Origin of the sequence: Streptomyces sp. NBC_01446, assembly GCF_026340095.1 — a bacterium.
In the GTDB taxonomy this organism is placed as follows: domain Bacteria; phylum Actinomycetota; class Actinomycetes; order Streptomycetales; family Streptomycetaceae; genus Streptomyces; species Streptomyces aureus.
The window spans coordinates 5,202,205-5,317,547 of record NZ_JAPEPO010000001.1 but is presented as its reverse complement, the minus strand read 5'-3'; the positions used below and the strand labels follow the sequence as shown (position 1 = coordinate 5,317,547).

The following is a 115,343-nucleotide window of genomic DNA, read 5'->3' as shown; positions in this document are numbered from 1 at the left end:
GCGCACGGAGCGCATCGAGCTGGACGTCACGGCCACCGAGCTGACCCAGGTCCCGCAGCTGGCCGGAAAGCACCGCCCCGCCGTGATCCTCCTCAACGACGACGACCTGTCGTACGCGAAGGTCCGCCTGGACGAGGAGTCGCTCGCGTTCGTCACCGAGCACCTCGGCGACTTCGAGTCGTCCCTGCCGCGCGCCCTGTGCTGGGCATCGGCCTGGGACATGACGCGCGACGCCGAACTGCCCACCAGCGCCTACCTGGAGCTGGTCCTGTCGGGCATCGGCAAGGAGACGGACATCGGCGTCGTGCAGTCCCTGCACCGCCAGGTGAAGCTGGCCATCGACCTGTACTCGGCCCCCGTGAGGCGCGACGCGGCGCTGGCGACCTGGACCGAGGCGACGCTGGCGCACCTGCGGGCAGCGGCGGCGGGCAGCGACCACCAGCTGGCATGGGCCCGCGCGTTCGCGGCGACGGCCCGCACGCCGGAGCAGCTCGACCTGCTCGAGGCGCTCCTGGAGGGCACGCAGACCGTCGAGGGCCTGGCCGTCGACACCGAGCTGCGCTGGGCGTTCGTGGAGCGGCTCGCGGCGGTCGGCCGCTACGACGATGCGGAGATCACGGCGGAGTACGAGCGGGACCGGACCGCGGCGGGCGAGCGCCACGCGGCGACGGCCCGTGCGGCGCGCCCCACCGCCGAGGCGAAGGCCGAGGCCTGGGCGTCGGTCGTCGAGTCCGACAAGCTCCCGAACGCGGTCCAGGAAGCGGTCATCGCCGGCTTCGTCCAGACGGACCAGCGCGATCTGCTCGCCCCGTACACGGAGAAGTACTTCGCCGCGGTCAAGGACGTCTGGGAGTCCCGCTCCCACGAGATGGCCCAGCAGGTGGCGGTCGGCCTCTACCCGGCGATCCAGGTCTCGCAGCCCACCCTGGACGCAACGGACACCTGGCTCACCGCAGCCGAACCGAACGCGGCCCTGCGCCGCCTGGTCTCCGAATCCCGAGCGGGCGTGGAGCGCGCGCTGCGGGCGCAGGGGGCTGACGCGTAGCACTCGCGGGCACAGCGCAAGGCGCCCGGCACCGGATTCCTCCGGTGCCGGGCGCCTTCGCGTGTGCGAGCGATCAGCCCTTCAACTCGGCGTAACGGGCACGCAGTTGATCGCGGCCCGTCTCCGTGAGGGAGCCGTGCAGGCGCATGCGGGCGACGCCGCCGTCCGGGAAGGCGTCGAGGCGTACGTGGGTGGCCACGGCCTGGGCGGGGAGCTTGAAGCGGTGGAGGGTGTCGGGCTGGAGGCGGGTGCGGGGGATGATGTCGAACCATTCGCCCGTGTCGCCGTTGCGGCCGCTCAGGGCGATCCAGCCTGCCGAGTTCCCCTTCAGGTACGCCGTGTCGATCTCCACCGCGCGGATCGCGCCCTGCGCGGCGAGGCGGAACCGTACCCAGTCGTTCGTGCCGTGCACCCGGCGCCTGCGGTTCTCCCAGCCGTCGTCCATCTTCCGGGACGTGCCGGGCAGGATGATCTGCGTGGGCGACGAGTAGAACTTGTCCGACGCGTCCTCGTACGTACCGCCGTTGAGGACCGAGATCAGGTCGAAGGTGCCGAGCAGGTCGAGCCACTCGGGGTCGGGGACCACCTCGCCGTGCACGCGCAGGCGGGCCACACCGCCGTCGGGGTGCTGGCAGAGGCGGAGGTGGGTGTAGCGGCGCTCCGAAGTGATCGTGAAGCCGTTCGCCGCGTGGCCGCGTACCGGGGTCGGTGCGATCAGCTCCTCCCACTTCACGTCGGCGGCGAGCAGGTCCTCGGGGCTCGGAGAACCCTCCACGCACGCCGCCTGGACGCTGACGCGCTGCGGGTAGTTGCCGCGGAAGTGCGCGGTGTCCACGACGATGCCGCGGATCACGCCGGGCGCGCCGAGCCGCACGATCGCCCAGTCGTGGTCCTCGGGCGCGGGGAAGGGGGAATCGGCGGTACCGCGGCGGCGGCGGGTCTCCCAGCCGTCCATGATCTTGCCCTTGTGCCCGAAGTGCTCCGGGTCGAACACCGCGGGCTCGCGGACGAGGAGGTTCTCGCGCTGGGCGAAGAACTCGTCGTTCGCGGCGATGACTCCCGCGCCCAGGCGCCGGTCGGCGAGGTCCACCAGCTCCGCGTAGCTCTCGGTGTCGCCGAAGTGGCGGTAGTCGGCGTACGGGTCGCCGCCGGAGTAGGGGGCGGCGTCGTTGGCGTGGGGGTCCTCGGGGGCTTCGAGCGGCGTGGCGTCGGATGTCGTCATACGTCCACTGTCGGGCCCGCCGAGCCCTTAGGTCCATCGAAACTTTTCGACATGTACGTTCAGGTGAACTGAACGGTCGGTGCGGGCGTCAGCGCTCGCCCGCGGCGTCCCTCAGGGCATCCAGCACCCTCGACACCGCCGGCGCCCCCTCCGACCCGCTGCGTACCGCCGCCACCACGTGCCTGACCGGGCGGTCCTCGCCCAGCGCGCACATCACGACGCCCTCCCGGCCCGCCGCCGCCATGCGCGGGACCAGGGCGATACCCATCCCCGCCTCGACCATCGCCAGGATCGCCGTCCACCCGGCCGCGCTGTGCGCCTGCTCCGGCACGAACCCGGCGGCCTCGCACGCGGCCCGCGTGATCTCCGACCAGGGCCCCGAACCGCCGAAGATCCAGTGCTCGCCGGCCAGCTCGGCCAGGCGCGGGCCCGCCGCTCCCGCCAGCGGGTGCCCGGTCGGCAGGGCCACGTCGAGCGGGTCGGCGAGCAGCGGCACCCGGGTGAACTTGGGGTCGCGCGCGGTGGGCGCGTGCGCGGCGAGCGACAGGGCCAGGTCCACGTCACCGGCCGAGAGCAGCTCGTACGCCTCCGCCGCCTCCGCCTCGCGCACCCGGACCGCGATCCCGGGGTGGGCGGTGCGCAGGGCGCGCACGGCGGGCACCACCAGGGCGGGCACGGCGGTGGAGAACGCGGCGACCCGCACCTCCCCGGACTCGCCCTGCAGATACGCTTCCAACTCCGCGTCGGCGCGCTCCAGTTGGGCGAACACGGCTTCGGCGTGCCGCAGGACGAGGTGGGCGGCGTCGGTGAGGCGTACGCGCCGCCCGTGCGCCTCCAGGAGCGGCACGCCGAGCTGTCTGGCCAGGTTGGTCAACTGCTGCGACACGGCCGACGGGGTCATGAGCAGCGCCTGCGCGGTGGCCGTGACCGTCCCCCGGTCCCGCAGGGCCCGCAGGATCGCGAGCTTCTTGATGTCCCAGTCGGTGGCGCGCATGGGGTCAACGTATCCGGGACCCGCTCCGGGTCGCCGAGCCGAGGGCCACCCCCGCCAGGATCAGCGCCATGCACGCGATCTGCAGCCGGCCCATGGCCTCGCCGAGGACCGCGTACGAGAGCAGGGCCACGCACACCGGCTGGAGGTAGTAGATGACGCCGGCGCGGGCCGCGCCGATCTGGGCGATCGCCTTGTTCCAGGCGAAGAACGCGACGGCTGACGAAACCACACCCACGTACAGGAGGGGCGAGACGGTCGCCGCCGTCGGCTCGAAGCCGCCCTGCACGGCGAGGCTGACGAGGAACACCGGCAGCAGCATCAGCGCGCCGAGCACGAACGTCGCGAAGAGGAACGCGGGCCCGCCGATCTCCGCCGGCCGGCGCCGCAGCAGCGCGCTGTACGAGCCGAAGCAGACCGCCGCCGCGACCACCCACAGGTCGCCCGCCGTGAAGTCCGGCGCCAGGGAGCCCTTGCTGACCAGGAGCAGCACACCCGCGCACGCCACGACCGTGCCGGTCACCCGGCGCGCCCCGAGCCGCGCGCCGCCGAGGCGTTCGTACGCCGCCATCAGGACGGGCGACGCGGCCATGATCATGCCCATGTTCCCGGCGGACGTCGTCATCGCCGCCTGGTTGACGAGCGTGTTGTAGACGGTCACACCGAGCAGTGCGGCGAGCAGCAGGAAGCGCAGGTGGGTGCGGAGCAGCGCCCTCTGCCGCCAGGCGGAACGCGCCGCGAACGGCGCCACCGCGGCGATCGCGATGATCCAGCGCCAGAACGCGTGCTGGATCGGGGGCACGCTGTCGTGCAGCGCTCGGGAGGTGACGAAGCTGCCCGACCAGACCACCGTGGCGAGTACCGCGAGCGCGAGGCCGGTGCCGAGCCCGTTGCCTGCGCGGCGCCCTCCGGCCCCTGCGTCCCCTGCTGCGACCTTCTCGGCGCCGGTGGTCGGCCGGTCCAGGACTGCCATCCCGTGTCCCCTCCTGAGCTGTGATCTCTCTACGACCCGACTACCGTCGCAGCTCCCCACCCGTCAGGTCCATCGAAACTTTCCGCTCCTTCTCTTCAGTAGAACTGAAAGGTTTGGATCGCGGAGCGAGAGAAGCGGCGGCCCGGGGCGGGCGCTGGCCCAGCAAGGTCGCGCCGAACGCCAGCGCCATGCCCGCCAGCTGCACCGGCGTCAGCGCCTGCCCGAGCGCCGCCCAACCGATCACCGCCGCCGTCAGCGGCGAGAGCGGGCCGAGGAACGTGACCTGCGTCGCGGTCAGGCGGCCGATGCCGCGGAACCACAGCCAGTACGCGACCGCCGTGTTGGCGAGCGCCAGGTACACGTAGCCCGCGACGGCCCGGCCGTCCAGCGCCGGGGGCGCACCTTCGACGAGGAACGCGAGCGGGGCGATGAGGAGGCCGCCGGCCGTGAGCTGCCAGCCGGTGAGCGCCAGGGGGCCCACCCCTTCCGGGCGGCCCCACCGCTTGGTGAGGACCGTCCCCGTCGACATCGACGCCGTGGAGGCCAGCGCCGCCAGCGCGCCGACCGGGTCTAGCGCGCCCGCCGCTTTGAGGACGACGAGGCTGACCCCGAGCGCGGCCGCGATGCCGGTCAACAGCGTGCGCCGCGTGGGGCGTTCACCGAGCAGGAGCGTCGCGAGGCCCGCGACGAAGAGGGGGCCGATCGAGCCGACCACCGCCGCCATGCCGCCGGGGAGGCGGTACGCGGAGAGGAAGAGGAGCGGGAAGAACGCGCCGATGTTCAGCGCGCCGAGGACCAGGGACTTCCACCACCAGGCGCCGCGCGGCAGCGTGCGCGCCAGCGCCAGCAGGAGGAGGCCCGCGGGCAGCGCCCGCATCAGCCCGGTGAACAGCGGGCGGTCGGCCGGCAGGAACTCCGTGGTGACCGCGTAGGTCGAGCCCCAGGACATCGGGGCCAGCGCGGTCAGTGCGATCACGGCGCCGTTGCGCTTGCTCGCCTTCTCAACGCTGTGCTTGTTCGTCTTCATCGGGCGCCCCCCGCGGCGAAATGGGTTGGAGAGAAGTGGCTACGTGGAAAATAGCTTAGTCGTAAGCTACTTTTCGTCAAGCAACTTCCTTCCAAGTTACTTTCCGCCGAGCTACTTTCTTGCGACCGACCGAACTGGGTCGCATACTCGCCCCATGAGCAGCAGCAAGGACGCCGTCGACGCGATCATCGACCAGTGGGCCGAGGTCAGGCCCGACCTGGACACCACGGCGATGGAGGTCTTCGGCCGGCTCTACCGGATCTCGCGCGCGATGGGCGACCGCATCGACAAGACGTACGCGCGCTACGGCATCGCACGGGGCGAGTTCGATGTCCTCGCCACGCTGCGCCGCTCCGGTGACCCGTTCACGCTCTCGCCGCGTCAGCTCTCGGCGACGCTGATGCTGACGACCGGCGGCATGACCGGGCGGCTCGACAAGCTGGAGCGGCGCGGGCTGCTGCGCCGCTCGCCCGACCCGCACGACCGCCGCGGCCTCCAGGTGACGCTCACCGACGAGGGCCGGGCGCTGGTCGACGAGGCGGTCGGCGCCGGGCTCGCCGTGCAGACCGAGGCGCTCACCTCGCTCGACAAGGAGCAGGCCGGCCAACTCGCCGACCTGCTGCGTCAGTTGATGGCGGGCACTCAGCCCTCCTGAGACCGGACCGGCCCCCCGGACGCCCCGGTCCCGGCCGGCCGCCTACGCCCGGAACGAGTACGAGTCGATGCTGTCCGGGATACCGGCGGAGATGACGCCCCCGTCCGTCGGCTCCTCGTCCGACGCCCAGGCGACGTAGCCGTCGGGGCGCACCAGGAGTGACGTGCGGCGGCCACTGGCCCAGTGCGTGACGGCGTAGCGGTCGTCGCCCTTGTCGTGGGCGCCCTCGGGGACGATCAGGACGAACGTGCCCCGGCGCAGCGCCTCGTAGAGCCGGCCCTCCTTGAGCCTGACGTCGGGGACGCGGGTGCCGACGAGGCGGTGCGCACCGCGCGGGGCCGGATAGGCGACGCCGATGCCGGTGAGCTGGCCGACCATTCGGTTCCGGGCGGGGCGGACGCGGCCGAGGAACGCGGTGAGGGCGGCGCGGGCCGCGAGGGTCCAGGGCCGGTTGGCCATGGCGAGCCTGACGATGCCGCCGCTGCTGCGCAGGACGGCCTTCCCGACGGGGTGGCGCTCGGCCTCATAGGTGTCCAACAGGGCTTCTCCCGCACGGCCGTTGACGACTGCGGCGAGCTTCCAGCCGAGGTTGGCGGCGTCCTGGAGTCCGGTGTTCATGCCCTGGCCGCCGGCCGGCGTGTGGACGTGCGCGGCGTCGCCGGCGAGCAGGACGCGGCCGACGCGGTAGGCGGGCGCCTGGCGCTCGTCACTGTGGAAGCGGGACATCCAGCGGGCCTCGCGCATCCCGTAGTCGCGGCCGAGGGCGAGGCGGGTGACCTCCTTGATCTCGTCGAGGTCGAGGGGCGCGGACTCGGGGACGTCGCGCGCGCGGTTCCAGCCGATGACGCGGTAGTAGCCGTCGCCGAAGGGCGCGATGAAGGCGAAGGCGTCGCCGACGGCGTTGACCGTGAGGACGTTCTCGGGCTCCTCGGTGAGCTTCACGTCGGCGAGGACGACGGAGCGGATGACGGACTTGCCGGGGAAGGGGAGCCCGGCGCTCTCGCGCACGGCGCTGCGCATGCCGTCGGTGCCGACGACGTACGCGGCCCGCATCGTCGTCGGCTCACCGTCTCCCGTGCGGACTTGGAGCGTCACCCCGTCCGCGTCCTGAGTGAGGCCGGCGACCTCGCTCTCGTACGCGAACGTCACGCCCGCGTCGTCGGCGCGCTGCTGGAGGGCGGCCTCGACCTCGTACTGCGGCAGGACCAGGAGGTGCTGGAAGCGGGAGGGGAGGTCGCTCAGGTCGACGGCGAGACGGCCGAAGAGGCTCAGCGTGTCGAGAGCCTGACCCTTGGCCTCGATGCCGTCGGCGAGGCCGCGGGCGTCGAGCTGCTCCAGGGTGCGGGCGTGCAGGACGAAGGCCCGGGAGAGGTTGCTGATCTTGCGGGGGCGCTTCTCGACGACGGTGACGGGGACACCCGCGGCTGCGAGGTCGCCGGCGAGGAGCAGGCCGGTGGGGCCGGAGCCGACGACGATCACGGTGCGAGGAGCGGTGCCGTTCATGGTGGCCTCCTGGTGCCTGCGAGCTCAGGTCGGTTGTACCCGGTCACTCATTGCCAACGCTTGTTGGTCAACGTCTGTTGGCAAATCTAGGGGCGCAGCTCTGGACTGTCAACAGGTGTTGGCCTACGTTTGTTGGCATGACAGGAACCACCCAGCAGGCACGACGCTCGGACGCCACCCGCACCGCGATCCTCGCGGCGGCCCGCGAACGCTTCGCCGCCGACGGGTACGAGCGGGCCACGATCCGCGCCATCGCCAAGGACGCGGCGATCGACCCGTCGATGGTGATGCGCTACTACGGCAACAAGGAGGGGCTCTTCGCCGCGGCGATCGACCTGGACCTGCGGCTGCCCGACCCCGCGGAGATCACGGTCGACGACATGGGCCGGACCCTCGTACGGCACTTCCTCGACCTGTGGGAGGAGAACGAGGTGCTCACCGCGCTGCTGCGCGTGGGCGTCACCAACGCCGCGGGCGCCGAGCGCATGCAGGACATCTTCAAGAGGCAGACGCTGCCGCTCGCCCTGCGCGTCTGCCCCGACCCCGCCGAGGCCCCGGTGCGGGCCGCGCTCTGCGCGTCACAGGTCCTCGGTCTCGCGCTCACCCGCTACGTGCTGCGCTTCGGCCCCGCCGTCGGGCTCGGCCGCGACGAGACGGTGGAGTGGCTGGCGCCGACCCTCCAGCGCTATCTGACGGCCGAGCGGCCGTAGAACGCCCCGGCCGAGCGCACGTGGAACGCCAGCGGAACACCCCATAGCCCCCGGCGGCCCCCGGTAGCCCCCGGTAGCCCCCGTAGGACAACGCCGGGAACGCGCCGAGGGCGTCCTCGGTGCGCGGTGCACACGAGGACGCCCTCGGCAAAGACGTCAATGAGAAGGTGCGGCGGTCAGCCCTGCTTCTGCGGCTTGCGGGACTTGTCACCGACGATCACGAGGCCGGCGATCACCAGGAACAGCACGATCGGCGCAACGACATAGAGGCCAAGGGTCTCGATGACGGAGAGGCCCTTACCGGGGTCGTCACCGTCGTCGCGCGCCAGCGCGAACGCGGGGGACGACATGAGCAGCATCATCAGCGTCGTACCGGCAGCCAGGGCGCCGGCGCGCAGGGCGTTCTTCTTGTCCACGGTGCAAACGTAGCGAACACCTAAACGGGCCGCGCGCCCGGGGGTGCCGTACGGGGCAGTCCGGACCGCAGGACCTCGATCAGCGCGTGCGCCCTCGGCGAGGCCGTGAGCTCCTCGAAGGTGACCGGACGGCCGGTGGCGTCGGCGATCGGGAGCCGCCAGTTCGGGTACTCGTCCCAGGTTCCCGGCAGGTTCTGGGGGCGCCGGTCGCCGACCGCGTCGGGCAGCCAGAGGCCGACCATGCGGGCCGGGGTGAGCAGCAGGAAGCGGTGGACGGCGCGGATCTCCTCCTCCTCGCTCGGGCCCTGTCCCCCGCCGCCGGGCAGCAGTCCGAGGCGCGCGAACAGGGCGGTCCACTCGGCGACTTCCGCCGTGGCCTCGGCCTGCTCCCGCGCGAGCGGCCGCCCGAGGAGGCCGAGGCTGTCGCGCAGCCGCACATGGTCGCCGGTCAGCCGGGCCGCGGTGGACGGCAGGTCGTGGGTGGTGGCGGTGGCCACGCAGTCCGTCCGCCATCGCTCCGGCGGCACCGGGCGGCCCGTGCCGTCCCAGTCCCGCTCGAACCACAGCACGGACGTGCCGAGCACCCCGCGTGCGTCCAGGGCCTCTCGGACGCCGGGCTCGACCGTGCCGAGGTCCTCGCCTATCACCAGGGCGTCGGCGCGGTCGGCCTCCAGGGCGAGTACGGCGAGCATCGCCTCCGCGTCGTAGCGGACGTACGCGCCCTCGGTCGGCGGCTGCCCGGCCGGCACCCACCACAGCCGGAACAGGCCCATGACGTGGTCGATGCGGACCGCCCCCGCGTGGGCGAGCAGGCCGCGCAGGAGCGCGCGGTACGGGGCGTAGCCGACGGCGGCGAGCCGGTCGGGGCGCCAGGGCGGCAGACCCCAGTCCTGGCCGCGGGAGTTGAAGGCGTCCGGGGGCGCGCCGACGGACATGCCCGCGGCGAAGACGTGCTGCTGGGCCCAGGCGTCCGCACCTTCCGGGTGTACGCCCACGGCCAGGTCGTGGACGAGTCCGACGGGCATGCCCGCGTCGCGCGCGGAGCGCTGGGCGGTGGCCAGTTGGGCGTCGGTGAGCCAGGCGAGGTGGCTGTGGAAGTCGACGCTGTCCATCAACGCGGCGCGGGCTTCGGCGGTTTCGCGCGATCCCGGGTCGCGCAGAGGCTCGGGCCAGGTGTGCCAGTCGGGGCCGTGCCGCTCGGCGAGCGCGCACCAGGTGGCGTGGTGGTCCAGGTCCTCGCCCTGCTCGGCGAGGAAGTCCCAGTAGGCGGCGCGGCGGCCGGGGCCGAGCGGGACGCGCAGGACGTGGTCGAGGGCGCGGCGCTTGAGGTCCCACACGGCGTCGCGGTCGATCAGTGCGCCCTTGTGCAGGACGCCGTCGCGCAGCCGGGCGGCCTCCGTGAGCAGCCCGCGCACACGGTCGCGGTCGGCGTCGGGCAGATAGGCGTACTCGGGGATGTCCTCGACGCGCAGATGTACCGGGTCGGGGAAGCGGCGCGACGACGGGCGGTACGGGGAGGGGTCCGAGGGGCCTTCCCCGCGGGGTACGGCCGCGTGCAGCGGGTTGACCTGCACGAACCCGGCGCCGGCGGTACGGCCCGCCCAGGCCGCGAGGTCGGCCAGGTCACCGAGGTCGCCCATGCCCCAGGACTTCGCCGACAGGAGGGAGTAGAGCTGGACGAGCAGCCCGTACGTGCGCTCGCCCGGGGTGCGCACGCGCGGCGGGGCGACGATCAGGTGGGCGTCGGCCGCGGCGCCGTCGGGGGCTATGGCGCGCAGCCGGTGGATGCCGAGGGGAACGGACCTGGACGGCCGCCAGCCGTCGACGCGTTCACCCTGTTCGGTGGCCAGCTGGAGCGTCACGCCTTCGGGTAGTTCCCGCGCCCAGGCCGGGGCGGGTTCACCGGCCCACAGGACGACCGTCGGGGGCAGCAGGCGCGCCGCGGCCTCCGCCTCACGCGCGGCCAGCGCGTCCCGTACGGACTCCGGGGTGCGCGCGTCGACACCGAGGGCGGCGAGGACGGCGACGAGCGCGGCGTCCGGCGCCTCGACCGTGCGGCCGGGGGACGGCGAGTAGGACGGGGCGACCCCGTGCAGCGCGGCGAGCCGGGCCAGCGTCACCTAGACCCCCGAGGCGTCCAGGCCCGCGACCGGACCCGAGGGGGTCGGCTCGCTCGTGAGGGGCGCTACGTCGATGAGGGCGGGCTCGCTGGTCAGCGGCTCCGTGTCGGCGAGGGGCGGTTCGCTGGTGAGGGGCAGTTCGGCGCCGAACGCGAACTCGTCCGGCAGCGGCAGGGCGGGGGCGGGCAGGATGACGTCCGCCTGTTTGGACAGGGCCGAGAGCAGAAGGTGCGCTGATGCGGCCATGAAGGCCTCCTTTTCGCGGTTCTTCGCGGGTCTTGTCGTCGATCTTTTCGTGGGTGACGGTCTCGGCAGCTCTACCCAGCGAGCGCGGCCGCAGACATGAACGGCCCGACAACGTGTTACTGGTCACATTCTGTTCCATGGGCGGGACTCGGCCGGTGAGCGGCGCGAATCACCCCCTCCGGCCACTCCCGGCCGGGCAATTGCGGCACAACGGCCACTCCCGTTGACACTCCGACCCGGTCAGTGGTGGGCTCGGTTGCCATCCTGGGACACCTATGACCGGTCCCATCACCGAGCCGAGACCAACGAGGAGTGAGCTGTGCAGCTCCGGCGCCACAGGAAGGGGGCGGCGGCGATCGCTGTCGCCGTCATCGCCAGTGCGCTCGGGGGAGCCTCCGGAGCGGTGGCGGCCCCTCCCGGTCACCCGCTCTCCACGGGTGACCGGGACAGCGAGACGGGAACGCCCGCGGTGTGGCCCCGGCCGCAGTCGCTGCGTACCGCCTCCGGCGCGGAGTCCGTGACCGTGACCGACGAGGTCGTCCTCGTCACCGGCCGGGGCGCCGACCGGTACGCGGTGGACGCGCTGCGCACCGTGCTGCGCGGGGCAGGAGCCCGGCACATCACCGAGGTCGACGACGGGAGCTCCCTGCCCGCGACTCCCGCGCTCGTGGTGCGGATCGGCTCCGTGGCCGCCGGGACCGCGGCCGGTGACGGCTGGGGAGCGGCCGACGCGCGCCCGGGCCGCGGACAGGGCCTCGAGACGGCGCTCGGCGCTCTCGGGGCGTCGGCCCGCAAGGACCTGCCGTCCGGCGGGTACCGGCTCGCCGTCGGGCGGACGGACGGCCGGGACACCGTCGCCATGGAAGGCGTCGGCGACGACGGCCTGTTCCACGCCGTGCAGACGTTCCGGCAGCTGGTGAGCGGGCACAAGGTCGCCGGGGTCGTCGTGCGCGACTGGCCGGGGACGGCCGTGCGCGGCTTGACGGAGGGGTTCTACGGGACCCCGTGGACCCGTGAACAGCGGCTCGACCAGATCGACTTCATGGGGCGCACCAAGCAGAACCGCTATCTGTACGCGCCTGGCGACGACCTGTACCGGCAGGCGCGGTGGCGCGAGACGTATCCGGCCGCCCAGCGCGCGGACTTCCGGGCGCTTGCCGAGCGGGCGCGCGCCAACCACGTGACGCTGAGCTGGGCCGTGGCGCCCGGGCAGGCGATGTGCATGTCGTCGGACGACGACGTCAGGGCCCTGAACCGCAAACTGGACGCCATGTGGGCGCTCGGTGTGCGGGCGTTCCAGCTGCAGTTCCAGGACGTGTCGTACAGCGAGTGGCACTGCGAGGCGGACGCGAGGACGTTCGGCTCGGGGCCGAAGGCGGCGGCGCGGGCGCAGGCGCGCGTGGCGAACGCGGTGGCCCGGCACCTCGCGGCGCGGCACCCGGGTACGGGGCCGCTGTCGCTGATGCCGACGGAGTTCTACCAGGACGGGTCGACGGAGTACCGCGGGGCGCTCGCGGGCCGGCTCGACGACTCCGTCGAGGTGGCGTGGACGGGTGTCGGCGTGGTCCCGCGCACGATCACCGGGCGCGAACTGGCGGGCGCGCGGGCCGCGTTCGGGTCCGCGCACGACCTCGTCACGATGGACAACTACCCGGTCAACGACTACGCGCAGGACCGCATCTTCCTCGGGCCCTACACGGGCCGTGAGCCCGCCGTGGCGACGGGTTCGGCGGCGCTGCTCGCCAACGCGATGGAACAGCCCGCGGCCTCCCGCATCCCGCTGTTCACGACGGCGGACTACGCGTGGAACCCGCGCGACTACCGCCCGCAGGAGTCCTGGAAGGCCGCGATCGACGACCTGGCGGGCGGTGACGCGCCCACTCGTGAGGCGCTCGGCGCGCTGGCGGGCAACGACGCGTCGTCCGTGCTCGGCGAGGACGAGTCCGCGTACCTCAAGCCGGTCGTCTCCGGCTTCTGGGACTCCCGTACGACGGTGGTCACCGACCGCGCGCGGTACGAGGCGGCGGCGAAGAAGCTGCGGGACGCGTTCACCGTGATGCGGCGCACGCCGGAGCGGCTCGAGTCGACGCCGGTGGACGCCGAAGTGCGGCCCTGGAGCGACCAGTTGGCGCGCTACGGGGAGGCCGGGGAGACGGCCGTCGACATGCTCGACGCGCAGGCCCGCGGTGACGGGGCGGCGGCGTGGCGGGCGGCGCGGCTCCTGGAGCGTCGGCGCGCCGCTCTGGAGTCCCGTCAGGTCACCGTCGGCAAGGGCGTGCTGGACCCGTTCCTCGACCGGGCGCAGAAGGCGTACGCGGCGTGGGCGGGGACCGGTCGCGCCGACGCGACGCGCGACGGAGAGGCGAAACTGCCGCGGGCGCGGCGGCTCACGGCGGTGACGGTCCTGGCCGACCCCGGCACGCAGGGCACCGTGCAGGTCCATGAGCCCGGAGAGGGCTGGAAGTCCGTGGGCACGCTCACGGACAGCGGGTTCACCGAGCGCAGGCCGAAGGACGTACGGGCGGACGCGATCCGCGTGACCGGCGCCGAGAAGGGCGCCGTGCGCCACGTCGTCCCCTGGTACGCGGACTCCCCCGACGCCTCGTTCGAGCTGGCCCGCACGGAGCTGGACGCGGAGATCGGCGGCGGCGCACGGCGGGTCACGGCACACCTGACATCGCAGCGGCCGGGCTCCGTGGAGGGGCGCCTTCGCGCGAAAGGCCCGCACGGCATCAAGGTGGCGCTGCCCGCGCAGGCCTCGCTCCCGCGCGGCACGCAGGTGAGCGCCCCGGTCGACATCACGGTCCCGGAGGGCACTCCGGCGGGCACGTACGACGTGCCGGTCAGCTTCGCCGGCACGACGCGCACGGTGTCGGTGCGGGCGTACCCGCGTACGGCCGGCCCGGACCTGGCCCGCGAGGGCAGGCCCTCGTCCTCGGCCGACGAGACCACGGACTTCCCGGCGTCCGCCGCGAGCGACGGCGACCCGGAGACCCGCTGGTCGTCGCCCGCCGAGGACGGCGCCTGGTGGCAGGTCGAACTGGCGAAGCCGGTGCGGCTGGGCCAGGTCGTGCTGACCTGGCAGGACGCGTACGCGAAGGGCTACCGGATCCAGACCTCCGCCGACGGGAGGTCGTGGCGCACGGCCGCGACCGTGAAGGACGGCCAAGGGGGCCGCGAGTCGGTCCGCATGGACGCCCGCGACACCCGCTTCGTACGGGTCCAGGGCGACAAGCGGGCCACGCGCTACGGCTATTCGCTGTGGTCGGTGGAGGCGTACGCGGTCGCGGAGTGACGTAAGCGGAATTTCAGTTCTCACTTCTGACCTGACCTCAACCGCTCACCGCGTCACTATGTACTCAGTACATATACCGAGTACATACTGACTCCATGAGCACCCGTCACGTCCTTCTCGGGCTGCTGGCTGGGGGTCCGAGCCATGGCTACGACCTCAAGCGGCGCTACGACGACCGCTTCCCCCAGGCCCGCCCGCTGGCCTACGCGCAGGTCTACACGACCCTGCAACGCCTGGTGCGCGACGGCCTCGCCGACGTCGAGGGCACCGAATCCGACGGCGGCCCCGAACGCACGCTGTACCGGTCCACGGCCGAAGGAGCGAGTGAACTCATCCGGTGGGCAGGGGAGATCACGCCCCCCGCACCCTTCGTGACCAACGAGATCTTCGCCAAGGTCGTCGTGTCGATCCTGGTCGACGATGCCGTGGACCCGGCCGCCGTGCTGCGGGAGCAGCGGGCCGCCCACATGGCGCGGATGCGTGAACTCACCGCCGTCAAGACCGGCCCCGGCGTCGATCTCACCACCGTCCTCTCCGCCGACTACGCCCTCGCCCACCTCGACGCCGATCTGCGCTGGATGAACACCACCGCGGCCCGGCTCTCCACCCTGACCGCGGAGGTCACCGCAGCATGAGCACGCAAGCACGCGAAGTCCCGGCCGGAGCGCCCCTGCTGGCCGCCCGGGGCCTGGTGAAGTCGTACGGCAGGACCGAGGCGCTGCGCGGCGCCGCGCTCGACCTGTACGCGGGCGAGATCCTCGCCGTCTCCGGCGCAAGCGGCAGCGGAAAGTCGACACTGCTGCACTGCCTGTCCGGGATCGTGCGGCCGGACGCGGGGTCGGTGTCCTACGGACGCGAGCAGCTCGACCGGCTTCCGGAAGAGCGGCTGAGCGAGCTGCGGCGCACCGAGTTCGGCGTGGTCTTCCAGTTCGGCCAGCTCATCCCGGAACTGCCGGTGATCGACAACGTGGCGCTGCCGCTGCTGCTCGCGGGCGTCCCGCGCGCCGAGGCCCACGTCCGGGCAGACGCCTGGCTCGAACGGTTCGGCGTGCGCGGACAGCGCGAGCTGCGCCCCGGCGAGATGAGCGGCGGGCAGGTCCAGCGAGCCGCTCTCGCACGCGCGTTGGTCACCGACCCGCGCATCGTCTTCGCCGACGAGCCGACCGGGGCGCTCGACTCCCTGGGCGGCGAACAGGTGATGACGGCCCTCGCGCACACAGCCCGCGAGACCCACACCGCGGTCGTCCTCATCACGCACGATGCACAGGTTGCCGCGTACGCCGACCGCGAGGTGCGGCTGCACGACGGCGCGGTCCAGGAGAGCCCGATGCTCCCCCAGGCGGTGTCCCATGACCACTGACGTCGCGGCCCGCGCCAGCACCCGGCCCTCCGTCCGCACCGACACCCGGCTCGCCTGGACCCTGGTCACCGGCTCCGACCGCCGCGAGCGGTGGCGGCTGGCGCTCACCGCGTTCGGCGCGGCGCTCGCCACGGGATTCTGCCTCGGCGCGGCCGCCCTCGCCGCCCTCACCGGCCACCAGGTGTCCGTCCCGTACGGGAACGGTCTGCTCGACCAGCCGGGCACGCGGCAGGGCGTGGTCGTCGCGCTGCTGCTGCTCCTCGCGCCCGTGGCCGGGCTGCTCGGGCAGTGCGCCCGCGTCGGCGCGGTGCACCGGGACCGCAGGCTCGCCGCGCTGCGGCTCGCCGGGGCCGGGCCGCGTCAGGTGCGGCGGATCGCGGCGCTGGAGTCGGGGCTCGCGTGCCTCGCCGGTTCCGTCCTCGCGCTGATCGCGTTCGGGGCGATGCTCGCCACGACGGGGTATCCCGTGCCGCTCGCCTGGGCCGGTTTCGTGGCCCTGGCCCTCGCGGTGCCGGCCGCGGGCGCCGGGGTGAGCGTGTTCGCGCTGCGCCACGTGGTGGCGTCGCCGCTCGGTCAGGTGCGCCGGGTCACGGCCGACCACGGGCCCGGCTTCCTCGTCGGCCTGATCGTGCCGGTGCTGCTCGTCGTGGCCGACTCGGCGCTGCTCGCCCTGCGCGGCACCCGCGACATCGCGGCCGCACCCCTGCTGGTGGGCGCGGTGGTCGTCGTGACCGGGGCCGGGTCGGTGTGGGTGGCCGGGGCCTCGTCCCGTCTGATGGGCGCGCGCCTCGCGGGCCGTGCCACCGGTCCCGCCGTGCTCATCGCGGCGCACCGGCTCCGCCAGGACGCGTGGGCCGCCGCCCGCACGCACGCGGCCCTGCTCCTCGTCACCGTCGTGGGCGTCGCGTTCGTCGGAATCCGGGAGGTCCTGCTCGACGAACTGCACCGCTCGCAGCGCGAGGGCCACATGGGCATGGACATCAGCTACTACACCTTTGGCATCGACCTCGTCGGCGGCGCCGTGCTCGTCGCTCTCGCGATCAGCCTCTTCAGCCTCGCTGTGGGCACCGCCGAGTCGGTGGCGACCCGCCGCCGCTCCCTCGCCGCCCAGGCCGCGTCCGGAGTCCCCTATGGGGTCCTGGCGCGCACACTGCTCCTGGAGACCGCGCTGCCGCTGGCACCGGCCTTCGTCCTCGCGACACTCGGCGGCACGGCCGTCCATCTCGCGTACGCCTCCGCCGTCGGCGCGGCAGTTCCGGTGGTCATGCCGCTCCTGGTCCCGCCTGCGGTCTACGCCGCCTGCCTCGCGGCCACCGCCACCTCACTGCCGCTGCTGCGACGCTCGGTCCACCCGTCGGAGCTGCGGGCCGGCTGACGCGCGACCCCCCGCAGGACAGGGGCGGTGCCGGGGGAAAGAAGAAGGAGGGGCGCCGCCCGGAACCGTGGTTCCTGACAGCGCCCCTCCTGCGGTACGGCTCCGGCCGTCGCTTCGACTACTTCGCCAGGTTCGGCGGCGTGATCGGGGAGGCCGCGAGGGACTGCGGGGACGTGCTCGACGCGTAGGCGGACGGGGCCGAGACGCCGGCCGTCGGGTCGGCGGTGGCCTCGTCGCCGGCCTGCAGGGGCAGGCGGCCCACGATGCGGATCCCGGCCTCGTCGAAGGCCTGCTTGATACGCCAGCGCAGCTCGCGCTCCACCGTGAGGGCCTTGCCGGGCATGGTCTTCGCCGAGACGCGCACGACCATGGAGTCGAGGAGCACGCTGTCCAGGCCGAGGACCTCGACCGGGCCCCACAGCATCTCGTTCCAGGGCTCGTCCTTGCTCATGGCGAGGCCGGCCTCGGCCAGGGTCTCCTTGACCTTGACCAGGTCCTCGTCCGAGCGGACGGTCACGTCGACGCCCGCGGTGGACCAGCCCTGCGAGAGGTTGCCGATGCGCTTGACCTCACCGTTGCGGACGTACCAGATCTCGCCGTCGGCGCCCCGCAGCTTGGTGACGCGCAGGCCGACCTCGATCACCTCGCCGGAGGCGACGCCCGCGTCGATGCTGTCCCCGACGCCGTACTGGTCCTCCAGGATCATGAAGACGCCTGACAGGAAGTCCGTGACGAGGTTGCGGGCGCCGAAGCCGATCGCCACACCCGCGACGCCCGCCGAGGCGAGCAGCGGGGCCAGATTGATCTGGAACGTGCCGAGGATCATCAGGGCGGCTGTGCCGAGGATCACGAAAGAGGCGACCGAGCGCAGCACGCTGCCGATGGCCTGCGAGCGCTGCCGGCGGCGCTCCACATTGACCAGCAGTCCCCCGAGCGCCGTGCCGTCGACGGCCTGCGCCGTGCGGTTCATGCGCTCGATGAGCTTGGTGATGGCACGCCGGATGGCCACTCTCAGGACCGCGGCGATGACGACGATGAGCAAGATGCGCAGGCCGATACCCAGCCAGGTGGACCAGTTCTGCCCGACCCAGCTCGCGGCGTTGGTGGCCTGCTCCTGGGCGTCCTTGAGTGTGGTCGGGTCCGAGGACGGGTCGGACGCCGACAGGACGGACAAGATCACGGCTGAAACCTCCAGGCATAGCGGCCGCCCGTGAATGGCAAAGTTACGGGCAGACCCACCACACTAACGGGGCATTGTGTGTGGATCGTTGTCTTGTTCGAGGGAGAGCCGGTCCTCACCTGGGGATGAAGGGGGTGTGGTCGAAAACACTCCCAGCCCGTTACCGGGACATGGTGGCGCTTGTGCAGGCCATGAGGGGAAACTGACTACAGATCGTCCCGGCGCGAGCCACGCGCCGCCGGCGTACAAGGAGGCATCCGTGCCGCATGTCCTGGTCCTCAACGCGTCGTACGAGCCACTCGGCGTCGTACCGCTCCGCCGCGCGCTCGTTCTGGTCCTCGAGAACAAGGCCATGTGCCTCGAGGAGTCCGGCGCCTATATGCACAGCGCAACCTGTACCGTCCCTGCACCCAGCGTGGTCCGCCTCAAGCGGTTCGTCCGGGTCCCTTACAGGGGGCCCGTTCCTCTGACCCGGCGAGCGCTGTTCGCCAGGGACGGCGGGCGGTGCATGTACTGCGGTGGCGTCGCAACCAGCGTCGACCACGTCATTCCCAAGAGCCGCGGCGGCCAGCACGCGTGGGAGAACGTGGTCGCGTCCTGCCGCCGCTGCAACCACGTCAAGGCCGACCGTCACCTGGTCGAGATCGGCTGGCGCCTGCGGCACAAGCCGGCCCCTCCGACCGGGCTCGCCTGGCGCATCATCGGGACCGGGCACAGGGATCCGCGCTGGCTGCCGTACTTGCAGCCGTTCGGCGCGGACGAGGCACTGGCCCGGATCGAAGGCATTTCCGCCTGACAACGATCCGGGTTCTCGCGTTTGTGGGCTCGCGTCATCAGGTGGCCGTACGTCTCCCGGCGTACGGCCACCACGCATGCCTGGCGGGCCCGGACGGCACGGGTAACGACTTGGTTGCCTGACGGCCGTCGGCTATTGACGCCTCCCTCACCCACGGCTTACGTTCCTCGCACATCAATAGGAAACCTTCCTAACAGTGCTGCGAGGAGACAGGTCATGGCCGGTACGGCCCCGGGAACCCCCGGTACCCCGAGCGTCCTGCGCGCCATGAACGACCGCGCGGCCCTCGACCTCCTCGTCGCGCACGGTCCGCTGACCCGTACCCGGATCGGCGAGCTGACCGGCCTGTCCAAGCCCACCACCTCCCAGCTGCTCAGCCGGCTGGAAGCGGTGGGCCTGGTGCGCACCACGGGCAGCCAGACCGGCCGGCCCGGGCCGAACGCCGTGCTGTACGAGATCCACCCGGGTGCTGCCCACATCGTGGCCGTCTCCGCGGACCCCACCGGGATCACCGCCGTGGTCGCCGACATCGCCGGCGCCGAGCGCGGCCGCTGCCGTATCGAGGCCGTCGCCGTCGCCGACGACGTGCGCAACCGCACCGCCCAGCTCGTCGCCGAGGCCTTCGACGGCGCCCTGCGGCGGGCCGGGCTCGGCCACGACGACATCACGGCCACCGTGATCGGCACCCCCGGCGCCATCGACCCGCACACCGGCCAGCTCCGGTACGCCCCGCACCTGCCCGGCTGGCACTCGCGCACCCTGCTCGCCGAGCTCGCCGAGGTCCTCGGCACCCCGGTCTCCATCGAGAACGACGTCAATCTCGCCGCCATCGCCGAGCAGTACGAGGGCGCGGCGCAGGACCACGACGACTTCGTGCTGGCCTATCTCGACGAGGGTGTCGGCGCGGCGATCGTGCTCGGCGGCGTGCTCCTGCGGGGCGCGACCGGCGGCGCGGGCGAGATCGGCTACATGCCGCTGCCCGGCGCCCCGCTGGCGCGCGGCGGCGAGGAGGAGATCGCCGGTGAGGACGCGGGGGGCGGCTTCCAGAGTCTGGTCGCCGCGCCCGCCGTGCGGCTGCTCGCCGGGGGCGCCAAGGACCTCGGCGAGGCCCTCGCCGACCCCGCCGTGCTCGACGAGGTGGCCCGCCGCCTGGCCACCGGGCTCGCCGCCGTCGTCGCCGTCGTCGACCCCGAGCTCGTCGTCCTGTCGGGACAGGTGGCCCAGGCCGGCGGCGAGGCGCTGCGCGTCCGCGTCGAGGACGAACTCACCGGGCTCGCCCTGCCGCGGCCCCAGCTGCGTATCAGCGATCTCGACGACGACCCGATCCTCACCGGCGCCCTGCGCTCGGCACTGACCCAGGCCCGCGACATCGTCTTCGACACCAGCAACGTCTGATCCCGCCCCGCTCCCCCTCCCCCGCCTTTCGTCACTTCTCCAACTCCCGTACAGGTAAAGGACGTTCGCCATGCCGCGATGGCGTATGACTCTGCGCGCGCCCGTAGCGCTCGCCGCGGCCGGACTGCTGCTGTCCGGCTGCGCCAACCCGAGTGTCGGCAGCGCCGACGACGACCCGACGAAACCCGTGACACTGAAGTTCTGGCACGGCTGGTCGGCCCCCGGCGAGGTGAAGGCGATCAACGACTCGATCGCCCGCTTCGAGAAGCTCCACCCGAACATCAAGGTGAAGGCCACCGGGAACGTCACGGACGCCACCATCAACCAGGCACTGCGGGCCGGTGGCGACGAGGCCCCCGACGTGGTGACCTCGTTCACCACCAACAACGTGGGCCAGTACTGCGACTCCGGCATGTGGGCGGACCTCGACCCGTTCATGAGGAAGAGCGGCCTCGACAAGGCGAAGGTCTTCCCCAAGACCCTCCTGGACTACACGAGTTATGACGGCAACCAGTGCGCCCTGCCGCTGCTCGCCGACGCGTACGGGATGTACTACAACAAGGACGCCTTCAAGGAGGCGGGCATCAGCCGGCCGCCGCGGACCATGTCCGCGTTCGAGGCCGACGCCAAGAAGCTCACGAAGCGTGCGGGCGGCTCCTACAGGCGCGTCGGCTTCATGCCGAACTTCCGCCTGTACCAGAACAGCCCCGACCGGCTCTTCGCCCAGTGGGGCCCCACCTACTTCGACGCCAAGGGCGACTCGCGGCTCGCGAAGGACCCGGCGACGTACAAGTTCTTCGACACCGCCCACAAGCTCGTCGAGGCGCAGGGCGGCTACAACGCCCTGGAGCGCTTCCGCACGTCCTTCGGTGACGAGATGTCCACGCAGAACGCGTTCATGAACGGCAAGCTGGCGATGCACCTCGACGGCGAGTGGCGCGGCCTGATGATGAACGAGGCCAAGGTCGGCTTCGACTGGGGCGTGGCACCGCTGCCGGTCCCCGACGACCAGGCCGAGACGTACGGGCGCGGCTATCTCACCGGCACCGTCGCGGGGATCGCGCACAGCAGCAGGCATCAGAACGCGGCCTGGGAGCTGGTGAGGTTCCTGACCGCCGACACCGATCAGGTCGTCAGTTTCGCCAACGCGATCCACAACGTGCCGTCCACGTTCGCCGCCCTCAAGTCGCCGAAGCTGGACGCCGATCCGACGTTCCGCACCTTCCTGGACATCGCGCAGAACAAGTACAGCCAGGTCATGCCGCCCTCCACCAACGGCGGCATGTACGTCACGTCGCTGCAGGACTTCTCGTACTCCGTCGAGGCGGGCAAGGTCCACGACCTCAAGAAGGGGCTGCGCGAGCTCGACCGGCAGATCGACGCCGACACCCTTCAGTCGAAGAGCTGAGGAGCGGGAGCCCCATCATGGCCTTGACACTGTCCAATCCCGCGCGGCGCAGACTGCGTACGCTCGGCTTCCTCTCCCCCTGGCTGATCGGCTTCAGCGCCTTCTTCGCGTACCCGCTGATCGCCACCGTCTACTTCTCGTTCATGCACTACAACCAGATCCAGAAGCCCGACTTCGTGGGGCTGCGGAACTGGAGGTACGTCTTCGAGCAGATGCCCCTGTTCGGCCCGGCCCTGTGGAACACGCTGTGGCTGGTCGTCGTGATGGTGGCCCTGCGGGTGGTGTTCGGGCTCTCGCTCGGACTGCTCATCACGAAGATCAAGACCGGCGCCGGCTTCTTCCGTACGGCCTTCTACCTGCCGTACCTGGCCCCGCCGGTGGCGGCGACCGTCGCCTTCGTCTTCCTGCTCAACCCGTCGACGGGACCGGTCAACGAGGTCCTCGCGCACCTCGGCATCACCGGACCGAACTGGTTCAACGACGCCGCCTGGGCCAAGCCGTCCCTGGTGATGCTCTCGCTGTGGGGCATCGGCGACCTGATGGTGATCTTCATGGCCGCACTGCTCGACGTACCCAGGGAGCAGTACGAGGCCGCGGAGCTGGACGGCGCGGGCGCCTGGTCGAAGTTCCGGTACGTGACCTGGCCGTCGATCACTCCGATCGTCATGTTCGCCGTCGTCACCGGCGTCGTACAGACGATGCAGTACTACACGCAGGCCCTGGTCGCCGGAAAGATCGCCTCCGGCGTCTCCATCGGCCCCGGCAGCGTCATCCAGCCCGGCTACCCGGACCACTCGACGCTCACCGTCCCGCAGCTCGTCTACTCGATGGGCTTCCAGAACTTCAACACCGGCGCGGCGTGCGTCCTCTCGCTCGTACTCTTCGCCATCGCCATGGCCGTGACCATGCTGCTCATGCGCAAGCGCTCGGGCCTGCTCTCGGCGGAGGACTGATCAGGATGACGACCACGACACTCAGCCCCACCCCGGCCGCGGCTCTCGCGGACGCCTCACCCGCGCGCGGCCCCGCCGCCGCACGCGCCCGCCGCAAGCGCGTCCTGCACTGGATCGCCGTGCACAGCGTCGCGATCGCCGTCGCGCTGCTGTTCATCCTGCCGTTCGTGTTCGTCTTCCTGACGTCGGTGATGAGCGACAGCCAGGCGATGAGCGGCGACCTGTGGCCGGACTCCTGGCACTGGGAGAACTACAAGGCCGTTTTCGAGACCGACGGCTTCCTCGACTGGTGGAAGAACTCCCTGCTCTACGCGGGCCTCGGGACCGTGTTCACCGTGTGCTCGGCGATCCCCGTCGCGTACGCGCTCGCCAAGTTCCGCTTCCGCGGCCGCCGGACGGCGATGATCCTCGTCATCTCGACGATGATGCTGCCGCCGCAGGTCATCGTGATCCCGATGTACCTGGTGTGGGCCCAGCAGTTCCATCTGTCGGGAACGCTGTGGCCACTGATCATCCCGATGGCGTTCGGCGACGCGTACTCGATCTTCCTGCTCCGCCAGTTCCTCCTGACGATCCCGAAGGAGTACATCGAGTCGGCGAAGGTCGACGGCTGCGGTGAACTGCGGACCCTGCTCAAGATCATCGTGCCGATGGCCAAGCCGGGCATCGCCGCGATCGCGCTGTTCCAGTTCTTCTACTGCTGGAACGACTACTTCGGGCCGCAGATCTACGCGGCCCAGAACCCGGCGTCCTGGACGCTGTCGTACGGCCTCGAGTCCTTCAAGTCCGCACACAGCGTCAACTGGAACCTGACGATGGCCGCGACCCTCCTTGTGATGGCGCCGGTCTGCATCGTCTTCTTCTTCGCACAGAAGGCCTTCGTCGAAGGCGTCACCCTCACCGGAGTAAAGGGCTGAGAACCGATATGAAGCTCGCTGTGGTCGGCGGAGGCTCGACCTACACACCCGAACTCATCGACGGATTCGCGCGGCTGAGGGACACCCTGCCGATCGAGGAGCTCGTGCTCGTCGACCCGGCGGCCGACCGCCTGGAACTGGTCGGCGGCCTCGCGCGGCGCATCTTCGCCAAGCAGGGCCACCCCGGCGTCATCCGTACGACGAGCGATGTGGACGCCGGTGTCGCCGACGCCGACGCGGTCCTGCTCCAGCTGCGCATCGGCGGCCAGGCCGCCCGCAATCAGGACGAGACCTGGCCGCTGGAGTGCGGCTGCGTCGGCCAGGAGACGACCGGCGCGGGCGGCCTCGCGAAGGCGCTCCGCACGGTGCCGGTGGTCCTCGACATCGCCGAGCGGGTGCGCCGCGCGAACCCGAACGCCTGGATCATCGACTTCACCAACCCGGTCGGCATCGTGACCCGCGCGCTGCTCCAGGCCGGGCACAAGGCCGTCGGTCTGTGCAACGTCGCCATCGGCTTCCAGCGGAAGTTCGCGCGGCTGCTCGACGTGACGCCGTCGCAGGTCCACCTCGACCACGTCGGCCTCAACCACCTCACCTGGGAGCTGGGTGTCCGCCTCGGCGGCCCGGACGGCGAGAACATGCTGCCGCGCCTGATCGGCGAGCACGGCGACGCCATCGCCGAGGACCTGCACATGCCCCGCGCGATCGTGGACCGGCTCGGGGTCGTGCCCTCCTACTACCTGCGCTACTACTACCAGCACGACGCGGTCGTGCGGGACATGCGCACCAAGCCGTCGCGCGCCTCCCAAGTGGCCGCGATGGAGAAGGAGTTGCTGGAGATGTACGGCGACCCGATGCTCGACGAGAAGCCGGAGCTGCTCGCCAGGCGGGGCGGCGCCTTCTACAGCGAGGCGGCTGTGGACCTGGCGGCGTCCCTGCTCGGGGGCGGCGGCTCCCCGTACCAGGTCGTCAACACGTACAACAACGGCACGCTGCCGTTCCTGCCCGACGACGCGGTGATCGAGGTACAGGCGGCGGTCGACGGCAAGGGCGCGAGGCCGCTGGCCGTGCCCGCGCTCGACCCGCTGTACGCGGGCCTCATCGCGAACGTCACCGCTTATGAGGACCTGGCACTCGAAGCCGCCCTGCGCGGCGGCCGCGACCGCGTCTTCAAGGCGCTGCTCGCGCACCCTCTGGTGGGCCAGATCGACTATGCCGAGCAGCTCACGGACCAGCTGATCGCCCACAACCGGGAGCACCTCGCGTGGGCCTGAGCTCTTCTGTGAACGGCTGGGTGCTGGCCATCGACGCCGGCAACAGCAAGACCGACGTCGCGGTGGTCGCGGCCGACGGCACCGTCGTCGGCTCGGCCCGCGGCGGCGGGTTCCAGCCTCCCAGGGTGGGCGTCGAGGCCGCCGTCGACATGCTCGCCGAGGCCGTCGGCCGTGCGCTCGCCGAGGCGGGCACGACCACGGTGGGACACGTCTCGGCGTGTCTTGCCAACGCCGATCTCCCCGTCGAGGAAAGGGAGTTGGCGGCGGAGCTGCGCACGCGCGGCTGGGCCGCCTCCGTCGACGTACGCAACGACACCTTCGCCGTCCTGCGTGCCGGGCTCCTCAAGGACTCCGAGCCGCGCGGCGTCGCTGTCGTGTGCGGCGCCGGCATCAACTGCGCCGGGATGCTGCCTGACGGGCGCACCGCCCGCTTCCCCGCGATCGGCAAGATCTCCGGCGACTGGGGCGGTGGCGGCGGCCTCGCCGAGGAGGCCCTCTGGTACGCGGCGCGCGCCGAGGACGGCCGTGGTGAGACGACCGCCCTGATGCGCTCCCTGCCCGCACACTTCGGGCTTCCCTCCATGTACGCGCTGATCGAGGCGCTGCACCTGGGCCGCATCCCGATGGAGCGACGGCACGAGCTGGCCCCGGTGCTCTTCGCGACGGCAGCGGACGGCGACCCGGTGGCCCGCGCCCTGATCGACCGCATGGGCGACGAGGTCGTGGCCATGTCCGTGGTGGCCCTGGACCGGCTGGGCCTGCTCGACGAGGAGACCCCCGTGCTCCTGGGCGGCTCGGTGCTCGCCGCACGCCATCCCCAACTCGACGACCGGATACGGGAGATGCTCGCGGCACGCGCCCCGAAGGCGGTACCGCGCGTGGTCACCGCCCGGCCCGTCCTGGGCGCGGCACTGCTCGGCCTCGACGCCGTGGGGGCGGACGAGGACGTCCACGCGCGCGTGCGGGCGCACTTCGGGGGCTGAGGGACCCCGGGCCGCACGCGCTGTCGCGCCCGGCGCGCGCGGAGGGAACCGATCGGATTCCCCCTTCGTGTTCAAGGGCAGGGGGCTGCACGACGGCGTAGGGGGCGTCCGACCATCCCCGGAGGGGGCGTCCGGCGTGGTGTGTTCGCACGGGAATCCGAACAAGATCCAGTCAATGGCTGTGCGGATGTCAGTCCCTGCGGCAATACTTGCGGCCGTGCACCTTCGCCCGCGCTCCCCGCACGCCGGACGGAAGTGACGGACCGATGACCATGGGGGAGGTCGAGTGAACAACCCGCCGAACGGCAGCGCGGCGCCGCCGGGGACGGTCGGCGCGCCCACGATGCCGTCCGTGCCGGCGCAGGTGCGGCCGCCGCACGCGCAGGGCCCGGAGCCCGCCGCGCCCGCGCGCAGCACCGCGTGGGCGGAGGGCGTCGACCGGGTGCGCGCCGCGGCGACGACCGAGCCGGGGCGCCTGCGCATCATCGGCGCGGTACTCGCCCTGCTCGTCGTCGCGTTCGGCGCGGTCACGGCCTGGCAGATGAGTGACCGCTCGGCCGCCGCGGACGACGTCCTGCACAGCAGCCAGCCCCTGAGCGCCGACGCGGCGGACATCTACCGCTCGCTCGCCGACGCCAACACAGCGGCGTCCAGCGGCTTCCTGGCGGGCGGTCAGGAGCCGGCCGAGACGCGGGACCGGTACGAGAAGGACATCAGGACCGCCGCGGCCAAGCTGGTGACGGCGGCGGCGAACTCGGACCCCGACTCCCCCTCCACTGCGGCCATTTCGAAGCTCAACAAGCTGCTGCCGCAGTACAAGGGCCTCATCGAACGCGCCCGGGCGAACAACCGGCAGGGCTTCCCCTTGGGGGGCGCCTACCTGAGGTACGCGAACGAGACGATGCAGGAGCAGATGCTCCCCGCGGCCGAGGACCTGTACAAGAAGGAGAACGAGCGGCTCCGCTCGGACTACGACAGCGCCACGCCCTACCCCTGGGCCGCGATCGGCCTCGGCGTCGTCGCGCTCGGCGGGCTCACCTGGGCCCAGCGGCGCAACTACCGCCGGACGAACCGCGTGCTGAACCACGGCCTGGTCGCCGCGACGGCCGCGTCCACGGTCGTCCTCCTCTGGCTCGTCGTCGGCCACAGCGTCGCCCGCGCGGGTCTCGACGAGTCGTACGACCACGGGGTCCGCTCGCTGAACGTGCTGCACGACGCGCGCATCGCCTCCCTCAAGGCGCGGGGCAACGAGAATCTGACGCTGGTCAGCCGCGGCGCCGAGACCGTCGAGGTGAAGGGCGTGGCCAAGGACGCCTTCGACGTGGACTACCAGAACCAGATGAAGACGCTCGCCACGAAGCTCGGGGACGCGGCGAAGCTCGCCGACGACAGCACGGGCAAGCGGCCCGTGCAGGCCGCGAATGACAACATGCGGGTGTGGCGGGACCGCCACAAGGACGCCCGCGGGCAGGACGACGCGGGCAACTACCAGGGGGCGCTCGACAAGGTGATCGGCTCCGCGCAGGACAAGCCGACCCGCGAGTGCTTCGACAACGTCGACAAGGAACTGCAGTCCGCCCTGACGCACGAGCAGGCGGAGTTCAAGCAGGCGGCCACCGACGGGCGCGGCGCGATGACGGGGCTCCCGGTGGGCGCCGCCGTACTCGCCGTGCTGGGCGCGGCGGGCGCCGTGCTCGGCATCGGGCGCCGGCTTTCGGAGTACCGGTGAGAGGGGGCGGGACAGCCATGAGCGCACGACGTATGCGGATCAGCCTGCGCGGCTGGGGCGGTGTGGCGGCCATGGCGGTCGCCTGCGCCCTGACCGCGGTCCTCGCGCTGCTGCTCCCCCTGACCCGGGGCGCCGGCGGCGACGGAAGCACGGGCGTCGGCGGCCCCGGTCTGGCCACGGGCGTGCAGGCCAGAGCCGACAACTGCACCGATCCCGAGCGCAGCCTGAAGCCGTCCGGCGACGAGTCGGGTGCGGCGGTCAAGGCCATCAAGAAGCGCGGCTACCTCATCGTCGGCGTCGACCAGAACAGCTACCACTGGGGCTACCGCGACCCGAACAAGAAGTCCAGCGAGCTGGAGGGCTTCGACATCGACCTGGCGCACGAGATCGCCCAGAAGATCCTCGGCGACCGCGACCTGATCCGGTTCCGCGCGATCCCGACCAACCAGCGCATCCCGGCGATCCAGCACGGGAACGTCGACATGGTCGTCCGCACGATGACGATCAGCTGCGAGCGGCTCAAGGACGTCGCCTTCTCGACGGCGTACTTCCAGACCGGGCAGCAGGTGCTGGCACCCAAGACCTCCTCGATCACGGGGTACGACAAGTCGCTCGCGGGCAAGCGGATCTGCACGGCGGCCGGCTCGACCGCCTTCGACCGGCTCGACGCGGACAGGAAGGCGGGCACGCTGGCCGCCGGCGCCGACATCTCCACGACGGTGCCGAACCAGCTGGACTGCCTCGTCAGGCTGCAGCTCGGCGAGGTGGACGCCGTGGTGACGGACAGCGCGCTCGCCGCGGGCCAGGCCGCGCAGGACCCGACGGTCGAGCTCAAGGGCACGCCGTTCACCAAGGAGTTCTACGGCGTGGCGATGAAGCGCGGCACGGACGACCTGGTACGCCGGGTCAACCAGGTCCTGGAGGACTTCCGCAAGGACGGCGGCTGGCAGGACTCGTACGACGCGTGGCTCAAGGACGGTCTCGGCGCGGCCTCCGGGCCGCCCGCACCGAAGTACAAGTAGCCCCGGCCGGGCGCTACTTGCGGCAACTGCACAGCGGCGGCCGACGGCAGTCGGCGGCAGCGATGTGAACGGAGAGGTGATCGATGGGCGTCACGGGACCCCCCGGTCCGGTGATGGACCGGGACGAGGTGGACCGTGCGCTGGCGCGGCTCGGCGCGGAGCACGAGGCGATCGAGACGTCACTGTTCGCCCTCCAGGACCACGCGGGCCGCAGACTCCTCGAAGGCGCGCGGCTGACCGGCACCACTCAGGAGCGCTGGGCGGCCGCCGACCAGGCGATCACCCTGCTGTGGACGTACTTCGACGCGTACACGGCCGCGCTGCGCTCCGCCCGTGAGATACGGGCGCGGCGCCGCTGGTCGAGCCGTGAGGACCTCGCCGACCTGACCGAGCTGCTGCGCGGCGAGAGCGTGACGGTCGCCGGAAGCGGCCCCTCCACACCCGCGTCGCTCACCGGCCCCGCCCGGCTCAGCGACCGGTTCACCCTCGCCGACCTGGTCGAGCGGATGAACGACCTGTACGCGAGCTCGCTGGACATGGTGGTCGCCGCCGACGCCGTCTGGTCGGCGCTGCCCGCCCGCATAGACCTCCTCGCCGCCGAGCTGGGCCGCACGCGTCAGCTCGCGCACTCCGTCGGCGTACGCCCGGGTGAGCACCCCTCGGGCGACGACCTGGAGCGGATCACGCACGCGCTGACGCGGCTGCGGGAGGACGTCGTGTCCGATCCGCTGGCGTACTGGCGTTCCGGGACCGGCAGTTCGGCGCCCGGCGGTGGCCGGCCCGACACGACGGCGTACGACCGTGAGGCGCAGGCCCTGGAGGAGGTGCGCCGGGAGATCGACGCGGTGCTGACCGTGCGGCAGGACGCGGAGGTCCGGCTCGGCAGGCTGCGGGACGTCCTCTCGCGCGCGGACCGCACGCTCGCCGAAGCGCGGTCCGCGCGCGGCGAGGTCCTCGCCAAGATCGCCGCGTTCGAGGTGCCCGCGGTCAGCGGCCCGCCGACGGCGCTCCAGGAGCAGTTGGCGACGGCGGCCGAGTACCGCAGATCCGCCCAGTGGCACCGGCTCTCACCGCTTCTGGAGACACTGGAGACGCGGGCCGAGGACGAACTCCTGCGGGCCCGGGAGTCGTTGACGGCGGTCACTCAGCCCTTGGCGGTCCGCGCCGAGCTGCGCGGCCGCCTCGACGCGTACAAGGCGAAGGTGGCGCGGCTCGGGTTCGCCGAGGACCCGCTGCTCGTGGAGCGTTACGACGCGGCCCGGCGGATGCTGTGGAGCGCGCCCTGCGATCTGCGGGCGGCCGAGGACGCGGTCCTGCGGTACCAGCGGGCAGCCGCCGACGTATTGGTCCCGCGGGTGCCCGATCAGGGCGGTCCCGCCGACCGGAGGGGGGAATCATGAGCGAGCAGCGGCAGTGCCAGCGTCCCGGGTGCGCGGGGTCGTACGAGGACGTGGGCGGCGGGGAGCTGTACTGCGACACCTGCGGTCTGGCCCCGGTGGTCTCGCCGACGGGCATGGTGGCGTCGCCGCCGACGGGCGTCACGGTCGGCGGCCGTGGCTCCAACAGCTCCAGTGGGCGCAGCAGTTCGCGGGCCAGCTCGCGCTCCTCGTCGCGGTCCTCGCAGTCGCGCCGGTCGGTATCGGGCCGTCTGTCGCGCTCCCTGTCGGGGCAGTCCGGTTCACAGGGGTCCCGGTCGGTGTCGGTGCGCAGTTCGGGCGCCTCGGCCACGTCCTCGGGGCGCGGGCGCCTCGGCGTCGGCCTGGTCCAGGTGCCGGACGTGCCGCGGCCCGACCCGCGGGCGATGATCCAGGAGAACCCCGAGGTCCCCGAGCGGAAGCGATTCTGCTCGCGCTCGGACTGCGGGGCTCCGGTGGGCCGCGCGCGTGGTGAACGCCCGGGCCGCACGGAGGGGTTCTGCACGAAGTGCGGCCACCCGTACTCGTTCGTGCCGAAGCTGCGCACGGGCGACATCGTGCACGGCCAGTACGAGGTGGTGGGCTGTCTGGCGCACGGCGGGCTCGGCTGGGTCTATCTCGCCGTGGACCGCGCGGTCTCCGACCGCTGGGTCGTCCTCAAGGGCCTTCTCGACACGGGTGACCAGGACGCGATGGCGGCGGCGATCTCGGAGCGGCGCTTCCTCGCCGAGATCGAGCACGCGAACATCGTCCGCATCTACAATTTCGTCGAGCACCTCGACCAGCGCACCGGCTCCATGGACGGCTACATCGTCATGGAGTACGTCGGCGGCAAGTCCCTGAAGGAGATCGCCAACGGACGCCGCACGCCGGCCGGCAAGCGCGACCCGCTGCCGGTCGAGCAGGCCTGCGCGTACGGGATCGAGGCGCTGGAGGCGCTCGGGCACCTGCACAGCCGCAACCTCCTGTACTGCGACTTCAAGGTCGACAACGCGATCCAGACGGAGGACCAGCTCAAGCTCATCGACATGGGCGCGGTCCGCAGGATGGACGACGACGAGTCGGCGATCTACGGGACCGTGGGCTACCAGGCGCCCGAGGTCGCGGACGTCGGCCCCTCCGTCGCCTCCGACCTGTACACGGTGGCGCGCACGCTGGCCGTCCTGACCTTCGACTTCCAGGGCTACACGAACGTCTTCGCGGACTCGCTGCCGGACCCCGACAGCATCGAGGTCTTCCGCACGTACGAGTCGTTCTACCGGCTCCTCGTACGCGCCACCGACCCCGACCCGGCCCGCCGGTTCGCGTCCGCGCAGGAGATGGCGGAGCAGCTGACCGGCGTCCTGCGCGAGGTCGTGGCCCTCCAGACGGGCCGTCCGCGCCCGGCCCTGTCGACGCTGTTCGGGCCCGAGGTCAAGGTCACGGACACGGAGTTGTTCGCGCAGCTGACGGGCGAGGTGTCGCGGCTCGGGGTCCGGGCGGAGCCGGTGCGGCGCAAGGGGCGGGGCGCACGACAGGCCGCACCCGCGCTCCCGTCGGCCGGCGCGCCCGCCGCGCTCCCGGGCACCCCGGGCACCCCCGCCTCCCCCGGCTCCCCCGGCTCGTTGGTGAAGCCCCTCAACGCCGCCGCCACCGCGCTCGCGCTCCCCGTGCCGAGGGTCGACCCGGGCGACCCGAACGCCGGGTTCCTCGCGGGACTCATGGCGTCGGCGCCGGGCGAGCTCATCACCGCGCTGCGCGCCGCGCCCGCCGCCTCCGTGGAGCTGCGCCTGCGTGAGCTGCGGGCCCGCCTCGAAATGGGCGAACTGATCTCCGGCGCCCGCGCGTTGACAGAGCTGGAGGCACAGCACCCGGACGACTGGCGGGTCGTCTGGTACCGCGGGGTCGCGGCGCTCGCGACCGGCGACCACACGAACGCGGCCCTGTCGTTCGACGCGGTCTACGACGCGTTCCCGGGCGAGCCCGCCCCGAAGCTCGCGCTCGGTGTGTGCGCGGAGGTGCTCGGCCAGCTGGACAACGCGGCGGAGTACTACCGCCTCGTCTGGGCCACCGACCCCAGCTATGTGAGCGCCGCGTTCGGCCTGGCCCGGGTGCAGCTCGCCGCGGCCGACCGGCACGGTGCCGTGCACACCCTGGAGTCCGTACCGGAGTCGTCGATCCACTACACGGCGGCCCGGGTCGCCGCGGTGCGGTCCCGGCTGCGGCAGCGGATGGCGGAGGCGGCCGTCGCGCACGGGCCGCTGCTCGACGACCTGACGGCCGCGGCGGGCCAGGTCGAGGCGCTGGACGGGTTCGGCCTGGACGCGGTGCGCCGGGAGCAGTTGTCGACCGAGGTCCTTGGTACCGCGCTCGACTGGGTACTCTCCGGTAGTCAAGGTTCCGCTCCGCGCCAGGGACCCGTGAGAACCCTGGTGCTGGGGAACGACCTGGACGAGCGGGGGCTGCGACTCGGCCTCGAGCGCTCGTACCGGACACTGGCCAGGCTCGCTCAGGTTGGCGAGGAGAGGATCGAACTGGTGGAGCGGGCGAACCGTTACCGTCCACGGACGTGGGTGTGAGTTGATGTCGCAGATGCCTCGGCCGACGGCCATGTCGACGTGCCCCAGCTGCGAGGAGCCCCTCGAGTCGGGTGACCGCTTCTGCGGCGCGTGCGGGTACGACCTGTCGGCGGTGCCGGCCCCGCCGGACGACCTGCCGACGGTCACCCTGAGCACGGACGTCGCGGCGCCGGCACAGACGCCCGACGTGGACTGGCCGTCCGCCCCCGAGCTCGACAGCTCCGACACCCCGGCGCCCGTTCATCTGCCCACCGACCTGCCGGGCACCGACTCGGGCGGCTCCGAACTGCCGTCGGCCGTCCGCTTCGACGGGGTTCCCGAGCAGGCCGGTGAGTCCGCCGGCGACTACACGCTGCCCGCGCCCGATCCGCGTACGGCGCCGCCCGAGGCGCTCGCGACCCCGCCCGCGGGCACGAAGCTCTGCGTGGCGTGCCGGGCCGGGCACGTCGACCGCGACGGCTACTGCGAGAACTGCGGGCACGCGCAGCCGCGCGAGCGCGATCACATGGAGCAGGAGCTGGGCGCGGTCGCCGCGGTCAGCGACCGGGGGCTGCGCCACCACCGCAACGAGGACGCGTTCGCGATCGCGTCGGCCGCACTGCCCGACGGAACGCCGTCCGTCGTCTCGATCGTCTGCGACGGCGTCTCCTCGGCGACCCGCCCCGACGAGGCGTCCCTGGCCGCGTCGCGCGCCGCGAGCGAGGCGCTGCTGGAGTCCCTGCCTCGCGGCACGCATCCGCAGCAGGCCATGCACGACGCGATCGTCGCGGCGGCCGAGGCGGTCAACGTCCTGGCGCAGGAACCCGGTGCGGCCCGCGAGCACGCCCCGCACCAGAACGCGCCCGCGTGCACGCTGGTCGGCGCGATCGTCGCCAAGGACCTGCTGATCGTCGGCTGGGTCGGCGACTCGCGCGCCTACTGGGTGCCCGACGACCGCACGGCCCCCGCGGCCCGCCTCACCGAGGACGACTCGTGGGCGGCGCAGATGGTCGCCGCGGGCCTGATGAACGAGGCGGAGGCGTACGCGGACGAGCGCGCGCACGCCATCACGGGCTGGCTCGGCGCGGACGCGTACGAACTGGAGCCGCACACGGCCTCGTTCAAGCCGGACCGCCCCGGCGTGGTCGTGGTGTGCACGGACGGGCTGTGGAACTACGCGGAGGCCGCGGAGGAGATGGCCAGGGTCATCCCGGCCGACGCGGCGCACCGGCCGCTGCACAGCGCCCAGGTCCTCGTGGGCCACGCGCTCGACGGCGGCGGCCACGACAACGTAACAGTGGCGGTGCTGCCGTTCCCCGTCCCGCCGCAGGGGGCAGGATCGGCCTAGGCGCGCGGGGAAGTCGCCGGGTCGTCGGGGAAGTTCCGCGAGGTGCACGAAGGTGTAGGGGGGACCAACAACCATGGCCAAGTTCTCGAAGTCGAGCGTTCCGCAGTTCTCGGTCGACGTCTATCAGAACGAGTTCCTGCCGGAGGGCGGCCGCGAGGTCAACGCGATCGTGACCGTGACGTCGACAGGCGGCGGCACGGTCGGCGGCGCCGTGGCCGCTCCGCAGTTCTACGCCGCGGGCCGGGGGGCCGACGCGGCGGTCGCGCTGATGGTCGACTGCTCGGGCTCGATGGACTACCCGCCGACGAAGATGCGCAACGCCCGTGACGCCACGGCCGCCGCGATCGACGCCCTGCGCGACGGTGTGCACTTCGCCGTGATCGGCGGGACGCATGTGGCGAAGGAGGTCTTCCCGGGCGGGGGCCGGCTCGCGGTCGCCGACGCGCAGACCCGTGACCAGGCCAAGCAGGCGCTGCGCAAGCTGTCCGCGGGCGGCGGCACGGCGATCGGCACCTGGCTGCGCCTCGCCGACCGGCTGCTGTCCGCCGCCGACGTCCCCGCGTCCTCGGTGCGTCACGGCATCCTGCTGACCGACGGGCGCAACGAGCACGAGTCGCCCGAGGACCTGAAGGCCGCGCTCGACGCGTGCGCGGGCCGCTTCACGTGTGACGCGCGTGGCGTGGGGACGGACTGGGAGGTCAAGGAGGTCACGGGGATCGCCTCGGCCATGCTCGGCACCGCCGACATCGTCGCCGACCCGGCAGGCCTCGCCGCCGACTTCACGCGGATGATGGAGACGGCGATGGGCAAGGAGGTCGCGGACGTCGCGCTGCGGCTGTGGACGCCGCTCGGCTCCGAGATCAAGTTCGTGAAGCAAGTGGCGCCCACCGTCGAGGAGTTGACGGACCGTCGCGTCGAGGTGGGCCCCCGTGCGGGCGACTACCCGACGGGTTCGTGGGGCGACGAGTCCCGCGACTACCACGTGTGCGTACAGGTCCCGAACGCCGAGCTCGGCCAGGAGATGCTGGCCGGCCGCGTCTCACTGGTGATCCCGGGCGCCGACGGCAGCGCGCAGACCCTCGCGCAGGGCCTCGTACGGGCCGTGTGGACGGACGACATGACGGCCTCGACGTCGATCAATCCGCAGGTCGCGCACTACACGGGACAGGCGGAACTGGCACAAGTCATCCAGCAGGGGCTGGATGCCCGCAAAGCGGGCGATGCGGACGGGGCGACGGCCAAGCTGGGACGCGCGGTACAGCTCGCCGCGGCCTCCGGGAACGCGGATACGGCCAAACTGCTCTCGAAGGTGGTGGACGTGGTCGACGCCGCGGAAGGTACTGTTCGATTGAAGGCCAAGGTCGCCGAGGCTGACGAAATGACCCTCGAGACCCGGTCCACGAAGACTGTCCGTGTCAAGAAGTGATGACGTAGCGAAGTAACGGAGGGGAAGCGCCGACATGCCGACCTGCCCGAACGGACACCAGTCGGGTTCCGACGACTGGTGCGAGGTCTGCGGTCACCGCATGGCCGGTGCCGTACCCCCGCCCCCTCCCCCGCCGCCCCCGGCCGCCGGTTACGGCTACCCCCAGGGTGGCCAGACCCCGCCTCCCGGCTACGGCTACCCGCCGCCGGGGAACGCGGGGCAGTCCGCTCCGCCGCCGCCCGGCGCCGGCCCCGAGCTGTGCCCGCAGTGCCGCACGCCCCGCGAGGGCGGCGCGCCGTTCTGCGAGGAGTGCCGGTGGAACTTCCTGACGAACACGGCCACGTCCTACACACCGGCCGCGCCGAACCCGCCGGCTCCCGGCCCGGGCCCCGGTCAGGGCCCCGTCGGCCCGAACCCGGCGCTCCGCTTCCAGCAGCCGCCCGGTCCCGGTGACTCGTTCGAGTACCAGGGCTCGCGGCCCTCGCAGATGAACCGGCCCGCCGAGCCGATCCCGCCGTTCGGCGGGGGCCCGGCGCAGGCCCCGCCGCCCCCGCCGGGCCCCCGCACGGGTGGCGCCCCGCAGGCGTTCCAGCAGCCGGGTCCGCCGGCCCCGCCCGCGTTCCCTCAGGAGACCGGCCACCCGCAGGGTCCGCCGCCGCCTCCGCCGGGTCCGTCGGGTCCGTCGTTCGGCGGCGGTGACGACTGGGTGCTCTCGCCCCCGTCGGCCCCGGCGCAGCAGGGTCAGGGTCCCGGCGCGACCGAGGCGCCGGGCGGTCCTCAGGGCTTCCCGCCGCCGCAGCAGACCCAGGCTCCGCAGGCGCCCCAGGGTTTCCAGCAGCAACAGCCGGTGTCATGGAGCGCGACGATCGGCCCGGACCGTGAGTACTTCATGGCGATGATGCACCGCAGCGGGCCCGAGGCTTCGGGCCTGAACCTGCCCGCGTACTCGCCCGAGCAGCAGCGCCGGCTCACCGGGAACCAGATGACGATCGGCCGTCGCCGCCACTCCACGGGCGACACCCCCGACATCGATCTGTCGGTGCCGCCGGAGGACCCGGGCGTCTCGCACCAGCACGCCGTGCTGGTGCAGCAGCCGGACGGATCATGGGCGGTCGTCGACCAGAACTCGACGAACGGCACCACGGTCAACGGCGGCGACGAGCCCATCCAGCCCTTCGTCCCCGTGCCGCTCCACGACGGCGACCGGGTGCACGTGGGCGCCTGGACGACGATCACGATCCACCGGGGCTAGCCCCTACATCCGGTCGGGGCGCAGTGACCAGGCGTACGGCCCTTCGGGGTCGTCCAGCCAGGCCCACTCGTGCTCGCCGCTGACCGTGATGCCGAACCGCTCCCGCACGGGCCGTCCCTCCCGCTCCCACAGGGCGAGGGCCTCGTGCGGGTCGAGCCGGCCCGCGGTCAGCGAGAGCAGGAACCGGAAGAGGTCGTCGGCGAGCACCCTGCGGGGCAGCCCGCCGATGTGCTGCACCGGTTCCTCGCCCTGCGTCCCGCCGCGCAGGGGAACGAAGTAGGCGGGCGTGTGCAGGAAGCGGCCCTCGGCGTGGCCGGCCTCGCGCACCGTGAGCAGGATCAGGCCGGTCGCGAGGGGCGCCAGGATGCGTGCCCCGGGCCGGCACTGCGCGGGCCAGGCACTGGGCACGGCCCTCAGCGCGCAGGTCGCGATGATCCGGTCGTACGGGGCGTGCTCGGGGCAGCCGGCCGCGCCGTCGCCCGTGACGACATGGGGCCGGAAGCCCGCCGTGGCGAGGTGCCGGCGCGCGGACTCGGTGATCTCCGGGTCCAGGTCGACGGTGGTGACGTTCTCGTCGCCGGCGCGGCGGGCGAGCAGCGCGGCGTTGTAGCCGGTGCCCGCGCCGATCTCCAGGACGCGGTGCCCCTCGCGTACGTCCAGCTCGACGAGCATCCGTGCCATCAGGGACGGCTGGCTGCTGGACGACACCAGCTCACCGTCGCGCACCCGGGTGGCGAGCGGCTCGTCGGCGTAGGCGCCGCGCAGCCAGCGCTCCCGCTCCCGCGGCTCGGGGTCCTCGCGCCACAGTCGCCGATAGCCGGTCGGCGCCGGAAGGTAGTAGTAGGGCACGAACACATGGCGCGGGACCTGCTCGAACACCTCGCGCCAGGCCGGGTCGCCGTCGAAGGCCCCGCTCACGGCGATCTCCCGCACGAGCGCGGCCCGTGCCGCGTCGGCTCCCGCATCCGGGTCCGTGCCCTGTGCGCCCATGCGTCCACTGTGCTGTGCCGCGGGCGTAAGAGCGAGCCCCCGTCCGGGGTGTAGTCGGGTACGGGGAGGGCCGGTCCTAAGCCTCAAGTCCTCGTCCCGGTCGTCTGAGACGATGGACACGTGCTGCATTTCCCGGGGGACGGCCCCCGGGCCCCCGGCCGGAAAGGCATCGGGGTGACCCGAGCGAGAGTTGTGAGGCCCACCGACGTGACCGAGATTCCGCGCGGCACGCTTCAGGAGCAGACCTTCTACGAGCAGGTCGGCGGCGAGGAAACTTTCCGGCGCCTGGTCCACCGCTTCTACGAGGGGGTCGCCCAGGACCCGCTGCTGCGGCCGATGTACCCGGAGGAGGATCTGGGTCCGGCCGAGGAGCGCCTGACGCTGTTCCTGATGCAGTACTGGGGCGGTCCCCGCACCTACAGCGACAACCGGGGCCACCCTCGCCTGCGGATGCGGCACGCGCCGTTCGCCGTGGACCGGGCGGCGCACGACGCGTGGCTGCGGCACATGCGGACCGCGGTCGACGAGCTCGGCCTGTCCGAGGAGCACGAGCACACGCTCTGGAACTACCTGACGTACGCCGCGGCTTCGATGGTGAACACGGAGGGCTGAGACGCCGTTATCCGATGCGCCGCCCCCGTTATCCGGTTCCCTCACCCCTTCCCCAACCCCGTTCGCTCTGAAAGTATCCGGACAGACTTTCGGGGGATGTGCGGCGTAGAGCGGGTACGGGGGCAGGGGTGTCGGGATTTGTCCTTCTTCGGGTGCGCGCGCACCGGTTGCTCCTGACGGCTGCGCTCCTCGCGGTCCTGCTGACGACGTCGGTTCTCGCGATGCTCAGCGCCTTCTCGGGCGCGATCGGTGACGCCGCCCTGCGCAACAGCCTGCTCACCCGTGAGGCGGCGACCACGGCGCTGGCGGTCAAGGCCGATGTGCCGGCCGAGGGCCGCGGGGCGGCGGACGCAGCGGTCCGGTCCGGGGCGCGGGCCACCTTCGACGGTCTGCCGGTGCGGGTGCAGACGCTGATGAGGTCGGGCCCGTACGCGCTGCCGCGCTCCCTCCAGCCGCCCGCCGCCCGCTCCGGGAACCCCGACCTGACCCAGTTCGCGGCGCTGGAGCGCGGCGAGGTCCGCATCACGAAGGGCCGCGCCCCCAAGGCGGTACAAGGATCCAAGGCATCACCGGGATCGAAGGCGCCCGTCGAGGCGGCGCTCCCCGAGGCCGCCGCCCGGCAGCTGAAGCTGCGCCCCGGCGACAAGCTCACCCTGAAGGACCGCATCGGCGGCCCCACCGTGTCGGTCGTGCTCACCGGCGTGTACCGGCCCGTCCGGCCGACCGCCCCCTACTGGAAGCTCGACGACCTCGGCGGCCGCGGCATCCAGAAGATCTCCTTCACGACGTACGGGCCGCTGCTCGCCGCCCCCTCCGACCTCGCGGCCGGCCGGGTCTCCGCCGGGAAGTCGGCCTGGCTGGCGTCCGCGGACTTCTCGTCCGTGACGACGTCGGACATCGACACGCTGCGCACCAGCGCCCTCGAAGGCCCCAGGGCGCTCCTGCACGAGAAGGCGCTCGCGGGCACGACCGGGGTGACCACCTCGCTGCCGGAGACCCTCGACCGGGCGGAGCGTGCCCTGCTCGTCTCCCGCTCCACCCTCCTCATCGTCGCGCTGCAGCTCGTCCTGCTCGCCACGTACACGCTGCTGCTGGTGGCCCGGCTGCTGAGCACGGACCGGGCGGGCGAGACGTGGATGCTGCGGGCACGCGGCGGTTCGCGGGCCCGGGTGACCTCGCTCGCGGCCATCGAGGCGCTGCTGCTCGCGCTGCCCGCCGCCGTGTGCGCGCCGCTCCTCGCGGGCCCGCTGGTCCGCCTGCTGTCCTCCTGGGGCGCCCTGTCGCGGATCGGGCTGCGGCTCGACGTGAGCGCCGACCGCGGGGTGTGGCTCGTCGCCGTGGCGGTCGCGGTGGGCTGCGCGCTCGCCGTGACGGTGCCCTCGCTGAGCGCCGCCGGTCCCGAGCGCGGCCGGGCCAGGGCCCTGCCCGCCCCGCTGCGGGCGGGCGCCGACGTCGGACTCCTGGTCATCGCGGCCGTGGCGTACTGGCAGCTGGACCGGCAGACGTCCGGTTCGGGCACGCTCAGCAGCAACGCCTCGGGCACCCTCGGCATCGACCCGCTCCTCGTCACGGCCCCCGCGCTGGCCCTGCTCGCCGGAACGGTCCTGACGCTGCGGCTGCTGCCGCCCGCCGCGAAGCTCGCGGAGCGGCGCGCGGCCGGCGGGCGCGGGCTGCCGTCGGCGCTCGCGGGCTGGCAGCTCAGCCGCCGCCCGCTGCGCGGCGCGGGCCCCGTCCTGCTCCTCGTGCTCGCCGTCGCCATGGGCATGTTGGCGATCGGGCAGGGCGCGTCCTGGAACCGCTCGCAGGAGGACCAGGCGGACTTCCGGGCAGGCGCCTCCGTCCGTGTCCTCGCGCCGGGCGGCGGGCTCGGCCAGGCCGGGGTCTACGCGGCGGCTCCCGGCGTACGGGACGCGGCTCCCGCCCTCCGCACGACGATTCCCCTGACCGGAAGCCGCGAGGCGACGCTCCTCGCCCTCGACACGGCGCACGCCACCGACGAGTTGATGCTGCGGGACGACATGTCGTCGAAGTCCCCGTCGCGGCTGCTGTCGTCGCTGCGCACCGGTGGGGACGACCGCTCGCCCGGCGTCGTGCTGCCCGCCGACGCGGCCGGCGCCTCCCTCACGCTGCGCCTGAGCACGCCCGCCCGTCCGCACGACGCCTCACCGTCCGATGTGCGGGGCACCGTCACCGCGACCGTCGAGGACCGCTACGGAACCCCGTACCAGGTGTTCCTGGACGACCTGGCCGCCGACGGGCGCGCGCACCGGCTCGCGATGGACCTCGGCGGGGCCGGCGGCTCCTCCCTCGACCGGGCGGCGACCCCGCTGACCCTGACCGGCCTGGCCCTGGACATCAACCAGTCCGTCACCGAGACGGTGAAGCACCGCCTGACGTTCGAGGGACTGCGGTCCGTGAACGCGGCGGGGGCGCAGCAGTCGCTGAAGCTGGGCACGCGGTGGCGGGCGTCCGTGCAGGGAGGCGCGGAAGGAAGCGGTGACACCCGGCCCAGCGCCCCGGTGCTCGGGCGTCCGTCGGGCGGCCATGTGTCCGTCGGGTTCGACACCGGGCAGCTCGACCCGCTGAACATCCCGTTCGGGGCGCCGCCCAGCATGAGCGTACGGCTCACCGCGAAGCGCCCCGCGGTCGAGGAGGTCACCGCCGTGGCCACCGACCGCTTCCTGAGCTCGTCCGGCGCGAAGGTCGGCTCCACCGTCGCCGTGCCCGTCAACGGCTCGCCCCTCGACGTGCGGATCTCCGCGAGCGTACGCGCCCTGCCGACCACGGGGCCCGAGGCCGGGGCCGACGCCACGACCGGGACGGACACCGGCCCCAAGTCCGCCGACGGGGGCGCCGTGTTGCTCGATCTGCCCACCCTGAACCGGGCGCTCGCCGACCGGCACAAGGAGAGCGTCCTGCCCGACGAGTGGTGGCTGAGCACCGAGCCCGGCCGCGGTGCCGAGGCCGCCGCCGCGCTGCGCGCCCGCCCCGACGCCGACCCGGCGCAGGTCGTCGTGCGGTCCGAGATCGCCGAGTCGCTGCGCGACGACCCGCTCGGCGCGGGACCGCAGTCGGCGCTCGCCGCGGCCGCCGTCGCCGCCGCTCTCCTCGCCGCGGTCGGGTTCGCCGTGAACACGGCGGGCTCGATGCGCGAGCGTGGCGACGAGTTCGCGATCCTGCGGGCGCTCGGCGCGCCCCGGCGCCAGCTCGCCCGCCTCGTCGCCGCCGAGCAGGGCATCCTGGTCGCGCTCGCCCTCCTGGTGGGGCTGGCCCTGGGGTCGTTCCTCACGAGGGCCGTCGTGCCGCTCGTCGTACTGACCGGGCAGGCCGCCCAGCCGATGCCCCGGGTCCTGGTCGAGCTGCCGTGGGGGCAGGTCCTGTTGCTCCTCGCGGGCGTCGCGGTGACGCCCGTCCTGATCACCGCGGGCATCGCCCTGCGCCGGCCGCCGGACGCCGCCATCACACTGCGCCGCCAGGGGAGTGAGTGACATGACGCCACCGTCCGTCGCCCCCTGGGTGCGTACCCGCCTGCGCGCCGCACCCGGCGCCGCCTGCGCGCTCGCCCTCCTGGTCGCCCTCACGTCGTGCCTGGCCGCCGTGTTCCCGCGCGCCGTCCAGGAGTACGAGGACGCGGGCCTGCGCCACGCGGTCTCGGCCGCGGCACCCCAGCGCACCGTCCTCCAGCTCACCACCGCGGAGCCCGGCATCGAGCAGGAGGCGGGCGCGCGGGACGAGATGATGCGCACCGAGTCCATGCGCGCCGTGTACGAGGAGATCGTCGACTCGCTGCGCGCGCCGCTCGCCGTGGACAAGGCGCAGTCCTCGTACGGGCTGCGCACCACCACGCAGCTGAAGGCGGCCACCGACATGTGGCTGCCGCGGCCCGACGCGCTGGCCGCCGAGTTCACCCTCTCCGCGCAGAGCGGCCTCGCCCGGAACAGCACGGTCGTGGCGGGGCGGCTGCCGCGCGCGACGGGCAAGGTCACCTGGGAGGCGACCGAGGTGGAGGGCGCCGTGACGGCCGCGACCGCCGAGGCGCTGCACATCGAGCCCGGTTCGGTGATCCACGTGCCCGCCCTGATGAAGGGCGACGTGTCCGTGCGCATCACCGGTGTCCTGAAGGCGAGGGACCCCAAAGCGTCGTACTGGGCGGCCGATCCGGTCCTCGCCGCCCCGTCACTGCGCCAGACCGAGACGCTGCCCCCGTCGAATTTCTGGGTCGGCGGGATCCTCCTCGCGCCCGAGGCGGCGCCCGCGCTGCTCGGCACGGCCGGCGACCCCGAGCAGTTCTGGCAGCTCGCGCCCGACCTGGGTTCCCTCGACGCGCGCACCATGCCCGCCCTCAAGTCCGCTCTCGCCTATACGAAGGACGGCCCGGGCCTGCTCGCGGTGCGCCGGGCCACGGGCGGCGACACCGAGGTCGCCACCGGCCTCGACGAGTTCATCACCGGCTACCAGGGACTGCGGTCCCGTATCGGCCCGGTCGTCTCGGTCGCCGCGTACGGCACGGGCACGGTCGCCTGCATCGTGCTCCTGATGGCGGGCGGCCTGGCCGCCGAGCGGCGCCGAACCGAGTTCACCGTCCTGCGCTCCCGCGGCGGTTCGGTGCGCGGGCTCGCCGGGCGGCTGCTCGCCGAGACGGCGGTCGTGGCCGTGCCCGCGGGCGCGGCCGGACTCGCGCTCGCGCTGGTCGCGGTCCGGCACGGCCGCTGGCAGCCCGCCGTGCTCGCGGCCGCCGCGGTCGTCCTGCTCACCTGCCTCGCCCTGCCCCTGCGAGCCGTCGCCGCGCACCGCCGCGTCCACGTGGGCGGCGCGCGCGACGACCTCGCCCACGCCCGCCCCTCGCGCCGCCGCACCGTCGCCGAACTCACCCTGCTCGTGCTGGCGGTCGCGTCCATCGTGGCGCTGCGCCGCCGGGGCACGTCCGACGGCGGGGACAGCCTCGTCGCGCTTGCGCCGGTCCTGGTCGGTGTCGTCGCCGCGTTCGTCCTCGTACGCGTGTATCCGCTGCCGCTGCGCTGGCTGGCCCGCCCCGCCGGGCGGCTGCGCGGCGTCGTCGGCTATCTGTCGCTCGCGAGGACGGGCCGCGCGACGTCCGGTGCCGGTACGGCGGTACTCCCCCTGCTCGCGCTGCTCACGGCGCTGACGACGGCCGCCTTCGGCGGTTCGGTCCTCGCGGGCATCGACCACGAGCGGGACCGGGCGGCGGTTCTGGCGACCGGCGCGGACGCCCGCGTCGAGTCCGGCTCCGCGCTGCCCGCCGCGCTCGCCGGGCAGGTCAGGAAGATGCCCGGGGTGCGGGACGTGTCGCCGCTGACGCTGCGGTACGACGCCGAGCCGAAGGACGGCAAGCGCAAGGTGCCGCTCGCGGTCGTGGACACCGCGTCGTATGCGCGTCTGTCCGCCCGCACGGACCTCGGGAAGTTCCCCGCCGGCGCGCTGACGACGGACGCCGCGAAGGCCGGCACCGCCGCGTCGCCGCTCCCCGTGCTGGCCTCCCCCTCGATGCGGGACGTCTTCGGGGCCGGGCCGTTCTCGCTGTGGATGGACGGCGAGGACGTCGTGCTGCGCATCTCCGAGGTCCGTACGACGACGCCCGCCCTGTCCGACGACTTCCTCGTGGTCGACAGGACGGCCCTGGCCCGCCGGGTCGGCATCGGCCAGAAGGCCAACGAGGACATCGCGTACCGCTACCTCCCCAGCTCCCTCCTCGTCACCGGCGGCCACATCGACGGACCCGCCCTGCGCAAGGCCTCGGGCTCCAAGGTGTCGGTGCGGCTGCGCGCCACCGAACGCGCCCGGTACGTCGACTCGCCCCTCCAGACCGGCGCCGCCCGCGTCTACTCGGCGGCCGTCGTCATCGGCGCGGGGTACGCGGCCCTCACCCTGCTCCTCGCGCTCGCCCGCGCCGCCCCCGAACGCACCGCGCTCCTCGCGCGCCTGCGCACCATGGGCCTCACCCGCCGCCAGGCCCGCCGCCTCCTCGTCCTCGAAGCGCTCCCCCAGGCCGCGCTCGCCGCGGCGGGCGGTGCCCTCACGGGGTGGGCCGCGATCCGGCTCCTCTCGCCGGGCCTCGACCTGACGGGTCTGGCCCTGGCGACGGCCGGTGACGGGGGCCCGGTGGCGCAGCTGCGCACCGACGCCCTGTCGCTCCTGCTGCCCGCACTGTGCGTCGTCCTGCTCGCCACGGCCGTGGCGGCCGGGCAGGCCTGGTGGACCGGACGGCGGGGATTCGTCCGGGAGTTGAGGGCGGGGGAAGCGTCATGAACCGATGGGGACAGCGGGCGTACGACGTCACCACAGCGACAGGATCGGCAACGTCAGCGGCGAGGGCCGAAGGGACACCGGGAGAGACATCATGACCACCACCGACCCCACCCTCGCCGATCTCGAACGGCGCGCCGCGGACCGCCGCGAGCAGCCCGCGTACGGCCATGACGCCCTGATCACCTGCGACCGGCTGGTGCGGATCTTCTCCACGGACGGCGTCGAGGTGCAGGCACTCCAGGGGCTCGATCTCCTGGTGCGCGAGGGCGAGTTGATGGCCCTGGTCGGCGCGTCGGGCAGCGGCAAGTCGACGCTGATGAACATCCTCGCGGGGCTCGACGAGCCGACGGCGGGAGCGGCGAAGGTCGCGGGCTGCGACCTGCTCACGATGGGCGCGAAGGAACGCCTGCGCTACCGCAGGGACATCGTCGGCTTCGTCTGGCAGCAGACGGCCCGCAACCTGCTCCCCTACCTGACGGCAGCTCAGAACGTGGCGCTCCCCATGCAGTTGAGGGGCGGCACCAAGCGTTCACAAAAGTCCCGGCGGGCCGTGGAACTCCTCGAAATGCTGGGGGTCGGCGACTGCCGCGACCGGCGTCCGCAGGCGCTGTCGGGCGGCCAGCAGCAGCGCGTCGCCATCGCGGTGGCGCTCGCCAACGAGCCGTCGGTCCTGCTCGCCGACGAGCCGACCGGCGAACTGGACTCCCACACGGGCGAGCAGATCTTCGCCGCGTTCCGCACGGCGAACGAGGAGCTGGGCACGACCATCGTGATCGTCACGCACGACCAGACCGTCGCCTCCGAGGTCCGCCGCACGGTCGCCATCCGCGACGGCCGCACCTCGACGGAGGTCCTGCGCCGTACGGAGGTCGACGCGGCGACGGGTCAGGAGTCCCTGATCTCACGGGAGTACGCGATGCTCGACCGCGCGGGCCGGCTCCAGCTCCCCGCGGACCACACGCGGGCACTGGGAATGCGGGACAGGGTGCTCCTGGAGCTGGAGGAGGACCACATCGGGGTGTGGCCGGACGACACCGAGCAGGGCTGATCCTGCAGCCGGGTGTCCGGTGCCGTCGGTCAGGCGGGCGTCACGAAGAGGCCGGAGAGCCCGTTGCTGCGGCGCAGCGCCACGGAGCCGTAGGCCGTGCGCAGCCGCAGCCACGAGCCGCTGCTCAGGAGGTCGAGCGCGTCCCCGCGAAGGAAGCCGAGCGACTGGGCCGCGTGGGCGGCGCGCACCGGAACTCCGGTGTCGCCGATGGTCCGCGACCAGATCTCGCGCCCGATCCGGTCCAGTTCGGCGCGGGTGCGCGCGTCGGGAGCCAGCTCCTCGACACGCGCCTTGAATTCGGCGACTGCGGCCCGTACGAGCCCGCGTACGACGTCCACGTCCGGGAAGCCGGGAACCAGCTCCCAGCCGCCGCGAGGGGGCAGGACACCGGCCCACGGAGGACCCGTAACCGCGGCGGGCACGCGCGCGGTCCCGGCGGCCTCGTCGATCGACTCGAGCAGCTCGCCGGCCGACACGGTCACGTCGAGCGAGCTGTCCAGCCCGTGCTCGTACGGCTTCAGGAGGCGGGCCGTGCGGATCGCGAGCACCTCGAACGACGGCGGCCGCCCGAAGACGGCCAGCGCCTGTCCGCCCGCCTGGAGCCGCACGGCGGCGGCCCGGTCGTAGTGCACCAGCCGGCCGAGGAAGGCGGCGAGGTCCGCCCCTTCCCCGGCGTCGGCGAAGTGCAGCACGGGTGCCGTCATGCGGCCAGCGCCCCCGAGCCGCTGTCGGCACTGTCGTCCATGTACTCCTTGAGGTACGCCTTCTCCTCGGCGGTGATCCGCCGGGGCCGCTGCGCCTCCAGGTTGAACGGCACGACCACGGTCGAGGCCCGCACGTAGACCTGGTCCTCGTCCTTGATCTCGTACGCGATCGTGAGCGACGCGGCGCTGATCTTCGTCACCCACGACTCGATGGTGACCGGCGTGTGCCGGTGCACCAGCGGGCGTACGTAGTCGATCTCATGGCGGGCCACGACGGACCCGCCGGAGAACGACGGCGACCCGTCCCCGGGCGCCAGTCGGAACATGAAGTCGATCCGCGCTTCTTCCAAGTACCGCACGAAGACAGCGTTGTTGACATGCCCGAAGGCGTCCATGTCCGACCAGCGCAGGGGGCAGGCGTAGATATGACGCACGATCAGCCTCGCGTCAGCTTCTTGTACGTGGCACGGTGCGGACGCGCGGCGTCTGCGCCGAGGCGCTCGATCTTGTTCTTCTCGTACGACTCGAAGTTGCCCTCGAACCAGTACCACTTGGAGTCACCCTCGTAGGCGAGGATGTGCGTGGCGACCCGGTCCAGGAACCAGCGGTCGTGGGAGATGACCACGGCCGCACCCGGGAACTCGAGCAGCGCGTTCTCCAGCGACGACAGGGTCTCGACGTCGAGGTCGTTCGTCGGCTCGTCGAGGAGCAGCAGGTTGCCGCCCTCCTTGAGCGTCAGGGCGAGGTTGAGGCGGTTGCGCTCACCACCGGACAGGACGCCGGCCGGCTTCTGCTGGTCCGGACCCTTGAAGCCGAAGGCGCTGACGTACGCGCGCGACGGCATCTCGACCTGGCCGACGTTGATGTAGTCGAGCTCGTCCGACACGACGGCCCAGAGGGTCTTCTTCGCGTCGATGTTGGCGCGGCTCTGGTCGACGTAGGAGATCTTGACCGTGTCGCCGACCTTGATCGAGCCGTTGTCCGGCGTCTCGAGGCCCTGGATCATCTTGAACAGCGTGGTCTTGCCCGCGCCGTTCGGACCGATGACGCCGACGATGCCGTTGCGCGGCAGCGTGAACGACAGGTCGTCGATGAGGACCTTGTCGCCGAAGGCCTTGGAGAGGTTCTCGACCTCGACGACGATGCTGCCCAGGCGCGGGCCCGGCGGGATCTGGATCTCCTCGAAGTCCAGCTTCCGCATCTTGTCCGCCTCGGCGGCCATCTCCTCGTAGCGGGCGAGACGGGCCTTGGACTTGGTCTGGCGCCCCTTGGCGTTGGACCGCACCCACTCGAGCTCTTCCTTGAGCCGCTTGGCGCGCTTCTCGTCCTTGCGGCCCTCGACCTTGAGGCGCGTGGCCTTCTTGTCGAGGTACGTCGAGTAGTTGCCCTCGTAGGGGAGCGCGCGGCCGCGGTCCAGCTCGAGGATCCACTCGGCGACGTTGTTGAGGAAGTAGCGGTCGTGGGTCACGGCGACCACGGCGCCCGCGTACTTGGAAAGGTGCTGCTCCAGCCAGTTCACCGACTCGGCGTCGAGGTGGTTGGTGGGCTCGTCGAGGAGCAGCAGGTCGGGGGCCTCGATGAGGAGCTTGCACAGCGCCACGCGGCGCTTCTCGCCACCGGAGAGGTTGTTGACGGGCCAGTCGCCGGGCGGGCAGCCCAGGGCGTCCATGGCCTGCTCGAGCTGCGCGTCCAGGTCCCACGCGTTGGCGTGGTCCAGGTCCTCCTGGAGCTTGCCCATCTCATCGAGGAGGGCGTCCGAGTAGTCGGTCGCCATGAGCTCCGCGACCTCGTTGAAGCGGTGGAGCTTCTTCATGGTGTCGGCGGCGCCGTCCTGCACGTTCTCCAGGACCGTCTTCGCCTCGTCGAGCTGCGGCTCCTGCATGAGGATGCCGACGCTGAACCCGGGCGAGAGGTAGGCCTCGCCGTTCGACGGCTGCTCAAGGCCCGCCATGATCTTCAGCACCGTGGACTTACCGGCACCGTTGGGACCCACGACACCGATCTTCGCGCCGGGCAGGAAGTTCAGGGTGACATCATCCAGAATCACCTTGTCGCCGTGCGCCTTGCGCGTCTTGCGCATGGTGTAGATGAACTCAGCCAAGAGAAACCGTCCGGCAATCGATGTGTGGGCAGATACACCCCATCTTGCCTGACGGCTACCCTATGGGGGAAACGAGTACGGTCAGGGGTCCACGACCTGGCCCTTCCTGGTGCGCCTCGGTAGCCGATCTGTCACTGGCTGCCGACGTCGGTCACTGTCGAGCCCCTTCGCACGGCCCACAGACGGCCCAGACGGAGCTCTGCCGCGCTGCCGCAGGGTGCCTGGGGCCCGGTCACCAGCAGTGCCCCACGCTTCCGCGCTCATGCTCCGAGAACGGAGAAACCCCTGCTCATCGAGCAGGGGTTTCGTCGCCAAGACGCACTCAGGCTACCGGCCCGGCTACTGCATTGTCGGCGTACCCGTACCCGTGGGCGTACCCGTACCCGTGGGCGTACCCGTACCGGTCGGCGTACCCGTACCGGTCGGCGTACCCGTACCGGTCGGCGTACCCGTACCGGTCGGCGTACCCGTACCGGTCGGCGTACCCGTACCGGTCGGCGTACCCGTACCGGTCGGCGTACCCGTACCGGTCGGCGTACCCGTACCCGTGGGCGTACCCGTACCCGTGGGCGTACCCGTACCGGTCGGCGTACCCGTACCCGTGGGCGTACCCGTACCCGTGGGCGTACCCGTACCGGTCGGCGTACCCGTACCCGTGGGCGTACCCGTACCCGTGGGCGTACCCGTACCGGTCGGCGTACCCGTACCCGTGGGCGTACCCGTACCGGTCGGCGTACCCGTACCCGTGGGCGTACCCGTACCGGTCGGCGTACCCGTACCCGTACCCGTGGGCGTCCCGCACGTCTGGTTGCCGCCACCCTGCTGATTGCCCTGACAGACTGGCCCGTTGATTGTTGAACCAATGATTTGGTTGATTTGGTTGATCGTCTGGTTGACCACCGTTGCCGGCAGACCGAGGCTCTGCGCCTTGGCTTGTGCAGCCGCTGCGCCCTGCGCCCTCGCCTGCGCCGGGGAGGCGCCTGCACTTATGGCCGCTTTTGCTGCGCTCGTTCCGGCTGCTGCGACAGCGGACGCCCCAGCTGCATTTCCTGCGGAACCCCCTCCTGCGCAGGACGTGGAACCTACAGAGAAAGGCCCTGCGCCTGTGACAGCCGTCGGTCCGATACGGCCGTCGGAAGAGGAAGGCACGCTCACCCCTCCGGGCGAAACAGTGAATGCTCCGTTGGGAGCGAAACCCGAGCCTGTCAGGGTCCCCCCGGCGACCTGGCATGTTTGATTCGGCGCTGCGGAGGCCGGCCCCACCGAGCTGGCGGTAATTCCTCCGACGAGTGCGGCTATTGCGGCGGCACCGAGTGCTGCTTTCCCTCGCATGAAACTCTCCTTATGCCTTCGCTTCAACTCGGCGACTGGAGAAGTGTCAGTCCGGACAACATCACGCTAACTCAGCCACTCCACGGGCGCACCTAGGGTTGCAAGCACCAGTGGCGCGCATTATTCTGACCGCATTCAATTTGGGAGCTGTGCTGCGCAACTCCTGGGTTGATTGATGGGGCAGGATATTTCCGAACTGCAACCAGCCCTCTCCAACCCCTCTGACCTGCCGTGGATGGGTGCGATCCGACCCTCCCCAGCAACTTCAGTCGCCTATGGGTTGCACACTCATTGGGAAATCTGGCTACCGTGAGGCCTGACATTTCGGCGCTGCGGCCGTTGCCGGTCGCAACATACCAATGTGCGCCTCCAGCGGGGACAGGGGGCGGACTAAAATCTGCTGCGACAGCAAATGCAAGCCGCCTCGATCTCTGCCATTCGACGATCGAATCAGTAAATTCCCTAGGCTAGGGCTGAAGCGAAACGGGTCTGACCGCCTGATACTCGGCCGGACCTGCTTCGGTAACTCCACGCACGAGCCCGGTCCTGGCCTAGGCCCCAGGGAAGGGCCTCCGCACCGGGAGGGCCTTCAGCAGTCGGAGGCTTTAGTTAACATCCCCGATGATCGTTGAATCAATTATTTGGTTGATTGCCTGGTTGACCACCTAATGCGGATCGGTTGCCAGGGAGATCGGCTCGTCACTCATTGAGAGCAGGTCGGAGGGTATGGTCCGAAGTCGCGGAAATAATTGAATGAAGTTAGCGTAGTGCGCACCCCTAAGGGGGGCTGCCGCCCGACCTGCGCCGGATCGCGCAGGTCCGGGCCAGGCTCCCCTCAACTAACGCGCTCAGCCCGACAGGGAGCAGCGATGATCGTGCAGCCGTCCATTTGCCTATGCATGATCGTAAAGAACGAGTCCGCCGCCATCGAACGCTGCCTCGCGTCGGTCCGTGACCTCATCACCACTTGGGTGATCTCCGACACCGGGTCCACGGACGGCACGCAGAAGATGATCCGCAACGCACTCAGGGACATCCCCGGCGAGCTCCACGAGGAGCCGTGGGTCGATTTCGGTCAGAACCGCAGCCTGAACATCAGTCACGCACGCGGGAAGGCCGATTACTTGCTCCTGCTCGATGCCGACCATGAGATCCGACAGGACGATGCGCTGCCGCCGCTGACGGCCGACGCCTACATGTTGCGGCATGAAGGCGCTTTCGAGTACTGGATCAGGCGGTTGGTCAGGGGGGACATCGCCTGGCGCTACGAGGGTGTCACCCACGAATACCTCACCACCGACGAGCCGGCCGATCAGTCGAAACTCGACGCTCTGGTCATCGTGGACCATGCCGACGGAGGATCGCGTCACGACAAGTCCGAGCGTGACGCACGTCTGCTGAGCGCCGAACTCAAGCGAGACCCAGACAATCCCCGCACTGTCTTCTACCTGGCTCAAACCATGCGAGACATGGGCAGGAAGGAAGAGGCCATCGCCCTGTTCGAGGGTCGCGCCGCCATGGGTGGCTGGCCGGAAGAGGTCTACTTCTCGCAGCTCCAGGCCGGTGTCCTCAAGGCCGAGACGGGCGACTGGCCAGGCGCCATGGATGCGCTTGTGCACGCCTGGGAGACGCGGCCCCAGCGGCTGGAAGCCTGCTACCAACTGTGCTCAAGGCTGCGTTCCATGGGCCACTACCGGGCTGCACATGCCTTCGCCTCCGCCGGTCTCAACCGGCCTGTTCCGGACGACCTGCTGTTCGTCAGCCCCTGGGTGTACCGATGGGGGCTGCTGTTCGAGTTCTCGATCACTGCGTACTGCGTCGGGGACTGGGAGGGTTCCTACCAAGCGTGCGACCGGCTCCTTGCCATGCCTGATCTGCCTGAGGCCATTCGCGAGCAGACGCTTGCCAACCGGGAGTTCCCCGCCCAGCACCTCTCCAAGGTGTGGACGTCCTTTTGGTCGATGGCACGTAGCTGCGGGAGCCCGGGCGGGCGTGAAGTTCCCCCCTGAATTTCGTACGACGACGATGGTTTCGGCCGGTTCATCACCGAGGTCTTCGACCGCGCGGGCGCCTTCCTGCTCGGCCGCTGTATGTACCGTACGGAAAGCTCGAGCCGCCCTCGCTGGTGTCCTCCTGGGCACCGCCAGGTGCCAGCTCCGGAGGGTCTTTCGGCTGGTCGCGTTCTTTTCCTGATCAGCGAGCTGCAACTTGCCAGGAGCAGGCGCCCGGTGCACGAATGGTCCACGGCGCCAGAGGCCGTCGGCGAATACGGGGTCTCAGCTGGGCAGAGTCGATGGGGGCTGCTAGTGCCCTCGGCATTCCGAAAATACGCCGTGCCCTAGGCCCCAGGGCAGGGCCTCCGCGCTGGAGGCCCTGCAGCAGTCGCCGCTTGAAAGAGCTCCAGGGCGCGGGGGGGATTGGCACCGGATGGAAACCGCGTGGCGTGCGTCACTCTTGGTGACGCTCCGGGTGCGGCCGGGAACGCATACGGCCCCGGCCGCCGTGGAGGCGGGCCGGGACCGAGGTCGGGCGTGGTGGGGGTCAGTCCTGGGCCGGGGCCTTCTTCTTGCGGACCAGGAAGACCGCTCCGCCGCCGATCACCACGAGGGCGATGGCGATGCCCGCGATCATCGGGGTGGCGTTCGAGCTGCCGGTCTCGGCGAGGTCGCCGGCCTGGGTGCCGGTGCCGCCCACGGAGGCCGGGCTGGGCTGCGACGACGGCTGCTCACCGCCGCCCGTGGTGCTCTCGGTCTTGCAGTCGAGGACGCCCTTGAAGCGCTTCTCGAAGCCGTTTGGACCCTTGATCGTGAAGTCGTACGCCTGGTCCTCCTGCAACGGGATGGTCACCGTCTGCGACGCACCGGCCGCGATGGTGTGCTCGAGGCCCATCAGCTCGAAGGTGAACGCCTCGTCACCCTTGTTGGTCGCCGTGATGTCCACGCCGCCCTTGGCGCAGTTCTTCTGGGCCGACAGCGCGGGGGCCGCGCCCTTCTTCGCCCAGTTCGCCGTGGCGGTCGCGGAGACCGTGGACTCGCTGGAACCGGCGAGGATCTGCGTCTGGCTGCGGGTCTCGGAGGCGAAGGCCCGGCCGACGGGCACGGTCGTCGACGCCTGCACCGTCAGCGCGGCCGTGCCGTCGGCGGCGTCCTCGGGGACGTCGAAGAACAGCTGCCCGCCGTCGACGGCGGACGTCACAAGCTTGCCGCCCTTGTCGACGACCTTGACCCCGCTGGCGGCCGCGTCGGCGGGCGGCGTCACGCTCACGCTGTCGGCGTTCGTACGGACCGTGACCGGGCCGAGCCGGTCACCGGCGCGGCCGGAGACGGCGGAGGGCTCCAGGTTCAGCGAGGCCTTCGGCTCGGCGAGGGGCCGGGCGCTCTTCTGCAGGTAGTCGGCGAGCTTCTCGGCCGCGGGGCTGACCGCGTCCACGTCCGCGCCGTCGGAGTAGCGCCAGATGGCGACCTGGGTGCCGGCCGCGGCGTCCTTCTCGGTGAGGCTGCCGGCGCCGGCCTTGCGGGCCAGCTCGGCGAGGTCGTTGACCTGGGGGTAGGAGTTCTGCAGGATCCAGCGGATCTTGCCCGCGTCCGCGTTCCCGTTCAGCGACGTGCCGCTCCAGGGGGTCTCCTGGTACTTGGCGTCCCGCTGGGTCGGGTTGTGGATGTCGATGCAGTACGTCTGCAGCGTGCCGCCGTTGTCGACGGACATCTCGAAGAGTCCGGCGGAGACGGGCTGGTCCTGGCCGTGGTCGTGGATGACGGCCTGACCGTAGGTCTTGAGCCCGCCGATCGTGGCGGTCGCGCCGCCCTGCTGCTGGGGGACCTCGTCCGCAGAGGCCGCACCAGCGCCGGATATCGCGGCGGTGGCCACGAGTCCGGACACCAGGGCCGCCGCGGCGAGGCGGGCGGCGCCCCGCCCGCGAGGGGTGACCGCCGACAACACAGATACCGCAGAGAACACAGAATTCCCCTTCAGGCGGGAGACATTGGCACGAGGGGGGTGACGTCCCGCCGACAGAACGATGTGTGAGTCAGACGCTTGAGCAGACGTCCGAATCAATGGCCCCGTGGGCTACGCCCGGCATCCTAAGGAAGCCGCGCACCACAGTCCCCAGGTCAGAGGGGTACGAGAGCGATCCGACTCGGAATCGTTATCGCCGCTAATGATTACGGCGCTGGCTTATCGACAAATCAACGGCATGGAACCGGTGTTCATTCGCCGATAAGCCGCACTTCGGGCCGCATTCGCAACGCGTCTCGACCCGAGGGCTCATCGGCCTGTTTCAGCCGACGGCGGCCGGTTCTCGCCGTTCGCTCTGTTCTCCCTGCTCCTTTGGTTCACCATCCGCTTGCGCATCGATCTCGAACGACGGCTCGTCGCCGTCCGGTTGGCCCCCCGGCCGGCCCTGCCGGGCACGCCGGAACGCGGTTGTCCCGCGCGACAGGTCGTGCCCGACGGCCGACGCCTGGATGTCCGCCGACGTCCAGTGCTGCCCGCCCCGCTCCTCGTCCCGCACCCTCAACCTCCCCTGGACGAGCACCGGTTCACCGATGGACAGCGAGCCCTGCACATTCGTGCCGAGCGCGCCCCACGCCCACACCGTGAAGAAGTTCGTGTGCCCGTCCACCCACTCGTTGCGCACCCGGTCGAAGCGCCGGGCTGTCGCCGCGAGCCGGAACCGCGCCACCGGCCCCTTCGGCAGCTCCCGGTACACCGGCGTCGTCGCGACGTTCCCCACGACCGTCACCGTCGTCTCGCTCATGTCGGTCCACCCCTCCCCTGCGCACGGACGCGTGCGGGCCCGTCCCGCACGGCCTCGTCCGCACCGCGTTCCCGGTCGGTTCCGGGTTCGCGATCTCAGACTGCCTGTGCCGGGACGAGCCCGCTGAAGCCTGTGTTCTACTGGCCGGTTGTGGAAAACCCCGTCACCCAGCCGAGGCCAGGTGGGGGTGGGGGTGGGGGCCGCGCCTCACCCCGTCACCTTCACGTACTGCTCCCTGACCTCGCGGTACCGCAGCAGCTCGGCGGCCACCGGATCGAGGACGCGGGCCCGGCCGCACCCCGCCGCCGCCTCCCGCAGGCGCCGTTCCGCGTCGAGCCCGTAGCGCCGCGCCGGCCCCTTCGCCGCCATCCGGCACGACCACTCCACGCACGGTCCGCCGACGATGCCGCACAGCATCAACAGCACCGGCACCCCGAGGTTCGGATCGAGGACGCCGATGATCTGCCCCAACAGCCATAGCCCGCCGATGACCTGAACGATCGTCATGGAGATCTGGGCGAGTACCGCGACCGGCCACCAGCCGGGCCTCGGCAACCGAGGCGGCGGCGACCCCGCCGAGACCGCCAGGTCGTCGAGCGCCTCCGGAAGCCCCTCCGCTCCCCGCGTAGCCGCCTCCCGCACCGCCTGTCCCCAGGGCCCCGGCAGTCCCGCCGACGCCCGCTCGCCCACGATGCGCACCGCGTGCTCCACGCGCTGGCGCGCCGTCGCCTCTTCGTCGGAGGGCGCGGGCCTGACCGTCAGTGTGGCGCTCGGGGCGCCCCGGCCCTCGTACCAGCGCCAGAGCCGCAGCCACGGGGTGCCGCACGCCTTGTTGGCGTTGCGGCGCCAGGCTCGCTCGGCCGCCTGACCCGCGGCCTCGGCGCCCACGGCGTCGGCGAGCCGGTCGGCGAACTCCTCGCGGGCATCCTCGCTGAGCCCGCTCTTGCGCCCGGTCGCGTAGACGGGCCGCAGCCGCAGCGCCGCCGCGTCGATGTCGGCCGCGATCCGGCGGGCGGCGGCGCCTTGCTCCTTAGTGAACTGGTCCAGGGACTCGCGCAGTTCATCGACACCGTCACCGGTGAGCGCGGACAGGGAGAGCACGGTCGCGCCCGGTTCACCGTGCTCGCCGAGCGCAATCCCGTCCTCGTCGAGAAGGCGCCGCAGATCGTCGAGTACGAGGTCGGCGGCCTCGCCGGGCAGCCGGTCCACCTGGTTGAGGACGACGAAGGTGACCTCGGCGTGGCCGGCCAGGGGCCGAAGATAACGCTCGTGCAGCATCGCATCGGCGTACTTCTCGGGGTCGACGACCCAGATGACGGCGTCGACGAGCTCAAGGATCCGGTCGACCTGCTCACGGTGCGCGACGGCCGCCGAGTCGTGGTCGGGCAGGTCCACCAGGACGAGCCCCTTGAGCGGCGCGTCCACACCCTGGGGGCCCTGGCCCTGGAGCGGGCGGCGGCGCAGCCGGCCGGGGATCCCGAGCCGGTCGAGGAGCCCCGCGGCGCCGTCCGTCCAGCTGCACGCGATGGGCGCGGAGGTGGTGGGCCTGCGCAGTCCCGTCTCGGACAGGGGCACGCCGGCGAGGGCGTTGAAGAGGGTCGACTTGCCGCTGCCGGTGGCGCCCGCGATGGCGACGACGGTGTGCCGGTGGGAGAGCCGGCGCCGGGCGGCCGCCTGGTCGAGCACGTGGCCCGCCTCGGCGAGGGCCGCGCCGTCGACGCGGGCACGGGAGAGGCCGACGAGTTCGCGCAGCGCGTCGAGGCGTGCGACGAGTTCCGTGTCGGCGTCGTGCAGCTCGTCCTCGTGGGCGTACGGGTCGGGTACGTCCTCCACGTCGAAGACGCCGGAGTCCGCCACTCGCCGGGCGATGAGCCCGTCGTCCCAGGCGCCGCCGGAGCCGTCCGCGTCGCCCCTCGGCGGATCCACCCGCCCGGCCGGTTCCGTGCCATCGGTGTGTTCGGCGTGCTCGGTGTGGTCCGTGACGGCGGTCACCGCGGTCACCTCTCCTTCTGCAGTACGGACAGCGCGGCGATCAGTTCGGCCTGGGACTCGGGGTGTACGTCGAGTGCGTAGAGCGGCGCGAGCCTGCGTTCGCGCTCCACGGCGAGCACCTTGTCCAGGTAGTCGGTGAGCAGCCGCCCGCCCCGGTCGCGCAGGCGCAGGGCCCCTTGGGCGCCGATGCGTTCGGCGAGGCTCTCGCCCGCGCTGCGGGCGCGGTTCCCGCCGAGAAGGGCCGTGGCGAGGAGGGCGGCGACGAGTTCGGTGTCGGGCGGCGGGGCGGTGTCCAGGGTGCGTACCTGTTCCTCCGCGTACTCCTCGAGCACGCGGCGCCAGCGGCGTACGGCCATGCCGATGCGGTGTTCCGCGGTCTCCAGGTCGGGGTCCCGGGCGGCGAGTCCGTCCGCCGCGCCCGCGGGGTCGCGGTGCCAGGCCTCGTCGATGCGTTCGTCGGCGGCGGTGACGGCGCACAGGAGGAGCGCGCCGAGGCTCTCGGTGAGCGCGTCGAGGAGTTCGGCGGGCGCGCAGTCGAGGGGGTAGCTGCGCCACCGTTTGAGGGCGTCCCCGGCGAGCACGCCGCCGCTCTGGAGCCGGGTGCGCACGCGCGCGTCCTCCCTCGCGTACGTCTCGTCGACGATGGCGGTGAGGCGCAGGGCGGCGGCGTACTGGGAGGCGACGGCGCCGGCGAGTCCGGGGGTGCGGACCCGGAGGGAGTCGATGACGCCGTTGGCGGTGCGGGCGATGGCCGTGCAGCGGGCGGTGGGTTCCTGCACGCGGTGGGTGAGCCAGGCGCGCAGGGGGGCGACGGCGGAGGCCGGCAGGAGGCCGCCGCCGCCGGTGGACTCGGGCAGTTCGGGGACGGTGAAGCGCGGTACGTCGCCGAGTCCGGCCTTGGCGAGCAGGGCACCGTACTGGCGGGAGACCTCGGTGACCATCTGGTGGGGCACGCGGTCGAGGACGGTGACGAGGGTCGCGTTGTTCTCCTTGGCGCTGCGCAGCAGGTGCCAGGGCACGGCGTCGGCGTAGCGGGAGGCGGTGGTGACCATGATCCAGACGTCGGCGGCGCTGATGAGCCGGGCGGCGAGCACGCGGTTGTGGGCGACGAGGGAGTCGACGTCGGGCGCGTCGAGGAGGGCGAGCCCGCGGGGCAGGTTGCCGGAGGTCTCGACGCGCAGGACGTCTTCGTCGTCGTCGGCGGGGACAAAGGCCCCGAGCTCGGTGTCGTCGGGTCGCCGTGGCATCCATACGCGGGTGAGGTCGGGCAGGACGCGGGCCCCGGAGAACCAGCGGTGGTCCTCCGGGTGGCAGACGAGTACGGGGGTGCGGGTCGTGGGCCGCAAAACCCCGGCCTCGCTGACCTTCCGCCCGACGAGGGAATTGACGAGGGTCGACTTGCCTGCGCCGGTCGACCCGCCGATCACGGCGAGCAAGGGGGCTTCGGGGTCTCGCAGCCGGGGCACGAGATAGTCGTCGAGCTGCGCGAGGAGTTCTGCCCGGTTGGCGCGCGCACGCGGCGCCCCCGGGAGAGGGAGAGGAAAACGCGCGGCGGCGACACGGTCGCGCAGCGCGGAGAGTGCGTCGAGCAGCTGAGGCCGTACGTCCAAGGTCACCACATGCGAAGAATGCCCAATTTTGGCGGCTTTCTGAAGCATATGGACGTCTCTGCGCGCCGATGCGGCCCATCCGGTCCATGGGACGGAAGGGACGACTGGGGCGCAGGCATAACGAGTGCACAACACCCGGGGCGTGAGACGCCAAAAGCGGTGCAGGATTCGTACCTGCCTGCGATTATCAGGACCGCTTCACCGAACCTCCACATCGTGCCACGGAGGCGAAGCAGCAGGGACAGGGATCCGGGAGCCCTATCCTTGGTCCCGGCAAGGTCACGGATCTCCCCCACATCCGTCCCGAGCCACTGGCCACACACCGGCCCCCGTAGCTCAGTGGATAGAGCAGGCGCCTTCTAAGCGCTTGGCCGCAGGTTCGAGTCCTGCCGGGGGCACCACATATTTCCGGGTTGCCGGCCCTCCTCAGGGAGGGCTTTTTTCATGGGGTCCGCCGGACGCTAGCGAGTCGGCCGTAGCGGTGACGTAAGCGATACCGCACCGACGGATCCGGGGGTCGCCCCCGCCGGTACCACCCCCGACACGCCCAAGCGGCGATCGGCCCGGTCTCAGGGGGCAGCGCGGGTACTTCCTTGGTTGTAGTGGTGATCGAGTTCACTCGGGCCGCCTTGTGCCCGTGTTCCGATGCTGCATATGGTCCCGCTGATTCCCCTCGCCATTCCGCACGGATCCGCCCGTACACCCCGAAGTAGACGGCTGTTCAGCCGAGTTGGCCCGAAGGTGAGTGAGACGTGCCGCAGCTCTCCGATCTGAGCCGCCGGACCGGCGTCCCCGACCGCATGCTCAGGTTCTATCTGCGCATGGAGCTCCTGCCGGCTCTGGACGAGTCCCAGGAGTACGACGAGTCCCATGTCCGGCGGGTGGCGCTCGTGCGGACGCTGCTCGATGTCGGGGGGCTCTCCCCCGCGGCGATCCGGCAGATCGTCGGGCGGATCGACACCTCGCCGCCGCTGCACGAGCTGCTCGGCGCGGTCCAGTACGCGCTGCCCGCGCGCGGGTCCGTGTCGCAGGATCAGCAGTGGGAGCGCGCCAAGGAGCGGACGACGGCGCTCGCCGAGCAGCGGTCGTGGCAGGTCAGCCCGGACAATCCGGCCTGGCAGACGCTCACCCAGGTCCTGGTCACCTGTGAATGGCTGGAACAGCGCGATCTGCCGCGGCTCCTGGAGACGTATGCGGAGGCACTCGAGCGGGTCGTCGACATCGAGGTGCAGTTGCTGCGCCGGCAGCCCGACCCCGAGAGTGCCGCGGCGAGCATGGTGTCCGGCACCGTGCTCGGCGACGTCGCGCTTTCCGCGCTGCGCCGGCTGATTCATGAACATTTCTCATGCTCGGCACAGAAGTTGGCCGAAACAGGCGATACGACCCGTGGCGGGCCCACGGACGTGATGGGTCGGGAAACTGCGCGTTCCGTTCACGACGAAGTCGTGGATGGCGCCCGCGAGAGCTGACGAAGCCGCCTTGGATTGCCTTGTCAGCAGGCCCGTAAATACAGGTAGTTGAAGGCCGCGCCTATACGGCGGAGTATCCCGGTTGTCGCTTGACACCCCGTCGCGGCACGAGGCATGCTCAATCCGATCTTCGAACCGTCTTCCCTCTTGACAACGTAGTCCGGACCTGGAAGCGGCGACGGGTATCGACGGGGGGAAGGAAACGTGCACGACGCATCGCCGCAGGAAATCCAGGGGGAGACTCCGGATCCTGAAGGCGCGACGCTCGCTGCGGAATTACAGGCACTGGAAGCGGAACTGCTCGACGCCTATCGGCGCGCTCTGCTCGAGCAGAACAATCCGCTCGGCATGGATCAGGAAGCCTGGACATCCTGCCGCGAGCAGGCCCAGCACATTCTCGGGGAATGCGTGCACGCCTTGCGGTGCGGCACCGAAGCGCCGCTCAATCCCCAGCTCATGAAGAAGACCCGGCGTCTCGGCGGCGCCCGGATCTCACAGGGAATTCCGCCGGTCCACTCGGTCCGCGCGGGATCCATGTTCTTCCAGATCACCATGGAGTTCCTGGGACGGATCTTCGCGGACCGGCCCGGCTCCGAGCATTACCTGATGAAGGTGCCGCCCATTCTGCAGTCCGCGATCACGCGGCGCCTCGAAGAAGGCTCCAGCGGATACGACCTCTTCCTGCTCGACGTCGTGCGTGATGCCGCACAGCAGGGCCGGCACGGCATGGCCCGCGAGATCCACGACCGGATCGGCAGCACCGCCAGCCTCGCCCTGCGCCAGCTCGAGCTCTACGAACTCACGCAGCACGCCGCCTCGTCTGACGCCCGGCTCGGCAGCCTCAAGCAGGCGATCCTGGAGACGCTCTACACCACCCGGGACATCGTCACCGAGCTGCGCACCAGGTCGGACACGTGCCGCTCGCTCCAGCTCGCCCTGTCCGCGTTCGTCAGCGCCATGGCGATCGACGAACCCGTGGTGGAGATCCATGTCGACGACCCGGACGACCTGCTGCCCCGCGGCGTCAGCGACGACCTGTTCATCATGCTCCGCGAGTGCCTGCGCAACGCGCTGGCCCACGCCTCGGCGTCCCGCGTCACCATCGACGTAAGGGTCGACGCGCGTCACGTCCAGGCGTCCGTGCACGACGACGGCGTCGGCTTCGTACCGGGGCAGCGGCAGGGGAACGGGCTCGCGTCGCTGACCGAGCGCGCGCAGCTCCTGGCCGGCCGGCTCACCATCAACAGTGCCCCCGGGCACGGCACGGCCATCGAGCTGTCCGTCCCCCTGGACGAGGAGGAACATGCAGACGACGGACGAGGGACGGCACGGCACGGCTGAGCCGATCCGCATCATCGCCGTCGACGACCACTCCCTGCTGCGCACCGCCCTGTGCCAGCTGCTCGACGCGGAGGACGACCTGCGGGTCGTGGCGGACGTCGACACCTCGCAGGGCCTGGGCGATCTGGTGGAGCGCACGGGCGCGCAGGTCGTGCTGCTCGACGTGGAGATGCCCGATCACCACGCGCCCAGCGTCGTCAGCGAGCTGACGGGGCGCTTCCCGGAACTGCACGTGCTGATGCTGACGATGTACAACGACGCGCAGCTGGTGCAGGAGCTGCTCGCCCGGGGCGCGCGCGGCTATCTGCACAAGAGCGTGCCGCGCGAGTCACTCCTGTCGGCGATCCGGAATACCGCGGCGCGCGATCCGCACGTGACGATCGCCGTGCCCCGCAGCGGAATTCCAGAATCCGGATTCAGTGAGCCGCAACAGACCCTTTCCCCCAGGGAACGGGAAGTGCTCACGCAGGCGGCGGCCGCTCTGAGTAATCGTCAGATCGCCACCCGGCTGCGGATTACCGAAGGCACCGTGAAGCGACATCTGCGCAACATCTTCGAGAAACTCCACGCCGTATCACGTATCGACGCCGTTAACAAAGCGGTGGACGCGCAGCTGATCAGAAGACCGCAGGGCCTTGGACGTGACGCGAAATCGCCCAACCCATAGGCAGGTTGAGTCACGGGGATACATCTTAGGGAGTATCCCCGTGGCCCATGGAGAGTCTGTCACCTCTCCCTCACTCGGATTAGATTCGCAGGTATGTCGACAGCGACGCCTGCGAAAACCCTGATAACCACCACGACTCCGCCATCCGGAAAATCGGCCGGTGCCCTGGGGAAGTTCCGCCTCCTGGCCCTGTGCGCACAGGAATCCAGGTATGCCGTGCAGGTCATCTTTCTGCTGCGCTTCCTGGTGGCCGGTACGGCCGGAACCACTTCTTACGTGTCCCACCTGGCAATTCGGCCGTCACTCGTTCTCGGCGCGGCCGTCTGGTTCTGTTCCGTCTCATTCACCTATCTCTACAACGGTGTCACGGATATCCACGAGGACCGGGCCAACGGCTCCGTGCGGCCCATCGCACGAGGCGCCCTGCCCGTCCGCTTCGCCCGCACCACCGCCCGGGTGCTCGCCGCCCTCGCCCTCACCGGCGGCGCCGTGCTCGGTCCGCTGATGTTCCTGGTCACCGCCGGCATGCTGCTGCTCGGATACGCGTACTCCGCGCCCCGCCTCGCCCTCAAGAGCCGCACCCCCGGCACCATCGCCGTCGTCGTGGCCAGCGGCGCCCTCGCCTACGCTGCGGGCGCCCTGAGCGGCACCGCGCCCCTGTCCCCCGCGCTGCTCGCCTTCTCGGCCGCCATGTGCCTGTGGATGGGCATGGTCGGCGCGGTGGCCAAGGACTTCTCCGACGCCGAGGGCGACGCCAAGCACGGCCGCCGCAACTGGACCGTCGTCTGGGGCCGCGCCGTCACCGCGCTCATCGTGTCGCTGAGCGCCGTGGGGATCGGCGCCGCGCTCCTCGTGTGCGCCGTGGCCACGGCCGCGTACGGGCTGCTCGCGCCCGCCGGTGTGGTCCTGTGCGGGGCGCTCGCGCTGAGCGCCGCCGCGCTGACCGCCCGCCGCGACGACTCGCGCGCCCGGCGCCGGCTGCCGTACCGGATCTTCATGGTCACCCAGTACGCGGCGCATCTCGTCACCTTCGCCCAGCCCATCACATGAGCAGTTCCGACAGAAACGGGGGACCCACGATGCGCGACACCCAGGCCCGCTTCCGAATACCGGGCGTCACGGCCTCGGAACCCGACGGGAGCGTCGGCTTCCGCATCCTCGGCCCGCTGGAGGCCGTCGGCGGCGGCGTGACGCACCGGCCACGCGGGCCCAAGGTGCGCAAGCTGCTCGCGCTCCTCGCCGTGCGTGCCCACGACATCGTCGAGGTGGACACGCTCGTCGAGGAACTCTGGGACGGGGCGCCGCCGCCCACCGCCGTCAGCACCGTGCGCACGCACATCTACCACCTGCGCCAGGAGCTGGAGCGCGAGCTCGGCGCCGGCGCCGTCCGCGACGTCATCTCCACCGAGGCCACCGGGTACTCGCTCCGCACCGCGCCGGGCCGCCTCGACCTGGAGAACTTCACCCGCCTGTACGGGCAGGGGCGCGCCGAGCTGCGCGCCGGGCGCCGCGAGAAGGCCCTGGAACGCCTGGACACCGCGCTCGGGCTGTGGCGTGGGCGGACTCTGTCCGATGTCGGCCAGGGCCGGGTACTCGCCGGGCATGCCGCACGTATCGAGGAACTGCGCGTGCGCGCCCAGGAGTTGCGCATCGAGGCGGCCATGGGGCTCGGCCGCCACCGCGAGCTCGTGCCCGAGCTGCGCCGCCTGGTCGCCGTCGACCCGCTCAACGAGTGGCTGCACGCGCGCCTCATCGACGCGCTGCACCGGTGCGGGCGGCGCGGGGACGCGCTGCGCGCCTTCCATGACGTACGGGCCGTGCTGGCCGAGGAGCTGGGGCTGGAGCCCTCCGAGGACCTGCGGCAGCTTCAGCATCACATCCTGGCGGGCGGGTCGGCGGCGTGAGCGGCGTCTTTGTCGCTACGGGGAGTGGGCCGGGGAGGAGTGGGCCGGGGAGTCGTTCGGCCAGTGGTTCGGTGGGCGCTTCGGGGAGTCGCTCGGGGGGCGGTTCGGTGGGTCGTTCAGCTGGTGGTTCGGTGGGCGGTTCGGCGGGCGGTTCGGTGAGTCGTTCGGCTGGTGGTTCGGTGAGCTGTTCCGGGCTCATTCGGGTCTGGACTGTGTCCATCGCCGCGGCGGCCTCCGCTGTTCCCCATGAAGAGGCGTACGGCGTTCTCGACCCGGCCGAGCGTGAGCGCTTCGCGCGGTTCCGGCGGGGCGGTGACCGGATGCGGTATCTGGCCGTCCACCACGTGTACCGGACCGTGCTCGGGCAGGCGCTCGGGGTCGCCCCTGCCGACGTGGGCTTCCGCCGGTTCTGTGCGCGCTGCGGTGACGACGGGCACGGCAAGCCCGTGCCCTTCGCGCCCGACGGGACCACGCTGTCGGCGAGCCTGTCGCACTCGGCGGCGTACGCGCTCATCGCTGTCGGCGACTCTGCCGAGGTACCCGTCGGCGTCGACATCGAGCGGGTCAGGGCCGACATGGACTGGAGCCGGATCCCCTGCGTCCAGGGCGGCCGCAACACCCACGGCTTCGAGCAGTGGACGCGCGCCGAAGCGCTGGTGAAGGCCGCGGGTACGGGCCTGAGCCGGACGCCGCCGCGCTATACCGGGCACGTCTTCGGCACCTGGCGGGCGGCGCGGGTGCCGGGCTCCGGTCACGAGTGGTTCGTGCGTAGCGTGCGGTCGCCGGACGGCTATGCCGCTTCGGTGGCCAGCGGGCGGGCCGACGGCACGGTGACTGTGGTGCCCTGGCGGCCCTAGAAGACTGCTGAAAATCTCGGTTCTGGCCCCGGCTCGGTGGAGTTGGGGCCAGTCTTGTATGCATGCAGGGGGAATGGGCCGGGGAGATGGTCGGGCCGGATGTGTGGGAGACCTGCCGGGAGTTGATCCCGGCTGGCAGTGTGTTCGCGTTCCTGGCCGAACATCGCGAGGTGCTGTTCCCGCCGGGGATGTTCTCGGACATGTATCCGTCGTCCAACGGCCGTCCGAGTCTGCCGCCGCAGGTCCTGGCCGCGACGGTGGTGCTGCAGAGCCTGCACGGGCTGTCGGACTTCGAGACGGTCCAGGAACTGCGGTGTGACCTGCGCTGGAAGGCGGCCTGCGGGCTCGGGCTGTACGACACCGCTTTCGATCCCTCGCTGCTGACGTACTTCCGGCGCCGTTTGCGTCACTCGGCCGATCCGACGCGGATCTTCACCAAGGTCAAAGAGGTCGTGGCCGCGACCGGTGTGCTCAAGGGCAGGCAGCGGCGGGCGCTGGATTCCACCGTGCTGGACGACGCGGTGGCCACCCAGGACACCGTCACCCAGATCATCTCCGCGATCCGCCGGGTGATCCGCGAGGTCCCCGGGGCCGGGGAGACCGCGGCGCGGTGGTGCCACGCGCACGACTACACCGACCCGGGCAAGCCGAGGATCGCCTGGGACGACGAGGCCGCCCGCGCCGCGCTGGTCGATGCGCTGGTCACCGACGCGGTCAACCTGCTCGGGCACCTGCCCGAGCAGAACCTGGGCGAGAAGGCGGCGAACGCGGTCGGCCTGCTGGCCCTGGTCGCGGGCCAGGATGTGGAGCCGGCCGAGGACTCCGACGGGCGCGATGGCCGCTGGCGCGTCGCGAAGCGCACGGTGGCGGACCGGACCGTGTCCACCGTCGATGCGGACGCACGCCACATCCACAAGAACCGCACCCGTCACCAGGACGGCTTCAAAGGGCATGCGTCCTTCGAGCCGGAGAGCGGCCTGTTCACCGCTGTCGCCCTGACCAGCGGCTACGGTCCCGGCAATCACGAGGCCGCCGTGGCCGGCGATCTGCTGGCCGACGAGGACGGCGAGTTAACCGTGCTCGGCGACTCTGCCTACGGCACCGGCGACCTGCGCGCACAACTGCAGGCCGACGGCCACACCCTGGTGATCAAACCGCCACCGCTGCGGCAGGCCGTCCCCGGCGGGTTCACCATCGACGACTTCCACATCGACCAGGCCGCGGGCACCGCAACCTGCCCGGCCGGACACACCGCCAACCTCGGCCAGACCAAAGCCGACGGCGCCCGCACCGCCCAGTTCAAGCGCGCATGCACCAGCTGCCCCCTGCGAGAGCGCTGCACCACCTCCAAGACCGGACGCACCCTCAACGTCCACCCCCAGTACGAACTGCTGGCCGCCGCCCGCCACCAGGCCGCCACCGACGCCGGATGGCAGGACGAATACCGCCGATGGCGGCCACCCGTCGAACGCGCCATCGCCTGGCTCGTCGCCAAGGGCAACCGCCGGGTTTCCTACCGAGGCGTCATCGCCAACAACATCTGGCTCCACCACCGCGCCGCCGCTCTCAACCTCCGCCGACTCATCAACCTCGGACTCACCCGCACCAACACCACCTGGCACCTCACCCCCGCCACCGCATAGCGGAAAGGGCCGCCCGGCCCACAGCCGGACAGCCCCAACAACAAGATTTTCAGCAGTCTTCTAGGTGGGTGATGCACCTGCGTGGGGGCGGTTCCCGGATCTGCGGATCTGGGAGTCGCCCCCCTCGCTCGTGTCGTGTCGTGTCGCTTTGCGTTGCGTTGCGTTCTACTCCAGAAGTACGCAGCTGGGGCTCGCCACGTGGAGCGGCGGGGCCGCCGGGGCGAGGCGGCCCGTGGCCGGGTCCAGGCGGAACGCGCTGACCGACTGGCCCGCCTGGTTCGCCGTGTAGACGAACCGGCCCGACGCGTCGAGTGCCACGTCCCTGGGCCAGCGGGTCCCCGGCGCCTTCGCCGTGACCGGCTGCGACGCGAGGAGCGTGAGGGTGCGGCCCGCGTTCTCCACGCGGAACGACTCGACCGTGTCGAGGCCCCGGTCAGCGGTCACCAGGGTGCCGCCGTCTCGCGTGAGGTGGACGGCGGAGGGGGCGTTACGTGGGTTGATGCCGGGCGGGGCCACGGAGGCGTGCGAGACCGGCGTGAGCCGGCCCGTGGCCGCGTCGTACGCGTGGACGGTCACGGAGTGGCCTAGTTCGTTGGTGACGTAGGCCAGCTTGCCAGCGGGGTGGAAGACGACGTGGCGTGGGCCGATACCTCGGCCGACATGGGTCCGGTCGGCGAGCTCGAGGTGGCCCGTGCGGGTGTCGAAGTCGTAGACGTAGATGTGGTCGTTGCCCTTGTCGGGGACGAGGACGCGGCGACCCGCGGGGTCGAAGGCGACCATGTGCGGGTGGGGGCCTCGCTGTTCCTGCGGGTGCGGGCCGTGGCCGTGGTGGCGAAGCACCTGGACGGCCTCGCCGAGGGAGCCGTCGGGGTGTACCGGCAGGACGGCGACGTGGCCCGAGTCGTAGTTCACGGTGAGCAGGAAACGGCCGTCGGGGTGCACGGCCAGGTGGACGGGGGCGGCGCCGTGGCTGGAGCGTGGCGGGCCCTGGGGGTGCAGCCGGTCGCCGTCGATGCGGTACGCGTGGAGCGAGCCGGTGGCGCCGCCGGGGCGTTGGCTCACGGCGTACAGGTGGCGGTGGTTCGGGGCGAGGGTGAGGTAGGAGGGGTTCACGATGTCCCGCTGCCAGCCGGTGAGTTCGAGCTGTCCGGCCGCGCCGACCCGGGCGATGCCGATGCCGGGGAGGCCCGGCAGGCCGTACTCACCGAGCGTGAACCCGCCGATGTACGCGCGCCTGGCGCGGGGGCGCGGGGCGTCACCCGCGACGGCGGTGGCCCCCGTCCAGGCCAGCGCGGCGACGACTCCGGCCGCGGATGCTGCGAGCAGCCTTCGGCGGTTTGGGTGGTGCGTCGCGTTCATGGTTCGGCTCTCCGTTGTCGTGGAGGGATGGTCGGGGCAGCGTCATGGGCGACGAGTGGTGGGGTTTGGGCTTCGGCATCGTTTGCTGTGCCGGCTGTCTTCGGCCGTTGTGTTGTCGGGTGCGGGGCCGCGGGGGCATGTACGTGCTCGCTGTTCTACGGGTGCACGTCAGCTGGCTGATCACCTGTACGTGGTGCTGGTGGCTCCGCGCGCACATGCCCCCACGTCCCCTCCCGTCTCGTCGGCGTCTCGCGGCCGGTGGGAATCGCTGCCTTCCGGGCCGCCTCTCGTACGCGGCCGGTCGCTCGGTGAGGCTGTCTCTTCCCTGGCGCCCGTCCTTGTCTCGTACGTGGCCGGTCGTCGGTGAGAGGCCGCCTTCCCTGGCGGCGGGTCTTGTCTCGTGCGCGGCCAGTCGCTCGTGTGCCTGCCCCTTCCCTGCGGCGGGCCGCCTCTCGTACGCGGCCGGTCGCTCGGTGGGGCTGCCCCTTCCCTGGCGGCGGGTCTTGTCTCGTACGCGGTTCATGGGGCCCGTGGCCCCTCTCGTCGGCGGGTGGCCAGGCGGTGGGCCTGCGCGTCAGATCTTGGCTCCGAGTACCAGCCCGGGTGCCAGCAGGGTCGTGAAGCCCGCCGCCGCCAAGGCGACGAGGATCTGCCAGGTCGCGCGCAGGTCGCGGAACCGGGATGCCCGTCGGGCCGCCGCCAGCACGGCGATCGCCGCCGCCCAGGCGGGCAGGGCCAGGCGCAGTGTGACCTCGCCGGTGAAGAGGAGGCCGGCGCGCGGGCTGATGCACTCCGACGCCGTGCACAGGGCCCCGTGGGCCGGGCTGCTCCACGCCGTTCCGGCGGCCAGGACGAGCAGGGGCGCCATGGCCGCCAGGGCCGTTACCCAGACGTATGGGGTGAGTCCCGTACGGCCGTCCGCGCGCCGTCGGGTGACGGCCAGCGCCGCCAGTGCCGGGGCCCAGCCCGCGAGTACGCCGAACAGGCCCGCGTGCGAGGCCTCGGCCAGCGCCGTCCAGGTGGTGTCGGGGCCTACGGGCAGCCGTAACAGGGCCAGGAGACCGGTCGCCGCTGCCAGTGCGGCGGCGGTGTGCGCCCACGTACGCGCGAAGGAGGGCGCGCCCGCCCAGGCCACGAACACGCCTGCCAGGGCTACGAGTACGACCGGCGGTCCCGCCGTCACTCCCCATGCGAGGGGGAAGCCGGGCAGGCCGTCGCCCAGGGGCGCGGACCAGGTTCCCCAGTCCCCGAAGAGCGCGGCGAGCACCGCGGTGACGCCGGCCGCGATGATTCCGGCGAGCGCGAGTCGGTCGTCCCCGCCTAACGCGGCCCTGTCATCCCTGTCATCCCTGGTGAGTGTGGCCCGGTCGTCGTCCCCAGCGAACGCGTCTCGATCATCCGCGGCGAGCGCGTCCCGGTCGTCCCGGGCGTCACTGGAGGTCGGACCCGTCTGCTCATTGGGGGCGGGGCCTGCCTGCTCATCAGTGAGAGGGTCGGGCTCGTCGTCAGTTCGGGGGGACGCCGCGCCCCGGGTTGCCGTCGACGGGGGAGTGACGGGGCCGGGGCGCGGCGCGGGTGAGGGGACGGCCGGACCGGGGTTGCCGGCCGTCCCGGTTCGGGGGGCGGGCGCGGCGGGCGCCTCCGTGCTGGGCGCCTCACCCGCCCGCCCGGCGGAGGGCAACGTCACCGCAGCGCCTCGGTGCGCGGCGCCGGGGCGGGCGCGGGCGGGGGCGGCGGGGCCGAGGACTCGCGGAAGCCGTACTTCGACCACCAGCGCGCCAGCGGTGCCGGTGCCCACCAGGCCCACTTGCCGAGCAGCGCCATCGTCGCGGGCACGAGCAGGCCTCGTACGATCGTTGCGTCCACGAGGACCGCGATGACCAGGCCGACCCCGATCATCTTCATGAAGAGGATCGAGGAGGCCATGAAGCCGCCTACGACCACGACGAGCAGCAGTGCGGCGCTCGTGATGATCTTGGCTGTGCGCTGGACGCCCAGGGCCACCGACTCGACCGGGTCTCCGCTCACTTCCCACTCCTCACGGACGCGGGAGAGCAGGAACACCTCGTAGTCCATCGCGAGGCCGAACGCGATCGCCACGACCAGGACCGGGAAGTTGGCGTCCACCGCTCCGATCGGTTCGAAGCCCAGGAGGCCCGAGAGGTGGCCGTCCTGGAAGATCCACTTGATCGCTCCGAACGCGGCCAGGAGCGAGAGGAGGTTGAGGATCACCGACTTGAGCGGGAGCAGCAGGGAGCCGAAGGCCAGGAAGAGGACGAAGAAGGAGACGACCGCTACGAACAGGGCCATCCACGGGAGGCGTTCGCCGATCATGCCGACGATGTCGACCCGGGACGCGGGCATGCCCGTCAGGAGCGTGTCCGTTCCGGCCGGGGGCGCCGTGGCGCGCAGGTCGTGGACCATGCTCTGCGCGGCGTCGGACATGGCGTCCGGCGTGTAGCGGAGCGTGATGCGCGCGTCGTTGCCCTCGAAGGCTGTCGGGGTCGCGGAGGCCACGCCGTCCACCTTGGCCAACTTGGCTGCGTAGGCCCCTGCTTCGGCACGGTCCACGGGGCCGGTGGTGCCCTGGACGACCGAGGTCATGATCTGTGCGGGGTTCGTCCCGAAGTCCGATGCGAGCGTCTTGCTGACCACCTTCGCGTCGGCGTCCGAGGGCAGCACCCACTCGCCGGGGCGCGCCCAGTTGACGCCGAGGAGCGGGGCTCCGAGGCCCACGAGGACGGCGACGATCGCCAGCGAGGAGATCAGCGGCTTGCGCATGACCGCGTGGGCCGTGCGGTACCACCGGCCCTCCTTCTCCGGCTTGGGGGCACGGTTCCTGCCGCCCAGCGGGATACGCCACTTGTCGATGCTGTACCCGGTGTAGCGCAGGAGGGCGGGCAGGAGGGTGAGGGAGCCGACCACCGCGAACGCGACCACGGCGACCGCCGCGTACCCCATCGAGGAGAGGAAGCGGGAGGGGAAGAAGGCCAGTCCCGCGAAGGAGATCGCCACGGCGATGCCGGAGAAGGCGACCGTGCGGCCCGCCGTCGCGGTGGCGCGCTCCACGGCCGTGTCGACGTCGGCGCCCGCATGGAGTTCTTCGCGGAAGCGGTTGACGAGGAAGAGCGCGTAGTCGATCGCGAGACCGAGGCCGAGGATCGTGATGACGTTGATGACGGTGCTGGAGATCTCCGTGAACATCGTCAGGACGCGGAGCACGACGAAGGATCCCAGAGCCACGAACGAGCCGACGGCCAGCGGCAGGAGCGCCGCGATCGCGCTGCGGAAGATCAGGACCAGGAGAATCAGGAGGATCGGGACCGACAGCATCTCGGCGCGTGCGATGTCCGAGCCGGTGAGGGTGTTGACCTGGTCGGTCATCGCGGCGACGCCGCCGTAGCGGACGGTGACGCCGTCGGCCGCGAAGTCGTCCTTGATCTTCTCCAGCGCCTCGACCTGCTTCTGGTCGTCGTCGCTGGTGAACTGGACGGTCGCGTACGTCTGTTGGTTGTCCTTGGACACGTACGCGCTCGGGCTCTGGGTGCCGGGGTGCCAGAACGAGTCCAGGCGGGCGATGCCGGCACGTGGGACGTCGTCCAGCGCGGCGCGGACGGCTGTGCTGAAGGAGTCGACCGCCTCGCCCTTGTCCTTCGACTCGTACAGGACGATGAGGTCGTTGGACTCGCGGCCCAGCGGGCCGTCGAGGACCTTGTCGGCCTGTACGGACTCGCTGGCGGGGTCGTCGAAACCGGCGCCGCCGGTGAACGAGCCGAAGACCCCGGTGCCCCACACGCCGGCGAACAGCGTGAAGACGACTGCCGCGATGACGACCCATTTCCGGCGCCGCGCGGTGAACTTTCCGATAGCGGCAAACACTTCTGTCTCCCTGAATCAATCAAATGGCGTGTGGCGAACGTCTATGTGAACGTCTATTCCATGCGACGCCCCGGCGGCTACGGTGAATTCCGGTCCGCAGCACACGAATTCCGAGGCTTCCACGAAAGGTGCGCGTCCGATATCCGCGTTTCGGGGAAGGCGCTATGCCCCCTTCGAGACATCCGCGGCCGTGGCGGTCGCCCTGCGCTGGGCGAGCGCCGCGACCGCTCCGACGGCGACGGACAGACCGAGGCCTATCGCGACGGAGTACACGGGGTCGTCGCTGACCGCTCCGCCGAAGTAGCCCACGCCCACGGAGTAGGCGGCCCAGACGACTTCGGCGAGTGCGGCGCCGATCGCGAACTTGCCGGCCGGGTAACGCGCCGCACCGGCTGCGAGCCCGCCGAGGAGGCGCCCGCTGGGCAGGAAGCGGACGCCGACGACGAACGGGATCCCGCCGCGCTGCACCCGCCCCGCGGCCCAGTCGAACAGCTCGCCTCTGCGCCCGCGCCCCGCGGCACCGCCGCGCACCCTGCGGCCGGCGAACCAGCCGAAGCGGTGGATGAGGACGTCGCCGGCGAGCGCGCTGCCGGCCACCGAGAGCAGGACCAGGACGAGGGACATCTCACCGCGCGCGGCGAGCATCCCGCCGGTGATCAGGAGCACCGCGTTGGGCAGCAGGGGCGGCAGCGTGGTGATGGCGAGGATCGCGTACGCCCAGCAGGCTGCGCCCGACATACGGGTGGACAGGCCGGACGTGAAGTCGACCCACGACACGAGTGAGGCGAAGTCCATCGGTCTCCCTTTCCCTGGGCCCGATGCCTCTTTGGAGGCATGCGCTGGGTCTTTGGTGAGGCGTGTTCCCAGGTCAGAGGCCCACTAGCGTCGCTGTGGGCGGCGGCTGGGCGTGTCCTGAGCTCCAACAGTAACCTACGCTATCGATAGTTTCACTATCACTAATGACGCAGGTGGCCATGACCGATGTGACGCTGTTCCTCCGAGAGTTCGCCCGCACCCGACGGGACACCGGGGCCATCGCGCCCAGCAGTCCCCTGCTGGCGCGGGCCCTGACCCGCTATGTGATCCCCAGCCCCGGCCGCGCCCGCGCGGTGCTCGAGGTCGGCCCCGGCACGGGCGCCGTGACCCGGCGCATCAGGGCCTCGCTCGGCGCCCTGGACACCCTCGACCTCGTCGAGGCCAACCCCCGCTTCGCCGAGCTCCTGTACCGCGACTACGGCGGCGACGAGCGGGTGCGACTGCTCACCGGGCTCGTGCAGGAGCATGAACTGGGGAGCTACGACACCATCGTGTGCGGGCTGCCGTTCGCCAACTTCGAGGCGGGCACGGTCGAGGACATCTTCGGCCGGCTCCTCGCGGCGCTGCGTCCCGGCGGCACTCTGTCGTTCTTCGCCTACGCGGGGATGCCGCCGCTGCGCCGGGCGTTCACGACGGGCGGGGCGCGCGAGCGGACCCTCGCGGTGCAGGCCGTCGTCGGGCGGACCCTGGACCGGCACCGGTTCCGCACGGAGACGGTGTTCGGGAATCTGCCGCCCGCCCATGTGCACCATCTGGCGCCGGTGGCGCCGCTGCTGGCGTACGCCGGGTGAGCCGGCGGGGGCTACGCGCTGTGGCGGCGCCCGCTGCGGATCCGGCCGGAGGCGTCCTCCTGGGCGATCCGGCGCAGCGCCGCCATGGCCGCGTCGCCGAGGACCGTGCCGAGGACGACGCCCTCGACCTTGCCGTCGGCGCTGGGCACGTCGGCGAGCGCGCCGAGCTCGGCGACCGCCAACTCCCCCGCCGCGGCGGCGTACTTGTCGAGCAGGGTGAGCAGGTCACCCCGGTCGAGGTCGCGGTAGGTCAGCACGATCTGGACGAGCGCCTGCCAGCCCGGGTTCTCCGGCTTCGCCGCCCAGCCGTGCCGGAGCACGAGCTCACGGACCTCGCCCTCGGCCCGCTCCCGGTCCTCGTCGGTGCCCCGCTCGACGGCGGCCCTGGTCACCGCGGACTGGGCGACGCCGAGCATGCCGTGGACCGTGCGGGTCGGGGAGTCGACCTCGGACAGGACGTCGCGTACGGCCGCGATGGACAGGCCGCCGACCTCCAGCATCGCCCGGATCAGCTTGAGCCTGCGGACATGGGAATCGTCGTACGCGACCTGGTTCGGGCTGGTGCGCTCGCCCGGGGGCAACAGGCCCTCGCGCGAGTAGTACTTGATGGTGGGGACCGGAACTCCGGTACGCCGCGCCAGCTCTCCGATACGCATTCCACGAGGATACTGCGCTTTCCCCGTGGCGTGCTCCCCACTCGGTGCGCGGGAATGCGAAGACGCTTTTATCGCCGTTGAATTCCCGCGCCATCGCGCTTCCATGCGCCCCTGCGACGCTCATTCGGCAGCGAACCCCTCCGCTCGGACGGAAGCCTCACCGGATGTCTTCACGAGATGTCCGCGCGAGAAGTCTTCGAGGGACCCCAGCCAAAGGAAACAGGTATGACCACACACGTGGCTCCGGAGATTCCTTCGGCGCCCGCCGAACTCAGTTACGGGCGCACCGTCGACCGCTCCCTGGTCCACCGGGCCGCGGTCTCCGAGGTCTTCGTCACGGACATCAGGGCGCTGGCCGCCAAGAAGGTGCGCTCCGCGGTCCAACTCCCGCTCAGCCACGGCTACTACAGCGACCATGTGCAGCGGCCGGCGGTCTACGACGCGCTGTTGCTCCTGGAGTCGGGCCGGCAGGCGGCCATCGCCGGGTCGCACGCGCACATCGGGCTCTCCAAGGGCACCACGATGATCGTCGACACGTTCCGGCTCGACCTGTACGGGCTCAAGGAACTGGTCGTCGGCCCGGAGCCCGGCCGGGTGCGCATCGACACCGAGTACATCGGGCAGCCGACGCGGCGCGGCCGCTACCGCAAGGGCAAGGTCGCCCAGCGGTACTTCGTCGACGACACCGAGGTCGGCGAGCACGAGATGGACGTGCTGTTCCTCAACCAGCACGAGAACGAGGTCCTGCGGCACGCCCAGCGCGGCACGCCCGCCCCGCTCACCTCGGACTTCTGCGACCACGGGGCCGCCGTGGACGACATCGGGCAGGCCGAGCCCGCCCGCGTGGGCCGCGGCAACCCGCTGAACGTCGTCCTGTCCCGCCCCGAGACGTCCCCCGCCGCGGTCTCGGCCGAGGTCACCCCGCGCTTCGACAACCGAGCGCTGTTCGACCACGTCTACGACCACCTGCCCGCGATGACGCTCGTCGAGGCGGCGCGGCAGCTGGCCCTGCTGTCCACGGGCGAGCCGCTGACGACGTACGCCGTCGGGTTCGAGGCGCGCTTCTCGCGGTTCGCGGAGCTCGACGAGCCGGTGCACGCCGAGGCGCCGCGGATGCGCGCGGACGGCGGCCGGACGCAGACCCCCGTGCGCTTCCTCCAGGGCGACGCCGAGATCGCGCACGTCACCGTCACCGTCGCACCCGGGAGTGAGCTGTGAGCAGCACGCGGGACGCGCGGGCGCCCCGGCGCCTCGCCGTCTGGACCGACTTCGGCGGGGTCCTCACCCCGCCGATCGCCCACACGATGGGCACCTTCTGCACGACGCAGGGCATCGACCCGCAGGCCCTTCAGCAGGCGCTCGGCAAGGTGACCGCCCGCTACGGCACCAGCGACATCATGGAGCCGATCGACACCCCCCTCGTCTCCGAGGAGGAGTGGCTCGCGCAGGTCTCCGAGGTGCTCGCCGCCGACCACGGTGTGACCGGCGTGCACCTGACGACACTGGCCGACGCCTGGTTCGACGGGCGGGAGACCAACCACGCGTGGGTGGCGGCGCTGCGCGCGGCGCGCGAGCGCGGCGCGTTCGTCGGGATGCTCTCCAACATGGTGCCGACCTGGGACGCGCACTGGCGCCGCATGGTCGATCCGGCGGAGCTCTTCGACGACGTCCTGCTGTCCTTCGAGGTCGGCCACCGCAAGCCGTCGCCCGGCATGTTCGCCCTCGCCGCCGAGCAGGCCGGGATGCCGGCCGAGAACTGCGTGCTCGTCGACGACCTGGCGCACAACTGCGCGGGCGCGGAGGCGGCCGGCTGGCAGGCGATCCACTTCACCGACACGGCCGAGGCGGCGGAGCGGCTCGACGCGCTCCTGCCGGCGGCCCTGTCCCCCACTCCTAGGAGCTGACTCCGTGAGCCGTTCCGTGCTCGTCACCGGCGGGAACCGGGGCATCGGCCTCGCCACCGCCCGCGCCCTGGCCGAACAGGGCGACAAGGTCGCCGTCACGTACCGCACCGGTGAGCCGCCCGAGGGCCTGTTCGGGGTGCGCTGCGACGTGACGGACCCCGAGTCCGTGCGGCGCGCGGTCGACGAGGCCCGCATCCAGCACGGGCCGATCCAGGTGCTCGTCTCCAACGCCGGGATCACCCGCGACGAGCTGCTCGTCGGCATGGAGGACGACGACTTCCGCGCGGTCATCGAGACGAACCTGATGTCGGCGGTGACCGTCGCCAGGGAGGTCGTGCCGGACATGCTCAAGGCTCGCTGGGGCCGGGTCGTCCTCATGTCCTCGATGAGCGCGATGGCGGGTGCCCCCGGACAGACCAACTACGCCGCATCCAAGGCCGGGTTGATCGGTTTCGGCCGCTCGCTCGCCCGCGAGGTGGGCCGCCGCAACATCACGGTCAACATCGTCTCGCCCGGCCTGATCGAGACCGACATGGTCAAGGACGTCACCGACGCCCGGCGTCAGCACGTCCTCGGCCAGACGTCCCTGTTCCGGGCCGGCACCCCGGACGAGGTCGCGGCCGCCGTCCGCTTCCTGGCGAGCGAGGAGGCCTCGTACGTCACGGCGGCGATCCTCCCGGTCACGGGCGGCCTCGGCGTCGGCCACTGATTCCCCCCACACCAGAGCCCCCCCTCCCAACTCCCCCTTCAGGAAAGGAACTCCATGTCCAACGCCACCGTTCTGGAGATCGCCCAGCAGATGGGCAGGATCTTCAACGACCTCGACGAGAAGGTCGCCCACGAGCTGGTCGCCCCCGGCTTCGTCGACTACGAGGCCCCGCCCGGCACCCCCGGCGGCCCCGCCGGCTACCTCGGCACCGCCCGCTGGATGAACTCCGTGTTCTCCGAGGCGAGCTGGGACCACATCGACTCGTTCGCCGACGGCGACAAGGCCGTCATCCGGGTGCGCTTCACCGGCATCCACACCGGCAACTTCCTCGGCTTCGAGGGCACCGGCAACAAGGTCGACGTCGAGCACATCCACATCTACCGCGTCGGTGACGACGGTCTGGTGCACGAGCACTGGGCCTGCCGCCAGGACCTGTTCCTGCTGGCGCAGATCGGCGCCGTCGAGCTGAAGCTGCCGCCGGCGGGCACGCAGGCGTAACGCCGTTCGTAAGCGCGGGCCAGGCCGCCGGACCTCTCGAGGGTCGGCGGCCTCCTCGCGTCCCCGAGCCGTAAGGAAGGAAAGACATCGTGCGAGCAAAGGGGGCGGCATGGGCGCTGATCGCGACCTCGCTGCCCATGTTCATGGTGGCCGTCGACAACCTCGTCGTGACCAACGCGCTGACCGTCATCTCCCGTGACCTGGGGGTGCGCCAGTCCGGCCTCCAGTGGGTCGTCAACGGATACATCCTGGCGTTCGCGGGGCTGCTGCTCGCGGGCGCCGCTCTCGGCGACCGGATCGGCCGGCGGCGCGTCTTCGTGTGGGGCATCGGGCTCTTCACCGTCGCGTCCGCGGCGTGCGCGCTCTCCGACTCGGCGGGCCTGCTCGTCGCCGCCCGCGTCGTGCAGGGGGCGGGGGCCGCTGCCGTCCTGCCGGTCTCACTGACCCTGGCCGTCGCGGCCGTCACCCCGCAGCGCAGGCCGCTCGCGGTCGGCGTGTGGGGCGGGGTCAACGGCCTGGGCATCGCCCTCGGCCCGATGGCCGGCGGCCTGGTCACGCAGGGCCTCGACTGGCACTGGATCTTCTGGATCAACGTGCCGGTGGGGGCGGTCGCGCTCCCTCTCGCCCTGTGGGCGATCCGCGAGTCCAAGGGCGCGCCGCGCCGCCTCGACGTGCCGGGCATCGCGTTCGTCACGGGTGCGGTGGTGGCGGCCGTGTGGGGCATCGTGCAGTCGGCCGACAGCGGCTGGGCTTCGGTGCGTCCGCTGGCCGGACTCGCCGTGTCCGCCGCGCTGTTCACCGGTTTCGCCTGGTGGCAGCGGCGCACCCCGACGCCTCTCGCGCCGCTGCACCTCTACCGCGTACGCCCTTTCATGCTGAGCAACGCGCTGGCTCTGACCATGTACTTCGGGGTGTTCGGCGCGATCTTCTTCCTGGCGCAGTTCATGCAGGGGCCGATGGGCTACTCGCCGTTCGAGGCGGGCCTGCGTACGCTGCCGTGGACCGCGGCGCCGATGGTGATCGTGCCGCTGGCCAGCGCGCTGGTCGGGCGGGTGGGCGGCGGTCCGCTCCAGGCGGCGGGGTGTCTGCTCCAGGCGGTCGCGCTGGTGTGGCTGGCGCTGATCTCGAAGCCCGGTCTGGCGTACGGGCAGATGGTCGGCGCCATGGTCCTCGCGGGCGTCGGCATGGGTCTCGTCTTCGCGGCGAACCCGGCGACGGTCATCGGCTCGGTCGCGGAGCACGAGCACAATCTCGCGTCCGGCGTGAACAACACGATCCGCGAGTTCGGCGGGGCCCTCGGCATCGCCGTCCTGACCGCCGTGTACGCGCACGGCGGCCTCCGCAGCGCGGTGCTGACGGGGGCCGCCGTGGTGTTCGCCGGGACGTTCGCGGGGCTCGCTATCGGTCGTACGCCAGCACCGCGCGCGTCCGCGCCAGCACCTTCTGCTCCCCACAGCGCACCGTCAGATCGACCCGAACCGTCCCGTCTTCCCTGACGTCGCCCACGGTGCCGTCGACGGTGAGGTCCACGCCGTCGGCGGTGTCGGGGACGAGGACCGGACGGGTGAAGCGGGTGCCGTACTCGACGAGGGTGGCCCGCTCGCCGGCCCACCGGGTGACGGCGGTCGCGGCGACGCCCATGCCGAGCATGCCGTGCGCGATGACACCGGGCAGGCCCACGGCGGCGGCGCGGGAGTCGGACCAGTGGATGGGGTTGTGGTCGCCGGACGCGGCGGCGTAGGCCACGAGCCGCTCGCGGGTGTAGCGGAAGGTGCGGGTGGGCAGCCGGTCGCCGGGCCGCGGTACCTGGCTCATACGGCTTCCTCCTTACGGGAGACGAGGGTCGAGGTCGTCGTGCACACGGGCGCGCCGCCGTCCGCCTCGCGCAGGTGTCCGCGCAGGGTGACGACATCGTTCCCGTCGACCGTCTCGGCGGCGACGATCTCGACACTGACGGTGAGCCGGTCCCCGGCGCGCACGGGGCGGACCGACTCGAAGCGCTGGTCGCGGTGGACGGCCCGCGCGAAGTCGAAGCCGAGGTCCGGGTCGTCGAGGATCTGCTTCATGACGTGCAGGGACAGCACGATGGGAAAGGTGGGCGGCGCGACGGCGCCGTCGCCGGCCGGCGCTCCGAGGACGGCGGCGAACTCCCTGATCTTCTCGCGGCCCACTTCGTACGGCTCGGTGGGCGGGTAGGTCCGGCCCGCGCAGGACGGGTCGAGGGTGGCGGCGGACATACGGTCTCCTTCAGGGGCGGTGGACGGAAAAGGCAGCGGCGCCCGCGGGGAGACTCGCGGGCGCCGCTGCCGTCATCGGGGCAGGCCTCAGCGGGGGCTGCGCACCACCAGGGCCGCGGCATTGCCGTCCCGGCCCACGGAGGTGACGAGCGCCGTCACCGGCGAGGCCGGCGGCTCGGCCTGCCACAGGGCGAGGAGGGCGGCGAGCTGCAGCGCGCCACTGGCGCTGTACGTCTCGCCGAGCACATCGGCGACCCGTACGGCGCGCGGCAGTTCGCCCCCGAGCGCGGCCCGCACGCCGCGCTCCTCGATCCGCTCCAGGCCGCGGTGGTGGGCGGCGCCGAGGGAGACGGCCGACACCTCCCCGGGGCGGACCCCGCTGCGGTCGAGGGCGCGCGAGACGGCGTTCGCGAGACCTTCGGCGTACTGCCGCGGGTCCGGCGTGAACCGCACCTCGCACGCGAGGAGTTCGGCCAGGGCCCCCTCCGCAGGGTCCTGCTGAACGGTGAAGACGGCCGCGCCCTCACCGAGCGCCGCGTCCTCGCGGAGCACCCCGGTGCGGTGCCACGCCCACGCCGCCGGGGCGCTCAGTTCCTCCACGCCGCCGACGAGGAGCCGCTCGGCGCGGCCGAGGCCGAGCGCGAGACGTGCGTGCCGGAACGCGAGCAGCGAGGCGGTCTGGCCGCCGGCGACGGTCGCGTTCAGACCGCGCAGGCCGTTGCGGATGGCGATCTGCCCGGAGGTGCTGTTCATGACGGTGTTCGGGAACTGGCCCGGGTTCACCAGGTACGGCTTCTCCAGGGTCAGCGTGTCGTACAGGAGGGAGCTGTGTGTCGACACGGAGCCGGTGTTGGTGGCGAGCACCACACCGGTGCGGCCGCCGCTCACCTCCGCCCCTTCGAGCACCTCCTTGCAGGCCACCAGGCCGAAGGAGGTGAGCCGGTCGAGGTACTTGGTGCCCTTGCGGCCCAGGTGCGCCTTGACGTCGAAGCCGTGGACGGCGCGGACGGGGCGCGGCGGGTACGCGCCGGCGTCCTCGCCGACCGGGCTCTTCTCCAACTCGCCGTGTTCGATGAGAAGTTCACCGAGCGGGGCGAGTCCGTACCCGGCCGCGGAGACGACTCCGGCGCCGGTGACGTAGAGCGGTGCGGCGGTCGCGACGGCGGTCGTGCCCGCGGTCGCAGTCGCGGTCGCAGTCGCGGTCGTCACGAGACCCTCCCCAGGATGGTGATGACGTTGTTCCCGCCGAAGGCGAACCCGTGGTTCTGCACGATGTCCAGGCGCGCCTCGCGGCCGACGCCGGGCACGCAGTCCACGCCTTCGCCGAGCGCCGGGTCGGGCTCGGTGACGTTGGCCGTGGGCGGCAGGAAGTCCTGCTCGAACGCCTTGCAGCAGGCGATCGCGCCGAAGCCGGACGCGGCGCCCATGGTGTGGCCGAGCATCGACTTGATGGAGCTGATCGGCGGGATGCGGTCACCGAACACCTCGCGGGCGGCGGCCACTTCGGTGGAGTCGTTCGTCGGTGTGCCGGTGCCGTGCGCGCAGATGTAGTCGATCTGCGCGGGCTCGACGCCCGCCGCCTCGTGCGCGGCCCTGATGCCCGCGGCGATGCTGGTCGCGTCGGGGTGCACCATGTGGGCGGCGTCGCAGTTGGCCGCGTAGCCGAGGATCTCCGCGTACATCCGGGCGCCGCGCGCTGCGGCGTGCTCGTACGTCTCCAGGACGAGGACGGCGCCGCCCTCGCCGGTGACGATGCCGGAGCGGTCGGCGGCGAAGGGCCGCGGCACGTCCTCGGCCATCGCGCCGAGCGCGTAGAACCCGGCGTGGGTGAGGCGGTTGACGGCGTCGGCGCCGCCCGCGAGCATCACCTCGGCCTCGCCGCTGCGCACCAGGTCGTAGGCGTAGCCGAGCGCGTAGTTGGAGGCGGAGCAGGCCGTCGGGATGGTCTGCGTCTCGCCGGTGAGGCGCAGTTCGGCGCTGACCGCGTTGGCGATCCTGGACGCCGGTGTCTGACCCGCGAGTTCGCCGTCGATCGAGGCGAGACCGCCCTCGATCCACTGCTCGGCGAGGACCTGGACGACCGCGGACTCGCCGCTGGTGGTGCCCATGACGGCGCCCGCGCGGGCCGTGTCGAGCCGCTCCTCGTCGATGCCCGCGTCGGCGACGGCGAGCCGGGCGGCGGCCGCCGCGAGCAGGCCGCTGCGACCCCAGCGCGGCGGGTCGAGCCGCTTGAGGTGGTCGGCGGGCTCGAAGTCGAGGACCTCGCCGGCCTTGCGGCGCGGGAAGGCGCTCGCGTCGAAGGACTCGATGGGGGCGGTGCCGTTGACGCCCGCCCGGACGGCGGCGGCGAACACGTCGGCGCCGATGCCGACGGGCGACACCGCGCCGAGTCCGGTGATGACGACGCGGCGCGAGGGGCGCGCCGCACCGGCGGTGTCAGCCATGCGCGCTCTCCCCCGCCTGCTGGCCCGCGGCGTGCTGCACGACGGCGTCGACGAGGAGGCGCAGATTCACCAGATCGCCGAGGGTGTCCTTCGGAATGGCAACTCCCAATTCCTTCTCTATTCGGGAGACCACGGTGATGAGGGAGAGCGAGTCGCTGTCGTAGTCGTCGATGAAATGACCGCTGTCCGTCAGCTCTCCCTCTTCCAGCTCGAGTTCCTCGATGACGATCCGGCTCACCTGCTCGTGGTAGCCGGCCGCCGACGCCACGGTCTGCTGAGTCATGTGGGTTCCTCTCATCGCCTGCTGCCTTGACGAAGGGAACGTAAACGGGCCGGAGCGGGCCGGACAAGGGGCGCCCAACGAAAGAGACAGCGCATTCCCCGAAAGTGACAGCAAAGCCTTCTCCCCGCCCCGCGCGGGTATTCGGAGACCTTTTATCTGCCCTCTACGGAGGTTCCAAATCCCTCTGGAATCATCGCCGTAGCCGTAATTCCGGGAGACAGAAGAAGGCGATGGACGAGATGACAGGTCCGCGATTGGCTCTGGCGTTTCCGGGGCAGGGCGCGCAGCACGCGGGAATGGGCCGGCCGTGGGCGTCGAGCCCCGGCTGGTTCCTGGCCGAGCGGGCGAGCGAGGTGTCCGGGCGTGACGTGGTGGAACTGCTGCTCCGTGCCGACGACGCGTATCTGCGGCGCACCGACAACGCGCAGCTCGCCACGTTCGTCCTGGAGATGGTGATCCTGAGCGAGCTGCGGCAGGTCCTGCCCGCCGCGGGCCGCCCCCTGGTGTGCGCGGGTCACAGCCTCGGCGAGTACGCGGCACTCGTCGCGGCCGGCGTCATCGGTTTCGAGGACGGCGTACGGCTTGTCGCGGCGCGCGGCGAGGCGATGCGCAAGGCGTGCGCGGACGCGCCCGGCACGATGGCCGTGGTCCTCGGTCTGTCCGCCGGTGACCTGGAGAAGGCCGCCGTTTCGGTGCGCGACGACGGCGGCCGGGTCTGGGTCGCGAACCTCAACTCGCCGCAGCAGACTGTTCTTTCGGGCGAGGCCGACGCCGTGGAGCGGTGCTCGGCGGTGGCCGTGGAGCTGGGGGCGACGCGTGTCGTGTCGATCCCGGTGGGCGGCGCCTTCCATACGCCGCTGATGGCCCCGGCGGCCGTGTCGTTCGAGCGGACACTGGCGGGGACCGAGTTCCTGCACGGCTTCGCGCCGGTCGTGGCGAACGTCGACGCCCGCCCCTACCGCGGTTCCGACGGCTGGCCCGAGTTCCTGAAGCGGCAGCTGACGTCCCCGGTGCGCTGGACGGACTCGGTGCGCACGATGGCCGACGAGCTGCACTGCGACATGTTCGTCGAGATCGGTCCCGGCCGTACGCTCACGGGCCTGGCCCGCAAGACCGCGCCGCGCGTCTCCCGGCTCACGGTCGGCGAACCGGGGCAGCTGCCCGCGGTACCGACCCCGCTCCCGTCGACGCCGACCCGGAGCGTCGCATGAACTCCACGGATGCTTCGGACAGTTGGGACGCGGTCGTCGTCGGCTCCGGTATCGGCGGTCTCGTCTGTGCCGCGTATCTCGCGGTCTTGGGCAAGCGGGTCCTGGTCGCCGAGCAGGGCGGCGTCGCGGGCGGCAACAGCCATGTGTTCCGCAGGCGCCGCGCCTATGAGTTCGACGTCGGCGTGCACTATCTCGGCGACTGCGGGCCGGACGGACTGCTGCCCGCGGTCCTGGACGGGCTCGGCCTGCGCGGGCGGCTCACCTACCGCGAGATGAACCCGGACGCCTTCGACCGCATCGTGATCCCCGGCGCCACGCTCGACATGCCGGCGGACTGGGCGACGTACCGCAAGCGGCTCCAGGAGGCGTGCCCGGCCGACGCGGCGGGGATCGACACGTTCCTCGACGTCGTGGCGGGGCTCGGCACCGAGCGGCGGGACGCCATCGTCGCCGCCGAGGACCTCCCGATGTCCGAACTCCCGCAGCACGCACCGCGGTCGGTGGCCTGGGGACGCCGCCCCCTGACCGAGCTGTTCGACCACTGCGGGCTGTCACCCCGGGCCCGCACGCTGCTCGCCGCCCAGTCGCCGAACTACGGCATGGCGCCCGACGAGGCGACCGTCGCCCTGCACGCCACGGTCACCGACCACTACATCCGGGGCGCCTACTACCCGCAGGGCGGCGGCCAGATGCTCGCGGCCGGACTCCTCGAAGTGATCCGCGCGCACGGCGGCGCGCTGCGCACGTACAGCAGGGTGACGCGGATCGCCGTCGAGGAGGGCCGCACGCGCGGCGTCGAGTTCGCCGACGGCAGCCGCGCGCCCGCCCCGGTCGTCGTCTCGAACGCCGACTACCGGCGCACCATGCTGGACCTCGTCGGCGCGCAGAACCTGCCGCGCCGCCTCGCCGCCAAGACGCGCGACGCGCGGATGGCGCTCCCCTGGGCGGCGGTCTACGTGGCCCTCGACCGGGACATCGAACAGCACACCAACCTGTGGTGGTACCGCGGCGACGACATCGAGCGGTTCTACGCGGGGCTGCGCGCCGGCACCGTGGAGGGCGGCTCGGACTTCCTCTTCGCTTCGTTCGCCTCCGGCAAGGACGACGTCACCCCCCGCATCTGCCCTCCGGGCCACTCCAACTTCCAGCTGATGACGCTGTGCCCGCCCGGCTTCGAGCAGTGGGGCGTGCGTGCGGGCCCCGCGGACGGCGAGAAGTACCGCCGCAACCCCGCGTACCAGAAGGAGAAGGCCCGCCTCACGGACGCGGTCCTGGACGCGGCGGAGGAGCTGCTCGGCCCGCTGCGCGGTCACATCACGCACCTGGAGACCGCGACTCCCCTCACCCACGAGCGCTACACGCTCTCCAGCGGCGGTACGCCCTTCGGCATGGCGCACTGGGGCGCGGCCGGGGCCCGCCCGGACTCGGCGACCTTCGTCGAGGGCCTCTACATCGCCGGCGCGGACACCCGCTACGGCAACGGCATCACGGGCTCGGCGGTCAGCGGCATCGCCTGCGCGGGCCGGATCCTGGACCGCCGCCTGATGCACGAGGTGCACACCGGATCCGTCCTTTCGGACCCGTCCCTGCTCCCGGAACGAGGCGAGGGCTGGGACCCGCTGGATGTGTCCAAGGGAGACGCCGTCCAGCGCTGAACCGACCCACGAGGAGACCCCGGATGCACTCCACCAGCACGCGATGCGGCTGAGCGCCGGCGAGCGGCGGGAGGCCGTCGTGCTGGCCGCGTTCGTCGAGTTCGCCGGGCGCGGGTACCACGGCACGTCGACGGAGGCGATCGCACGGCGGGCCGGGGTGTCGCAGCCGTACCTGTTCCGGTTCTTCCCGACCAAGCACGCCCTGTTCGAGGCGGCCACCGACCGCTGCTTCCAGCGTCTCGAACAGGCCCTGGGCGAGGCGCCCGCGACCCTGGAGGGAAGGGTCCGGGCGCACGCGGAGCTGCGCGTCGACCGGGACGTCACCCTCATGCTGCTCCAGGCCGCCGCCACGGCCGCGTCGCCGGGCCAGGACGCGTTCGCCGCGCGGGTCCGGCGCGGCTGGCTGGACCTGTGGGACCTGGCCGGCGAGCGCTTGGGCGCCACGCCCGCCGAACTCGCCGCGCTCTTCGCCCACGGCCTGCCGCCCGCAGCCGCCCGCAGCAGCCCCGCACCGGACCCCGATCGCGGCCCCGGCGTCGATGCCGGTTCCGGCGGCGGGCGGTCAGCCCCGGTAGAGGTCCTCGATCTCCCGCTCGTACGCGGCCGCGACCGCATGCCGCTTGACCTTCAACGAGGGGGTGAGCAGCCCGTTGTCCTCGGTGAACTCGCCTTCCACCAGGGCGAATCTACGTATGGACTCAGCCCGCGAGACCGCCTCGTTCGCATAGTCGACGGCCTGCTGCACCGCCGCGATCATCCGCGGGTCACGGACGACGTCGGCCATCGGGGTGTCGGCGGGCATCTTCCGTACGGACAGCCAGTGCGCGACCGCCTCCGGCTCCAGCGTGATCAGCGCGCCGATGTAGGAACGGTTGTCGCCCACGACGATGCACTGGCCGACCGGCGGGCGGCTGCGCAGCCGGTCCTCCAGGACGGCCGGCGAGACGTTCTTGCCTCCGGAGGTGACGATGATGTCCTTCTTGCGGCCGGTGATGGTGAGATAGCCGTCCTCGTCGAGGGCCCCCAGGTCACCGGTGGCGAACCAGCCGCCGTCGAGCACCTCCGCCGTCGCCTCGGGGTTGTTCCGGTATCCGCCGAACACGATGCCGCCCTTGACGAGCACCTCCCCGTCGTCGGCGATCCGGACGGCCGTGCCCGGCACGGGGAGGCCGACCGTCCCGGGACGCGGGGCGAGCGGCGGTGTGATCGTGGCGGCGGCGCTGGTCTCGGTCAGGCCGTACCCCTCGTAGATGAGGATCCCGGCGGCGTAGAAGAAGAGGCTGAGGCGCCGGTCGAGGGGGGAGCCGCCGCTGATCGCGTAGCGCAGCCGCCCGCCGAGCTCCTTGCGCACGCGGCGGAACACCAGCAGGTCGTAGAGGCCGCGAGCGGTCCTGAGACCGAGGGACGGGCCCTTGCCGCCACGGGGATCCCTGCCGCGGCCGAGGAAGCGGGCCAGGTGTGCCTCGCCGTAGTTCACCGCGATCCGATCGGCCCGGTCGAACGACGCACCGCGGCCGAGTTTCTCCGCGGTGGCCCGGCCCGTGTCGTGGATCTTCTCGAAGAGGTACGGCACCCCGACGACGAACGTCGGGCGGAACGAGCGCAGTTGGGGCCGCAGCTCGTCGGGCTTGATGCCGGGGCAGTGGCCCAGTTCGATACGGGCGAGCATGCAGGAGATCTGGATGGTGCGTCCGAGGATGTGCGCCAGGGGAAGGAACAGCAGCGTCGAGGCGACCTGTCCGGTCACCTCCTTGAAGACGGGGTGCAGCAGCTCCGCCGTGTTCGCGGCCTCGGTGTGCAGATTGGCGTGGGTGAGGACGCAGCCCTTCGGCTTCCCGGTGGTCCCGGAGGTGTAGCAGACGGTCGCGACGGTGTCGGGGGTGAGGGCGGTGCGCCGCTTGGTCACCTCGTCGTCGTCCACCTCCCGCCCCAGGGTGGCGAGTTCGAGTACGGCGCCCGCGTCCAGCTCCCAGCAGCGCGGCCGCTCCTCCTCGGGCAGCGCGGCGAGCGCGGCCCGCGCGGTCGCCGTGTTCTCGGGTGTCTCGGTGATCAGATGGCGCGCGCCGGAGTCCCGGACGATCCACTCGATCTGTTCGGCCGACGAGGTGGCGTAGACGGGTACGGTCTGCCCGCCGGCCGCCCAGATGGCGAAGTCGAGGACGGTCCACTCGTAGCGCGTACGGGACATGAGGGCGACGCGCCCGCCGGGTTCGAGGCCTCCCGCGATCAGTCCCCTGGCCGCCGCGGTCACCTCACGCGCGAAGGCCGCCGCCGTGACGGGACGCCAGTGCTCGCCCTCCTTGCGCCGCAGGACCACGGCGTCGGGCGCCTCGGCGGCGTTCGTGAAGGGGATGTCGGCGGGCGTGTTCCCGCCGGGGTCCGCGGCGAGGCCGGCCGTGCGCACCTCGCGCACGGTTCCGTGCTCGTCCTTGACGGTCTCGACGGTGACCCGGCCCGTCAAGTCGCTGCGCTTCTGTGCCCGTTGAAGATCCTTGCGTACGCCCATGACGGCTCCAGGTCGCGGCTGACGTGATCCCTGCGTCTCGCTCGTCCCACGCAGACTTACAGACTTACTCGGCCGTCAACTTACTCACGCGTAACGGAAATTCAATGGTGCCGACGCGACCGAACGGCGCGGGCGGGCGAGGGATCCCGCACGGTCAGGCGGCGCGCGGGGTCCAGATCTCACCGTCGAGGACGTGCCGCATCCCCACCCACACCATGTTCATCAGCCGCAGCGCGATCCCGTCCGGCGCCTGGCCCGGGTGGCGCTCCATCCAGTCGGTGAGCGCGTCCGCGGCGCCGACGAGCGCGTGGGCCACGAAGTCGGCGTCATCGGCGTCGAGCAGGGTCCCCCGTCCGCTGTCCGCGATGCCGTCCCCTACCAGGCCCGCGACCTCGGCCATGACGGCCCGGCGCGCCTCGGCAACCGCGGTGGCGATGGCGGCGCTGAGCTCGGAGGCCTGACGGTGCAGGACGACCCAGGAGTCACGGTGTCCGGCGACGAACGCGAAGAACGCGGCGAGGCCTGCGTAGAGCCGCTCCTCGGGCTCGCCGCCCGCCCGCGCCGCCCCCTGGAACGCGGCGACGAGCCGGTTTGACTCCCGGCGCAAGCACGCCAGGAACAGCCCTTCCTTGGAGTCGAGGTAGAGATAGACCATCGGCTTGGAAACGCCCGCGAGTTCGGCGATCTCGTCGACGGACGCAGCGTGGTACCCGCGCTTGGCGAAGACCCGCACGGCGACGTCGATCATCTGCTGCTCGCGCTCGCGGCGCGGGACACGGCGCCGCCGGCCGGCGGGGGCACCCGGTCCGCCACCCCGCGCCCCGGAAGGCTCCCCGATCCCCCCGTGGCCTTCTGCCGGATCGCCCGTTATACCCGTCACGCTTGTCAGCCCATCTGCCCCGGCCGTAACCTTACCGATTGGTAAGTTTACTGAATGGTAAGCAGCTTCGGCACACGGAGGGTTCCATGGGCGAGGGCGCAAGCACGCGCGACGGGATTGCCGGACTCGATTTCTCGGCGGTCACGCCCGAGCAGTTCGCGAAGATCGTGAAGGGCCTGTCCGCCAAGGAGATCGACCGGATCGCGCAGGACGGCGAGCTGCGGGCCCGCATCCTCGAAGAGGTCTTCGCGCGCATGGAGCGGCAGTTCAAGCCGGACGCCGCCGGCTCGCTCCAGGCGGTCATCCGCTGGAAGGTCACGAGCGCCGGGGACCAGGCGGAGGCCGTGTACGAGGCGGCGATCGCGGACGGGACGTGCACGGTCACCGAGGGCCGCTCGGACGCCACGCCGCGCGTCACGCTCGCCTTGGGCGACGCGGACTTCCTGAAGCTGGTCTCGGGCAGTCAGAGCCCCGTCACGATGTTCATGATGCGCAAGGTCAAGATCACCGGCGATGTCGCGCTCGCCGCGGGCCTCAACCGCTACTTCGACATCCCCAAGCCGTGACGGCGGGGCCTACGCTGCCGAGGTGACCACGACACCGCACGCGCACGCGCGCCCGCACGCGCACACCGACCAGGACCGGCTGATCTACGGATGCATGGGGCTGGGCGGGAGTTGGGACTCCGCGCCCTACAAGGCCGCCGACATCGACGCCGCCGAGGCCGCCGTGCAGGCGGCCCTCGACAGCGGCATCACCGCGTTCGACCACGCCGACATCTACCGCGACGGCAAGGCCGAGGCCGTGTTCGGCGAGGTGCTCGCCCGGACGCCCGGGCTGCGCGAGCGCATCACCGTACAGACCAAGTGCGGGATCCGCCTCGCCGACGGCGACCGCCCCGGGGTGTACGACCTGAGCGGTGCCCGCATCGCGCGGTGCGTCGAGGAGAGCCTGACCCGGCTGCAGACCGACCACGTCGACGTCCTGCTCCTGCACCGCCCCGACCCGCTGGCTGACCCGAGCGAAGTGGCCAAGGCCCTCACCTCGCTCCAGGAGCAGGGCCTCGTCAGGAGCTTCGGCGTCTCCAACATGAGCGCCCACCAGATCGCCCACCTCCAGTCCCACCTGGACTTCCCGCTCGTCGCCAACCAGCTGGAGATGAGCCTGAAGAGCCGGGACTGGGTGGAGGCCGGGGTCCTGGTGAACACGCCCGAGGCCGCCACGAACGGCTTCCCGCTCGGCACCCTGGAACACTGCGCCACCCACGGGATCCGCCTCCAGGCGTGGGGCCCGCTCGCCCAGGGCAGCTACACGGGCCGCGAGGCGACCCCCGCGGAATACGCCACGGCCCAGCTGGTCACGGCCCTGGCCGAGAAGAAGCACACCACCCCGGAGACGATCATCCTGTGGTGGCTCCAGCGCCACCCGGCCCGCATCGCCCCGGTCATCGGCACGGCGAACCCCACCCGCATCCGAGCCTGCCGCGACGCCGCCCGCCGCGACCCCGAACTCACCCACGAGGAGTGGTACGAGCTGTGGGTGACGGCTCGGGGGGCGGCGCTCCCCTAGAAGGCCGATGAAGATCTTGGTGAGGGGCTGTCCGGCCGTCAGGCCGGACAGCCCCTGCGGTCATGTACCGGCCGGTGCGAGGTGCCAGATCCCACTGGTGTGGGTGAGTCCGAGGTTGATCAGCCGGCGGAGGTTGAGGGCGGCGGCTCGGGTGTGGAGCCAGGTGTTGTTGTTGATGGTGCCGCGGTAGCGCAGGCGCCTGTTGCCGTGGTGGACGAGCCAGGCGACGGCGCGTTCGACTGGTGGCCGCCAGCGGCGGTAGTCGGCCTGCCAGCCGGGGTCGGTGGCGGCCTGGCGGCGCGCGGCGGTCTGGTGGTCGTGGTGAGGCCGGATGGTCAGGATGCGTCCGGCCCTGGCTTTGGTGCACCGCTCGCGTAGGTGGCATCCGGTGCATAAGTTCCCGAAAGAGGCTTTGCGTTGGTGGTGCTGCCCGCCGGGGTCGGACAGGGCCACGGTGTGTCCGGCCGGGCAGGTCACGATGGCGGTTTTGGTGTTGATGGCGAAGTCGTCGAGGGTGAAGCCGCCGGGGACGGCGGGCCTCAGCGGGGCGGGTTTGAGGAACAGCCGGTGCCCGGCCTCGTGGAGGGTCTGGCGGGCGTCGCCGGTGGAGTAGGCGGTGTCGCCGAAGACGTCCAGCGGGTTGTCCTCGTCGGCGAGCAGGTCCAGGCCGACGGCGGCCTCGTGGTGTTCGGCTCCCGAGCCGGGCCGCAGGGCGACAGCGGTGTATAAGCCGGTCTCGGGCTCGATGGCCAGGTGGGCCTTGAAGCCGTCCTGCTGGTGGCTGCGGGTCTTGTGGACGTGCCGGGCTTCGGGATCAACGGTGGAGACCACCCGTCCGGGGGCGGTGCCCCGGGTGATGCGCCAGCGGCCGTCGCGGCCGTCGGAGTCCTCGGCGGGCTCGACGTCCTGGCCGGCGACCAGGGCCAAAATGCCCACCGCGTTGGCTGCCCTTTCGCCGAGTTGCTGTTCGGGCAGGTGGCCCAGCAGCCGCAGGGCATCCGTGACCAGCGCGTCGACCAGCCTGGCGCGGGCCTGCTCGTCGTTCCAGGCGATGCGGGGTTTGCCCGGGTCGGTGTAGTCGTGCGCGGTGCACTGCGTGGCGGCGACCGTGTCGGCGCCGGGGACCTCGCGGATCACCGCGCGGACGGCGGCGATGATCTGGGTGACGGTGTCCTGGGTGGCCACCGCGTCGTCCAGCACGGTGGAGTCCAGCGCCCTGCGGTGCTTCCCCTTGAGTACGCCGGTGGCCTTCACGACTTCGCGCACGGCGTCGAAAATACGGTTCGGGCGCGCGGAACGGGCCAGCCGGCGGCGGAAGTAGGCCAGCAGTGACGGGTCGAAGGCCGTGTCGTGAAGGCCCAGCCCGCATCCGGCCTTCCACCGCAGGTCGCACCGCAGTTCCTGGACTGTCTCGAAGTCCGACAGCCCGTGCAGGGCCTGCAAGGTGATCGCGGCGGCCAGGACCTGCGGCGGCATGCTCGGCCGTCCGTTCGCCGACGGGTACATGTCTGCGAACATCGCCGCCGGGAACAGCTCGCCCCGGTGCTCGGCCAGGAACGCGAACACACTCCCGGCCGGGATCAGTTCCCGGCAGGTCTCCCACACGTCCGGCCCGACCATCTCGCCGACCCACTCACCCATCGCCACAAGACGAGTCTGGCCCTGCCGCTGACGCGGCAGGGCCAGAACCCAAGATCTTCATGAGCCTTCTAGTAGGACTCCGTTACGTCTTCCTCTCGGTCGTGTTCGGGAGCATGTTGGAGGGGTGGACGCACATGAAGTGAACCGTGCTCGGGCCAAGTTGGCGTTATTCGTGGCTGACGTGTTCGCGTCGGTGCCGCGCAAGGACCAGCGGGCCAAGGGCGACTGTTATCTGCGAGGTCTGATGCTGGACGGGCGCCGCAAGTCGATCCAGGCTATGGCGGAGCGGCTGCCGGACGGCAACGAGCAGAACCTGCAGCAGTTTGTGAACCAGTCGACCTGGGATCCGGTGCTGGTGCGGCGGCGCATTGCGGAGCGGATGGTGCCGCAGATCGGCCCGGACGCCTGGGCGGTCGATGACGTGTCGTTCCCCAAGGACGGGAAGATGTCGGTGGCCGTCGCGCCTCAGTACTGCGGGGCGTTGGGCAAGCAGGCCAACTGCCAAGTCGCGGTGAGTGTGCATGCGGTCTCCGACACCGCGTCCTGTCCGTTGCAGTGGCGGTTGTTCGTGCCCCAGGAGTGGGCGGACGATGCCGTCCGTCGGCGCAAGACGGGGGTCCCTGAGGAGATCGGGCACCGGGAGAAGTGGCGCCTGGCGTTGGACACCCTCGATGAGCTGGCCGGATGGGGCCTCGTTCCGCCGGTGCTGGTGGCCGACGCCGGGTACGGGCAGAACGCCGACTTCCGCGACGGGCTGGAGCGTCGGAGCATCGGCTACGTGGTGGCGGTCCGCTCGGATGTGACCGTCCATCCGCATGATGCGGTGCCCACTGCCCCGCCCTGGTCGGGCAACGGCCGCAAGCCCCAACCCCGCTACCGCGACAAGCCGTCCTCGGTGGCCGCGCTCGCGGCCGGCCACGGTCGGCAGGCCTTCACCGAGGTGACCTGGCGGGCAGGCTCCCGTGGACCGATGCACTCGCATTTCCTGTCCCTGCGAGTGCGGCCAGCCGGGACCAAATCTCGCCGCCTCGCCCAGGCCGCCGCCGCAGACCCAGACAGCTGGGACGGTGTCCTGCCCGAGGTGACGCTGCTGGTCGAATGGCCCGCTGGAGCCGAAGCACCCACCGGCTACTGGCTGTCCAACCTGCCCGCCGATACCCCGCTGGCCGAACTGGTCCGCCTCGCCAAGATCCGCTGGCGCATCGAGCATGACTACCGGGAACTCAAACACGGCCTCGGCCTGGACCACTTCGAGGGACGCTCCTGGATGGGCTGGCACCACCACGTCACCCTGGTCACCGCCGCCCACGCGTTCCTCACCGAACAGCGCCTGGCCCCAAAAGCCGATACAGCGGACTCACCCTCTACCAGATCCTGGACGTCATCCAAGACCTGCTGAACTGCTGGACCGGGACCTGCACCACCTGCCACCGCCCCCTACCCAGAACACCCACCACCAGCCAGAACCCAAGAACCAGAGCGACCTAACGGAGTCCTACTAGGGCCTGTCGTGAAGACGGGTCCCCTGGGCTAAGGGTTGTAGGCCTGGGTGAGGACGACATTGCCGAGGGACTCCTCGACGACCGAGGTGATGGCGCCGTCCGCGGTGCGCTCGTCACGGGCCGCGGACTTGATGCGGCCGGCGAAGCGGCGGGCGGCGACGAGGAAGAGCGGGGCGAGCAGAAAGGTGACGAGGGCCAGGTCCCAGCGAAGCCAGAGGGCGGCGGCCATGTAGAAGACGGTGGAGAACAACGCGGAAACCGTGCCGACCACGCCGGACACCACCATTGCGCGGTGCGGGCGCCCAATTCACCCAGAACTTACAGGGCGAAATGACAGCTTCTCCAACCTGCGGGAGCAGGTGCGACTGCCCTCAGATCCGTAGTTCGTCGGCCCTGCGTATCGCTTCCGCGAGCTGCCGCACGTCCTTGTCCTCCGTCGCGCGGGCCAACTTGTCCGCCCGTGACGCCAGTTGGGGAAGCGTGGGCGCTCCCGGCAGCGCGCCCTGCCTCAGGGCGTCCGCGAAGTAGGCGGCCGTGGCCGTCAGTTGGAGGCCGTGGTTCGAGCGCCATACGTCCGTGTCCAGCGCGGACGCCTCGATCTGGGTCGTCTCCTCGTGCGGGGCCCGCGTGTCGGGGTCCAGCCAGCGCACGCCCGCCGTCGCGACGTGGCCGCTCGCGCCCGGGCGCAGCCGTATCGCGTACAGCGCGGTCACGGTGTGGCCGGGGCCGACCTCGCCGCCGTCCACGCGGTCGTCGCGGTAGTCGTCGTCGGCGACCCGCCGGTCGTCGTAGCCGATGAGCCGGAACCGCTGCACGGTCTGCGGGTCGAAGGCGACCTGCGCCTTGGCCTCACGGGCACGCAGTTCGATGTTCTGCGGCAGCTCGTCGCAGAAGACCTTCCGGGCCTCCTCGGGAGTGGAGACGTACGTCGTGTGGCCGTCGCCCTTGTCGGCGAGGCGCTCCATCAGGGCGTCGCCGTACTCACTGCCGACTCCTACACCGAACAGCGTGATGCCGTGCTCGCGACGGGCGTCGGAGATCCGGTCGAGGATCGCGTCGGCGTCGGTCTCACCGGTGTTGGCGAGGGCGTCGGAGAGGAGGACGACGCGGTTGGTGGCGCCGGGGCGCGCTCCCTCGACCGCGGTGTCGTAGCCGGTGCGGACACCCGCGTCGAGGTTCGTGGAGGACAGGGGCTCCAGGCTGTCGATCGCGTCATGGACCCGTCCCCGGCCGCCGCCGACGCGGGTCATCGGCAGCACCGTCTCGGCCGTGTCGCTGAAGGTGACGAGTGCGAGTGAGTCGTCGGGGCGCAGTTGGTCGGTCATGACGCCGAGGGACTGCTTGACCAGGTCGAGCCTGCCGGTTTCGGACATGGAGCCGGAGACGTCGATGACGAAGGTGAGCGCGGCGGGCGGCCGCTCGGACGCCGGGGCCGCCGGGCCGGTGGCGAGGCCGACCCGGAGGAAGGACCAGCCCTCTTCGCCGGCGCGGGCCCCGTCCGCCGTCACGGAGAAGCCGTTGCCCTCGGGGCGCGGGTAGTCCTGGCGGAAGCTGTTGATGAACTCCTCGGGCCGCACGGTCTTCGGGTCGGGCAGGCGCCCGTCCGCGAGGGTGCGGCGGGCGTAGCCGTAGGACGCGGTGTCGACGTCGAGGGCGAACGTGGAGAGGTAGTCCGCGGGCGTCGGCGACGGGGTGCCGGTCGGCGCGATGTCGCGCTGCTCGCCGTCGGCCTCGGTGCCCGGCGCGGGCGTCGAGGGTGCGGACGGGCGGGCCGGGGCGGGGGCGGGCAGCGGGACCGCGCGCCGCGCCTTGCCGCCGTCCGCCGAGGAGCCGTCGCTCCCGCCGCCGCACCCGGTGACGAGGAGACCGCCCACGAGCGCCGCCGCGAGCAGGCCGACCGCCCGTACCCGTGTCCGTGCGCGTGGCCGCCTTCGCGCCCGCGCCGATGCCCGCGTACGGTCGCGGTCCCCTGCGCGGTGCTCGCTGTCAGGCCTCATCCGTGCCCCCTCGGTTCGCCGATCGCTGCGTCAGCACTTGTGAATGTGACGTCCGAGACGGCCGGAACGAGCAGTCGGTGGCGTTGCGGATGGATCTCGATGCGGCTACGGAGGGGGCCCGCCGAGGCCGGAGGGTGATCCTCCGGAGACCTACGAGACGATGTCCTTGCGGCGAAATCCCCGGAAGGCCAGGGCGAACAGGATGACGGCGTACGTTACCGAGACGGCCGTCCCCTGGATCATGCCGCCCCACTCCAGGCGCGGCTGGATGGCGTCCGCCCATGCGAACTGCCAGTGCGCGGGCAGGAAGTCGCGCCAGTCGCCGAGTGCCGTCACCGCGTCGAGCACATTGCCCACGATGGTGAGCCCGACCGCGCCGCCGACCGCGCCGAGCGGCGCGTCCGTCTTCGTCGACAGCCAGAACGCGAGCCCCGCGGTGACCAGTTGGGACACGAAGATGTACGCGATCACGACGAGCAGCCGCTGCGCCGCCGTGCCCGCGGGGAGCGCGCCGCCGGTCGGGATCTCCAGCGGGCCCCAGCCGTAGGTGGCCGTGCCGACCGCGAGGGCGACGACAGGCAGCAGGACCATCGCGGCGAGGCTGAGGGTGAGCGCGACGGTGAGCTTGCTCCACAGGAGGCGGGCGCGGGGCACGGGCGCCGCGAGGAGGTAGCGCAGGCTGGACCAGCCGGCCTCGGAGGCGACCGTGTCCCCGCAGAACAGGGCCACGGGGATCACGAGCAGGAACCCGGCCGAGACGAACAGGCACGTCGCGGCGAAGTTGGCGCCGGACGCGGTGGCCGTGTCCATCAGCGTCACCCGGCCGTTGCGCGCCCCCGGGTCGCCGCCGATGGCGAACGCGACGACCAGAACGAACGGCAGCAGGGCGAGGACGGCTCCCATGACGAGCGTGCGCCGCCGCTTCAGCTGGCGTACGGCCTCGACCCGCAGGGGCAGGGTGCGGCGCGCGCGGTATCCGGGCGCCACCTCGGTGGACTCGACGAGCGCGGTCATCCGGCTTCGCCTCCGATCAGGGTCAGGAACGCGTCTTCGAGACGGCGGTGCGGGCCGAGCGATGCGACCGGCACGTCGAGCCGGACCAGCTCGGCGAGGAGCCTGGCGGCGGCCGTCTCCCGGTCGCCGGCGGGAGGCATGAGGACCGCGGACCGGGCCGGGTCCTCGGGTGTCGCCGGGGCGCTCTCCGTGGCGAACTCGGCGGGAACCGCCACAGCCGTCGCCGGGACACCCGCGTGCGCGGGAGCGGCGAGACGGACCAGGAGTCCGCCGTCCGCGCGGGCCGCCGACTCCACGCCGGGCAGCGCCTCCACCTTCTCCACCAGCGCGTCGGAGATGTCCGCCGCGAGCCCGGCCAGGAGGGTGTCGCCGGAGCCGATGATGTCGGCGACCGGTCCCGCCTGCACCAGGCGGCCGCGGTCCATGACCACCAGGTGCGTGCAGGTCTGCTCGACCTCGGCGAGGAGATGGCTGGAGACGATGACCGTGCGGCCCGCGGCGGCGTACCGGATCATCACCTCGCGCATCTCGCGGATCTGGGGCGGGTCGAGGCCGTTCGTCGGCTCATCGAGGATGAGGAGGTCGGGCAGGCCCAGCATGGCCTGCGCGATGGCGAGCCGCTGGCGCATGCCCTGCGAGTAGGTGCGCACGGCGCGGGCCAGGGCGTCGCCGAGCCCGGCGATCTCCAGGGCCTCTTCCAGGTGCGCGTCCTCGGCGGGGCGGCCGGTGGCCGCCCAGTACAGCTCCAGGTTCTCCCGGCCGGACAGGTGCGGCAGGAAGCCCGCGCCCTCGACGAACGCGCCGACCCGCGACAGGACGGGCGCGCCCGGCCTGATGGCGTGCCCGAAGACGCGGATCTCGCCGCCGTCGGGCCTGATGAGGCCCATCAGCATGCGCAGGGTCGTGGTCTTGCCCGCGCCGTTCGGCCCGAGGAGGCCGAGGACCTGGCCCTTCTCCACGCGGAAGGACAGGTCACGGACCGCGTACCGGTCGGCGGACTTCGCGTACTTCTTGCTCAGGCCGGTGATCTGGAGCGGGACTTCGGCGAGGTCCGGGTCGGGGGCTCCCGCGCTCGCGCGGCGGCGCCCGGTGAGCAGCAGGGCGAGCGCCGCCAGGACCCCGGCGAGGGGCAGCCACCACACCCAGGCGGGCAGCGGCGCGGCCGCCGTGCGCACGGCGGGTGCGGTGGGCACGGACAGGTCGCTCTTGAGGGAGACGGTGTACGTGGCGGGGTGGGTCGGGGACGCGTAGCCGAGGTCCGTGGAGGACAGGACGAGGCGCAGCCGGTGGCCCTTCTGCACTTCGTGGTCGATGGCGGGGAGCGTGAGCGTGACGTCCTTGCCACCGGCGGCTCCGGAGCCCACCACCCTTACGGGCGAGGCGAGTTGAGAGGGCAGCACCGGCTGGGACCCGCCGCCGGGCGCGACGTCGTACACCTTGCCGAACAGGACGGCGTCGTCGCTGTCGGACGTGACGTGCACCGTCACCGTCGGGGACCCCGTGACGTGCAGGTCGTCGCGCAGGGGCGCCGACTCGAAGTGGGCGAACTGGCCGGGGAAGTCGAGGGAGAGGCCGACGCCCAGGGAGGAGAGCTGGCCGAGTCCGCCACCGCCGCCGCCTCCGAGCCCCGGCAGGTTCGAGATGGCGGGCGGGCTGGCTCCCGCGGGGTTGTCGACGCGCTGCTCGCGCCCGGTCAGCGGCACGCGCCGCGGGTCGTTCGCGAGGCCCGGGTACGTGTCACTGCTCGCGCCGCGCAGCTGGGCGGCGCCGTCGGTGGAGTCGATGCCTCCGGTGCGGGTGACGCGGAAGGCGGGGCCGGTGTCGGCGGCCTTGTCGTCCTTCAGATAGCGGTCGAACCAGGAGTCGACGCGGGCTTCGACGCGCCCCGTCTCGCGGTCGCCGCCGTCGTGACCGCCCGCGATCCAGTCGACGTCGACGGGCGCGCCGTTGGCCCGGATCGCCTTGGCGGCCGCGTCGGCCTGACCGAGGGGGAACAGGGAGTCGGTCTGGCCCTGCATCAGGAGCGTGGGCACCTTGATGTGCTTGCCGACGGCGATCGGCGAGCGCTCCTCGAGGAGTGCGCGGGCCGCGGCGTCCGGCTTCCCGGCCTCGGCGACGCGCTCGTACATGCGGCACAGCTGCGGCTCGAACCGGTCGCAGCCGCCGCCGGTGTTGATGAAGAGCCCGGCCCAGAGCTTCTTGTAGACGCCCTGGGGGAACAGCGCGTCGGCGAGGTTCCAGTACGTGATCTGCGGGGCGATGGCGTCGACCCGGTCGTCGTACCCGGCGGCGAGCAGCGAGACCGCTCCGCCGTACGAGGCGCCGGTGACGCCGACGCGCGGGTCGCCCTTCTTGTCGAGCTGCACCTCGGGCCGCTTCGCCAGCCAGTCGATGAGCCGGGACGCGTCGGCGACCTCGCCCTTCGGGTCGTTGAGCCCGATCTTGCCCGTGGAGTGGCCGAAGCCGCGCGCCGACCAGGTCAGCACGGCGTATCCGTCGCGGGCGAGGCCCTCGGCCTGGGCGCGCAGCTCGTCCTTGCTGGCGCCGAAGCCGTGGGCGAGCAGGACGGCGGGGCGGCGCTCGGATCCGGGCGTCGTGAAGTACGACGTGTCGATCCTGGCTCCGCCCGTGTCCATCACCGTGTCGCGGCGCTGCACGGGGGGCGCGTCGTCCGAGGCGGCCGCGGCCGTCCACGTGCCTGCGCCCGCGAGCACCACGACGGCCGCGGCGGCCGCCGCCCACCGCCGCGGCCTGGCCCGCGGTCCGGTCAGTCGTAGATCCATGCGTCAACGGTACGGGCGACCGCCGACAACGGGAGCAGCCCCCGGTGTGAACCGGGGGACCTCCCTGGGGAGTAGGGTCCCGCCCCCGCGTACACCGCTCGTGGTACGAAGCGTCATGCACAAATCCGGCATCCGCCGTGCCCGCACCGTCGACGAACTGACTGCCGCCGGGCCCCTGTTCGACGGGCCCGCCCTTCCTGACTGGTCCGCCCGCTTCCTACGGACCCCTGGCCACCATCTCTTCCTGGCCTACGAGGACGACGAGCCCGTGGGCTTCGTCAGCGGGGTGGAGACGATCCACCCGGACAAGGGAGTGGAGATGTTCCTGTACGAGCTGTCGGTGGCCGGGCCGTACCGGCGCCGCGGCATCGGCCGCTCCCTGGTCGAGGCGCTGGCGGAGCTGGCCAGGGAGCGGGGCTGTTACGGGATGTGGGTCGGCGTGGACACGGACAACGCGCCCGCGCTCGCGACGTATCGCGGCGCGGGCGGCCGGGACGGCGGTGGGTGCGCCGTCATCGAGTGGTCGTTCGTCTGAGCGCCGCCCGGGGCGGGGCCGACGCTCAGGCCTGCTCGTCCTCGGGGATCGACACCAGCCAGCGGGTGTCCTTGCGCGGCCGCAGGTAGAGCACCCAGTAGACGGTGGCCACGGCGGTGATGCCGCCGGTCCACAGCAGGTAGGAGACCTCCTGCTGGCTGAGGATGTAGGCGAGTACGGCGATCAGGACCACCGGCACCGCGGGCCACAGCGGCATGCGCCAGGCCGGCTGGTCGCGGTGGGAGCCGCGGCGGGCGAGCAGCGCGGCCACGGCGACCAGGAGGTACATGCCGGTGACGGAGACGCCGGTCACGCCGTACAGGGTGTCGAGGTTGACGAAGCAGAGGGCCGCGCCGGGCACGCCCACGACGAGGGTCGCGACCCACGGGGAGCCGAAGCGGCCGAGCTTGGAGAGCGCGTTGTTGACCGGCTCGGGCCAGGACTTGTCGCGGGCGGAGGCGAACAGGACGCGGGAGTTCTGGATGACCATGACGATGCCCGCGTTGATGATCGCGAGGGCGACGCAGAGGCTGACGAACGTGCCGACGGCGGAGTTGGACCAGGCCTCGACCATGCCGCTGATGTCGCCGCTGGTGAGGGCGGCGAGGTCGGGGGCGCCCATGGTGATGGCGACGACCGGTACCAGGATGACCACGGTGGAGATGGCGAGGGTCGCGAGCACCGTGCGGGCCACGTTGCGGCGCGGGTTCTCCAGCTCCTCGGAGAGGTAGACCGCGGTCGAGAAGCCCTGCGTGATGAAGAGGGCGATGGCGAGCCCGGAGATGATCAGCATCGCGGTGACGGTGTCGGTGTGGCCGCCGGCCCCGGAGACGTGCAGGTCGACGAGGGAGCCGGCGCCGCGCTCGGAGTGGGCGAAGCCGAGGACGGCGACGACTCCGGCGGCGATGACCTCGAGGACGAGGAAGATGCCGGTGATCCAGGCGTTGGCGCGCAGGTCGAGCAGGCCCGCGAGGGTGGCGAGGAGCATGACGCCCGCTCCGGCACCGGCGGCGGGCAGGTGCACGAGCGGGGCGAGGTAGTCCGCGGTGCCCATCGAAATGACGGGCGGCACGATCATGACGACGAGCAGCGAGAGCACGAAGACGAGCCAGCCGGCGAGGCGGCCCGCGAGCGTCGACACCATGGCGTACTCGCCGCCCGCGCTGGGGATGAGGGTGCCCAGCTCCGAGTAGCAGAACGCGACGGCTATGCAGAGCAGCGAGCCGATCGCGATGGTGAGCGCGGTGGCGGTGCCGAGCGAGGAGAACAGGTCGGGGACGACCACGAAGAGCGTGGAGGCGGGCGTCACGCACGAGAGCGTGAGCAGGGTGCCGCCGACGACGCCGATGGAACGCTTGAGCTTCTGGGGACTGGCCGTGTTGCCGAGGGGCGCGAGGGGCTCCTCGGTGACGGTCGCGGGGCTTGTGCGAAGCGTGTCGGACATGGGGGAGCGGTTCCGATCGACTCGTGCGGCAGATGTTTCTGATACTCGGGCCGGGAGCGCTATCGCCTCCGAAGGGCTGTCGCGATGGGGGGTTGTTCATCCGCTCCCGGCGCGTCATTGCACCGTGCGAAATCCGGAACGTCAACGGCCGTTTAGCTGCGGATTCCGCACCGGACACTTGATCCAACTGCGGTCACTTCCAAGACGGTTCGCCGCAGCAAGTACATTCCATCAGGCATCTCGGATTAATGACCTTGCTTTCCCAGGCAGACAGGCCATGTTGTCTGGGACACCCGATACATCCCCTACGTACGGGAACCGCAGCCCCCGCTCCGAAGTCCGTCGAAATTCGTCCGCACTCCGGACACTTCCCCGGCGCCCCGGGCACACACAGAGGTGCCCCGGACGCGCTGTGCGGCGGCCGGGGCACCTGGTGCTGCCTGGACCTCAGTGGTTGCGCGGGAAGCCCAGGTCCACGCCCGCGGGGGCGTCGGACGGGTCGGGCCAGCGCGTCGTGACGACCTTGCCACGGGTGTAGAAGTGCGTGCCGTCGTTGCCGTAGATGTGGTGGTCGCCGAAGAGCGAGTCCTTCCAGCCACCGAAGGAGTGGTAGCCCACCGGCACCGGGATCGGCACGTTCACGCCGACCATGCCCGCCTCGATCTCCAGCTGGAAGCGGCGGGCGGCGCCGCCGTCGCGGGTGAAGATCGCGGTGCCGTTGCCGAACGGCGAGGCGTTCATGAGCGCCACGCCCTCCTCGTACGTGTCGACGCGCAGCACGCAGAGCACCGGGCCGAAGATCTCGTCCCGGTAGGCCTTGGCGGTCGTGGGGACGCGGTCGAGCAGGGAGAGGCCGATCCAGTGGCCGTCCTCGTGGCCCTCGACCGTGTAGCCGGTGCCGTCGAGGACGACCTCGCAGCCCTCGGCCGCGGCGCCGGTGACGTAGGACGCCACCTTGTCGCGGTGCGCGGCGGTGATGAGCGGGCCCATCTCCGAGGTCGGGTCGTTGCCGGGACCGATCTTGATCTTCTCGGCGCGGTCCTTGATCTTCGCGACGAGCTCGTCGGCGACGGAGCCCACGGCCACGACGGCCGAGATGGCCATGCAGCGCTCGCCCGCGGAGCCGTACGCGGCGGAGACCGCGGCGTCGGCGGCGGCGTCCAGGTCGGCGTCGGGCAGGACCAGCATGTGGTTCTTGGCGCCGCCGAGCGCCTGCACGCGCTTGCCGTTGGCGGAGGCCGTGGTGTGAATGTGGCGGGCGATCGGGGTCGACCCCACGAAGGAGACGGCCGCGACGTCCGGGTGCTCCAGGAGGCGGTCCACGGCGACCTTGTCACCGTGCAGGACGTTGAAGACGCCGTCGGGCAGACCGGCCTCGGAGAGCAGCTCGGCGATCTTCATGGACGCCGACGGGTCCTTCTCCGACGGCTTCAGCACGAAGGTGTTGCCGCACGCGATGGCGAGCGGGAACATCCACATCGGCACCATGGCCGGGAAGTTGAACGGCGTGATGCCGGCGACGACGCCGAGCGGCTGGCGGATCGACGACACGTCGACGCGCGAGGCGACCTCGGTGGACAGCTCGCCCTTCAGCTGCACGGTGATGCCGCAGGCCAGGTCCACGATCTCCAGGCCGCGGGCGACCTCGCCGAGCGCGTCCGAGTGGACCTTGCCGTGCTCGGCGGTGATCAGCTCGGCGATCGCGTCGCGGTTGGCGTCGAGCAGCGCCCGGAACTTGAAGAGGATCGCGGTGCGCTTGGCGAGGGACGAGGTGCCCCACGTCGCGTACGCGGCCTTGGCCGAGGCGACCGCGGCGTCGACCTCGTCGATGTCGGCGAAGGCGACCTGCGTCGTGACAGCGCCGGTCGCGGGGTCGGTGACCGGGCCGAAATTGCCCGAGACACCCTCGACGGTCTTCCCGCCGATCCAGTGGTTGACGGTCTTGACGTCGGTCGTCATGAGGGCAATCTCCTTTGGGGTCCTACGGGTGTTTCGGGTGTTTCGCGTTCTTTCACAGCCGGCGGCGCCGAGCGGTGACGTGCCGGTCGTACTCCTCGCGGGCCTTGACCGCCGACGGTCGGGTCGCTGTCTCGGCCACGGGCACATCCCACCACGCCTGCGCGGGGGGCGCGCCCGACACTGTGTCTGCCGTTTCGGTCTCCACGTAGACACATGTGGGACCGTCCGCCGCACGCGCCGCCGCGAGGGCTTCCCGCAGATCACGGACGGTTTTCGCGCGCAGCACCGTCATGCCGAGGCTGGCCGCGTTCGCCGCGAGGTCGACGGGCAGCGGGGCGCCCGTGTACGTGCCGTCGGCGGCCGGGAAGCGGTAGCCCGTACCGAACCCCTCGCCGCCCACGGAGGCCGAGAGCCCGCCGATGGACGCGTACCCGTGGTTCTGGAGGAGGACCACTTTGACCGGGATGTTCTCCTGGACGGCGGTGACGATCTCGGTGGGCATCATCAGATACGTGCCGTCGCCGACGAGCGCCCACACGGGCCGGCCCGGCGCGGCGAGCGCGACCCCGATCGCGGCCGGGATCTCGTAGCCCATGCAGGAGTAGCCGTACTCGACGTGGTACTGGTCGCGGGACCGGGCCCGCCACAGTTTGTGCAGATCACCGGGGAGCGAACCGGCCGCGTTGATCAGGATGTCGTCCTCGGTGACGAGTTCGTCGAGGACGCCGAGCACCTGGGGCTGGGTGGGGTGCACCAGGTCGTCGTCGGCCGTGAAGCAGGCGTCGACGCGGTACTCCCAGCGCTCCTTGTCGTCGGTGTACTCCATGACGTACGAGGGCTCCGCACGGTGGCCGCGCAGCCCGGCCGTGAGCTGTTCCAGGCCGGTGCGAGCGTCCGCGACCAGCGGCAGGGCCGCCATCTTGTGGCTGTCGAAGGCCGCGATGTTGAGGTTGAGGAAGCGCACGCTGCCGGAGCCGAAGAGGGTGCCGGACGCGGTCGTGAAGTCGGTGTAGCGGGTGCCGACGCCGATGACGAGGTCGGCGGTGCGGGCGAGTTCGTTCGCGGTCGCGGTGCCGGTGTGGCCGATGCCGCCGACGTCCGAGGGGTGGTCCCAGCGCAGGGAGCCCTTGCCGGCCTGGGTGGACGCGACGGGGATCCCGGTCGCGTCCGCGAACTCCTTCAGCGCCTCCTCGGCCCGGCTGTGGTGCACGCCGCCGCCCGCGACGAGCAGCGGCCTGCGCGCGGCGCGCACCGCGCGGACGGCCTCGTCCAGCTCACGTGGGTCGGGCGCGGGCCGGCGCACGCCCCACACCCGCTCGTCGAAGAAGGCGTCGGGCCAGTCGTACGCCTCGGCCTGCACGTCCTGCGGCAGCGCGAGGGTGACCGCGCCCGTGTCGACCGGGTCGGCGAGGACGCGCATCGCCGCGAGGGCCGCGGGGATCAGGGCCTCGGGCCGGGTGATCCGGTCGAAGTACCTGGAGACGGGGCGCAGGCAGTCGTTGACCGACACGTCGCCCGCGTAGGGGACTTCGAGCTGCTGGAGCACGGGGTCGGCGGGCCGGGTCGCGAAGGTGTCGCCTGGCAGCAGCAGGACGGGCAGGTGGTTGACGGTGGCGAGGGCGGCGCCGGTGACGAGGTTGGTGGCGCCGGGCCCGATGGACGTGGTCACGGCCTGCGCGGCGAGCCGGCCGCTCTGCCGGGCGAAGCCGACGGCCGCGTGCACCATGGCCTGTTCGTTGCGGCCCTGGTGGTAGGGCATGTCGTGGGCGTACTCCAGGAGTGCCTGGCCGATCCCGGCGACGTTCCCGTGCCCGAAGATGCCCCAGGTCGCGTCGATCAGGCGGCGCCGCTCGCCGTCGCGCTCGGTGTACTGCCGGGACAGGAACCGCACGAGGGCCTGTGCTGTGGTGAGCCGCGTCATCGGTATCCCTCCGTCAGGTGATCGGAGTGGAAGCAGATCCGCCACTCCCGCTCCTCGCCCGGTCCCGCCATCACGTTCAGGTAGTACATCGTGTGTCCCGGCTGCGCGATCGACGGGCCGTGCCACCCGTCGGGGACGAGGACCGCGTCGCCCGTACGAACCTCGGCGAGCAGGTCGGTGCCGCCGGGCCTGGACGGCGAGACGCGCTGGTACCCGTACCCGCGGGGCCCCTCGATCTCGAAGTAGTAGATCTCCTCCAGCTCGGTCTCGACGCCCGGCCGGTGCTCGTCGTGCTTGTGGGGCGGGTACGAGGACCAGTTCCCGCCGGGCGTGATCACTTCGACGGCGATGAGCTGATCGCACTCGAAGGCGTCGGCGGACGCGAAGTTGCGCACCTGGCGGGCGCTGGTGCCGGAGCCGCGGTGCTCGACGGGAACCTCCGGCGCGGGGCCGTAGCGGGCGGGGAGCTTACGCTCGCACTTCGCTCCTGCCAGGGCGAAGCGGCCTCCCGCGCCGGAGGCGATCTGCGCATGGGCGTCGCGGGGCACGTAGGCGAAGTCGCTGACCCCGCCGAACACGCTCTCCCGGCCCAGCAGTTCGATGATCCGGCTTCCCGTGCGCACCGTGCAACCACCCGTCAGGGGCAGCACGATCCATTCACTCGCACCGGTGTCCAGATCGTGGGTTTGTCCGGGCCTCAGTTCGATCACTCGCAGCCCCGCGCGGGACCAGCCGGCCCGCTCCGGGCCGACGGCCAGGGCGTAGGGCCCGTCGGCGGCGCTCCCCCGGGGCAGGTACAGGTTCATGAGGTCCCTGTCGTTCGTCACCGTCCCCTCCTACAGCAGCGACGCTGCGCTGTCGACCGCGCCCGCCACGTCGCCGTCGGCCGGGTAGAGCAGCGAGCGCCCCACCACCAGGCCCTGCACGGTGGGCAGTCGGAGCGCGTGCCGCCATTTCTCGTATGCCGCGTCCTGGTCGTCAGCGGATCCGACATCACCGCCGAGCAGCACCGCGGGCAGCGTCGACGTCTCCATGACGCGCACCATGTCGTCGGGGTTATCGGTGACGGGCACCTTGAGCCAGGTGTACGCGGAGCTGCCGCCGAGGCCGGAGGCGATGGCGATGGACGTGGTGACGGCCTCGGCGCCCAGGTCGCTGCGCAGGGCCCCGCTCGCCGGATCGCGGTGGCACAGGAACGGCTCGACGAACACGGGCAGTCGCAGCTCGGCCATCTCGTCGACGGCGCGGGCCGCGGACTCCATGGTGCGCAGCGATCCCGGGTCGTCGTAGTCGATACGAAGGAGCAGCTTGCCGGCGTCGAACCGCAGCCGGTGCAGGTCCGCGGGCCGGTGTCCGGTGAACCGGTCGTCGAGTTCGAAGGAGGCCCCGGCGAGCCCGCCGCGGTTCATCGAGCCGAGGACGACCTTGCCGTCGAGCGCGCCGAGCAGAAGCAGGTCGTCGAGGATGTCGGCGGTGGCGAGGACCCCGTCGACGCCGGGCCGCGACAGGGCGAGGCAGAGCCGTCCGAGGAGGTCGGCGCGGTCGGCCATGGCGAAGGGGCGCTCCCCCACGGCGAGGGCGCCGCGCGCGGGGTGGTCGGCGGCGACGATCAGGAGGCGCCCGGCCTCGTGCGCGATCAGCGGCCTGCGCGGCCGCCGCGCCGCCGCCTCGGCGACGGCCTCGGGGTGGTGGGCCCGCAGCCGCACCAGCCTCAGGGGATCGACGCTCATGTCCCGGCCGCCCCGCGCGGGAACGTGTCCCGGGCTGCTCCCGCCGACCCGGCCCGCCCGGCTCATCGGACCTCTCCCGCCGTGAGTGCGGCCTCTACCTCGTCGCGGGTCGGCATCGCCGACGAGCACTCCAGGCGGGACGCGACGATCGCGCCCGCCGCGTTCGCGAACCGCATGACGTCCTCCAGTTCCCGGTCGGCGAGCAGTCCGTGGCACAGGGCGCCGCCGAACGCGTCGCCCGCGCCGAGCCCGTTCAGGACGTCGACGGGCAGCGGCGGCACCTCCGCGCAACTGCCGTCCGCGGCCATGGCGAGTACGCCCTTGGGGCCCTGTTTGACGACGGCGAGGCGCACCCCGGCGGCGAGCAACGCCCGTGCCGCCGCTGCCGGTTCGCGCTCACCGGTGGCGATCTCGACCTCGTCGACGTTGCCGACGGCGACGGTCGTGTGGCGCAGGGCCTCGGCGTAGTGGGGCCTGGCCTGTTCCGGGTCCTCCCAGAACATCGGCCGCCAGTCGAGGTCGAAGACGGTGATCCCCACCTTCGCCCGGTGCGCCAGCGCGGCCAGGGTCGCCGAGCGGCTCGGCTCCTCGCTCAGCCCGGTCCCCGTCATCCAGAAGACCCGGGCCTCCCTGATGGCGTCCAGGTCGAGTTCGGCGGTGTGGATCTCCAGGTCGGGCGCCTTGGGCCGGCGGTAGAAGTAGAGGGGGAAGTCGTCCGGCGGGAAGACCTCGCAGAACGTGACGGGCGTCGGCAGGCCCGGCACGGGGGTGACCCAGCGGTCGTCGACGCCGAACTCCCGCAGTTGGCGGTGCAGATACTCCCCGAAGGGGTCCGCCCCGGTGCGGGTGACCGTCGCCGTGCGGCGCCCGAGCCGGGCCGCCGCCACCGCGACGTTCGACGACGATCCGCCCAGGAACTTGCCGAACGTGTCCACTTCCGCCAGTGGCACGCCCGCCTGCAACGGATAGAGGTCCACGCCGATCCGGCCCATGGTGATCAGGTCGTACGGCTCGCCGGGACTGGGCTGCATACGGATTCCCTTCGGCGGGGCGCGCGCCCCTTCGGCGGTCTCAGGCTCAGGTCTAGCCCTGCCCCAAGACCCTGTCAACATTTTGTCCGGACATTCGGACCACGTCTTGACACCCGTCTCCGACGCCCTGAAGGCTGGTTCCATGACGACGATGTCACCCCGCATCCGCATCGGCTCGGCACCCGACTCCTGGGGCGTGTGGTTCCCCGACGACCCCCGCCAGGTCCCCTGGCGGCGCTTTCTCGACGAGGTCGCCGAAGCGGGCTACGAGTGGATCGAGCTCGGCCCGTACGGCTACCTGCCCACGGACCCGGACGTGCTCGCGGAGGAGACCGGACGGCGCGGCCTGAAGGTCTCCGCCGGCACGGTCTTCACGGGCCTGCACCGCGGCTCCGGCGTCTGGGACGCGACGTGGGAGCACGTCTCGGCCATCGCCGAACTCACGCGCGCGACCGGCGCCGGGCATCTCGTCGTCATCCCCGCTTTCTGGCGCGACGACAAGACGGGCGAGGTCATCGAGGACTCGTCCCTCACAGCGGCGCAGTGGCGCGACCTGACCACCCAGACCGAGCGGCTCGCCCACGAGGTCCGCGAGCGGTACGGCCTGCGGACCGTCGTGCACCCGCACGCCGACACGCACATCGACTCCGAGGAGAACGTCGCCCGCTTCCTCGACTCCACGGACCAGGACCTCGTCTCCCTCTGCCTCGACACGGGCCACTACGCGTACTGCGGCGGCGACAGCGTCAAGCTCATCGAGACGTACGGCGAGCGCATCGGCTACCTCCACCTCAAGCAGGTCGACCCGGCCGTGCTCGCCGGGGTCCGCGCGGGCGGGGTCCCGTTCGGGCCTGCCGTGGCGCGCGGCGTGATGTGTGAACCCCCGGCCGGGGAGCCCGCGTTGGAGCCCGTCATCGCGGCCGCACAGCGCCTCGACGTTGATCTCTTCGCGATCGTCGAGCAGGACATGTACCCGTGCGAGCCGGACCGTCCGCTGCCCATCGCCCGCCGCACCAGGGGCTATCTGAGGTCGTGCGGGGTGTAGGAGAACGGCGCCACCGGACGAACGGTCACGCCCGCGTACGCGCCTTCCGTGCGCCGCCAATGCGTCACTCGCGTCACAAACACCCCTTTCCTGTCACACATGTCTCGTATACGCGGGTCTTGCGTCACATCCCGTCGACAGCCCCTCGCCTCCGCTCCGGGCGCGTCGTTGTCCGGGCACAGGCTGACTGATCGCCAGCGTTCGCGCCGCAGCTCCCCCGACGGCCACCCCGAGCCGCCGCTGCGGCACCCGCAGCAAGGAGCCACAGATGACCGACCGAAGGCTCTGGTCGTACCAGGACATCGCCGCGCACATCCGGGTCCGGCCGGACACCGTGCGCTCGTACCGCAAGCACGGCCTCCTGCCCCCGCCCGACCACGTGGAGTCGGGAAAGCCGTACTGGTACGCGGACACCGTCCGCGCCTGGGTCGCCTCCCGCCCCCGCAACCGCGGCCTCAAGCAGTGACCACCCTCCGTCGCACGGACGCCGCCGCGCACGCATGCCACCGTGCGGGCCGGCGCCCCCGTTATTCGATTGCCCCGCGCGCCCGCCCCTCCGGACAATCCCCGCATGACCCAAGACCCCCTGGCGGCCGGCTTCTCCGCCAAGCCGGTACTGACCGGCGAGAAGACCGTCCTGCGGCCGTTCACCGCCGCCGACGCGGACACGATGGCCGAGATCATCGACGACCCGGAGGTCCGCCACTTCACCGGCGACCCGTCGAACGAGCTCACCGTGGACTTCCTGCGCTCCTGGTACGGCTCACGCAGTGCCCAGGACGACCGCCTCGACCTCGCGGTGACCGACCGCGCCACCGGCCGACTCGTCGGTGAGGTCGTCCTGTACGACTGGGACCCGGAGCACCGCAGCTGCACGTTCCGCACGCTCGTCGGCCCCGAGGGCCGCGGCCGGGGCCTCGGCACGGAGGCGGTCCGCCTCATCGTCGGCCACGGCTTCGAGCGCCTGGGCCTGCACCGCATCGCCCTGGACCTGTTCAGCCACAACCACCGGGCCCGCCGCGTCTACGAGAAGGTGGGCTTCGTCGAGGAAGGCGTGGCCCGGCAGTCGGTACTGCGCGACGGCCAGTGGTACGACTCGACGCTGATGTCGGTCCTCGCCCCGGAGTGGGCGGAGCATCAGGGGCGGCCCTGACCGAGGCTCAGGAATCTCACGCCCACGGCTCGATGATCGTCACGCCCGCGCCGGGCGCCGCACCCATCGCGTCAAGCGCTGCGGGTGCCGCGTCCAGCGTGATCGTGGAGGTGACCAGGAGGTCCGGCCGCAGGACCCCGGCGCGGACCGTCTCCAGCATCCGGGGATAAGCGTGCGCGGCCATCCCGTGGCTGCCGAGGAGTTCGAGTTCGAGGCCGATCACCCGGCCCATGGGCACGACCGGGTCCTGCGGCAGCAGGCCGACCTGCACATGGCGGCCCCGTCGCCGCAGCCCGCCCACCGAGGCGGCACAGGTGACCGGTGAGCCGAGCGCGTCGAGCGACAGGTGTGCCCCGCCGCCGGTCAACTCCCTTACGGCAGCGGCCACATCGGGCACCTCGGAGGCGTTCAGACAGTGGGCGGCGCCGAAGGTGCGGGCAAGGTCCAGCGCGGCGGGCGAGACATCGACCGCGACGACCCGCGCGCCACTCGCCGCCGCGATCATCACGGCGGACAGGCCGACGCCGCCGCACCCGTGCACGGCGACCCACTCCCCGGCGGCGACCCGGCCCTGCGCGACCACGGCGCGGAACGCGGTCGCGAAACGGCAGCCGAGACCCGCCGCCGTCGCGAACGACAGCTCGTCCGGCACGTCCACCAGGTTCACGGCGGCGTGGTCGAGGGCGACGTACTCGGCGAAGGAGCCCCAGTGCGTGAAGCCGGGCTGCGTCTGGCGCTCGCACACCTGGTGGTCACCGGCCGCGCAGGACGCGCAGGTGCCGCAGGCGCACACGAACGGGACCGTGACCCGGTCGCCCGGCCGCCGGTCCTGGACATCGGCGCCCACCGCCTCTACCACTCCGGCGAGTTCATGCCCGGGTACGTGCGGCAGGCGGATGTCCGGGTCGTGGCCCATCCAGCCGTGCCAGTCGCTGCGGCACAGGCCCGTCGCCTCGACCCGTACGACCACGCCGTGCGGCGCCGGCGCCGGATCGGGCACCTCCCGCACCTCGGCCCGCTCCCCGAACTTCTCGAACACCACAGCCCGCATCGCCCTCGCGCCTCACTTCCACCGAACGAAAGACCCTGACGGTCACCCGACCGGACGAACGTAGCCCCCGGCCCGGACACCGGGACCCTGCCCCCGCACCAACTCACGGTGCGACAAAACACGTATCTACGTAAACTGCGTCACAAATCTTCCCCACTCAGAGGGAATTGCCGTGACCCAAGCACCGCCGCCCGGCGCGCCCCGAGCCCGCATCCCCGGCCCCAAGCGGCCCCCGTCGTCCGTGCCGCGGATCCGGGCGGGACTGTGGAAGCACTGGCTGTGGGGCGGACTCGCCCTGTGGACGCTGACCGCCGTCGTCACCTACGCGACCAGGGACACCACGCTCCTGCCGACGCTGATCCTGCTCGGCAGCTTCCTCGTCCCGGGCACCTTCGTGCTGTGGGCGTACGAGCGTCACGCGCGCGACCTGGGCGTGAGCCTGATGCTCGGCTGCTTCGTCGTCGGCGGCATCCTCGGGGTGCTCGGCGCCTCGGTCATGGAGTACTACCTGCTGCACCCCTCGCTGTGGATGTTCGTCGGGGTCGGCCTGATCGAGGAAGCGGTCAAGCTCGCCGCCCTGATGTACATGCTGCGCAGGCAGCCGCGGGTGCGCGGGCTGCGGGCGGGACTCGTCCTCGGCGCGTCCGTCGGCTTCGGCTTCGCAGCCTTCGAGAGCGCGGGCCACGCGTTCAACGCGGCCGTCGGCGCGCAGGGCATCGACCTGCGCTCGCTCCTGGAGACGGAGGTGCTGCGCGGGCTGCTCGCACCGTTCGGGCACGGGCTGTGGACGGCGATCTCCGGCGCCGTCCTGCTGGCCTTCCGCAGGCCGAACGGGCGCTATCGCTTCGCGGCGCCGGTGGTGCTCACCTGTCTGGGCGTCTCCTTCCTGCACGCTCTGTGGGACTCCATGCACGGCATCGCGATCTGGATCGTCGCCCGGCTCACCGCCACGGACCTGCCCCTCTCGCTCTTCGCCGAGGGCTTCATCCCGCAGCCGACCGACACCCAGAAGCACCTCTTCACGCTCTTCTCGGTGGGCGGTCTCGTGATCATCTCGCTCGCGGGAATCGCCTGGGTACGTTCGCTCGCCCGCAGCGACCCCTCTTGGAGAAATACCCCCTAGGGGTATACAGTCGTGAGGGTCAGGAGGTCCCGGGGATGGCCCGGCGCCTCACTCGCACGGTACGCCGCACGCCTGCGCAGACCGGGACGCACGCGGCCTTCGACAAGGAGAACGACATGAGCGCCCAGACCGAGCTCCCCCAGATCGGCACCGAGTCGACCGGTTCCTGCTGCTCGCCCAGCGGTTCGTGCCACTCGGACGCCGCCGGGAGCGCCGAGGGAGCCGTCACCACCGTGTACCAGGTGACCGGCATGACCTGCGGCCACTGCGAGGGCGCGGTGTCGGACGAGATCTCGGGGCTGGCCGGCGTCATGTCGGTGAAGGCCGTGGCCTCCACGGGACAGGTGACCGTCGTCTCCGCGGCGCCCCTCGACGAGGAGGAAGTCCGGGCCGCCGTCGACGAGGCGGGCTACGAGCTGGCCGGCAGCGCCTGAGACCTCAGGGAGCGCCGGGCCGCCCATCACGGCCCGGCACCCGTGGTCGTACGCTCGGCGGTAGTCCCGTACGCCCCTGGAAAGAACCGCGATGACCACGCCCACGGACACCACGGCCGGGCCGCTCTCCGAAGTGGAGCTCGCCGTCGGCGGGATGACCTGCGCCTCCTGCTCGGCCCGTATCGAGAAGAAGCTCAACCGCCTCGACGGCGTGACGGCGACGGTCAATCTCGCGACCGAGAAGGCGAAGGTCGCGTACGCGCCCGGGGTCGAGGTCGCCGAACTGGTCGCCACGGTGCAGAAGCTCGGATACACGGCGGAGCCGGTCGTCCGGGAGGAGCCGGTCGTCCGGGAGGAGCCGGTCGAAGCCTCCGCGGACGGTCCGGACGGGGCCGGCGACGAACACCGGGACGAGGTCCGCACGGAAGCCGGGAGCGGTTCCGGGACCGGCGCCGAGCCCGACCCCACCACCCCTGTGCGCCGGCGGCTCGCCGTCTGCGTGCTGCTCTCCCTGCCCGTCGTCCTGCTGGCGATGGTGCCCGCCCTCCAGTTCGACAACTGGCAGTGGCTCTCCCTCACGCTCGCCGCCCCCGTCGCCGTCTGGGGCGGGCTCCCCTTCCACCGGGCCGCCTGGACCAACGCGCGGCACGGCGCCGCCACCATGGACACGCTCGTCTCCGTCGGGACGCTCGCCGCGTTCGGCTGGTCGCTGTGGGCCCTGTTCCTGGGCGACGCCGGGACGATCGGGATGCGGCACGGATTCACGTTCGCCGTCGACCGCACCGACGCCACCTCCACCATCTACCTCGAAGTCGCCGCGGGCGTCGTCACCCTGATCCTGCTCGGCCGCTATCTGGAGGCCCGCTCCAAGCGCCGGGCCGGCACCGCCCTGCGCGCCCTGCTCGAACTCGGCGCCAAGGACGTCGCCGTGCTGGACGCCTCGGGCGCGGAAGTGCGCCTGCCGGTCGGGCGGCTGAGGCCGGGCGACCGGTTCGTCGTGCGGCCCGGCGAGAAGATCGCGACCGACGGCATCGTCGTCGAGGGTGCCTCAGCCGTCGACGCCGCCCTGCTCACCGGCGAGTCCGCGCCCGTGGACGTGACCGTCGGCGACGCCGTGACCGGCGCGACCGTGAACGCCGGCGGCCGGCTCGTCGTCGAGGCGACCCGCGTCGGCGCCGACACCCAACTCGCCCGCATGGCGCGCCTCGTCGAGGACGCGCAGACCGGCAAGGCCGAGGTGCAGCGCCTCGCCGACCGGATCGCCGGCGTGTTCGTGCCGGTGGTGTTCGTCATCGCGCTCGGCACGTTCGCCGGCTGGCTGCTCGCCACCGGCGAGGTGACCGCCGCGTTCACCTCGGCCGTCGCCGTTCTGATCATCGCCTGCCCCTGCTCGCTCGGCCTCGCGACGCCCACCGCGCTCATGGTCGGCACCGGCCGCGGCGCCCAGCTCGGCATCCTCATCAAGGGCCCCGGGGTCCTGGAGAACACGCGCCGCGTCGACACCGTCGTCCTCGACAAGACCGGCACGGTGACGACCGGCCGGATGACGCTCCAGGACGCGTACGCCGCCGAGGGCGTCGAGGAGAAGACCCTGCTGCGGCTGGCCGGGGCCGCGGAGCACGCCTCCGAGCACCCCGTCGCCCGGGCCGTCGCGGAGGGCGCCGCCGACCGGGCCGGCACACTGCCCGCCGTCACCCGCTTCACCGCGCTCGCCGGGCTGGGCGTCCGCGGCGTGGTGGACCGGCACGACGTCCTGGTCGGCCGGGAGCGCCTCCTCGCCGAGCACGGCATCGCCCTGCCGCCCGCGCTGGCCGCCGCCAAGACAGCCGCCGAGGCCGCGGGCCGCACCGCCGTCGCCGTCGCCTGGGACGGGGAGGCACGGGGTGTCATCACGGTCGCCGACGCGGTCCGCCCGACGAGCGCCCAGGCCGTCGCCGAGCTGCGCGCGCTGGGCCTCACGCCGGTGCTCCTGACCGGCGACAACCGGATCGTCGCCGAGTCCGTGGCGCGGGCCGTGGGGATCGCCGAGGACGCCGTGTACGCGGAGGTCCTGCCGCAGGAGAAGGTCGACGTCGTCCGGCGCCTGAAGGCCGAGGGGCGCACCGTCGCCATGGTCGGCGACGGCGTGAACGACGCGGCGGCGCTCGCCACCGCCGATCTGGGGCTCGCGATGGGGACCGGCACGGACGCCGCGATCGAGGCGAGTGACCTGACGCTGGTGCGGGCGGACCTGCGCGTGGCCGCCGACGCGATCCGGCTCTCCCGCCGCACCCTCGCCACCATCAAGGGGAACCTCTTCTGGGCCTTCGGCTACAACGTGGCCGCGCTGCCGCTGGCCGCCGCCGGGTTCCTGAACCCGATGATCGCGGGCGCCGCGATGGCGTTCTCGTCCGTGTTCGTGGTGACGAACAGCCTCCGGCTGAGGACGTTTTCCTGAAGGTGAGCGGCCCTTTTTCTGGAAGGACTTCCCATCGCCCGTGGTCTGGCCCATCATCAAGGGGTCTTCACATTCGCCTCACATCACAACCGCAGCATTCTCACGTCCGAACCTCGATCTACATATGGGGTCTCTTGCGCACGATCAGGACATATGCAGGAGACGCAGATCACAGTGATCTGAACGTAACCATTTGAGGTTCTCGCGAGTCTAAGGAGGCGATGCAGAAACGTCTTGGGGGGCGTTTCTGTGTTGACCGGGGCCGTCTTGGGGGACGGACCCGACCGCGTTGGCCGGGACACGTGCCACGGAGAGCTTGAGCGGCCCTCCCGTGTACGCGTCCCGGCAGACCGCACCGTAGACGCCCGGACGGATCCCGTGGGGGGAATCCGCACCGGGAAAAGGAAAGCGCCCCGACTGCCGGCCCGTGGGGGGACTGGCAGCGGGGCGCTTTCCGCTTTCTCTTCACTTCTGCTCCCGCTCGACGCGGGGGGCGCGCTGCATGGTGTGCGGTCACGCAGCGCGCGGTGCACGGCGCGAGGCCTCAGCGGGCCTCGACGGGCACGAAGTCACGCAGGACCTCGCCGGTACTGTGCCGGCCCGGGGAACGACCCCCGGACCCCCGGCCGAGGATCAGCGAGCCTCGACGGGCACGAAGTCACGCAGGACCTCGCCGGTGTAGATCTGGCGCGGGCGGCCGATGCGCGATCCCGGCTCCTTGATCATCTCGTGCCACTGGGCGATCCAGCCCGGCAGCCGGCCGAGGGCGAACAGGACCGTGAACATCTCGGTCGGGAAGCCCATGGCCCGGTAGATGAGGCCCGTGTAGAAGTCGACGTTCGGGTAGAGGTTGCGCGAGACGAAGTACTCGTCGGAGAGCGCGTGCTCCTCCAGCTTGAGCGCGATGTCGAGCAGCTCGTCGGACTTGCCGAGGGCCGAGAGGACATCGTGCGCCGCGGCCTTGATGATCTTGGCGCGCGGGTCGAAGGACTTGTACACCCGGTGGCCGAAGCCCATCAGGCGGACGCCGTCCTCCTTGTTCTTCACCTTGCGGATGAAGGAGTCGACATCGCCGCCGTTGGCCTGGATGCCCTCGAGCATCTCCAGGACCGACTGGTTGGCGCCGCCGTGCAGCGGGCCCCACAGGGCGGAGATACCGGCGGAGATCGAGGCGAACATGTTCGCCTGCGAGGAGCCGACCAGACGCACGGTGGACGTCGAACAGTTCTGCTCGTGGTCCGCGTGCAGGATGAGCAGCTTCTCGAGCGCGGCGACGA

General features: G+C 71.8%; 93 protein-coding genes, 1 tRNA gene and 2 pseudogenes (2 of these 96 only partly in view). 53 read left to right on the top strand and 43 right to left on the bottom strand.

The window, feature by feature from the left end:
• On the top strand, positions 1 to 1,045 hold the 3' end of the coding sequence (gene pepN, locus OG456_RS23825; RefSeq protein ID WP_266564191.1) for an aminopeptidase N. The gene continues 1,535 nt to the left of window position 1, outside the view; only the last 1,045 of its 2,580 coding nucleotides appear in the window; its start codon lies beyond the left edge, outside the window; its stop codon occupies positions 1,043 to 1,045.
• A 73-nt stretch (positions 1,046 to 1,118) separates the two neighbouring features.
• On the opposite strand, the gene alc is transcribed toward pepN, so the two are convergent.
• The 4 genes from alc to OG456_RS23805 form a co-directional block, all read right to left on the bottom strand.
• Positions 1,119 to 2,267, bottom strand: coding sequence for an allantoicase (alc, locus tag OG456_RS23820; RefSeq protein WP_266564189.1), 1,149 nt, complete (start codon positions 2,265 to 2,267; stop codon positions 1,119 to 1,121).
• Positions 2,268 to 2,355: 88 nt separating this feature from the next.
• Positions 2,356 to 3,261 (bottom strand): LysR family transcriptional regulator, encoded by a 906-nt coding sequence (locus OG456_RS23815; RefSeq protein ID WP_266564187.1) that lies wholly within the window; start codon positions 3,259 to 3,261, stop codon positions 2,356 to 2,358.
• A 4-nt stretch (positions 3,262 to 3,265) separates the two neighbouring features.
• Positions 3,266 to 4,231 (bottom strand): DMT family transporter, encoded by a 966-nt coding sequence (locus OG456_RS23810; RefSeq protein ID WP_266564185.1) that lies wholly within the window; start codon positions 4,229 to 4,231, stop codon positions 3,266 to 3,268.
• Positions 4,232 to 4,271: 40 nt separating this feature from the next.
• Entirely contained in the window at positions 4,272 to 5,258 is a 987-nt protein-coding gene (locus tag OG456_RS23805; RefSeq protein ID WP_266564183.1) for an EamA family transporter, read from the bottom strand.
• A 154-nt stretch (positions 5,259 to 5,412) separates the two neighbouring features.
• On the opposite strand from OG456_RS23805, the gene OG456_RS23800 reads away from it, so the two are divergent.
• Positions 5,413 to 5,913, top strand: coding sequence for a MarR family winged helix-turn-helix transcriptional regulator (locus OG456_RS23800; RefSeq protein WP_266564181.1), 501 nt, complete (start codon positions 5,413 to 5,415; stop codon positions 5,911 to 5,913).
• A 42-nt stretch (positions 5,914 to 5,955) separates the two neighbouring features.
• On the opposite strand, the gene OG456_RS23795 is transcribed toward OG456_RS23800, so the two are convergent.
• A complete protein-coding gene (locus tag OG456_RS23795; protein WP_266564179.1) occupies positions 5,956 to 7,416 on the bottom strand; it encodes an FAD-dependent monooxygenase in 1,461 nt (486 codons plus the stop codon).
• Between the two features lie 137 nt (positions 7,417 to 7,553).
• On the opposite strand from OG456_RS23795, the gene OG456_RS23790 reads away from it, so the two are divergent.
• A complete protein-coding gene (locus OG456_RS23790; protein WP_266564177.1) occupies positions 7,554 to 8,126 on the top strand; it encodes a TetR family transcriptional regulator in 573 nt (190 codons plus the stop codon).
• 176 nt (positions 8,127 to 8,302) lie between these two features.
• Here the strand turns inward: OG456_RS23790 and OG456_RS23785 are convergent, their stop codons facing one another.
• The 3 genes from OG456_RS23785 to OG456_RS23775 are packed head-to-tail and all read right to left on the bottom strand — an operon-like array spanning position 8,303 to position 10,908.
• Positions 8,303 to 8,542: a hypothetical protein gene (locus OG456_RS23785; protein ID WP_266564175.1), complete on the bottom strand. Its 240-nt coding sequence runs from the start codon at positions 8,540 to 8,542 to the stop codon at positions 8,303 to 8,305.
• Positions 8,543 to 8,562: 20 nt separating this feature from the next.
• Positions 8,563 to 10,662, bottom strand: a complete 2,100-nt coding sequence (malQ, locus tag OG456_RS23780) for a 4-alpha-glucanotransferase (RefSeq protein ID WP_266564173.1) — start codon at positions 10,660 to 10,662, stop codon at positions 8,563 to 8,565.
• Entirely contained in the window at positions 10,663 to 10,908 is a 246-nt protein-coding gene (locus OG456_RS23775; RefSeq protein ID WP_100594170.1) for a hypothetical protein, read from the bottom strand.
• A gap of 319 nt (positions 10,909 to 11,227) precedes the next feature.
• Between OG456_RS23775 and OG456_RS23770 the strand changes: the two genes are divergently transcribed.
• From OG456_RS23770 to OG456_RS23755, 4 genes are all read left to right on the top strand, one after another.
• Complete coding sequence (locus OG456_RS23770) at positions 11,228 to 14,203, top strand: beta-N-acetylglucosaminidase domain-containing protein (protein ID WP_266564171.1); 2,976 nt, start codon at positions 11,228 to 11,230, stop codon at positions 14,201 to 14,203.
• Between the two features lie 95 nt (positions 14,204 to 14,298).
• Complete coding sequence (locus OG456_RS23765) at positions 14,299 to 14,838, top strand: PadR family transcriptional regulator (protein ID WP_266564170.1); 540 nt, start codon at positions 14,299 to 14,301, stop codon at positions 14,836 to 14,838.
• Positions 14,835 to 15,563 carry an ABC transporter ATP-binding protein gene (locus OG456_RS23760; RefSeq protein WP_266564169.1) on the top strand — a complete coding sequence of 243 codons (729 nt, stop codon included), beginning with the start codon at positions 14,835 to 14,837 and terminating at the stop codon, positions 15,561 to 15,563. The genes OG456_RS23765 and OG456_RS23760 overlap by 4 nt, the downstream gene beginning before the upstream one ends.
• Entirely contained in the window at positions 15,553 to 16,938 is a 1,386-nt protein-coding gene (locus OG456_RS23755; RefSeq protein WP_266564168.1) for an FtsX-like permease family protein, read from the top strand. Before OG456_RS23760 ends, OG456_RS23755 begins: the two co-directional genes overlap by 11 nt.
• 118 nt (positions 16,939 to 17,056) lie before the next feature.
• Here the strand turns inward: OG456_RS23755 and OG456_RS23750 are convergent, their stop codons facing one another.
• On the bottom strand, positions 17,057 to 18,118 hold the full coding sequence (locus OG456_RS23750; RefSeq protein WP_266564167.1) for a mechanosensitive ion channel family protein: 1,062 nt from the start codon (positions 18,116 to 18,118) through the stop codon (positions 17,057 to 17,059).
• 259 nt (positions 18,119 to 18,377) lie between these two features.
• Here OG456_RS23750 and OG456_RS23745 point away from each other — a divergent pair, with 259 nt between their 5' ends.
• The 14 genes from OG456_RS23745 (at position 18,378) to OG456_RS23680 (ending at position 36,573) form a co-directional block, all read left to right on the top strand.
• On the top strand, positions 18,378 to 18,914 hold the full coding sequence (locus OG456_RS23745; RefSeq protein ID WP_100594167.1) for an HNH endonuclease: 537 nt from the start codon (positions 18,378 to 18,380) through the stop codon (positions 18,912 to 18,914).
• Positions 18,915 to 19,130: 216 nt separating this feature from the next.
• Positions 19,131 to 20,309 carry an ROK family transcriptional regulator gene (locus OG456_RS23740; RefSeq protein WP_266564166.1) on the top strand — a complete coding sequence of 393 codons (1,179 nt, stop codon included), beginning with the start codon at positions 19,131 to 19,133 and terminating at the stop codon, positions 20,307 to 20,309.
• Positions 20,310 to 20,379: 70 nt separating this feature from the next.
• Positions 20,380 to 21,717 (top strand): ABC transporter substrate-binding protein, encoded by a 1,338-nt coding sequence (locus tag OG456_RS23735; RefSeq protein WP_266564165.1) that lies wholly within the window; start codon positions 20,380 to 20,382, stop codon positions 21,715 to 21,717.
• Positions 21,718 to 21,734: 17 nt separating this feature from the next.
• Positions 21,735 to 22,670: a carbohydrate ABC transporter permease gene (locus tag OG456_RS23730; RefSeq protein WP_266564164.1), complete on the top strand. Its 936-nt coding sequence runs from the start codon at positions 21,735 to 21,737 to the stop codon at positions 22,668 to 22,670.
• Between the two features lie 5 nt (positions 22,671 to 22,675).
• Positions 22,676 to 23,587: a carbohydrate ABC transporter permease gene (locus OG456_RS23725; RefSeq protein ID WP_266564163.1), complete on the top strand. Its 912-nt coding sequence runs from the start codon at positions 22,676 to 22,678 to the stop codon at positions 23,585 to 23,587.
• Positions 23,588 to 23,595: 8 nt separating this feature from the next.
• Positions 23,596 to 24,861 carry a 6-phospho-beta-glucosidase gene (locus tag OG456_RS23720; protein ID WP_266564162.1) on the top strand — a complete coding sequence of 422 codons (1,266 nt, stop codon included), beginning with the start codon at positions 23,596 to 23,598 and terminating at the stop codon, positions 24,859 to 24,861.
• Entirely contained in the window at positions 24,852 to 25,844 is a 993-nt protein-coding gene (locus tag OG456_RS23715) for an N-acetylglucosamine kinase (RefSeq protein WP_266564161.1), read from the top strand. Before OG456_RS23720 ends, OG456_RS23715 begins: the two co-directional genes overlap by 10 nt.
• A 286-nt stretch (positions 25,845 to 26,130) precedes the next feature.
• Entirely contained in the window at positions 26,131 to 27,573 is a 1,443-nt protein-coding gene (locus OG456_RS23710) for a hypothetical protein (protein WP_266564160.1), read from the top strand.
• Positions 27,574 to 27,590: 17 nt separating this feature from the next.
• Complete coding sequence (locus OG456_RS23705; protein WP_266564159.1) at positions 27,591 to 28,595, top strand: glutamate ABC transporter substrate-binding protein; 1,005 nt, start codon at positions 27,591 to 27,593, stop codon at positions 28,593 to 28,595.
• An 83-nt stretch (positions 28,596 to 28,678) separates the two neighbouring features.
• Entirely contained in the window at positions 28,679 to 29,995 is a 1,317-nt protein-coding gene (locus OG456_RS23700; protein ID WP_266564158.1) for a hypothetical protein, read from the top strand.
• Positions 29,992 to 32,568, top strand: coding sequence for a serine/threonine-protein kinase (locus OG456_RS23695; RefSeq protein WP_266564157.1), 2,577 nt, complete (start codon positions 29,992 to 29,994; stop codon positions 32,566 to 32,568). Before OG456_RS23700 ends, OG456_RS23695 begins: the two co-directional genes overlap by 4 nt.
• Before the next feature lies 1 nt (position 32,569).
• Positions 32,570 to 33,895 carry a PP2C family serine/threonine-protein phosphatase gene (locus OG456_RS23690; RefSeq protein ID WP_266564156.1) on the top strand — a complete coding sequence of 442 codons (1,326 nt, stop codon included), beginning with the start codon at positions 32,570 to 32,572 and terminating at the stop codon, positions 33,893 to 33,895.
• Positions 33,896 to 33,968: 73 nt separating this feature from the next.
• Positions 33,969 to 35,321, top strand: a complete 1,353-nt coding sequence (locus OG456_RS23685; protein ID WP_266564155.1) for a VWA domain-containing protein — start codon at positions 33,969 to 33,971, stop codon at positions 35,319 to 35,321.
• Positions 35,322 to 35,355: 34 nt separating this feature from the next.
• Positions 35,356 to 36,573, top strand: a complete 1,218-nt coding sequence (locus tag OG456_RS23680) for an FHA domain-containing protein (RefSeq protein WP_266564154.1) — start codon at positions 35,356 to 35,358, stop codon at positions 36,571 to 36,573.
• Positions 36,574 to 36,576: 3 nt separating this feature from the next.
• On the opposite strand, the gene OG456_RS23675 is transcribed toward OG456_RS23680, so the two are convergent.
• Complete coding sequence (locus OG456_RS23675) at positions 36,577 to 37,563, bottom strand: methyltransferase domain-containing protein (RefSeq protein ID WP_266564153.1); 987 nt, start codon at positions 37,561 to 37,563, stop codon at positions 36,577 to 36,579.
• Positions 37,564 to 37,770: 207 nt separating this feature from the next.
• Here OG456_RS23675 and OG456_RS23670 point away from each other — a divergent pair, with 207 nt between their 5' ends.
• The 4 genes from OG456_RS23670 to OG456_RS23655 all read left to right on the top strand — a co-directional run bounded on the left by OG456_RS23670 (position 37,771) and on the right by OG456_RS23655 (position 45,490).
• A complete protein-coding gene (locus OG456_RS23670; protein ID WP_116513660.1) occupies positions 37,771 to 38,175 on the top strand; it encodes a globin in 405 nt (134 codons plus the stop codon).
• A 128-nt stretch (positions 38,176 to 38,303) separates the two neighbouring features.
• Positions 38,304 to 41,663: an FtsX-like permease family protein gene (locus tag OG456_RS23665; protein WP_266564152.1), complete on the top strand. Its 3,360-nt coding sequence runs from the start codon at positions 38,304 to 38,306 to the stop codon at positions 41,661 to 41,663.
• A 1-nt stretch (position 41,664) separates the two neighbouring features.
• Positions 41,665 to 44,442: an FtsX-like permease family protein gene (locus OG456_RS23660; RefSeq protein ID WP_266564151.1), complete on the top strand. Its 2,778-nt coding sequence runs from the start codon at positions 41,665 to 41,667 to the stop codon at positions 44,440 to 44,442.
• Positions 44,443 to 44,533: 91 nt separating this feature from the next.
• Positions 44,534 to 45,490, top strand: a complete 957-nt coding sequence (locus OG456_RS23655) for an ABC transporter ATP-binding protein (RefSeq protein WP_266564150.1) — start codon at positions 44,534 to 44,536, stop codon at positions 45,488 to 45,490.
• 29 nt (positions 45,491 to 45,519) lie between these two features.
• Here the strand turns inward: OG456_RS23655 and OG456_RS23650 are convergent, their stop codons facing one another.
• From OG456_RS23650 to OG456_RS23635, 4 genes are all read right to left on the bottom strand, one after another.
• A complete protein-coding gene (locus tag OG456_RS23650) occupies positions 45,520 to 46,194 on the bottom strand; it encodes a hypothetical protein (protein ID WP_266564149.1) in 675 nt (224 codons plus the stop codon).
• Positions 46,191 to 46,631: a thioesterase family protein gene (locus tag OG456_RS23645; RefSeq protein WP_266569403.1), complete on the bottom strand. Its 441-nt coding sequence runs from the start codon at positions 46,629 to 46,631 to the stop codon at positions 46,191 to 46,193. The genes OG456_RS23650 and OG456_RS23645 overlap by 4 nt, the downstream gene beginning before the upstream one ends.
• Complete coding sequence (gene ettA / locus OG456_RS23640; protein ID WP_266564148.1) at positions 46,631 to 48,295, bottom strand: energy-dependent translational throttle protein EttA; 1,665 nt, start codon at positions 48,293 to 48,295, stop codon at positions 46,631 to 46,633. Before ettA ends, OG456_RS23645 begins: the two co-directional genes overlap by 1 nt.
• Before the next feature lie 322 nt (positions 48,296 to 48,617).
• Entirely contained in the window at positions 48,618 to 49,097 is a 480-nt protein-coding gene (locus OG456_RS23635; RefSeq protein ID WP_266564147.1) for a hypothetical protein, read from the bottom strand.
• 1,399 nt (positions 49,098 to 50,496) lie between these two features.
• Between OG456_RS23635 and OG456_RS23630 the strand changes: the two genes are divergently transcribed.
• Positions 50,497 to 51,636: a glycosyltransferase gene (locus OG456_RS23630; RefSeq protein WP_266564145.1), complete on the top strand. Its 1,140-nt coding sequence runs from the start codon at positions 50,497 to 50,499 to the stop codon at positions 51,634 to 51,636.
• Positions 51,637 to 52,168: 532 nt separating this feature from the next.
• On the opposite strand, the gene OG456_RS23625 is transcribed toward OG456_RS23630, so the two are convergent.
• The 4 genes from OG456_RS23625 to OG456_RS23610 form a co-directional block, all read right to left on the bottom strand.
• Positions 52,169 to 53,584, bottom strand: coding sequence for a Cys-Gln thioester bond-forming surface protein (locus OG456_RS23625; RefSeq protein ID WP_266564143.1), 1,416 nt, complete (start codon positions 53,582 to 53,584; stop codon positions 52,169 to 52,171).
• 322 nt (positions 53,585 to 53,906) lie between these two features.
• Positions 53,907 to 54,386 carry a single-stranded DNA-binding protein gene (locus tag OG456_RS23620; protein ID WP_266564141.1) on the bottom strand — a complete coding sequence of 160 codons (480 nt, stop codon included), beginning with the start codon at positions 54,384 to 54,386 and terminating at the stop codon, positions 53,907 to 53,909.
• Between the two features lie 207 nt (positions 54,387 to 54,593).
• Entirely contained in the window at positions 54,594 to 56,378 is a 1,785-nt protein-coding gene (locus tag OG456_RS23615; RefSeq protein WP_266569402.1) for a YfjP family GTPase, read from the bottom strand.
• Positions 56,379 to 56,383: 5 nt separating this feature from the next.
• Positions 56,384 to 58,036, bottom strand: a complete 1,653-nt coding sequence (locus tag OG456_RS23610) for a dynamin family protein (protein ID WP_266564139.1) — start codon at positions 58,034 to 58,036, stop codon at positions 56,384 to 56,386.
• A 277-nt stretch (positions 58,037 to 58,313) separates the two neighbouring features.
• On the opposite strand from OG456_RS23610, the gene OG456_RS23605 reads away from it, so the two are divergent.
• From OG456_RS23605 to OG456_RS23570, 8 genes are all read left to right on the top strand, one after another.
• A tRNA-Arg gene (locus OG456_RS23605) sits at positions 58,314 to 58,389 on the top strand.
• A gap of 351 nt (positions 58,390 to 58,740) precedes the next feature.
• A complete protein-coding gene (locus OG456_RS23600) occupies positions 58,741 to 59,457 on the top strand; it encodes a MerR family transcriptional regulator (protein ID WP_266564137.1) in 717 nt (238 codons plus the stop codon).
• A 204-nt stretch (positions 59,458 to 59,661) separates the two neighbouring features.
• Entirely contained in the window at positions 59,662 to 60,798 is a 1,137-nt protein-coding gene (locus OG456_RS23595) for a sensor histidine kinase (RefSeq protein ID WP_266564135.1), read from the top strand.
• Positions 60,761 to 61,465, top strand: a complete 705-nt coding sequence (locus tag OG456_RS23590) for a response regulator transcription factor (RefSeq protein ID WP_266564133.1) — start codon at positions 60,761 to 60,763, stop codon at positions 61,463 to 61,465. Before OG456_RS23595 ends, OG456_RS23590 begins: the two co-directional genes overlap by 38 nt.
• A gap of 216 nt (positions 61,466 to 61,681) precedes the next feature.
• Positions 61,682 to 62,515: a UbiA family prenyltransferase gene (locus tag OG456_RS23585; RefSeq protein WP_266564131.1), complete on the top strand. Its 834-nt coding sequence runs from the start codon at positions 61,682 to 61,684 to the stop codon at positions 62,513 to 62,515.
• A 29-nt stretch (positions 62,516 to 62,544) separates the two neighbouring features.
• Positions 62,545 to 63,369 (top strand): AfsR/SARP family transcriptional regulator, encoded by an 825-nt coding sequence (locus OG456_RS23580; RefSeq protein WP_266564129.1) that lies wholly within the window; start codon positions 62,545 to 62,547, stop codon positions 63,367 to 63,369.
• Between the two features lie 212 nt (positions 63,370 to 63,581).
• A complete protein-coding gene (locus OG456_RS23575; RefSeq protein ID WP_266564127.1) occupies positions 63,582 to 64,226 on the top strand; it encodes a 4'-phosphopantetheinyl transferase superfamily protein in 645 nt (214 codons plus the stop codon).
• 62 nt (positions 64,227 to 64,288) lie between these two features.
• A complete protein-coding gene (locus OG456_RS23570) occupies positions 64,289 to 65,869 on the top strand; it encodes an IS1182 family transposase (RefSeq protein WP_266564125.1) in 1,581 nt (526 codons plus the stop codon).
• A gap of 165 nt (positions 65,870 to 66,034) precedes the next feature.
• Here OG456_RS23570 and OG456_RS23565 read toward each other — a convergent pair whose 3' ends face one another.
• The 4 genes from OG456_RS23565 to OG456_RS23550 all read right to left on the bottom strand — a co-directional run bounded on the left by OG456_RS23565 (position 66,035) and on the right by OG456_RS23550 (position 71,902).
• Positions 66,035 to 67,228 (bottom strand): lactonase family protein, encoded by a 1,194-nt coding sequence (locus OG456_RS23565; RefSeq protein WP_266564123.1) that lies wholly within the window; start codon positions 67,226 to 67,228, stop codon positions 66,035 to 66,037.
• Positions 67,229 to 67,802: 574 nt separating this feature from the next.
• A complete protein-coding gene (locus tag OG456_RS23560; protein ID WP_266564121.1) occupies positions 67,803 to 68,915 on the bottom strand; it encodes a hypothetical protein in 1,113 nt (370 codons plus the stop codon).
• Positions 68,912 to 71,107 carry an MMPL family transporter gene (locus OG456_RS23555; RefSeq protein ID WP_266564119.1) on the bottom strand — a complete coding sequence of 732 codons (2,196 nt, stop codon included), beginning with the start codon at positions 71,105 to 71,107 and terminating at the stop codon, positions 68,912 to 68,914. The genes OG456_RS23560 and OG456_RS23555 overlap by 4 nt, the downstream gene beginning before the upstream one ends.
• A 162-nt stretch (positions 71,108 to 71,269) precedes the next feature.
• A complete protein-coding gene (locus tag OG456_RS23550; protein ID WP_266564117.1) occupies positions 71,270 to 71,902 on the bottom strand; it encodes a DedA family protein in 633 nt (210 codons plus the stop codon).
• A 164-nt stretch (positions 71,903 to 72,066) separates the two neighbouring features.
• Between OG456_RS23550 and OG456_RS23545 the strand changes: the two genes are divergently transcribed.
• Positions 72,067 to 72,714 carry a class I SAM-dependent methyltransferase gene (locus tag OG456_RS23545; RefSeq protein ID WP_266564115.1) on the top strand — a complete coding sequence of 216 codons (648 nt, stop codon included), beginning with the start codon at positions 72,067 to 72,069 and terminating at the stop codon, positions 72,712 to 72,714.
• A gap of 11 nt (positions 72,715 to 72,725) precedes the next feature.
• On the opposite strand, the gene OG456_RS23540 is transcribed toward OG456_RS23545, so the two are convergent.
• Positions 72,726 to 73,370 carry a MerR family transcriptional regulator gene (locus OG456_RS23540; protein ID WP_266564114.1) on the bottom strand — a complete coding sequence of 215 codons (645 nt, stop codon included), beginning with the start codon at positions 73,368 to 73,370 and terminating at the stop codon, positions 72,726 to 72,728.
• 225 nt (positions 73,371 to 73,595) lie between these two features.
• Between OG456_RS23540 and OG456_RS23535 the strand changes: the two genes are divergently transcribed.
• From OG456_RS23535 to OG456_RS23515, 5 genes are all read left to right on the top strand, one after another.
• Complete coding sequence (locus tag OG456_RS23535) at positions 73,596 to 74,588, top strand: AfsA-related hotdog domain-containing protein (RefSeq protein ID WP_266564112.1); 993 nt, start codon at positions 73,596 to 73,598, stop codon at positions 74,586 to 74,588.
• The gene (locus tag OG456_RS23530) at positions 74,585 to 75,274 is read left to right on the top strand and encodes an HAD family phosphatase (RefSeq protein WP_266564110.1); all 690 of its coding nucleotides are present in this window, start codon (positions 74,585 to 74,587) and stop codon (positions 75,272 to 75,274) included. The genes OG456_RS23535 and OG456_RS23530 overlap by 4 nt, the downstream gene beginning before the upstream one ends.
• Positions 75,275 to 75,278: 4 nt before the next feature.
• On the top strand, positions 75,279 to 75,983 hold the full coding sequence (gene fabG, locus OG456_RS23525; RefSeq protein WP_266564108.1) for a 3-oxoacyl-ACP reductase FabG: 705 nt from the start codon (positions 75,279 to 75,281) through the stop codon (positions 75,981 to 75,983).
• A 54-nt stretch (positions 75,984 to 76,037) separates the two neighbouring features.
• The gene (locus OG456_RS23520; RefSeq protein ID WP_266564106.1) at positions 76,038 to 76,481 is read left to right on the top strand and encodes an ester cyclase; all 444 of its coding nucleotides are present in this window, start codon (positions 76,038 to 76,040) and stop codon (positions 76,479 to 76,481) included.
• Between the two features lie 89 nt (positions 76,482 to 76,570).
• The gene (locus tag OG456_RS23515) at positions 76,571 to 77,977 is read left to right on the top strand and encodes an MFS transporter (protein ID WP_266564104.1); all 1,407 of its coding nucleotides are present in this window, start codon (positions 76,571 to 76,573) and stop codon (positions 77,975 to 77,977) included.
• Here OG456_RS23515 and OG456_RS23510 read toward each other — a convergent pair.
• From OG456_RS23510 to OG456_RS23490, 5 genes are all read right to left on the bottom strand, one after another.
• Positions 77,880 to 78,296, bottom strand: a complete 417-nt coding sequence (locus OG456_RS23510) for a MaoC/PaaZ C-terminal domain-containing protein (RefSeq protein WP_266564102.1) — start codon at positions 78,294 to 78,296, stop codon at positions 77,880 to 77,882. The two genes, OG456_RS23515 and OG456_RS23510, sit on opposite strands and share 98 nt — an antisense overlap.
• Positions 78,293 to 78,718, bottom strand: a complete 426-nt coding sequence (locus OG456_RS23505; RefSeq protein WP_266564100.1) for a MaoC family dehydratase N-terminal domain-containing protein — start codon at positions 78,716 to 78,718, stop codon at positions 78,293 to 78,295. The genes OG456_RS23510 and OG456_RS23505 overlap by 4 nt, the downstream gene beginning before the upstream one ends.
• An 87-nt stretch (positions 78,719 to 78,805) precedes the next feature.
• On the bottom strand, positions 78,806 to 79,927 hold the full coding sequence (locus OG456_RS23500; RefSeq protein ID WP_266564098.1) for a beta-ketoacyl synthase N-terminal-like domain-containing protein: 1,122 nt from the start codon (positions 79,925 to 79,927) through the stop codon (positions 78,806 to 78,808).
• On the bottom strand, positions 79,924 to 81,162 hold the full coding sequence (locus OG456_RS23495; RefSeq protein WP_266564096.1) for a beta-ketoacyl synthase: 1,239 nt from the start codon (positions 81,160 to 81,162) through the stop codon (positions 79,924 to 79,926). The genes OG456_RS23500 and OG456_RS23495 overlap by 4 nt, the downstream gene beginning before the upstream one ends.
• On the bottom strand, positions 81,155 to 81,445 hold the full coding sequence (locus tag OG456_RS23490; RefSeq protein WP_266564094.1) for an acyl carrier protein: 291 nt from the start codon (positions 81,443 to 81,445) through the stop codon (positions 81,155 to 81,157). Before OG456_RS23490 ends, OG456_RS23495 begins: the two co-directional genes overlap by 8 nt.
• A 230-nt stretch (positions 81,446 to 81,675) precedes the next feature.
• Here OG456_RS23490 and OG456_RS23485 point away from each other — a divergent pair, with 230 nt between their 5' ends.
• The 3 genes and pseudogenes from OG456_RS23485 to OG456_RS23475 all read left to right on the top strand — a co-directional run.
• A complete protein-coding gene (locus OG456_RS23485) occupies positions 81,676 to 82,656 on the top strand; it encodes an ACP S-malonyltransferase (RefSeq protein ID WP_266564092.1) in 981 nt (326 codons plus the stop codon).
• Positions 82,653 to 84,311, top strand: coding sequence for an NAD(P)/FAD-dependent oxidoreductase (locus OG456_RS23480; protein WP_266564090.1), 1,659 nt, complete (start codon positions 82,653 to 82,655; stop codon positions 84,309 to 84,311). Before OG456_RS23485 ends, OG456_RS23480 begins: the two co-directional genes overlap by 4 nt.
• Positions 84,280 to 84,516: pseudogene (locus OG456_RS23475) on the top strand (helix-turn-helix domain-containing protein); the annotation flags it as partial. The gene OG456_RS23480 and the pseudogene OG456_RS23475, both read left to right, overlap by 32 nt.
• A 357-nt stretch (positions 84,517 to 84,873) precedes the next feature.
• Here OG456_RS23475 and OG456_RS23470 read toward each other — a convergent pair.
• Both OG456_RS23470 and OG456_RS23465 read right to left on the bottom strand, forming a co-directional pair.
• Positions 84,874 to 86,817 carry a long-chain fatty acid--CoA ligase gene (locus OG456_RS23470; protein ID WP_266564088.1) on the bottom strand — a complete coding sequence of 648 codons (1,944 nt, stop codon included), beginning with the start codon at positions 86,815 to 86,817 and terminating at the stop codon, positions 84,874 to 84,876.
• 154 nt (positions 86,818 to 86,971) lie between these two features.
• The gene (locus tag OG456_RS23465; protein ID WP_323136351.1) at positions 86,972 to 87,697 is read right to left on the bottom strand and encodes a TetR/AcrR family transcriptional regulator; all 726 of its coding nucleotides are present in this window, start codon (positions 87,695 to 87,697) and stop codon (positions 86,972 to 86,974) included.
• Positions 87,698 to 87,783: 86 nt separating this feature from the next.
• Here OG456_RS23465 and OG456_RS23460 point away from each other — a divergent pair, with 86 nt between their 5' ends.
• Together OG456_RS23460 and OG456_RS23455 are read left to right on the top strand one after the other, a co-directional pair.
• Positions 87,784 to 88,263 (top strand): SCP2 sterol-binding domain-containing protein, encoded by a 480-nt coding sequence (locus tag OG456_RS23460; protein ID WP_266564086.1) that lies wholly within the window; start codon positions 87,784 to 87,786, stop codon positions 88,261 to 88,263.
• Positions 88,264 to 88,285: 22 nt separating this feature from the next.
• Complete coding sequence (locus OG456_RS23455) at positions 88,286 to 89,266, top strand: aldo/keto reductase family oxidoreductase (protein WP_266564084.1); 981 nt, start codon at positions 88,286 to 88,288, stop codon at positions 89,264 to 89,266.
• Positions 89,267 to 89,326: 60 nt separating this feature from the next.
• Here the strand turns inward: OG456_RS23455 and OG456_RS23450 are convergent, their stop codons facing one another.
• Complete coding sequence (locus OG456_RS23450) at positions 89,327 to 90,886, bottom strand: IS1182 family transposase (RefSeq protein WP_266569386.1); 1,560 nt, start codon at positions 90,884 to 90,886, stop codon at positions 89,327 to 89,329.
• A 145-nt stretch (positions 90,887 to 91,031) separates the two neighbouring features.
• Here OG456_RS23450 and OG456_RS23445 point away from each other — a divergent pair, with 145 nt between their 5' ends.
• Entirely contained in the window at positions 91,032 to 92,306 is a 1,275-nt protein-coding gene (locus tag OG456_RS23445) for an IS701 family transposase (protein ID WP_266564082.1), read from the top strand.
• Positions 92,307 to 92,443: 137 nt separating this feature from the next.
• Here OG456_RS23445 and OG456_RS23440 read toward each other — a convergent pair.
• From OG456_RS23440 to OG456_RS23425, 4 genes and pseudogenes are all read right to left on the bottom strand, one after another.
• Positions 92,444 to 92,695, bottom strand: a pseudogene (locus OG456_RS23440) (ABC transporter transmembrane domain-containing protein); the annotation flags it as partial.
• Between the two features lie 85 nt (positions 92,696 to 92,780).
• Positions 92,781 to 94,406 carry a VWA domain-containing protein gene (locus OG456_RS23435; RefSeq protein WP_266564080.1) on the bottom strand — a complete coding sequence of 542 codons (1,626 nt, stop codon included), beginning with the start codon at positions 94,404 to 94,406 and terminating at the stop codon, positions 92,781 to 92,783.
• Between the two features lie 150 nt (positions 94,407 to 94,556).
• Positions 94,557 to 95,420 (bottom strand): ABC transporter permease, encoded by an 864-nt coding sequence (locus OG456_RS23430; RefSeq protein ID WP_266564078.1) that lies wholly within the window; start codon positions 95,418 to 95,420, stop codon positions 94,557 to 94,559.
• Positions 95,417 to 98,203, bottom strand: coding sequence for an alpha/beta fold hydrolase (locus OG456_RS23425; protein WP_266564076.1), 2,787 nt, complete (start codon positions 98,201 to 98,203; stop codon positions 95,417 to 95,419). Before OG456_RS23425 ends, OG456_RS23430 begins: the two co-directional genes overlap by 4 nt.
• Positions 98,204 to 98,318: 115 nt before the next feature.
• Between OG456_RS23425 and OG456_RS23420 the strand changes: the two genes are divergently transcribed.
• Positions 98,319 to 98,738, top strand: a complete 420-nt coding sequence (locus tag OG456_RS23420; protein ID WP_266564074.1) for a GNAT family N-acetyltransferase — start codon at positions 98,319 to 98,321, stop codon at positions 98,736 to 98,738.
• A 25-nt stretch (positions 98,739 to 98,763) separates the two neighbouring features.
• Here OG456_RS23420 and OG456_RS23415 read toward each other — a convergent pair whose 3' ends face one another.
• The 6 genes from OG456_RS23415 to iolC all read right to left on the bottom strand — a co-directional run bounded on the left by OG456_RS23415 (position 98,764) and on the right by iolC (position 106,823).
• Positions 98,764 to 100,182: an APC family permease gene (locus tag OG456_RS23415; RefSeq protein ID WP_266564072.1), complete on the bottom strand. Its 1,419-nt coding sequence runs from the start codon at positions 100,180 to 100,182 to the stop codon at positions 98,764 to 98,766.
• A 447-nt stretch (positions 100,183 to 100,629) separates the two neighbouring features.
• Entirely contained in the window at positions 100,630 to 102,141 is a 1,512-nt protein-coding gene (gene mmsA, locus OG456_RS23410; RefSeq protein ID WP_266564070.1) for a CoA-acylating methylmalonate-semialdehyde dehydrogenase, read from the bottom strand.
• Between the two features lie 52 nt (positions 102,142 to 102,193).
• Positions 102,194 to 104,062, bottom strand: a complete 1,869-nt coding sequence (gene iolD, locus OG456_RS23405) for a 3D-(3,5/4)-trihydroxycyclohexane-1,2-dione acylhydrolase (decyclizing) (protein WP_266564068.1) — start codon at positions 104,060 to 104,062, stop codon at positions 102,194 to 102,196.
• Positions 104,059 to 104,868: a 5-deoxy-glucuronate isomerase gene (gene iolB, locus OG456_RS23400; protein WP_266569400.1), complete on the bottom strand. Its 810-nt coding sequence runs from the start codon at positions 104,866 to 104,868 to the stop codon at positions 104,059 to 104,061. Before iolB ends, iolD begins: the two co-directional genes overlap by 4 nt.
• Before the next feature lie 30 nt (positions 104,869 to 104,898).
• The gene (locus OG456_RS23395) at positions 104,899 to 105,792 is read right to left on the bottom strand and encodes a deoxyribose-phosphate aldolase (RefSeq protein WP_266564066.1); all 894 of its coding nucleotides are present in this window, start codon (positions 105,790 to 105,792) and stop codon (positions 104,899 to 104,901) included.
• A gap of 62 nt (positions 105,793 to 105,854) precedes the next feature.
• The gene (gene iolC / locus OG456_RS23390) at positions 105,855 to 106,823 is read right to left on the bottom strand and encodes a 5-dehydro-2-deoxygluconokinase (RefSeq protein ID WP_266564064.1); all 969 of its coding nucleotides are present in this window, start codon (positions 106,821 to 106,823) and stop codon (positions 105,855 to 105,857) included.
• Positions 106,824 to 106,965: 142 nt separating this feature from the next.
• Between iolC and OG456_RS23385 the strand changes: the two genes are divergently transcribed.
• The 3 genes from OG456_RS23385 (at position 106,966) to OG456_RS23375 (ending at position 109,021) form a co-directional block, all read left to right on the top strand.
• A complete protein-coding gene (locus OG456_RS23385) occupies positions 106,966 to 107,868 on the top strand; it encodes a sugar phosphate isomerase/epimerase (protein ID WP_266564062.1) in 903 nt (300 codons plus the stop codon).
• A 268-nt stretch (positions 107,869 to 108,136) separates the two neighbouring features.
• The gene (locus OG456_RS23380) at positions 108,137 to 108,334 is read left to right on the top strand and encodes an AlpA family transcriptional regulator (protein WP_266564060.1); all 198 of its coding nucleotides are present in this window, start codon (positions 108,137 to 108,139) and stop codon (positions 108,332 to 108,334) included.
• A gap of 105 nt (positions 108,335 to 108,439) precedes the next feature.
• Entirely contained in the window at positions 108,440 to 109,021 is a 582-nt protein-coding gene (locus tag OG456_RS23375) for a GNAT family N-acetyltransferase (RefSeq protein ID WP_266564058.1), read from the top strand.
• 16 nt (positions 109,022 to 109,037) lie between these two features.
• Here OG456_RS23375 and OG456_RS23370 read toward each other — a convergent pair whose 3' ends face one another.
• On the bottom strand, positions 109,038 to 110,072 hold the full coding sequence (locus OG456_RS23370) for a zinc-dependent alcohol dehydrogenase family protein (protein ID WP_266564056.1): 1,035 nt from the start codon (positions 110,070 to 110,072) through the stop codon (positions 109,038 to 109,040).
• A gap of 172 nt (positions 110,073 to 110,244) precedes the next feature.
• Here OG456_RS23370 and OG456_RS23365 point away from each other — a divergent pair, with 172 nt between their 5' ends.
• The 3 genes from OG456_RS23365 to OG456_RS23355 all read left to right on the top strand — a co-directional run bounded on the left by OG456_RS23365 (position 110,245) and on the right by OG456_RS23355 (position 114,066).
• Positions 110,245 to 111,195, top strand: coding sequence for a PrsW family intramembrane metalloprotease (locus tag OG456_RS23365; protein ID WP_266564054.1), 951 nt, complete (start codon positions 110,245 to 110,247; stop codon positions 111,193 to 111,195).
• A gap of 116 nt (positions 111,196 to 111,311) precedes the next feature.
• Positions 111,312 to 111,629: a heavy-metal-associated domain-containing protein gene (locus OG456_RS23360; protein ID WP_266564052.1), complete on the top strand. Its 318-nt coding sequence runs from the start codon at positions 111,312 to 111,314 to the stop codon at positions 111,627 to 111,629.
• A 91-nt stretch (positions 111,630 to 111,720) separates the two neighbouring features.
• Positions 111,721 to 114,066 (top strand): cation-translocating P-type ATPase, encoded by a 2,346-nt coding sequence (locus OG456_RS23355; protein WP_266564050.1) that lies wholly within the window; start codon positions 111,721 to 111,723, stop codon positions 114,064 to 114,066.
• A gap of 633 nt (positions 114,067 to 114,699) precedes the next feature.
• Here the strand turns inward: OG456_RS23355 and OG456_RS23350 are convergent.
• Positions 114,700 to 115,343, bottom strand: the end of a protein-coding gene (locus tag OG456_RS23350; protein ID WP_100594118.1) for a citrate synthase. 646 nt of this gene lie beyond the right edge of the window; only the last 644 of its 1,290 coding nucleotides appear in the window; its start codon lies beyond the right edge, outside the window; its stop codon occupies positions 114,700 to 114,702.

Bases quoted from the DNA above. Each gene is read 5' to 3' on its own strand.
- alc (WP_266564189.1), bottom strand. From the start codon at position 2,267: ATGACGACATCCGACGCCACGCCGCTCGAAGCCCCCGAGGACCCCCAC.
- OG456_RS23815 (WP_266564187.1), bottom strand. From the start codon at position 3,261: ATGCGCGCCACCGACTGGGACATCAAGAAGCTCGCGATCCTGCGGGCC.
- OG456_RS23810 (WP_266564185.1), bottom strand. From the start codon at position 4,231: ATGGCAGTCCTGGACCGGCCGACCACCGGCGCCGAGAAGGTCGCAGCA.
- OG456_RS23805 (WP_266564183.1), bottom strand. From the start codon at position 5,258: ATGAAGACGAACAAGCACAGCGTTGAGAAGGCGAGCAAGCGCAACGGC.
- OG456_RS23800 (WP_266564181.1), top strand. From the start codon at position 5,413: ATGAGCAGCAGCAAGGACGCCGTCGACGCGATCATCGACCAGTGGGCC.
- OG456_RS23795 (WP_266564179.1), bottom strand. From the start codon at position 7,416: ATGAACGGCACCGCTCCTCGCACCGTGATCGTCGTCGGCTCCGGCCCC.
- OG456_RS23790 (WP_266564177.1), top strand. From the start codon at position 7,554: ATGACAGGAACCACCCAGCAGGCACGACGCTCGGACGCCACCCGCACC.
- OG456_RS23775 (WP_100594170.1), bottom strand. From the start codon at position 10,908: ATGGCCGCATCAGCGCACCTTCTGCTCTCGGCCCTGTCCAAACAGGCG.
- OG456_RS23765 (WP_266564170.1), top strand. From the start codon at position 14,299: ATGAGCACCCGTCACGTCCTTCTCGGGCTGCTGGCTGGGGGTCCGAGC.
- OG456_RS23760 (WP_266564169.1), top strand. From the start codon at position 14,835: ATGAGCACGCAAGCACGCGAAGTCCCGGCCGGAGCGCCCCTGCTGGCC.
- OG456_RS23755 (WP_266564168.1), top strand. From the start codon at position 15,553: ATGACCACTGACGTCGCGGCCCGCGCCAGCACCCGGCCCTCCGTCCGC.
- OG456_RS23740 (WP_266564166.1), top strand. From the start codon at position 19,131: ATGGCCGGTACGGCCCCGGGAACCCCCGGTACCCCGAGCGTCCTGCGC.
- OG456_RS23735 (WP_266564165.1), top strand. From the start codon at position 20,380: ATGCCGCGATGGCGTATGACTCTGCGCGCGCCCGTAGCGCTCGCCGCG.
- OG456_RS23730 (WP_266564164.1), top strand. From the start codon at position 21,735: ATGGCCTTGACACTGTCCAATCCCGCGCGGCGCAGACTGCGTACGCTC.
- OG456_RS23725 (WP_266564163.1), top strand. From the start codon at position 22,676: ATGACGACCACGACACTCAGCCCCACCCCGGCCGCGGCTCTCGCGGAC.
- OG456_RS23720 (WP_266564162.1), top strand. From the start codon at position 23,596: ATGAAGCTCGCTGTGGTCGGCGGAGGCTCGACCTACACACCCGAACTC.
- OG456_RS23705 (WP_266564159.1), top strand. From the start codon at position 27,591: ATGAGCGCACGACGTATGCGGATCAGCCTGCGCGGCTGGGGCGGTGTG.
- OG456_RS23700 (WP_266564158.1), top strand. From the start codon at position 28,679: ATGGGCGTCACGGGACCCCCCGGTCCGGTGATGGACCGGGACGAGGTG.
- OG456_RS23695 (WP_266564157.1), top strand. From the start codon at position 29,992: ATGAGCGAGCAGCGGCAGTGCCAGCGTCCCGGGTGCGCGGGGTCGTAC.
- OG456_RS23685 (WP_266564155.1), top strand. From the start codon at position 33,969: ATGGCCAAGTTCTCGAAGTCGAGCGTTCCGCAGTTCTCGGTCGACGTC.
- OG456_RS23680 (WP_266564154.1), top strand. From the start codon at position 35,356: ATGCCGACCTGCCCGAACGGACACCAGTCGGGTTCCGACGACTGGTGC.
- OG456_RS23675 (WP_266564153.1), bottom strand. From the start codon at position 37,563: ATGGGCGCACAGGGCACGGACCCGGATGCGGGAGCCGACGCGGCACGG.
- OG456_RS23660 (WP_266564151.1), top strand. From the start codon at position 41,665: ATGACGCCACCGTCCGTCGCCCCCTGGGTGCGTACCCGCCTGCGCGCC.
- OG456_RS23655 (WP_266564150.1), top strand. From the start codon at position 44,534: ATGACCACCACCGACCCCACCCTCGCCGATCTCGAACGGCGCGCCGCG.
- OG456_RS23650 (WP_266564149.1), bottom strand. From the start codon at position 46,194: ATGACGGCACCCGTGCTGCACTTCGCCGACGCCGGGGAAGGGGCGGAC.
- OG456_RS23630 (WP_266564145.1), top strand. From the start codon at position 50,497: ATGATCGTGCAGCCGTCCATTTGCCTATGCATGATCGTAAAGAACGAG.
- OG456_RS23620 (WP_266564141.1), bottom strand. From the start codon at position 54,386: ATGAGCGAGACGACGGTGACGGTCGTGGGGAACGTCGCGACGACGCCG.
- OG456_RS23610 (WP_266564139.1), bottom strand. From the start codon at position 58,036: ATGCTTCAGAAAGCCGCCAAAATTGGGCATTCTTCGCATGTGGTGACC.
- OG456_RS23590 (WP_266564133.1), top strand. From the start codon at position 60,761: ATGCAGACGACGGACGAGGGACGGCACGGCACGGCTGAGCCGATCCGC.
- OG456_RS23580 (WP_266564129.1), top strand. From the start codon at position 62,545: ATGCGCGACACCCAGGCCCGCTTCCGAATACCGGGCGTCACGGCCTCG.
- OG456_RS23570 (WP_266564125.1), top strand. From the start codon at position 64,289: ATGCAGGGGGAATGGGCCGGGGAGATGGTCGGGCCGGATGTGTGGGAG.
- OG456_RS23565 (WP_266564123.1), bottom strand. From the start codon at position 67,228: ATGAACGCGACGCACCACCCAAACCGCCGAAGGCTGCTCGCAGCATCC.
- OG456_RS23550 (WP_266564117.1), bottom strand. From the start codon at position 71,902: ATGGACTTCGCCTCACTCGTGTCGTGGGTCGACTTCACGTCCGGCCTG.
- OG456_RS23545 (WP_266564115.1), top strand. From the start codon at position 72,067: ATGACGCAGGTGGCCATGACCGATGTGACGCTGTTCCTCCGAGAGTTC.
- OG456_RS23540 (WP_266564114.1), bottom strand. From the start codon at position 73,370: ATGCGTATCGGAGAGCTGGCGCGGCGTACCGGAGTTCCGGTCCCCACC.
- OG456_RS23535 (WP_266564112.1), top strand. From the start codon at position 73,596: ATGACCACACACGTGGCTCCGGAGATTCCTTCGGCGCCCGCCGAACTC.
- OG456_RS23520 (WP_266564106.1), top strand. From the start codon at position 76,038: ATGTCCAACGCCACCGTTCTGGAGATCGCCCAGCAGATGGGCAGGATC.
- OG456_RS23510 (WP_266564102.1), bottom strand. From the start codon at position 78,296: ATGAGCCAGGTACCGCGGCCCGGCGACCGGCTGCCCACCCGCACCTTC.
- OG456_RS23505 (WP_266564100.1), bottom strand. From the start codon at position 78,718: ATGTCCGCCGCCACCCTCGACCCGTCCTGCGCGGGCCGGACCTACCCG.
- OG456_RS23495 (WP_266564096.1), bottom strand. From the start codon at position 81,162: ATGGCTGACACCGCCGGTGCGGCGCGCCCCTCGCGCCGCGTCGTCATC.
- OG456_RS23490 (WP_266564094.1), bottom strand. From the start codon at position 81,445: ATGACTCAGCAGACCGTGGCGTCGGCGGCCGGCTACCACGAGCAGGTG.
- OG456_RS23485 (WP_266564092.1), top strand. From the start codon at position 81,676: ATGGACGAGATGACAGGTCCGCGATTGGCTCTGGCGTTTCCGGGGCAG.
- OG456_RS23480 (WP_266564090.1), top strand. From the start codon at position 82,653: ATGAACTCCACGGATGCTTCGGACAGTTGGGACGCGGTCGTCGTCGGC.
- OG456_RS23470 (WP_266564088.1), bottom strand. From the start codon at position 86,817: ATGGGCGTACGCAAGGATCTTCAACGGGCACAGAAGCGCAGCGACTTG.
- OG456_RS23460 (WP_266564086.1), top strand. From the start codon at position 87,784: ATGGGCGAGGGCGCAAGCACGCGCGACGGGATTGCCGGACTCGATTTC.
- OG456_RS23450 (WP_266569386.1), bottom strand. From the start codon at position 90,886: ATGGTCGGGCCGGACGTGTGGGAGACCTGCCGGGAACTGATCCCGGCC.
- OG456_RS23435 (WP_266564080.1), bottom strand. From the start codon at position 94,406: ATGAGGCCTGACAGCGAGCACCGCGCAGGGGACCGCGACCGTACGCGG.
- OG456_RS23430 (WP_266564078.1), bottom strand. From the start codon at position 95,420: ATGACCGCGCTCGTCGAGTCCACCGAGGTGGCGCCCGGATACCGCGCG.
- OG456_RS23425 (WP_266564076.1), bottom strand. From the start codon at position 98,203: ATGGATCTACGACTGACCGGACCGCGGGCCAGGCCGCGGCGGTGGGCG.
- OG456_RS23420 (WP_266564074.1), top strand. From the start codon at position 98,319: ATGCACAAATCCGGCATCCGCCGTGCCCGCACCGTCGACGAACTGACT.
- OG456_RS23415 (WP_266564072.1), bottom strand. From the start codon at position 100,182: ATGTCCGACACGCTTCGCACAAGCCCCGCGACCGTCACCGAGGAGCCC.
- mmsA (WP_266564070.1), bottom strand. From the start codon at position 102,141: ATGACGACCGACGTCAAGACCGTCAACCACTGGATCGGCGGGAAGACC.
- iolD (WP_266564068.1), bottom strand. From the start codon at position 104,062: ATGACGCGGCTCACCACAGCACAGGCCCTCGTGCGGTTCCTGTCCCGG.
- iolB (WP_266569400.1), bottom strand. From the start codon at position 104,868: ATGAACCTGTACCTGCCCCGGGGGAGCGCCGCCGACGGGCCCTACGCC.
- OG456_RS23395 (WP_266564066.1), bottom strand. From the start codon at position 105,792: ATGAGCGTCGATCCCCTGAGGCTGGTGCGGCTGCGGGCCCACCACCCC.
- iolC (WP_266564064.1), bottom strand. From the start codon at position 106,823: ATGCAGCCCAGTCCCGGCGAGCCGTACGACCTGATCACCATGGGCCGG.
- OG456_RS23385 (WP_266564062.1), top strand. From the start codon at position 106,966: ATGACGACGATGTCACCCCGCATCCGCATCGGCTCGGCACCCGACTCC.
- OG456_RS23380 (WP_266564060.1), top strand. From the start codon at position 108,137: ATGACCGACCGAAGGCTCTGGTCGTACCAGGACATCGCCGCGCACATC.
- OG456_RS23375 (WP_266564058.1), top strand. From the start codon at position 108,440: ATGACCCAAGACCCCCTGGCGGCCGGCTTCTCCGCCAAGCCGGTACTG.
- OG456_RS23370 (WP_266564056.1), bottom strand. From the start codon at position 110,072: ATGCGGGCTGTGGTGTTCGAGAAGTTCGGGGAGCGGGCCGAGGTGCGG.
- OG456_RS23360 (WP_266564052.1), top strand. From the start codon at position 111,312: ATGAGCGCCCAGACCGAGCTCCCCCAGATCGGCACCGAGTCGACCGGT.
- OG456_RS23355 (WP_266564050.1), top strand. From the start codon at position 111,721: ATGACCACGCCCACGGACACCACGGCCGGGCCGCTCTCCGAAGTGGAG.